Origin of the sequence: Pseudomonas sp. NPDC078416 (assembly GCF_050268485.1) — a bacterium.
GTDB lineage: Bacteria > Pseudomonadota > Gammaproteobacteria > Pseudomonadales > Pseudomonadaceae > Aquipseudomonas.
In genome coordinates this window covers 1-115,343 of record NZ_JBNNGV010000003.1, presented here as the reverse complement: position 1 = coordinate 115,343, position 115,343 = coordinate 1, and the positions used below count along the sequence as shown (strand labels likewise).

The 115,343-nt window shown below is 61.2% G+C and carries 98 protein-coding genes (1 of these 98 running past the window's edge); 58 read left to right on the top strand and 40 right to left on the bottom strand.

The genetic code is table 11. The features are described 5' to 3' along the window. From ACQKEN_RS06045 to ACQKEN_RS06025, 5 genes are all read left to right on the top strand, one after another. Positions 1-238 carry the end of a type II secretion system protein GspL gene (locus ACQKEN_RS06045; protein ID WP_427684395.1) on the top strand. It extends 818 nt beyond the left edge of the window, so only the last 238 of its 1,056 coding nucleotides appear in the window; its start codon lies beyond the left edge, outside the window; it ends in the stop codon at positions 236-238. Beyond that, on the top strand, positions 213-866 hold the full coding sequence (gene gspM / locus ACQKEN_RS06040) for a type II secretion system protein GspM (protein WP_427684393.1): 654 nt from the start codon (positions 213-215) through the stop codon (positions 864-866). Before ACQKEN_RS06045 ends, gspM begins: the two co-directional genes overlap by 26 nt. Further along, positions 863-1,399, top strand: coding sequence for a hypothetical protein (locus ACQKEN_RS06035; RefSeq protein WP_427684392.1), 537 nt, complete (start codon positions 863-865; stop codon positions 1,397-1,399). The genes gspM and ACQKEN_RS06035 overlap by 4 nt, the downstream gene beginning before the upstream one ends. Next, entirely contained in the window at positions 1,383-3,737 is a 2,355-nt protein-coding gene (gene gspD / locus ACQKEN_RS06030; protein ID WP_427684390.1) for a type II secretion system secretin GspD, read from the top strand. Before ACQKEN_RS06035 ends, gspD begins: the two co-directional genes overlap by 17 nt. Before the next feature lie 149 nt (positions 3,738-3,886). Beyond that, positions 3,887-6,259 carry a membrane-bound PQQ-dependent dehydrogenase, glucose/quinate/shikimate family gene (locus tag ACQKEN_RS06025; protein WP_427684389.1) on the top strand — a complete coding sequence of 791 codons (2,373 nt, stop codon included), beginning with the start codon at positions 3,887-3,889 and terminating at the stop codon, positions 6,257-6,259. Positions 6,260-6,564: 305 nt separating this feature from the next. On the opposite strand, the gene ACQKEN_RS06020 is transcribed toward ACQKEN_RS06025, so the two are convergent. After that, a complete protein-coding gene (locus ACQKEN_RS06020) occupies positions 6,565-7,455 on the bottom strand; it encodes a LysR substrate-binding domain-containing protein (RefSeq protein WP_427684388.1) in 891 nt (296 codons plus the stop codon). Positions 7,456-7,677: 222 nt separating this feature from the next. Between ACQKEN_RS06020 and ACQKEN_RS06015 the strand changes: the two genes are divergently transcribed. From ACQKEN_RS06015 to ACQKEN_RS05950, 14 genes are all read left to right on the top strand, one after another. Next, entirely contained in the window at positions 7,678-8,766 is a 1,089-nt protein-coding gene (locus tag ACQKEN_RS06015) for an ABC transporter substrate-binding protein (RefSeq protein ID WP_427684386.1), read from the top strand. 108 nt (positions 8,767-8,874) lie between these two features. Then, positions 8,875-9,948, top strand: coding sequence for an ABC transporter ATP-binding protein (locus ACQKEN_RS06010; protein WP_427684385.1), 1,074 nt, complete (start codon positions 8,875-8,877; stop codon positions 9,946-9,948). Continuing rightward, entirely contained in the window at positions 9,935-10,807 is an 873-nt protein-coding gene (locus ACQKEN_RS06005; RefSeq protein WP_427684384.1) for an ABC transporter permease, read from the top strand. The genes ACQKEN_RS06010 and ACQKEN_RS06005 overlap by 14 nt, the downstream gene beginning before the upstream one ends. A 6-nt stretch (positions 10,808-10,813) precedes the next feature. After that, positions 10,814-11,611 (top strand): ABC transporter permease, encoded by a 798-nt coding sequence (locus ACQKEN_RS06000; RefSeq protein ID WP_427684382.1) that lies wholly within the window; start codon positions 10,814-10,816, stop codon positions 11,609-11,611. After that, complete coding sequence (locus tag ACQKEN_RS05995; protein WP_427684380.1) at positions 11,608-12,750, top strand: NAD(P)/FAD-dependent oxidoreductase; 1,143 nt, start codon at positions 11,608-11,610, stop codon at positions 12,748-12,750. Before ACQKEN_RS06000 ends, ACQKEN_RS05995 begins: the two co-directional genes overlap by 4 nt. Next, positions 12,740-13,108: a (2Fe-2S)-binding protein gene (locus tag ACQKEN_RS05990; protein ID WP_427684378.1), complete on the top strand. Its 369-nt coding sequence runs from the start codon at positions 12,740-12,742 to the stop codon at positions 13,106-13,108. The genes ACQKEN_RS05995 and ACQKEN_RS05990 overlap by 11 nt, the downstream gene beginning before the upstream one ends. Continuing rightward, on the top strand, positions 13,105-14,499 hold the full coding sequence (locus tag ACQKEN_RS05985) for an FAD-dependent oxidoreductase (protein ID WP_427684376.1): 1,395 nt from the start codon (positions 13,105-13,107) through the stop codon (positions 14,497-14,499). The genes ACQKEN_RS05990 and ACQKEN_RS05985 overlap by 4 nt, the downstream gene beginning before the upstream one ends. Then, complete coding sequence (locus ACQKEN_RS05980) at positions 14,492-15,682, top strand: NAD(P)/FAD-dependent oxidoreductase (RefSeq protein ID WP_427684375.1); 1,191 nt, start codon at positions 14,492-14,494, stop codon at positions 15,680-15,682. The genes ACQKEN_RS05985 and ACQKEN_RS05980 overlap by 8 nt, the downstream gene beginning before the upstream one ends. 37 nt (positions 15,683-15,719) lie before the next feature. Further along, complete coding sequence (locus ACQKEN_RS05975; RefSeq protein ID WP_407073248.1) at positions 15,720-16,070, top strand: RidA family protein; 351 nt, start codon at positions 15,720-15,722, stop codon at positions 16,068-16,070. 750 nt (positions 16,071-16,820) lie between these two features. Then, the gene (locus ACQKEN_RS05970; protein WP_427684585.1) at positions 16,821-17,348 is read left to right on the top strand and encodes an AAA family ATPase; all 528 of its coding nucleotides are present in this window, start codon (positions 16,821-16,823) and stop codon (positions 17,346-17,348) included. Between the two features lie 156 nt (positions 17,349-17,504). Further along, positions 17,505-17,987: a (R)-mandelonitrile lyase gene (locus ACQKEN_RS05965; protein ID WP_272631773.1), complete on the top strand. Its 483-nt coding sequence runs from the start codon at positions 17,505-17,507 to the stop codon at positions 17,985-17,987. Beyond that, positions 17,984-18,769 (top strand): carboxymuconolactone decarboxylase family protein, encoded by a 786-nt coding sequence (locus tag ACQKEN_RS05960; RefSeq protein WP_427684373.1) that lies wholly within the window; start codon positions 17,984-17,986, stop codon positions 18,767-18,769. The genes ACQKEN_RS05965 and ACQKEN_RS05960 overlap by 4 nt, the downstream gene beginning before the upstream one ends. A gap of 168 nt (positions 18,770-18,937) precedes the next feature. Then, positions 18,938-19,843, top strand: a complete 906-nt coding sequence (locus ACQKEN_RS05955) for a LysR family transcriptional regulator (RefSeq protein ID WP_427684371.1) — start codon at positions 18,938-18,940, stop codon at positions 19,841-19,843. A gap of 190 nt (positions 19,844-20,033) precedes the next feature. Continuing rightward, entirely contained in the window at positions 20,034-21,227 is a 1,194-nt protein-coding gene (locus tag ACQKEN_RS05950; RefSeq protein ID WP_427684369.1) for an MFS transporter, read from the top strand. A gap of 113 nt (positions 21,228-21,340) precedes the next feature. Here the strand turns inward: ACQKEN_RS05950 and ACQKEN_RS05945 are convergent, their stop codons facing one another. Both ACQKEN_RS05945 and ACQKEN_RS05940 read right to left on the bottom strand, forming a co-directional pair. Then, positions 21,341-21,733, bottom strand: a complete 393-nt coding sequence (locus ACQKEN_RS05945) for a hypothetical protein (protein ID WP_427684367.1) — start codon at positions 21,731-21,733, stop codon at positions 21,341-21,343. 180 nt (positions 21,734-21,913) lie between these two features. Beyond that, entirely contained in the window at positions 21,914-22,438 is a 525-nt protein-coding gene (locus ACQKEN_RS05940; RefSeq protein ID WP_427684365.1) for a cyclophilin-like fold protein, read from the bottom strand. A 469-nt stretch (positions 22,439-22,907) separates the two neighbouring features. On the opposite strand from ACQKEN_RS05940, the gene ACQKEN_RS05935 reads away from it, so the two are divergent. The 3 genes from ACQKEN_RS05935 to ACQKEN_RS05925 all read left to right on the top strand — a co-directional run bounded on the left by ACQKEN_RS05935 (position 22,908) and on the right by ACQKEN_RS05925 (position 27,031). Beyond that, positions 22,908-23,360, top strand: coding sequence for a (2Fe-2S)-binding protein (locus ACQKEN_RS05935; protein ID WP_427684363.1), 453 nt, complete (start codon positions 22,908-22,910; stop codon positions 23,358-23,360). Positions 23,361-23,437: 77 nt separating this feature from the next. Then, positions 23,438-25,696 (top strand): molybdopterin cofactor-binding domain-containing protein, encoded by a 2,259-nt coding sequence (locus ACQKEN_RS05930; RefSeq protein ID WP_427684361.1) that lies wholly within the window; start codon positions 23,438-23,440, stop codon positions 25,694-25,696. Between the two features lie 15 nt (positions 25,697-25,711). Beyond that, positions 25,712-27,031 (top strand): c-type cytochrome, encoded by a 1,320-nt coding sequence (locus ACQKEN_RS05925; RefSeq protein WP_427684359.1) that lies wholly within the window; start codon positions 25,712-25,714, stop codon positions 27,029-27,031. A gap of 56 nt (positions 27,032-27,087) precedes the next feature. Here the strand turns inward: ACQKEN_RS05925 and ACQKEN_RS05920 are convergent, their stop codons facing one another. Both ACQKEN_RS05920 and ACQKEN_RS05915 read right to left on the bottom strand, forming a co-directional pair. Continuing rightward, positions 27,088-28,392, bottom strand: a complete 1,305-nt coding sequence (locus ACQKEN_RS05920; RefSeq protein WP_427684357.1) for a tyrosine-type recombinase/integrase — start codon at positions 28,390-28,392, stop codon at positions 27,088-27,090. A 1,524-nt stretch (positions 28,393-29,916) separates the two neighbouring features. Continuing rightward, positions 29,917-31,167 (bottom strand): MFS transporter, encoded by a 1,251-nt coding sequence (locus ACQKEN_RS05915; protein WP_122625007.1) that lies wholly within the window; start codon positions 31,165-31,167, stop codon positions 29,917-29,919. 102 nt (positions 31,168-31,269) lie between these two features. Here ACQKEN_RS05915 and ACQKEN_RS05910 point away from each other — a divergent pair, with 102 nt between their 5' ends. Further along, positions 31,270-32,238 carry an AraC family transcriptional regulator gene (locus tag ACQKEN_RS05910; protein WP_427684583.1) on the top strand — a complete coding sequence of 323 codons (969 nt, stop codon included), beginning with the start codon at positions 31,270-31,272 and terminating at the stop codon, positions 32,236-32,238. Positions 32,239-32,407: 169 nt separating this feature from the next. Here the strand turns inward: ACQKEN_RS05910 and ACQKEN_RS05905 are convergent, their stop codons facing one another. Beyond that, complete coding sequence (locus ACQKEN_RS05905) at positions 32,408-34,525, bottom strand: TonB-dependent receptor family protein (RefSeq protein WP_427684355.1); 2,118 nt, start codon at positions 34,523-34,525, stop codon at positions 32,408-32,410. Positions 34,526-35,013: 488 nt separating this feature from the next. Here ACQKEN_RS05905 and ACQKEN_RS05900 point away from each other — a divergent pair, with 488 nt between their 5' ends. From ACQKEN_RS05900 to ACQKEN_RS05890, 3 genes are all read left to right on the top strand, one after another. Then, positions 35,014-35,829 carry an energy transducer TonB gene (locus ACQKEN_RS05900; protein ID WP_427684353.1) on the top strand — a complete coding sequence of 272 codons (816 nt, stop codon included), beginning with the start codon at positions 35,014-35,016 and terminating at the stop codon, positions 35,827-35,829. 85 nt (positions 35,830-35,914) lie between these two features. Beyond that, entirely contained in the window at positions 35,915-36,640 is a 726-nt protein-coding gene (locus ACQKEN_RS05895; protein ID WP_205483438.1) for a MotA/TolQ/ExbB proton channel family protein, read from the top strand. A gap of 1 nt (position 36,641) precedes the next feature. Continuing rightward, positions 36,642-37,043, top strand: coding sequence for an ExbD/TolR family protein (locus tag ACQKEN_RS05890; protein WP_122537054.1), 402 nt, complete (start codon positions 36,642-36,644; stop codon positions 37,041-37,043). A gap of 230 nt (positions 37,044-37,273) precedes the next feature. Here the strand turns inward: ACQKEN_RS05890 and ACQKEN_RS05885 are convergent, their stop codons facing one another. The 15 genes from ACQKEN_RS05885 to ACQKEN_RS05815 all read right to left on the bottom strand — a co-directional run bounded on the left by ACQKEN_RS05885 (position 37,274) and on the right by ACQKEN_RS05815 (position 57,773). Next, on the bottom strand, positions 37,274-39,100 hold the full coding sequence (locus ACQKEN_RS05885) for an ABC transporter ATP-binding protein (protein WP_122537055.1): 1,827 nt from the start codon (positions 39,098-39,100) through the stop codon (positions 37,274-37,276). 84 nt (positions 39,101-39,184) lie between these two features. Then, on the bottom strand, positions 39,185-40,549 hold the full coding sequence (locus tag ACQKEN_RS05880; protein WP_427684582.1) for an MFS transporter: 1,365 nt from the start codon (positions 40,547-40,549) through the stop codon (positions 39,185-39,187). A gap of 162 nt (positions 40,550-40,711) precedes the next feature. Next, the gene (locus tag ACQKEN_RS05875; protein WP_427684350.1) at positions 40,712-41,920 is read right to left on the bottom strand and encodes an acyl-CoA dehydrogenase family protein; all 1,209 of its coding nucleotides are present in this window, start codon (positions 41,918-41,920) and stop codon (positions 40,712-40,714) included. Between the two features lie 25 nt (positions 41,921-41,945). After that, a complete protein-coding gene (locus tag ACQKEN_RS05870) occupies positions 41,946-43,661 on the bottom strand; it encodes a dipeptide ABC transporter ATP-binding protein (protein WP_427684348.1) in 1,716 nt (571 codons plus the stop codon). Further along, entirely contained in the window at positions 43,658-44,521 is an 864-nt protein-coding gene (locus tag ACQKEN_RS05865) for an ABC transporter permease (protein WP_122625014.1), read from the bottom strand. The genes ACQKEN_RS05870 and ACQKEN_RS05865 overlap by 4 nt, the downstream gene beginning before the upstream one ends. Next, positions 44,518-45,510 carry an ABC transporter permease gene (locus tag ACQKEN_RS05860; protein ID WP_122537262.1) on the bottom strand — a complete coding sequence of 331 codons (993 nt, stop codon included), beginning with the start codon at positions 45,508-45,510 and terminating at the stop codon, positions 44,518-44,520. The genes ACQKEN_RS05865 and ACQKEN_RS05860 overlap by 4 nt, the downstream gene beginning before the upstream one ends. Continuing rightward, on the bottom strand, positions 45,507-47,192 hold the full coding sequence (locus ACQKEN_RS05855) for an ABC transporter substrate-binding protein (RefSeq protein WP_427684346.1): 1,686 nt from the start codon (positions 47,190-47,192) through the stop codon (positions 45,507-45,509). Before ACQKEN_RS05855 ends, ACQKEN_RS05860 begins: the two co-directional genes overlap by 4 nt. Before the next feature lie 140 nt (positions 47,193-47,332). Further along, positions 47,333-48,733 carry an LLM class flavin-dependent oxidoreductase gene (locus tag ACQKEN_RS05850; protein WP_427684344.1) on the bottom strand — a complete coding sequence of 467 codons (1,401 nt, stop codon included), beginning with the start codon at positions 48,731-48,733 and terminating at the stop codon, positions 47,333-47,335. 49 nt (positions 48,734-48,782) lie between these two features. Then, a complete protein-coding gene (locus ACQKEN_RS05845) occupies positions 48,783-50,441 on the bottom strand; it encodes a dipeptide ABC transporter ATP-binding protein (RefSeq protein WP_427684342.1) in 1,659 nt (552 codons plus the stop codon). Then, the gene (locus ACQKEN_RS05840; RefSeq protein WP_122537062.1) at positions 50,438-51,325 is read right to left on the bottom strand and encodes an ABC transporter permease; all 888 of its coding nucleotides are present in this window, start codon (positions 51,323-51,325) and stop codon (positions 50,438-50,440) included. Before ACQKEN_RS05840 ends, ACQKEN_RS05845 begins: the two co-directional genes overlap by 4 nt. A 47-nt stretch (positions 51,326-51,372) precedes the next feature. After that, positions 51,373-52,425, bottom strand: coding sequence for an NADP(H)-dependent aldo-keto reductase (locus tag ACQKEN_RS05835; protein WP_427684340.1), 1,053 nt, complete (start codon positions 52,423-52,425; stop codon positions 51,373-51,375). Between the two features lie 35 nt (positions 52,426-52,460). Beyond that, positions 52,461-53,813 carry an LLM class flavin-dependent oxidoreductase gene (locus ACQKEN_RS05830; protein ID WP_427684339.1) on the bottom strand — a complete coding sequence of 451 codons (1,353 nt, stop codon included), beginning with the start codon at positions 53,811-53,813 and terminating at the stop codon, positions 52,461-52,463. Further along, the gene (locus ACQKEN_RS05825; RefSeq protein WP_427684338.1) at positions 53,810-55,084 is read right to left on the bottom strand and encodes an acyl-CoA dehydrogenase family protein; all 1,275 of its coding nucleotides are present in this window, start codon (positions 55,082-55,084) and stop codon (positions 53,810-53,812) included. The genes ACQKEN_RS05830 and ACQKEN_RS05825 overlap by 4 nt, the downstream gene beginning before the upstream one ends. 56 nt (positions 55,085-55,140) lie before the next feature. Then, positions 55,141-56,073, bottom strand: coding sequence for an ABC transporter permease (locus ACQKEN_RS05820; protein ID WP_427684336.1), 933 nt, complete (start codon positions 56,071-56,073; stop codon positions 55,141-55,143). Beyond that, positions 56,070-57,773 (bottom strand): ABC transporter substrate-binding protein, encoded by a 1,704-nt coding sequence (locus ACQKEN_RS05815; protein ID WP_427684335.1) that lies wholly within the window; start codon positions 57,771-57,773, stop codon positions 56,070-56,072. Before ACQKEN_RS05815 ends, ACQKEN_RS05820 begins: the two co-directional genes overlap by 4 nt. A gap of 567 nt (positions 57,774-58,340) precedes the next feature. Here ACQKEN_RS05815 and ACQKEN_RS05810 point away from each other — a divergent pair. After that, positions 58,341-60,506 carry a TonB-dependent receptor family protein gene (locus ACQKEN_RS05810; RefSeq protein ID WP_427684333.1) on the top strand — a complete coding sequence of 722 codons (2,166 nt, stop codon included), beginning with the start codon at positions 58,341-58,343 and terminating at the stop codon, positions 60,504-60,506. 89 nt (positions 60,507-60,595) lie between these two features. Then, the gene (locus ACQKEN_RS05805; protein WP_427684331.1) at positions 60,596-61,324 is read left to right on the top strand and encodes a class I SAM-dependent methyltransferase; all 729 of its coding nucleotides are present in this window, start codon (positions 60,596-60,598) and stop codon (positions 61,322-61,324) included. 139 nt (positions 61,325-61,463) lie between these two features. Here ACQKEN_RS05805 and ACQKEN_RS05800 read toward each other — a convergent pair whose 3' ends face one another. Next, on the bottom strand, positions 61,464-61,859 hold the full coding sequence (locus ACQKEN_RS05800) for a GNAT family N-acetyltransferase (protein WP_427684329.1): 396 nt from the start codon (positions 61,857-61,859) through the stop codon (positions 61,464-61,466). Then, the gene (locus tag ACQKEN_RS05795) at positions 61,822-62,925 is read right to left on the bottom strand and encodes a GNAT family N-acetyltransferase (protein WP_427684327.1); all 1,104 of its coding nucleotides are present in this window, start codon (positions 62,923-62,925) and stop codon (positions 61,822-61,824) included. Before ACQKEN_RS05795 ends, ACQKEN_RS05800 begins: the two co-directional genes overlap by 38 nt. Positions 62,926-63,902: 977 nt before the next feature. Here ACQKEN_RS05795 and ACQKEN_RS05790 point away from each other — a divergent pair. Genes ACQKEN_RS05790 through ACQKEN_RS05770 form a run of 5 tightly spaced genes read left to right on the top strand, consistent with a single transcriptional unit; the run spans position 63,903 to position 69,852 of the window. Continuing rightward, positions 63,903-64,829: a homocysteine S-methyltransferase family protein gene (locus ACQKEN_RS05790; protein WP_122537071.1), complete on the top strand. Its 927-nt coding sequence runs from the start codon at positions 63,903-63,905 to the stop codon at positions 64,827-64,829. Next, positions 64,822-66,369, top strand: a complete 1,548-nt coding sequence (locus tag ACQKEN_RS05785) for an ABC transporter substrate-binding protein (RefSeq protein WP_205483461.1) — start codon at positions 64,822-64,824, stop codon at positions 66,367-66,369. The genes ACQKEN_RS05790 and ACQKEN_RS05785 overlap by 8 nt, the downstream gene beginning before the upstream one ends. Positions 66,370-66,374: 5 nt before the next feature. Then, a complete protein-coding gene (locus tag ACQKEN_RS05780; protein ID WP_427684325.1) occupies positions 66,375-67,370 on the top strand; it encodes an ABC transporter permease in 996 nt (331 codons plus the stop codon). Between the two features lie 3 nt (positions 67,371-67,373). Next, entirely contained in the window at positions 67,374-68,195 is an 822-nt protein-coding gene (locus ACQKEN_RS05775; RefSeq protein WP_205483462.1) for an ABC transporter permease, read from the top strand. Next, positions 68,188-69,852 carry an ABC transporter ATP-binding protein gene (locus ACQKEN_RS05770; RefSeq protein ID WP_427684322.1) on the top strand — a complete coding sequence of 555 codons (1,665 nt, stop codon included), beginning with the start codon at positions 68,188-68,190 and terminating at the stop codon, positions 69,850-69,852. The genes ACQKEN_RS05775 and ACQKEN_RS05770 overlap by 8 nt, the downstream gene beginning before the upstream one ends. Positions 69,853-70,078: 226 nt before the next feature. On the opposite strand, the gene ACQKEN_RS05765 is transcribed toward ACQKEN_RS05770, so the two are convergent. After that, on the bottom strand, positions 70,079-70,327 hold the full coding sequence (locus ACQKEN_RS05765) for a CsbD family protein (RefSeq protein ID WP_122537075.1): 249 nt from the start codon (positions 70,325-70,327) through the stop codon (positions 70,079-70,081). A 278-nt stretch (positions 70,328-70,605) separates the two neighbouring features. Here ACQKEN_RS05765 and ACQKEN_RS05760 point away from each other — a divergent pair, with 278 nt between their 5' ends. Then, entirely contained in the window at positions 70,606-71,232 is a 627-nt protein-coding gene (locus tag ACQKEN_RS05760) for a glutathione S-transferase family protein (RefSeq protein WP_427684320.1), read from the top strand. A gap of 124 nt (positions 71,233-71,356) precedes the next feature. Here ACQKEN_RS05760 and ACQKEN_RS05755 read toward each other — a convergent pair whose 3' ends face one another. Further along, complete coding sequence (locus ACQKEN_RS05755; protein ID WP_265385464.1) at positions 71,357-71,725, bottom strand: histone-like nucleoid-structuring protein, MvaT/MvaU family; 369 nt, start codon at positions 71,723-71,725, stop codon at positions 71,357-71,359. A gap of 276 nt (positions 71,726-72,001) precedes the next feature. Between ACQKEN_RS05755 and ACQKEN_RS05750 the strand changes: the two genes are divergently transcribed. Further along, the gene (locus ACQKEN_RS05750) at positions 72,002-72,460 is read left to right on the top strand and encodes a GNAT family N-acetyltransferase (protein WP_427684318.1); all 459 of its coding nucleotides are present in this window, start codon (positions 72,002-72,004) and stop codon (positions 72,458-72,460) included. Between the two features lie 98 nt (positions 72,461-72,558). On the opposite strand, the gene ACQKEN_RS05745 is transcribed toward ACQKEN_RS05750, so the two are convergent. Then, positions 72,559-73,503 carry a LysR family transcriptional regulator gene (locus tag ACQKEN_RS05745; protein WP_427684316.1) on the bottom strand — a complete coding sequence of 315 codons (945 nt, stop codon included), beginning with the start codon at positions 73,501-73,503 and terminating at the stop codon, positions 72,559-72,561. Positions 73,504-73,606: 103 nt separating this feature from the next. Between ACQKEN_RS05745 and araD1 the strand changes: the two genes are divergently transcribed. From araD1 to ACQKEN_RS05725, 4 genes are all read left to right on the top strand, one after another. Further along, positions 73,607-74,605, top strand: coding sequence for an AraD1 family protein (gene araD1 / locus ACQKEN_RS05740; RefSeq protein ID WP_427684314.1), 999 nt, complete (start codon positions 73,607-73,609; stop codon positions 74,603-74,605). 69 nt (positions 74,606-74,674) lie between these two features. After that, the gene (locus tag ACQKEN_RS05735) at positions 74,675-75,994 is read left to right on the top strand and encodes an MFS transporter (protein ID WP_427684313.1); all 1,320 of its coding nucleotides are present in this window, start codon (positions 74,675-74,677) and stop codon (positions 75,992-75,994) included. Positions 75,995-76,050: 56 nt separating this feature from the next. Further along, positions 76,051-77,607 carry a UxaA family hydrolase gene (locus tag ACQKEN_RS05730; RefSeq protein ID WP_427684311.1) on the top strand — a complete coding sequence of 519 codons (1,557 nt, stop codon included), beginning with the start codon at positions 76,051-76,053 and terminating at the stop codon, positions 77,605-77,607. A gap of 116 nt (positions 77,608-77,723) precedes the next feature. Then, positions 77,724-79,304, top strand: a complete 1,581-nt coding sequence (locus ACQKEN_RS05725; protein ID WP_427684310.1) for an aldehyde dehydrogenase (NADP(+)) — start codon at positions 77,724-77,726, stop codon at positions 79,302-79,304. Between the two features lie 94 nt (positions 79,305-79,398). Here the strand turns inward: ACQKEN_RS05725 and ACQKEN_RS05720 are convergent, their stop codons facing one another. After that, positions 79,399-79,857, bottom strand: a complete 459-nt coding sequence (locus ACQKEN_RS05720) for a winged helix-turn-helix transcriptional regulator (protein ID WP_427684309.1) — start codon at positions 79,855-79,857, stop codon at positions 79,399-79,401. Positions 79,858-80,085: 228 nt separating this feature from the next. Between ACQKEN_RS05720 and ACQKEN_RS05715 the strand changes: the two genes are divergently transcribed. After that, positions 80,086-81,267 (top strand): MFS transporter, encoded by a 1,182-nt coding sequence (locus ACQKEN_RS05715; RefSeq protein ID WP_427684308.1) that lies wholly within the window; start codon positions 80,086-80,088, stop codon positions 81,265-81,267. On the opposite strand, the gene sfnG is transcribed toward ACQKEN_RS05715, so the two are convergent. Then, positions 81,232-82,332 carry a dimethylsulfone monooxygenase SfnG gene (sfnG, locus tag ACQKEN_RS05710; RefSeq protein ID WP_427684307.1) on the bottom strand — a complete coding sequence of 367 codons (1,101 nt, stop codon included), beginning with the start codon at positions 82,330-82,332 and terminating at the stop codon, positions 81,232-81,234. The genes ACQKEN_RS05715 and sfnG overlap by 36 nt on opposite strands. A gap of 399 nt (positions 82,333-82,731) precedes the next feature. Between sfnG and ACQKEN_RS05705 the strand changes: the two genes are divergently transcribed. The 7 genes from ACQKEN_RS05705 (at position 82,732) to accB (ending at position 89,528) form a co-directional block, all read left to right on the top strand. Further along, a complete protein-coding gene (locus ACQKEN_RS05705; RefSeq protein ID WP_427684306.1) occupies positions 82,732-83,976 on the top strand; it encodes an acyl-CoA dehydrogenase family protein in 1,245 nt (414 codons plus the stop codon). 409 nt (positions 83,977-84,385) lie between these two features. Further along, a complete protein-coding gene (locus ACQKEN_RS05700) occupies positions 84,386-84,811 on the top strand; it encodes a VOC family protein (protein WP_427684305.1) in 426 nt (141 codons plus the stop codon). A 160-nt stretch (positions 84,812-84,971) separates the two neighbouring features. Beyond that, complete coding sequence (locus ACQKEN_RS05695) at positions 84,972-85,751, top strand: 5-oxoprolinase subunit B family protein (RefSeq protein WP_427684304.1); 780 nt, start codon at positions 84,972-84,974, stop codon at positions 85,749-85,751. Next, positions 85,748-86,689: a biotin-dependent carboxyltransferase family protein gene (locus tag ACQKEN_RS05690; RefSeq protein ID WP_427684302.1), complete on the top strand. Its 942-nt coding sequence runs from the start codon at positions 85,748-85,750 to the stop codon at positions 86,687-86,689. Before ACQKEN_RS05695 ends, ACQKEN_RS05690 begins: the two co-directional genes overlap by 4 nt. After that, on the top strand, positions 86,682-87,473 hold the full coding sequence (locus tag ACQKEN_RS05685) for a LamB/YcsF family protein (protein WP_427684301.1): 792 nt from the start codon (positions 86,682-86,684) through the stop codon (positions 87,471-87,473). Before ACQKEN_RS05690 ends, ACQKEN_RS05685 begins: the two co-directional genes overlap by 8 nt. Before the next feature lie 217 nt (positions 87,474-87,690). Next, positions 87,691-89,034 (top strand): MFS transporter, encoded by a 1,344-nt coding sequence (locus ACQKEN_RS05680; protein WP_427684300.1) that lies wholly within the window; start codon positions 87,691-87,693, stop codon positions 89,032-89,034. A 59-nt stretch (positions 89,035-89,093) separates the two neighbouring features. After that, positions 89,094-89,528, top strand: a complete 435-nt coding sequence (gene accB / locus ACQKEN_RS05675) for an acetyl-CoA carboxylase biotin carboxyl carrier protein (RefSeq protein ID WP_427684299.1) — start codon at positions 89,094-89,096, stop codon at positions 89,526-89,528. Between the two features lie 93 nt (positions 89,529-89,621). On the opposite strand, the gene ACQKEN_RS05670 is transcribed toward accB, so the two are convergent. Both ACQKEN_RS05670 and ACQKEN_RS05665 read right to left on the bottom strand, forming a co-directional pair. Next, positions 89,622-91,118: a chemotaxis protein CheW gene (locus tag ACQKEN_RS05670; protein ID WP_427684298.1), complete on the bottom strand. Its 1,497-nt coding sequence runs from the start codon at positions 91,116-91,118 to the stop codon at positions 89,622-89,624. Next, on the bottom strand, positions 91,115-92,881 hold the full coding sequence (locus ACQKEN_RS05665; protein ID WP_427684297.1) for a methyl-accepting chemotaxis protein: 1,767 nt from the start codon (positions 92,879-92,881) through the stop codon (positions 91,115-91,117). Before ACQKEN_RS05665 ends, ACQKEN_RS05670 begins: the two co-directional genes overlap by 4 nt. A gap of 560 nt (positions 92,882-93,441) precedes the next feature. On the opposite strand from ACQKEN_RS05665, the gene ACQKEN_RS05660 reads away from it, so the two are divergent. Next, entirely contained in the window at positions 93,442-95,688 is a 2,247-nt protein-coding gene (locus tag ACQKEN_RS05660; RefSeq protein WP_427684296.1) for a putative bifunctional diguanylate cyclase/phosphodiesterase, read from the top strand. Positions 95,689-95,932: 244 nt separating this feature from the next. Here ACQKEN_RS05660 and ACQKEN_RS05655 read toward each other — a convergent pair whose 3' ends face one another. Continuing rightward, complete coding sequence (locus ACQKEN_RS05655; RefSeq protein WP_427684295.1) at positions 95,933-96,727, bottom strand: SDR family NAD(P)-dependent oxidoreductase; 795 nt, start codon at positions 96,725-96,727, stop codon at positions 95,933-95,935. 238 nt (positions 96,728-96,965) lie between these two features. Between ACQKEN_RS05655 and ACQKEN_RS05650 the strand changes: the two genes are divergently transcribed. Then, positions 96,966-98,105, top strand: a complete 1,140-nt coding sequence (locus tag ACQKEN_RS05650; RefSeq protein ID WP_427684294.1) for a glutathione-independent formaldehyde dehydrogenase — start codon at positions 96,966-96,968, stop codon at positions 98,103-98,105. A gap of 126 nt (positions 98,106-98,231) precedes the next feature. Here the strand turns inward: ACQKEN_RS05650 and ACQKEN_RS05645 are convergent, their stop codons facing one another. From ACQKEN_RS05645 to ACQKEN_RS05630, 4 genes are read right to left on the bottom strand one after another with little or no spacing between them, the layout of a single operon-like run. Further along, on the bottom strand, positions 98,232-99,188 hold the full coding sequence (locus tag ACQKEN_RS05645) for an ankyrin repeat domain-containing protein (protein ID WP_427684292.1): 957 nt from the start codon (positions 99,186-99,188) through the stop codon (positions 98,232-98,234). Between the two features lie 26 nt (positions 99,189-99,214). Next, entirely contained in the window at positions 99,215-99,778 is a 564-nt protein-coding gene (locus tag ACQKEN_RS05640; protein ID WP_427684291.1) for a DUF6891 domain-containing protein, read from the bottom strand. 24 nt (positions 99,779-99,802) lie between these two features. Beyond that, the gene (locus ACQKEN_RS05635; protein ID WP_427684289.1) at positions 99,803-100,459 is read right to left on the bottom strand and encodes a dTMP kinase; all 657 of its coding nucleotides are present in this window, start codon (positions 100,457-100,459) and stop codon (positions 99,803-99,805) included. A gap of 3 nt (positions 100,460-100,462) precedes the next feature. Continuing rightward, entirely contained in the window at positions 100,463-101,008 is a 546-nt protein-coding gene (locus tag ACQKEN_RS05630) for a glutathione peroxidase (protein WP_427684287.1), read from the bottom strand. Positions 101,009-101,283: 275 nt separating this feature from the next. Between ACQKEN_RS05630 and ACQKEN_RS05625 the strand changes: the two genes are divergently transcribed. Together ACQKEN_RS05625 and ACQKEN_RS05620 are read left to right on the top strand one after the other, a co-directional pair. Continuing rightward, positions 101,284-102,867 (top strand): putative bifunctional diguanylate cyclase/phosphodiesterase, encoded by a 1,584-nt coding sequence (locus ACQKEN_RS05625; protein ID WP_427684285.1) that lies wholly within the window; start codon positions 101,284-101,286, stop codon positions 102,865-102,867. A 198-nt stretch (positions 102,868-103,065) separates the two neighbouring features. After that, the gene (locus ACQKEN_RS05620) at positions 103,066-103,227 is read left to right on the top strand and encodes a hypothetical protein (RefSeq protein ID WP_108119258.1); all 162 of its coding nucleotides are present in this window, start codon (positions 103,066-103,068) and stop codon (positions 103,225-103,227) included. A 160-nt stretch (positions 103,228-103,387) separates the two neighbouring features. On the opposite strand, the gene ACQKEN_RS05615 is transcribed toward ACQKEN_RS05620, so the two are convergent. After that, the gene (locus tag ACQKEN_RS05615; protein ID WP_427684283.1) at positions 103,388-104,317 is read right to left on the bottom strand and encodes a helix-turn-helix domain-containing protein; all 930 of its coding nucleotides are present in this window, start codon (positions 104,315-104,317) and stop codon (positions 103,388-103,390) included. A 292-nt stretch (positions 104,318-104,609) separates the two neighbouring features. On the opposite strand from ACQKEN_RS05615, the gene ACQKEN_RS05610 reads away from it, so the two are divergent. From ACQKEN_RS05610 to ACQKEN_RS05600, 3 genes are all read left to right on the top strand, one after another. Further along, the gene (locus ACQKEN_RS05610; protein ID WP_427684281.1) at positions 104,610-105,923 is read left to right on the top strand and encodes an ABC transporter substrate-binding protein; all 1,314 of its coding nucleotides are present in this window, start codon (positions 104,610-104,612) and stop codon (positions 105,921-105,923) included. Between the two features lie 55 nt (positions 105,924-105,978). Beyond that, entirely contained in the window at positions 105,979-106,752 is a 774-nt protein-coding gene (locus ACQKEN_RS05605; RefSeq protein WP_427684280.1) for an L-iditol 2-dehydrogenase, read from the top strand. 171 nt (positions 106,753-106,923) lie between these two features. Then, positions 106,924-107,706, top strand: coding sequence for a YkgJ family cysteine cluster protein (locus ACQKEN_RS05600; RefSeq protein WP_427684278.1), 783 nt, complete (start codon positions 106,924-106,926; stop codon positions 107,704-107,706). Between the two features lie 63 nt (positions 107,707-107,769). Here the strand turns inward: ACQKEN_RS05600 and ACQKEN_RS05595 are convergent, their stop codons facing one another. Further along, the gene (locus ACQKEN_RS05595) at positions 107,770-108,726 is read right to left on the bottom strand and encodes a threonine dehydratase (RefSeq protein WP_427684276.1); all 957 of its coding nucleotides are present in this window, start codon (positions 108,724-108,726) and stop codon (positions 107,770-107,772) included. Positions 108,727-108,823: 97 nt separating this feature from the next. Between ACQKEN_RS05595 and ACQKEN_RS05590 the strand changes: the two genes are divergently transcribed. Then, positions 108,824-109,642 (top strand): helix-turn-helix transcriptional regulator, encoded by an 819-nt coding sequence (locus ACQKEN_RS05590; RefSeq protein WP_427684274.1) that lies wholly within the window; start codon positions 108,824-108,826, stop codon positions 109,640-109,642. A 12-nt stretch (positions 109,643-109,654) separates the two neighbouring features. Here the strand turns inward: ACQKEN_RS05590 and ACQKEN_RS05585 are convergent, their stop codons facing one another. Both ACQKEN_RS05585 and ACQKEN_RS05580 read right to left on the bottom strand, forming a co-directional pair. Then, the gene (locus ACQKEN_RS05585) at positions 109,655-110,278 is read right to left on the bottom strand and encodes a glutathione S-transferase family protein (protein ID WP_427684272.1); all 624 of its coding nucleotides are present in this window, start codon (positions 110,276-110,278) and stop codon (positions 109,655-109,657) included. A 17-nt stretch (positions 110,279-110,295) separates the two neighbouring features. After that, positions 110,296-110,511 (bottom strand): DUF6434 domain-containing protein, encoded by a 216-nt coding sequence (locus ACQKEN_RS05580; protein ID WP_427684270.1) that lies wholly within the window; start codon positions 110,509-110,511, stop codon positions 110,296-110,298. Between the two features lie 153 nt (positions 110,512-110,664). Here ACQKEN_RS05580 and ACQKEN_RS05575 point away from each other — a divergent pair, with 153 nt between their 5' ends. From ACQKEN_RS05575 to moaA, 3 genes are all read left to right on the top strand, one after another. After that, entirely contained in the window at positions 110,665-112,008 is a 1,344-nt protein-coding gene (locus ACQKEN_RS05575; RefSeq protein WP_427684268.1) for a cation:proton antiporter, read from the top strand. 323 nt (positions 112,009-112,331) lie between these two features. Next, positions 112,332-113,159, top strand: coding sequence for a formate/nitrite transporter family protein (locus tag ACQKEN_RS05570; RefSeq protein WP_427684266.1), 828 nt, complete (start codon positions 112,332-112,334; stop codon positions 113,157-113,159). Positions 113,160-113,233: 74 nt separating this feature from the next. Further along, positions 113,234-114,232, top strand: a complete 999-nt coding sequence (moaA, locus tag ACQKEN_RS05565; protein WP_192174649.1) for a GTP 3',8-cyclase MoaA — start codon at positions 113,234-113,236, stop codon at positions 114,230-114,232. Between the two features lie 89 nt (positions 114,233-114,321). Here moaA and ACQKEN_RS05560 read toward each other — a convergent pair whose 3' ends face one another. Next, the gene (locus tag ACQKEN_RS05560; RefSeq protein WP_427684264.1) at positions 114,322-115,143 is read right to left on the bottom strand and encodes an alpha/beta fold hydrolase; all 822 of its coding nucleotides are present in this window, start codon (positions 115,141-115,143) and stop codon (positions 114,322-114,324) included. Positions 115,144-115,343: the final 200 nt, after the last annotated feature.

Genomic DNA, 115,343 nt, shown 5'->3' with positions numbered 1-115,343 from the left:
CCTGCCCGACGACACCTGGCTGGAGCAACTGGAAATCGACGCTGACGACGTGTCGTTTTCCGGCAAGAGCGTGCGCGCCAGTGCGCTGATCAGCCATTTGAAAGACTGCCCCAGCCTGGAAAACCCTCAGTTTCAGGGCGTCATCCAGCCCGACGCCGACAGCGGCAAAGAGCGCTTTTCCTTACACGCACGCTTGCATCAGGAGGCCGCCGATGCGCCGAACGCTGACACCCCGTGAATTGACGCCCCGTGAGCGTCGCGGCGTTGCATTGATCGTCCTCGCCCTGGTGATGGGCGCAGTCTACTGGCTGCTCATTGACAGCTGGTTCGCCGGCCCGCTGCGGGACATGGGCGAAGAGGCCGAGCAGCTCAGGTCCCAACAGCAGCGCTACGCTGGCCTTGTGCAACAGCGCGAAAGCCTGAACGCAGCGCTGGAAACCGCCGCGCAGGACCCGGCCAGCAGCGGGAGCTTATTGACCGGCGAAGACCCGAGCGCAGTCGCCGCCGATCTCATGCAGCACGTCGCGGACGTCATCACGGCCCAGGGCGCGAACAGCGCCGGCTGCACGCTCACTCAACGGATGCCCATTACCCCGGAGCAGGACGGCAGCGAGCCATTTCGCCAGGTCAAGGTCAGCGTCACGCTGGAATGCGCCATCGAGCCGCTCATGGCGGTATTGCATGGGCTGGAATATCAGCGGCCATTGCTGTTCATCGAGCACATGAGCGTGCGTCGCGCCAGCAATGCGCCTGGCGAAGGCGGGGCAGGGCGACTGACTGTGCAACTGCTGATTCGCGGCTATTTGCAGCCGGTTGCGCTCAAGGCAACTGCCGATCAACCCGACTCAGCCGAGGCCGCCCCATGATGCGTTCCCCGATAACGGCCGAGGGCGCGCTGATGGCCGTCGCCCTTGTCCTGCTGGTGCTGATTGCCCTGGTGCTCAACGGCACCTGGCAGTCCGCGGACTGGCTGCCTGCCGAAGCGAATCATCGCCCGGCCGTCGCGGCAAAAACGCCGGTGTTAGCGCCCGTGGAATTGCCCGGTCTGGCCAACGCCTGGCAGACCCCGCTGTTCAGCGTCGACCGCCGCCCGGACCCGCAACAGCCAGCCAATCAGGCAGCATCCAGTCTGAGCGGGCTGACCCTGACCGGCGTGCTGCTCGACGGCACGGTGCAGCTGGCATTCATCAAACCGACCACCGGCCCGGCGCTGAAAGTCCGCCTCAACGGGCCGTTGCCCAACGGCTGGACCCTGCGCGCGATCAGCCCGACGAGTGCCACGTTTGGCCTCGACGAGCGCACCGAAACCCTCACTGTCCGGCGCCTGCGATTGCCTGCGCCGTCGACCTCACCACCGCTTTCCCTTTCCCGTGAAGACCTCCATGAACCTGCCCCGTAATCGTTCCCTGCGCCGTGCCCGCAGCACCAAACCCGTCGCGACGCTTCGCTCGCCCTTGCTGTGCCTGGCGGCGGCCGTCGCCTTGAGTGGCTGCACCACCGCGCCGACGACCCTTGAGCCGGACAGCGGCATGCTCCGCGAGGCGCTGGACGGAACCGGAAACCAACGTCGGCCGATCGACCCACGCAGCGAGCCAATGCCGGTTCAGGCACAAGCCAGTGCTGCGGACGGCTCGACGGCGACTACCGGCACCCGGCAGATCATCAGGGGCACCCAGCGCTTCGTGAAAACACCGGCGCCGGCAACCGCCACGCCCCAGGCGGCGGAAGGCGACATCGTCTTCAACTTCGCCAACCAGCCCATCGAAGCGGTGGTCAACAGCATCCTCGGCGACATGCTTCACGAGAGCTACACCATCGCCCAAGGGGTGAAGGGCGAAGTGAGTTTCTCCACGTCCCGGCCGGTCAACCCGCAGCAGGCGCTGTCGATTCTTGAGACCCTGCTGTCGTGGACCGACAACGCAATGATTCGTCAGGGCAATCGCTACGTCATCCTTCCGGCCAGCCAGGCGATTGCCGGCAAACTGGTGCCGGAGATGGCCGTGGCCCAACCGTCTGCCGGGTTGTCGGCGCGGCTGTTCCCGCTGCGCTACATCTCCGCCACGGAAATGCAGAAACTGCTCAAGCCGTTTGCCCGGGAGAACGCGTTCCTGCTGGTGGACCCGGCCCGCAATGTGCTGAGCCTGGCGGGCACCACTGAAGAGCTGGCGAACTATCAGCAGACCATCGATACCTTCGACGTCGACTGGCTGAAGGGCATGTCGGTGGGCGTGTTCGGTCTGCAACGCGCCTCGGTCAGCGAGCTGATGCCGGAGCTGCAAAAGCTGTTCGGGCCGGACAGCGGCATGCCGTTGGCGGGGATGGTGAGGTTCCTGCCCATCGAGCGGACCAACTCGGTCGTGGCGTTCTCGTCCCAGCCCGAATACCTGAACGAAGTGGGCACCTGGATTCGCACCATCGACGAAGGCGGCGGCAACGAGCCGCAGCTGTACGTCTACGACGTGCGCAACATGAAGGCCACCGACCTGGCGAAATACCTCAAGCAGATCTACGGCACGGGCGCGGTACAAGAGGAAAGCGCTGCCAAGGTGGCGCCGGGGTTGCGCACGCGCTCTATGTCGTCGTTGACCGGGGGCACGTCTGGCGGCACATCGGGCGGTCTCGGCTCGGGCACGGGGATGAGTTCCGCTACGGGTCTCAACAGTAGCGGCCAAGGCGGCCTGTCCCAGAGCGGGACTCAGAACACGGCGACCTCGGACGACGAGCAGGAGCAAGACGCGGACACCCGCAGCGATAGCGGTTCCGACGACAGTTCGACATCCGGCGCTGCCACCTCGGGCAACGGGCAGAAAGGGCTGGACTCGGCCACCCGCATCTCGGCGCAGAAAAGCAGCAACCAGTTGCTGGTGCGCACGCGGCCTGCGCAGTGGAAAGAGATCGAGGCGGCGATCAAACGTCTGGACAATGCGCCGCTGCAAGTGCAGATCGAAACGCGGATCCTCGAGGTCAAGCTGACCGGCGAGCTGGATCAGGGCGTTCAGTGGTACCTCGGACGCCTGGCCGGCAATTCCACCAGCACCACCGTCACCAACACCGCCGGCAGTCAGGGTGCGCTGGGGGGAGGCGGGGCCGGGCTGGGCTCGACCGATTCGCTGTTCTATTCCTTTGTCAGCACTAACCTGCAAGTGGCGATTCACGCGCTGGAAACCAACGGCCGCACCCAGGTGCTGTCGGCGCCGTCGCTGGTGGTGATGAACAACGAAAGCGCGCAGATCCAGGTCGGCGACAACATCCCCATCAGCCAGACCACGGTCAATACCGGCACCTCGGACACCACCCTGAGCAGCGTCGAGTACTTGCAGACCGGCGTGATCCTTAACGTCGTGCCGCGAATCAACCCGGGCGGCCTGGTGTACATGGACATTCAGCAGCAGGTCAGCGATGCCGACGACACCGTGACGGTGAACGGCAACCCGCGCATCTCGACGCGCTCGGTGTCGACCCAGGTGGCTGCGCAAAGCGGGCAGACCGTATTGCTCGGCGGGCTGATCAAGCAGGACAACAGCGAGAGCGTCAGCGCCGTGCCGTATCTGGGCCGGGTGCCCGGATTGGGCTGGCTGTTCGGCAATCGCAGCAAGTCAAAGGATCGCACCGAGTTGCTGGTGCTGATCACGCCGCGGGTCATCAACAGCAGCAGCCAGGCACGCCAGGTCACCGACGATTATCGTCAGCAGATGCAGTTGTTGAACGGCGCCAGCGCGCCACAAACCCTGCGCTAGACGCTTGAGCAGCTGTAACAAAGTTTTCCGGGGCGCGGGGTGTGGACGCTAAGATGGGCGTGAACGCGTGCGAACGGGCGGCTCGGACCTCCCGCTTTCGCGCACTTCCCACACGGAGCCATCACCGGCCCCAACACGGAAAACCAACAATGATCTTGAGAGTGACTGGGGTGGTGATGGCGATTTTCGCCATTGCCCTGTTGTACATGGGTGCGCAACTGGTGGCCGCCGGCGGCTCGGCGGCGTACTCGATGATCGCCCTCGCGGTATTGGCCTCGGCGGTGCTGCTGATCCTGAAGAGGAAAGCGGCGCTGACGGTGTATGCGCTGCTGATGTGGGGGATTCTGATCTGGATCGTCTACGAGGTCGGCTTCGACAAATGGCAGTGGATTCCGCGCGGCGATCTGTTCGCGCTGCTGGGTCTGTGGCTGGCGCTGCCGTGGGTGGTGCGTCCGCTGTACAAGGCGCAGAACCCGGGCGACACGCGCCGCTTCCACCCGCTTCTGGGTGGCACCGTCGGCGTGATGATGCTGATCGTGCTGGCGGTGATGTTCTACGACCCGTACCCGGTGGCGGGCAAGATCGACACCCCGCAGGCAGCGCGCAGCACGGGCGAAGCCGGCAATGGCTGGGTGGCCTACGGCGGCACGAACAACGGTCAGCGTTTCTCCAGCCTCGACCAGATCAATGCGGGCAACGTGAAGAAGCTCTCGGTGGCTTGGGAATACCACACCGGCGATCTGCGCGATGCCGCAAAAGACGCCGGCGAGTACACCTTCGAAGCCACGCCGCTGAAGGTCAATAACCGGGTCTACGTCTGCACCGCGCACAACGAAGTGCACGCCCTGAACCCTGAAACCGGCAAGCTGGACTGGAAATGGGAACCGGAGAAAAACCGCTCTTACCTGCAACAGCATCAGACCTGCCGTGGCGTTAGCTACTACGCGCCGGCCGCCACCGCTGCCGCCGCTGTATCGCCGATCCAGTGCGCCAAGCGCATCATCACCGCCACAGCCGACGCGAAGCTGGTGGCCCTCGACGCTGACACCGGCAAGCTGTGCAGCGATTTCGGCAACAACGGGGTGGTCGATCTCAGTGCCAACATGGGCGAGATCCGTCCCCACGCGCTGATGCAGACGGCCGCGCCGCTGATTGCCGGTGATCGGGTCATAGTCGGCGGTTCGGTGATGGACAACGGCTACAACGACGGCAACCCGTCGGGAGTGATCCGCGCGTACGACGCCGTGACCGGCACGCTGGTGTGGAACTTCGACCCGGCCAATCCGGACATGACCCAGCCCATCGCGGCCGATCAAACCTACCCGCAGGACACACCCGTGGCGTGGGGCACCCTCAGCGCCGACATGAAAAACGGCCTGGTGTTTGTGCCGTTCGGCAACGCCTCGCCAGACGAGCTGGGCATCAACCGCGACCCGAACAACAACACGGAAAAATTCCGCGACACGCTGGTGACGCTGGACCTGAACACCGGTGCGTTCAAATGGAAATTCCAGTCGTCGAACAACGACCTCTGGGACCGCGATAACCCGTCGCAGCCGACCCTGATGGACGTGGGTAAAGAAGGCAGCAAGCAACCGGCGCTGCTGTTGCCGACAAAAGTGGGCAACATTTTCGTCCTGAACCGGTTGACCGGGGAACCGATTATTCCGGTTGATCAGGTCAAGGTGTCGACCGAAGGCGGCGTACCGGGCGAGCATTTCGCGCCGACCCAGCCGGTGTCGAAGATCAACTTCATCCCGGGACCCCTGAGCGAAAAATCGATGTGGGGCCTGACGCCCTTTGATCAGATGTCCTGCCGCACGACCTTCAACCGGCTGCGCTACGACGGCAACCCGTGGACACCGAGCACCGAGCAGGGCTCGCTGATTTTCCCGGGCAACATCGGGGCGTTCAACTGGGGCTCGGTGGCGGTCGATCCGGACCGGCAGATTCTCATCGCCGCACCGGTGCGTCTGGCCTACACCTACCACCTGATCAAGCGCACCCCGGAAACCGCCGAGAAGCGGCTGTTCACCCAGGACGGCACGCCGTACTGGAACGAGAACTTCAACGGCGAGTACGCGATTCGGATCAAACAGTTCGCCTCGGCGTTGGGCGTGCCGTGCATTGCGCCGCCCTGGGGCCGCATGGTCGGCGTTGACCTGACCACCGGCAAAACCGAGTGGATGCGCCGCACCGGCACCACCCAAAACCTCAAGACCAGCTTCCTCCCGGGTCGCTTCCCGATCGGCTTCCCGATGGGCATGGTCGCCCACGGCGGCCCGCTGGTGACGGCGGGCGGCGTGGTGTTCCATGGCGCGACGGCGGACAACTTCATCCGCGCGTACGACATCAACACCGGTGACGTGCTCTGGGAGAAGGAGCTGCCGGCGGGCGGCCAGGCGACGCCTTCGACCTACCTGGGCAGCGACGGCAAGCAGTACGTCGTCATCTCGGCCGGCGGGCATGGCTCGCTCGGCACTACGCTGGGCGACAGCGTGATCGCATTCCGCCTGGATTGACGGGCTGACGTGTAAAAAGGCCATGACGCCGTTGTGCGTCACGGCCTTTTTTTTATGCCGGGCATTGAACGCTGCTCCCGCCGTCCTCCAATAAATCTCTGGAACCCTAAGCACGCGGCGCACGCACGTTCTGTAGGAGCGTGGCTTGTCCCGCGATCAGCCGGGGACCGGTCGTGAAACCTTTGGACCCGCTTCGCCTGACGGAATGCGGCGCCTGGAATGCTGCCGCTGCGCGCCAGATCGCGGGACAAGCCACGCTCCTACAGTCGATTGGTGTCTGAAGAGGGCGCTGCCGCGGCGTGCTCCTAAAAAACGATGTCCCGGTAGAACGCCTTCAGCGTATCAACGAATTCTTCGGACAATTTCGTCCGCGTCTGGGCCGGTGCCCACATGACGTAGGTGGGGAAGAGGATCTGCGGCACAAACGGGCGGATGACAATGTCGCGGTGGCGATAGTCCCGGGCCACCAGGGGGTGGGCGAGGGTGATGCCCATGCCCAGCGCCACCATCTCGCAATTGATCGCGCTGTACTGCGCTTCCACGGTCATGACCCGTTCCACCCCGGCCTGCTCGAACAGGCCATCGACCAGCGCGCGGGTGCCGTCGCCGTGGCACAGGGAAACAAAGGTTTCGCCTTCCAAGTCGGTGAAGGTGATCTCCGCTCGGCTTGCCAGGGGATGGGACGCCGGCAACACGCACACTGCTGCCACTTCACTGAGCAGCTCGATCTGCTGACTGTCGACATCGCCGGGGTGCACCACAATCCCCACGTCGCAGAACTGCGACTTCACCCACTGCTCGACGGTGGGCGAGGAGTTCACGTGCAGCGACACGGTCAACTCCGGTCGCGTTTCGGTAAACGCCTTTAGCACCCGGGGAATCATGCTCAGCCCGGTGGAAGGCACCGCCGCCACCCGCAAGCGCCCCGTGCCCAGGTTGCGGATGTTTTTGGCCGACAGCTTGAGGCTGTCCAGCCCGACATAGGCCCGCTCGACCTCTTGAAAGAACGCCTGACCCTCCTGGGTCGGAATCAGCCTGACGCCAGCACGCTTGAACAGGGTCAGCCCGGTGCTCAGTTCCAGTTGTGCAATCAACCGGCTGATGTTGGGCTGCGAGGTGAACAGCACCTCCGCCGCCGCAGTCATGGAACCCAGGCGCATGACGCTGCGGAAGGCCTCGATCTGTCTTAGGTTCATGGCGCGCTCCATATCAAATATGAATAACTAAGGCGGATATCCGTATTTGACCATATGGAGGGGCCGTCGCAATACTCGAACCAGCCACCCATAGCGCACATGAAGATGCGCCACCCCGCGATGGATTCGCCGGGAGCATGCACGCCGCATGCAAGGCTTCGGGTCATGCCGAAGCGACTGACGCATTGTTCGATCTGCCCCCATGCACTTCGGAGATAGTCTGTGAATAGCCTTGACCTTCCCTCAGCAGCACGACCGTTTCGTCCCTTCCATCGCAGTGCCGTGGGCAGCGCCATAACGGTCGCCCTGACGCTCGCTGCCATCGGCAGCATGCCGGCCTTCGCCGAGACCACGCTGTACGTGGCCGGGGTCGGCGGCTCCACCGAGCAGATGTACAAGAACCGCGTCATCCCGGCCTTCGAAAAACAGCACAACGTCAAAGTCGTCTACGTTGCCGGCAACTCCACGGAGACCCTGGCCAAGCTGCAGGCGCAGAAAGGCCGTCAGCAGATCAACGTCGCGATGATGGACGACGGCCCGATGTATCAGGCGTTGCAGATGGGCCTGTGCGAAAAACTCAGCGACGCGCCGATTTACAACGACCTCTATCCGCTGGCACGGCTGAGCCCAGAAGCCACGGGGATTGGCGTGGTGGCCACCGGCATCGGCTACAACGAAGAGGCCTTCAAGAAGCGCGGCTGGGCGGCACCGGATTCCTGGGAAAACCTCACCGACCCACGCTTCAAGCAGCTGCTCGGCATGCCGCCGGTGACCAATACCTATGGCCTGCACACGCTGGTGGAAATGGCCCGGCTGAGGGGCGGCGGCGAGAAAAATATCGATCCCGGCTTCAAGGCGTTGAAGGATGAAATCGGCCCCAACGTGCTGGCGTGGGTCTCGGCGCCGGGCGAGATGGACGGCATGATGCAGAACGGCGACATCGTCATGGCCGTGTACGGCAGCGGCCGGGCCGTGGCGTTGCAGGGCACCGGCTTTCCGCTCAAGTTTATTTACCCGAAGGAAGGCGGCATCGCCTTGCAGGTCGCCGCGTGCAGCGTGACCCCCAACGCGCAATCCGAACTGGCCCAGGCATTCATTCAGTACGTGCTGTCACCAGAAGTGCAGGAAATCCAGGCGCGGGAGAATGGTTTTGCGCCGGTGAACCAGACCGTCAAGCTGCCGGATGATGTCGCCGCGCGCATGCCGTACGGGCCGGAGAAGGTCAACGCGCTGATCAAGGTCGATTGGGAAGCCATCAACCCGCAGCGCAGCGAGTGGACCACGCGCTGGAACCGCACCGTCGAGCGCTAGCGGTCGATCTACCGATCCCTTTCGCTGATCGACAGTCGCCGATCGACGTACGCGCCGATCTTCCCGAGCACCCTTCTGGAGACGCAGGTCCGCCTGCGTGGCACGCCCATGGCATTTCTCACCCTCGAAGGCATCGTCAAGACCTACGGCACGTTCAGGGCCATTGACGGTTTGAACCTGGAAGTCCGGCATGGCGAGTTCATCGCCTTGCTCGGCCCGTCCGGGTGCGGCAAGACCACCACGCTGCAGTCCATCGCAGGCTTCGTGCAGCCCACCGAAGGCCGGATCGTCCTCGACGGCCGCGACATCACCCACGTGCCCCCCGAACAGCGCGGGCTGGGCATCGTCTTTCAGAGCTATGCGCTGTTTCCGCACATGACCGTGGCGCAGAACATTAGCTTCGGCCTGGAGATGCGCGGCGTACCCAGAGCCGAGCGCGGCAAGCGCGTCGACGAAGCGCTGGATCTGGTGCGCCTCGCCGGCCTCGGTGAGCGTTACCCGAAAGCGCTGTCGGGCGGCCAGCGCCAGAGGGTGGCGATTGCCCGCGCACTGGCGATCCGCCCGAACCTGCTGCTGCTTGATGAGCCCATGTCCAACCTCGACGCCAAGCTGCGCGAAGAGATGCACATCGAACTGCGGGCGATTCAGCGCGAGCTGGGCATCACTACCATTCTGGTGACCCACGATCAGGTCGAAGCGATGACCATGAGCGACCGCATCGCGGTGATGCAGAAGGGCCGCATCGTGCAGATCGACACGCCTTTTGAAGCCTACGAGCGGCCCCATTCGCCCTTCGCGTCGGCGTTCCTCGGCAAGACCAACGCCTTCGCCGGCGCGGTACAACTGCGCAACGACCGTTGTTGCCACGTGCAGGTCCACGACACGCTGATGCACGTGCCCCACGAAGACCGCGCGCTGGGCAATGACGTCAACGTCTACATCCGCCCGGAGAAAATCCGGCTGGTGGCGCTGGGCAGCGGGCGGTTTTCAGGGCGCGTCAGGCTGCGGGTGTTCCTCGGCAATCTGTGGTTGATGGCGGTGGAAAGCCGCCTTGGGCTGGTGCACATGACCCTGCCAAACCTCGGTACGCCGCCGCCGGAGGAGGGCAGCGAAGTCGGGCTGGACTGGTCGGATGACGACCTGCGCCTGCTCGATCGGGAGGTCGCCCATGGCCAGGTATGACGCCGAACGGGTGGGCGTGGCGCCTTGGCTACTCAGCGGGCCGGCGTTGCTGGTGTTCATCGCGCTGTTGCTGGCGCCCTTGCTTCTGACCGCCGTGCTGTCATTGAACCTGTTCAGCGACACCGACGGCGTGGTGCCGAGGTACAGCCTTGGCAACTACTTGGAGGTGTTCAAGGACGATTACTTCCACGAGATTTTCCTGCGCACCGGCGGCATGGCCCTCGCGGTCACGGTGTTGTGCGTGCTGCTGGGCATTCCGGAAACCATCATCATTGCGCGCATGGCGCCGCGCTGGCGTTCGCTGTTCCTGCTGGTGGTGTTGGGGCCGCTGCTGATTTCCGTGGTGGTGCGGACCCTGGGCTGGGCGATTCTGCTGGGCAACAACGGCCTGATCAACGATGCCCTGCAAGCCTTGGGCATCACTGAGCAACCGGTAAAAATGCTGTTTACCCAAGTCGGCGTGGTGATCGCCCTGACCCACGTGCTGGTGCCGTTCATGGTCATTGCGGTCTGGGCGACCCTGCAACGGCTGGACCTTCAAGTGGAGTGGGCGGGCCTGTCCCTTGGCGCATCGCGGCTGACGGTGTTTCGCCGGATCATCCTGCCGCAGATCATGCCCGGCGTGCTGTCGGGCTCGATCATCGTCTTCGCCTTGGCCGCGTCGGCTTTCGCCACCCCGGCGATCATCGGCGGCCGACGCCTGAAAGTGGTGGCCACGGCGGCGTACGACGAGTTTCTCGGCACCCTCAACTGGCCCCTCGGCGCGGCCATCGCGATGCTTCTGCTGCTGGCGAATCTGATCATCATTCTGGGTTGCAGCAAACTGGCCGAGCGCCGTTTCAAGCAAGTCTTCGAGTAGCCGACCATGCACAAGAACGGATTTTTCTCGCTGCTGTTCCATGCCCTGTTCGTCACGTTCATCGTTGCACCGCTGGTGGTGGTGATGGCCATGGCGTTCACCAGCAAGGGTTACCTGTCGCTGCCCACCGACGGCCTGTCGTTGCGCTGGTTTCGGCCGCTGGCGGACAACCAGGAAATGCTCGATGCCTTCGCGCTGTCGATCAAGCTCGGCCTGGCCTCGGCGACCATTGCCGCGTTGCTGGCGATCCCGGCGGCGCTGGCTATCAGCCGTTATGAATTTCCCGGCCGGGGCGCGGTGACCGGGTTTCTGCTGTCGCCGCTGATGATTCCGTCAGTGGTGCTCGGCATCGCGTTCCTGCGTTTCTTTTCCCTGGCGCAGATCGGCGGGTCGTTTTGGGCGCTGACACTGACCCACGTCATCGTCGTGCTGCCCTACGCATTGCGCCTGACCCTGGCCTCGACCATCGGTCTTGAGCGGGACATCGAGCACGCCGCGCTATCACTCGGTGCCAGTCGCTGGACGGCGTTTTACCGGGTGGTGCTGCCGCGGATTCGCACCGGCGTGGTCGGCGGCTGGATGCTGGCGTTCATCCAGAGCTTCGACGAACTGACCATGACCGTGTTCGTCGCAACGCCGGGCACCACCACGCTGCCGGTGGCGATGTACAACCAGATTTCCCAGACCATCGACCCGCTTATCACCGCAGTCTCGACGGTGCTGATCGTCGGTACTTTGCTGCTGATGCTGATATTGGACCGCATGGTCGGATTGGACCGGGTGTTGATTGGAGAAGGCAAATGAGCCAGGGCACACAGAGCGTCATTCAGGCGGAGGTGATCGTCATCGGCGGCGGGCTGGTGGGCACGGCAGTGGCTTACGGCCTGGCCCGCAGCGGCGCCGACACCGTGGTACTGGACCAGGGCGATGATGCGTTTCGTGCCTCGCGGGGCAATTTCGGTCTGGTCTGGGTCCAGGGCAAGGGCCACGACCTGCCGGACTACTCGCGCTGGACGCAGTCGTCGGCGACCCGCTGGCCGGACTTCGCCCGGGCGCTGATGGCCGACAGCGGGGTAGACGTGCAGCTCCATCAGCCCGGTGGTTTCCATATGTGTTTCAGCGACGACGAGTTGATCGAGCGACAATCACGCCTGCAAACCCTGCAGGACGCCCTCGGCGAGTATCCCTTTCAGATGCTTGACGCCGCCGACCTCAAGGCGCGCTTGCCGCTGATCGGACCGTCCGTGGTGGGCGCCAGCTATACGCCTCTGGATGGCCACGTGAATCCGCTGAAACTGCTGCGCGCGCTGCACACCTCGGCCCAGGACAAGGGGGCGCGATTTCACGGCGGTATTCAGGTGGATCGCATCGACGGCGCCACCGGTGAGTTCTGCGTCACCGCCGGCACTCAACGCTTCATCGCGCCTCGGGTGGTGCTGGCGGCCGGGCTGGGCAATCCAGGGCTGGCCCGGCAGGTGGGCCTGCATGCGCCGGTGGCGCCTAATCGCGGCCAGGTCCTGGTCAGCGAGCGGGTGCGGCCGTTTCTCGATCACCCGACGGTCCATGTCCGGCAGACCGACGAAGGCACGGTTCAACTGGGCGATTCCATGGAGGCGGTGGGCTACGACGACAGCACCTCCACCCAAGTGCTCGAAGCCATCGCCCGGCGTGGCGTCGCGACCTTTCCGCTGCTGCGTGAAGTGCGCCTGATTCGGGCCTGGGCGGCGCTGCGCGTGCTGAGCCCCGATGGCTTCCCCATTTATCAGCAATCGGCCAGCCACCCCGGCGCCTTCGTGGTGACGTGCCACAGCGGCGTGACCCTGGCGGCTGCCCATGCCCTGCGCATCGCGCCCTGGGTAATGGGCGGCGCCATGCCTGACGAGCTCGGCGCATTCGCCGGTGAGCGTTTCCTGACTGACAAGGTGTTTTCCCATGCGCACTGATCCGCTGTTCCAAACGGTCACGAGTGAAGTCAGGTCGACGCGGACTGTCAGCCTCAGCTTCAACGACCAATCCCTCGAGGTGCCGGCGGGTATTAGCGTGGCAGCAGCACTGCTGATGTCGGGCATTAACCGTTTCCGCGCGACGCCGGTGAGCGAATCGCCCCGGGCGCCGTATTGCATGATGGGCGTGTGCTTCGAGTGCCTGGTGGACATCGACGGCGTGCCCAATCGCCAGAGCTGCCTGATCGACGTGGCGGAGGGCATGCGCATCCGCTCCCAAGAGGGCGCGCGCGACCTGATTTTTCAGGCCGGCGATGCGCAGACCCCCAGTGTGCAGACCGTCGAGGTGCAGCCATGAATGATCTTTTTGGCGGTGTCGTGGACGCTGTGGACGTGGTCGTCGTGGGCGCAGGTGCCGCCGGCATGGCAGGCGCGGTCGCGCTGACCGGGTTCGGTTTGCAGGTGGTGTTGCTGGACGAGCAGGGCAGCCCGGGCGGGCAGATTTATCGCGGCATCACCCTCGCGCCGCTGTCGCGACGGGACCTGCTCGGCGCGGATTACGCCCACGGCAACGTGCTCGCCCAGGCCTTGGCGTCTTCGTCGGTGCGCTATGAAAAAGGCGCGGCGGTCTGGCAAGTGACCCGGGATCATCAGGTCAGTTACCTGCGCGACGGGCGTCTGCGCACGCTGCAGGCCAAGGCTGTGTTGCTGGCCACCGGCGCCATGGAGCGGCCGTTTCCCATTCCAGGCTGGACCTTGCCGGGCGTCATGAGCGCAGGCGCCGCGCAGATTCTGCTGAAAAGTGCAGGGCTGGCGCCGACCGAGCCGGTGGTGCTGGCCGGTTGCGGCCCGCTGTTGTACCTGCTTGGCTGGCAATACCTGCGCGCCGGCGTGCCCATCAAGGCCTTGGTCGACACCACGCGGCCGGAAGACTACTGGCGCGCCCGGCGTCATCTGTTCGAGGCGTTGCGCGCCTGGCCGTATTTGCGCAAGGGCCTGGAGTTGATGCGCAGCCTGCGCAGCGCCCGCATCCCGCACCACACCGGCGCCGAACAGTTGGCCATCGAAGGTGACGAAGCGGCCAGCGCGTTGACCTTCAGCGTGGCCGGAAAGCCTCAGCGCATCGACGCGCGTTGCGTGCTGCTGCATCAGGGCGTGGTGCCGAACATTCAATTCAGTCAGTCGTTGCGCGCACGTCATGTCTGGGACGTCGATCAGTTGTGCTTCAGCCCGGTGGTCGACCCGTGGGGTGAGCTGGACGTGCCGGGGCTGTTCGTCGCCGGTGACGGCGCCGGTATCGGCGGTGCCCAGGCCGCGGCCCTGCAGGGCGAGTTGGCGGCGCTGGGGATTGCGAAGCAACTGGGCAGGTTCGATACCGGTCAGCGTGATGAACGCGCCGGGCCGCTGCGTGAAAAGCTGGCGTTGAACCTGCGCATCCGGCCGTTTCTCGATGCGCTTTATCAGCCGAAAGAAGCGAACCGCATTCCCGCCGATGAGGTCATCGTGTGCCGCTGCGAGGAAGTGACGGCGGGGGACCTGCGCAAGTTTGTCGCCCTGGGTTGCGCCGGCCCCAATCAGGCCAAATCCTTTGGCCGCTGCGGCATGGGGCCGTGTCAGGGGCGGATGTGCGGGCTGACGGTGACGGAAGTGATCGCCAAGGCGAGGGGCGTGTCGGCGGCGGAAGTCGGTTACTACCGCATTCGCCCGCCGATCAAGCCCATTACCCTGGGAGAATTGGCCGGTGAGTGAGGCACGCTCAAGGCACAGCGACGTGCTGGTGATAGGCGGCGGCATCCATGGCCTGAGCACCGCATTGCATCTGGCCCAGCGCGGTGTCGAGGTCACGGTGCTGGAGGCTGATTACTGCGGTCGCCATGCATCCGGGGTCAACGCCGGCGGGGTGCGCACCCTCGGCCGTCACGATGCGGAAATCCCTTTGGCGTTGTCATCGCGCGCCCTCTGGCACGACCTTGCGCAGACGCTGGGCGATGACGGCGGCTTCGTGCCCAGCGGCCAACTCAAACTCGCGGAAACCGCCGCCGAACTCGACGAATGCCGACAGCGCGTCGACCACTTGCAGCGCCTGGGTTTCACCCACGAAGTGCTGATCGACGCTCAACAGGTGTTCGAGATTATTCCTACCGTCGCCCGGCATGTGGTGGGCGGCATCTGGGTCAAGGATGACGGTTATGCCATTCCCTACAGAACCGTGACGAGCTTTCGGCTGGCGGCGGAAAAGCTCGGCGTGAAGGTGCTTGAAACGACGCCAGCCCAGCGCATCGAGCAACGCGGCAGTGAGTGGCAGGTCACCACGCCCGCCGGGGTGTTCAGCGCCGGGCATCTGGTCATCACCGCCGGTGCCTGGGCGCGGGAGCTGGCTGAACAAGTCGGCGAATCGGTACCGGCTCATCCCGAGGGCCTGATGCTGATGGTCACTCACCGCGTCGCGCCGTTTTGCGCGCCGGTGCTGGGGGCGACCGGTCGCTCGCTGTCCTTCAAGCAATTTGCCAACGGCACGGTGGTGATTGGCGGCAAGCTGATTGGCAGCGTGGATTTCCCGGCGCGCCACGGCGAAGTGGATCTGGCGCGCCTCGGCATCAGCGCGAGGACCGTCACCGACCTGTTTCCCCACCTCAAGCACCTGGGCGTCAATCGCGTCTGGGCCGGTGTCGAAGCGTTTACCGCTGACGACTTGCCGGTGATTGGCGCGAGCCGCAAGGCCAGTAACCTCAGTTACTCGTTCGGATTCTGCGGCAGTGGTTTCCAGATGGGCCCCGGCACCGGCAAGCGCCTGGCGCAGCAGATCCTTGGCGAGCACTCGGACATTTCGCTGGAGGCGTTCGACATAGGACGTTTTGATACCGCAAGGCTCGATGAGCCGCGTTCAAGCGGCTCCCACATCCCGACCCACTTACCTTTAGTTGCCCGTTAATTCCTTTCACCCTCGCAACCCATCAGGAGTTCACATGCTGGAAATCAACCGTATCGAAACCAACCAACGCATGAGCCGCGTCGTGCAGTGCAACGGCTTTACCTTCCTCGGCGGCCAGACGGCGACGGATCGCACCCTCGATATCAAGGGACAGACCGCGCAAGTGCTGGAAAAGATCGACAACTACCTGGCCAAGGCGGGCCTGGACAAAACGCGGATTCTCACCGCACAGGTCTGGCTGTCGGACATCGCGGCGAATTTCGCGGGCATGAATGAAGTCTGGGACGCCTGGGCGCCGGAAGGTCACGCACCCGCACGCGCGACCGTGGAATCACGTCTGGCAGCGCCGGATTTGCTGGTGGAGATCACCGTGGTAGCCGCAGGCTGATCAACTGGCGGTGTGGATACTGCGCCGGGCCGGGTTGATTCCCGTCCCGGCGTTGTCGCTCAAGGGCGGACAGACGCTTCGGCAGCGTTGGTGACAAGGTGGTTGGGGGTCGCGCGACGCTGTTGCGTGATCAGCACCTGGGGCACTGATGAACAGCGGTATTTGATGCCCCTTCGGGTGGGCATCAGGGCAACACTCTCCATGCACTCCGCGCGGGTCGAATACGCCGTCGGCTGGCTCTCGTCCAGGCATCCTTCCCCACCGGAACACATAGTCATTACAACCACGAAGATGCTCTTCATTGCTCACATTCCTTTTAGGCAAATCACGGCGCGGGACAGCGGGTGTGAGGCGATTTTGAGGGGACGTGACGGCCTGTGGCAATGCGGCAACGATGCATTTCGTCGGGAATATGACGCTTTCGGGTTTTCTTTGAATTTGGACGTTGATTGGCAGTCGGTAATTTGACGTCATGCTTTTTGAAGGGGGCGGCTTTACTTTAGTCTGGCGCCAATTCGAGGCGCTGGCGTGGGAGCGTTGACCGGGTTGGACAAGGCCAGATCGATCAGGCCGGAGGCGGTCAGCGTCATGTGGGCTTCCTGGGTGGGGCAGCTTTGGAAGAGAGCTCAACTCAATATGTCGTATGCAAAAGGTCTGATTTATTTGATCTTGAACACCACTGGCGGCGCTGGCATCCCTCCTATGAGTAAATTAGCCTGCTTTATCAGTACATCCTATGGGGAGTATCAGATGCTCATCGTCTTCAGTGGTCTGCCCGGTACCGGTAAGACGACCATCGCCAAAGGTCTGGCCGCAACGCTGGGTGCCGTTTATGTGCGCATCGATACGATCGAACAAGCCCTTCGTGATTCGGCGGATTTTGCGCGGGATGTAGGCCGCACGGGTTATCTGATCGCCTACGAGTTGGCGGCCAGCAACCTTGGTTTGGGCGGCTCGGTGGTTGTCGACTGTGTGAATCCCGTGATGGAAAGCCGCAGAGCGTGGAGCGCTATATCCTCTCGCTCTGGCGCGCCATTGGCGAACCTTCAGATCATCTGTTCCGACATGACGGAGCATCGACGCAGGGTGGAGACCAGGCAGATCGATATCCCGGGGCTGGCGCCTCCCACCTGGCAATCCGTCTTGAATCATGAGTATGAGCCTTGGGAGAGAGAACCCTTCACGGTCGATACCGCGCTCAATTCCCCGGCGCAGGCAATGGCGGCGATTGCCGATTACTTGAAACGGTCTGATTTATTTACCCCTGACCAAGGCTAACGTCGCTCGTAGTGATGAGCACCGGCACAGCAACCAGCATTTCCGAACAGGGATTCATGAGCATCGCTCACTGCTCTTTGTCACAGGGCCCTGTAGTACATCGGTAACGCGTGAATTAGGTTGAAGGCCAAACCTCTTTCACCCAGGAGCTCGCCCATGAACGCAGTTGCAGCACTCTCGACACTGGTGATGATGCTGATGGTCGCCAACGCTCAGGCGGACGGCAGCACGCCCGCCATGACCCTCGTCCCGAACGGCTCGCAAGCCTCGATTCTCGGGAGCCCGGCGATGTTTGTCGGCACGGTGCGCATCGATCCATTGGTCTCCGCGAATGAGCCGTCCCGGGTCTCGGCGGCCTATGTCACGTTCGGGCCGGGTGCGCGTTCCGCCTGGCACACGCACCCGTTGGGGCAAACGCTGGTGGTGACCGCAGGCACGGGCTGGGTGCAGCAGCAAGGCGGGGAGAAACAGGTGATTCGTCCGGGGGACGTCATCTGGACGCCGCCGGGCGTCAAGCATTGGCACGGCGCCACGGCACAGACAGGCATGACCCACATGGCGATCCAGGAATTCCTCGATGGCAAGAATGTGGAATGGATGGAGCCCGTTTCCGATGCCCAGTACGAGGCCTCCCGATGATCCTTACCCGACTGGCACTGGCTCTGCTCTGCGTCCAACTCGCGGCATGTGCCGTCCAGACCAAGCCATCGACGTCCAGGCTTCCTGCCGTCCCGACACCCGCCGATGCACGCGCGGTCTCGCCGGCATTTGCGAACAGCACCGCCTCGCTGTTAATCGATGAAGTGTGGAAGCGACCCGGACTGTCGCCCCGTGACCGCAGCCTGGTCACGGTGGCCGTGCTCATCGCGCGGGGTCAGACGGTGGAGATGGATTATCACTTTGATCTGGTGCTGAAGAACGGCGTAAAGCCCGTCGAGCTTTCCGAAGCGATCAATCACCTGGCGTTCTACACAGGCTGGGGCAATGCGACGGCGACGGTCCTCATCGCCCAGGAGGTGTTCGCTCGCCATCACATCAGCGCCGATCAACTGGCACCGGTCTCTCCGGTCCTGCTGCAAATCGACAAGGCCGTTGAAGCCGATCGGGTGGTCAAGGTGGATGAGGCCGTGGGGACTACATCCCCGGGGCTTGTTCATTACACGACGGTGGCGCTGTTCAACGACCTCTGGTTACGCCCGGGCCTGGCGCCCCGTGACCGCAGTCTCATCACCGTCAGCGCGCTGGTCGCCAACGGACAGGTGGGGCAGGTGGGCTTTCACCTCAATCGCGCGATGGATAACGGCCTGACGCAACCTCAGGCCTCGGAAATGCTCACCCAATTGGCGTTCTATGCCGGATGGCCGAACGTGTTTTCAGCGGTCCCGGTGTTCAAGAGTGTGTTTGCCAGCAGGGCCGGGTAGGGGCCAAGCACGTGGCATAACCGCACTAACTGCTGAGTCACGCTCAGCTCACTCATGACCTACGTTCACCTAAAGCGGGCGGCTAACCCGGATATACTCCGCCCAATCCGCGTGTTCGGGGTCAACCCGTCCCCTTGCCGTTTCGAGAAGCCCTTGCGTAGGTAGATGATGCAGCTCACCCGTGCCAACCTCGCCGACTTCATGTACTTCCTGGCCGTTGCCCGGCATTTGAGTTTCAGCCGTGCGGGGTTGGAGGTCGGCATCAGTCCTTCGGCCCTCAGCCATGCGATCAAGGCGCTGGAAGCCAGGCTTGGCGTGCGCTTGCTGAACCGGACCACCCGCAATGTCACCTTGACTGCGGCGGGTCAGGAGTTGCTGGCGTCGATCCGTGAGCCCATCGACCGCATCGACCAGGCCATGGAAGTGCTCAACCGTTACCGGGACGAGCCCGCGGGGAGGATCAAGCTGAATGTGTTCAGCGACGCCGCGCTGTTGCTGCTGGCGCCGGTATTACCGCTGTTCGGTGAGCGTTACCCGGACATCGAAGTGGATATTTCGATCTCCAACAGCATGGTCGATGTCGTGGAGGGCGGCTTCGACGCCGGCATGCGCTTTGGCGCGACGGTGCCCGAAGGGATGATCGCGCACCGTCTGTCCCCGGACGTGCGCTGGGTGGTCGCCGGCACGCCCGACTATCTGCGCAAATGGGGCACCCCCGTTCACCCTGAGGACCTGAAGCAACACCGCTGCCTCAAGTTCAAGGTCGGCACCGGCAAGATATACGACTGGGAGTTCGAAAAAGAAGGCGTTCAGCTCGCGGTCCCGGTCTTCGGTGGCGTGATTCTCGATGAGACGCGGATGGCGATTGCACTGGCCTGCGCGGGCAGTGGACTGATCTACGCCGCCGAACCGATCCTCGCGCCCTACGTGCAGAGCGGTGCCCTTGAGTTGGTGCTTGAGGATTGGGCGAGTGTGAGTCCGGGTTTCCACATTTACTATTCCAGCTATCGCCAACAACCGCTGGGGCTGCGTCTGCTGATCGACATGATCCGGGACATCGCGCCGCTGGGGTGACCACGACGGCGAGGCGCCCTGGTTCTCTTCATTAGTGAACATTGCTCATCACCGCATCACACGCACCCCGATAGGCGAAGGCTGACGTCGCCTGTACCGTGACGCCACTCAATCCATCAAAACCGGCGCTCGTCGCACATCACCCTGGCGTGAGGCGATTGCACGGGCCGGACACGTGTCGAGGGCATCAATGCGTACTGCTGAGCTACAAAGAGTCGAGCCTGAAATAGCCAGGCCTGATCGAGGTGTATGGAGCGCCGTGGGTGCCATGGCCATGTGCGTGGCCATGCTCATTTCATCCGAATTCATGCCGGTCAGCCTGCTGACACCGATTGCCTCGGACCTCGGAGCGACCCAGGGGATGGCCGGCCAGGCGATCTCGATTTCGGGACTGTTTGCCGTCGTCACCAGCCTGTTCATGTCGGTCATCGCCGGGCGCATTGATCGTCGCTACGTGTTGATCGGCTTGACCAGTCTGATGCTGGCCTCGTTGATCCTGATTGCCGAGGCGCCGAGCTTCCTGGTCCTGATGATTGCGCGCGCCGTGCTGGGGATCGCCATCGGCGGATTCTGGGCACTGTCCACGGCGACCGTCATGCGGCTCGTTCCTTCCGATACCGTGCCCAAGGCCCTCGGCATCATCTTCACCGGCAACGCCATCGCCACGGCCTTTGCTGCACCCATCGGCAGCTACCTGGGCGGCATCATCGGCTGGAGAGGCGTGTTCTGGGGGCTGGTCCCGCTGGTGCTGATCAACCTGCTGTGGCAATGGATCAGCCTCCCGTCCATGCCGCCCAAGTCGGCGGGCTCGGTCCGTCAATTGTTTGCGCTGCTGCGTCGTCGTCACGTGGCGTTCGGCATGGTGGCGGTGATGTTGACCTTCGCCGGTGCGTTTTCGGCGTTCACCTACTTTCGACCCTTCCTTGAAACCTATACGCAAGCGACCACCCCGCAGCTGTCGCTGTTTCTGCTGGGGCTCGGTGTGGCGGGCTTTGCCGGCACCTATGCGGGGACGGCGCTGGTGAATGAGCGGATGTATGCGCTATTACGCTGGCTGCCATTGCTGCTGGCGGCGGTGACGCTGTTGATGCTGCTATTCGGCCACCTCAAGCCTGGCGTCGCCGTGGCGATGGTCTGTTGGGGCGGGCTGAACGCGGCCATTCCCGTGGCCTGGTCAACCTGGCTCAGCAAAAGCGTCAGTGATGACCCGGAAAGCGGTGGCGGTTTGCTGGTCGCGGCAATTCAGTTGTCGATCATGCTCGGTGGCGCCTTAGGTGGACTGCTGCTGGATCACGTCTCCATTGCCGCGACGTTCATGGGCGCTGCCGCATTGCTGGTGCTGGGTGCGTTGATCGTGGGGAATGGCAGTCGCTTGCGCGGCTAAGCCGGTTTTAAGCGCTTGCGCCCTCGCAGGCAGTGCCTCAGGGGTGGCATCCAGACATTCGCTGGATGCCACCCTCGATTCGGTTTGCAATGCGTAGAGGACTGATTGGCTGGTTAAAGACAAGGCACCTTGCCGGCTTGAGCCACCGCAACGCCACCACTGTCCATCAGCGACACCTTGACCTCGCCGTCTGCTCGGCTCTGTACCAATGTATAGCGCTGATCGGCCGCGAAGTTGGCGTAGTCAAGGGTCGCCGTGCAACGACGATGGCTATTCTGATAACCGATCATCACAATCCCCAGTTCCATCGAATGCCTGCCCGGTGAAACAATGAAGTGATTCAAATGTTGGGCCTGATTTCCATCGAGACGCCTTGCGATCATGTCGTCTCCCGCATGGGCCTCTATGTTGACGATGGACTTTCCAGGTTCAGGACTTGTTGTTCCAGTGGCACAACCGGCCAGCACCGAGACCGTCATCCAGGCGGCAAGTGTCTTTAGTTTCATGGGTTACCTGTTAACTAAGAGTGTTAAGTATTTAAAGCAAACCCCTGTTCGTCAGCGACGTCAGAACAGGACGGCAGGCGCCGCCATATTCAAATCGCCACGTGGGTGCGCTCGTTATAAAAGCGTTATTCAGACGTCGGCCGCTGCGATGCGTAGACGTCTGGAATAAGTGATCGGACGTTATTGTTTTGAGAAGCTGATCCGTACGTCATCGCTGCCAACCAGGCGCGCCAGTGCGGCAGGGTCATCCACGCGGCCCAAGCGGGTGTAGGAATAAGACGAAGGGAAGGTGACGTAAAAAGCGACCAGGGTTTGCGACCCGTACAACATCAGGTCACCGCTGTGGATCGTGCCGGGCCGGGTAGCATTCGTAGTGAGCGCTTTGGGGAGCTCGGCGTGTTTCTCGTTGTTGTTGAGGTCGGGCATATCAAGGGAGAGTGGCAGCAGGGCGGCAAACTCCCGGGCTGCCTGGGTATTGGCCAGGGCAATCTCAAAGCGCGTGTCGCGAACGGTCATCCAGATGCGCGACGCGGTTTGCTGCGCCGTGATTGACGAGGCCTGTGGGGCAGCGCGCGCGCTGCTCAGCGGCGACGCATTGGCTTCGCTGAAGGCGGCCAGGCCGAACAGAAGTCCGAAGGCGCGCGTCAGCTCTCGTGTGCCCCCGGCATGAGCGTGAGTGAAGAGGCCGAACTGATGGTCGCGCATACTGTGGGGCACCTTATGCAATGGAATGATTCACGGGCAAGTGAATCAGGGATTAGTGAATCAAGCGGTCGGCGATTTCAACTTTTCGACTTTAATAACTTACGCTGGACGCCTGATCTCACGGCAATCTACGCCCGGCTTAACGGCCGAACTAGGCCGGTCTCCAGCATGCTTCTGTGAACAAACTTCACTAATGCCGAAACGTTGCAGGATAGAGCGCTCCAGTGGTCCTCGGGATGATTATTTAAGTCGCGAAACCTGTATATAAGTGTCAATCAGCCTGTTGGTCAGGGTCGCGCTCTGACTGGCACAGATGAACATGGCTCAGTATTGCTTTGAACAAAGCACTGCAATCGAGTGACCTTTAATCGCTTAGGCTAAGTGCATCAGGCTGATGCCTTGTATTTACAACAGGAACAAGCCGCCGTCGATATGCCCGGCGCGTTTTGCTGCACAGAGGAGCCTCGCCGTGGAGTTAAAAGTCAATGGGTCAACGTATCAAGTAGACGCGGCCCCGGAAACGCCGTTGCTGTGGCTGATTCGTGAAGACCTGGGTTTGACCGGCACCAAATTCGGTTGCGGGCTGGCGCAGTGCGGCGCCTGCACGGTCATGGTGGACGGAATGGCCGTACGCTCCTGCGTCACCCCGGTCGAGGGCGTGGTCGGCCGCGAGATACGCACCATCGAGTCCATCGAAAGCGACGCCCTTGGCCAGCGCGTGGTTGCCGCCTGGGTCAAGCATCAGGTGGCTCAATGTGGTTACTGCCAATCCGGACAGGTCATGGCGGCCACGGCGTTGCTCAAACGCACGCCTCATCCCACCGATGCCGAAATCGCGGGAGCGATGACCAACCTGTGCCGCTGCGGCACCTACAACGCGATCAAGACCGCGATTCACGAACTGGCAGCCGGCGAGTTCTGACCGGGCACGCGTTTCTACATGTGATCAGGCCGGTCCTGATTGCCCGAGACACAGATGCGTCAACAACAAGGCAGCACATGACGAACCCAAAGCACGCTCCAGCCCACGACGGCGAATGCTCCGACGATAAGCCTGTGAACGTCTCTCGACGAAAATTCCTCCTGGCCTCTGCAGGGCTGACGGCTGGCGCATTGGTCATCAGTTTCGGCATCCCGATCCAGCCGGCCCGCGCGGCGCAGGTGCCCAAGCCCCTCGTGCCCGGAACCCGTGTACCGGCGTTTCTGGAGATCAGGCCGGACAATACAGCGCGCTTGCTGAGCCCTTTCATCGAAGGCGGGCAGGGCATCTTCACCGCCCTGGCGCAAATCATCGGCGAAGAGCTTGACCTGGATCCCGCGAAGTTCGTGGTGGAAAACGCACCGCCCGGAGATGACTACAAGGTGATGGAGAAAGGCGGGCGCTTCACCGGCGGCAGCAACTCGGTTCGTTCGAGCTACACAACGATGCGCAAGCTGGGCGCGGCGGGGCGCCTGATGCTGATGCAGGCGGCCGCCAATGAATGGAAAGTTCCGGTCCAGCAGTTGACGACCGAGCCAGGCAAGGTCATCCATCAACCGTCAGGACGCAGCGCGACCTATGGAGAACTGGCCACGGCAGCGGTCGTTCTACCTGTTCCGGATACCGACGCCATTGCGCTCCGCGATCCCGCGCAGTTTCGCTGGATCGGCAAGCCTGTTCAACGCATTGATGTGCGTGAAAAGTCCACGGGCAAGGCGATGTACACCATCGATGCCAGCGTCGAGAACATGCTCTACGCGGCGGTGCAGCACGCGCCGAGGCTGGGGCTCGAGGTAGGCAGCCTGCGCAACGAGACTCACGTTCGGCAGCTCAAGGGCGTGCACGCCGTGGAGCGGTTGTCCGGAGCGGTGGCCGTGGTTGCCGATCGCTGGTGGATTGCCAAGCGCGCCGTTGAGGCGCTGCAGGTCGATTGGCTCGAGCCAGGTCCGCAGTCCACTGCGCGTTACATGTCCGCCGAGTTCTCTTCCGGAGCCTTCGTCAAGCATCTGGGCGAGCTCGCGGGGAAGGGCGAGACGGCCGAGACAAAAGGCGACGTCGGCAGTGCCATCAGCGGTGCCGGCAAAACCGTCAGCGCGGTCTATCACACCCAGAACCTGAATCATGCTCAGCTGGAGCCGCCGTCAGCATTGGCGCGCTTCGATGAGGCAGGCGGTCTTGAGGTGTGGCTGCCCAATCAGGCCCCTGATCTGTTCCTGGCGGACATCGCCAAACAGACGGGGCTCGACCCGTCCCGCATAACGCTGCATTCGCCACTGCTGGGGGGATTTTTCGGCCGGCATTTTCTCTACCCGAATGCCTCTCCCTACCCTCAGGCCATTCAGTTGGCCAAGGCAGTCGGCAGACCGGTGAAAGTCATCTGGAGTCGCGAGGAGGAGTTTCTTCGCGACGTGCTGCGGCCACTGGCGGTGGTGCGTTTTCGCGGCGCGGTGGACGCTCAAGGCATGCCGGTGGCGATTGAAGCGATCAGCGTCACCGAAGGACCCACGGAAGGCATTGCCAACAAGCACGGCGCCCAACTTGACCCCACGGCGCTTGAAGGGTTGACGGGCAAGAGCTACGACATTCCTCACAAACGCATCGCGCAGTTGTACCAGCAGACCCACGTTGCGTTGGGCTATTGGCGGTCGGTGGGCAACTCGATCAACGACTTTCTCTATGAAGCGTTTCTGGACGAGCTGGCGGATACGGGGAAAGTGGACCCTTACGAAATGCGCCTGAAGCTGCTCCGGGGCAACGACCGGCTGATTCACATCCTGCAACAGGTGGCCGCGTTGTCCGGTGGCTGGAAGCGCGGGCCTTTTACCGCTGAAGATGGCTCCAGGCGCGCCCGTGGCGTAGCGATGGCGTCGCCTTTTGGTACGGAGACCGCTGTGATCGCCGAGGTGTCGATTGAACACGGCAAGGTGAAGGTCCACGACATCTGGCAAGCGATCGATCCCGGCAGCATCGTCAACCCGGCCATCGTTGACGCGCAGGTGAATTCCGCGGTTGCCCTCGGCCTGTCCCAGACACTCGTGGAACAAGCCGTCTACAAAAACGGCATGCCCGTGGCGCGCAATTACGATCTGTACCGAATCCTGCCGCCGGATCTGATGGCCAACGTACACGTCAAGGTGATTGAAAGCGGCGCCACGATGGGCGGGATCGGTGAACCTCCACTGCCTGCCGTCGCACCGGCAGTCGCCAATGCCGTGTCGCACCTCACCGGACAGCGGATTCGCAGCATGCCGCTTTCGACTTACACATTCGATACCTGATAAGGAAACCGGCCGTTGAAAAAAGCCATCACGTGCCTTGCCGTCGGCGGCGTTGTGCTGGCGGCGAGTGGGGCCTGGTTCGTCAACCGGGTTCCTTATTCCCCGCTGGCAAACGCGCCACTGGCGCTATCACCCGCGTTGATCGAGAAAGGCGAGTACGTCGCCAGACTGGGCGACTGTGTCGCCTGCCACAGCGTCGCCGGGAACCCGCCGTTTTCCGGAGGGCTGGAGATGGCGACACCAATGGGATCGATCTTTGCCACCAATATCACGCCCGACAAGCGCAGCGGAATCGGCAACTACAGCCTCGATGATTTTGATCGCGCCGTACGTCAGGGCGTCGCGGCTGACGGCCATCGTCTTTACCCGGCCATGCCTTATCCCTCGTTTTCCAAGTTCAGCGACGACGACGTGAAAGCGCTTTACGCGTTTTTCATGAAGGGTGTCACACCCGCCGACGTCCCGAGCAAGCAGAGCGAAATACCCTGGCCGTTGAACATGCGCTGGCCGTTGGCGTTATGGAACGCGGCGTTCGCCGATTCCGATCCGTATCAGACCAAATCGGGCAAGGACGAAGCGTGGAACCGAGGCGCGTATATCGTCCAGGGCCCGGGGCATTGCGGCAGTTGCCACACACCACGCAGCATCACGATGAATGAAAAGGCTCTGGATGAGCGCAGTCCTGCCTACCTCAGCGGCGCGCTGATTGACGGCTGGTACGCGCCCAGCCTGCGCCAGGACCCCAATATCGGGCTTGGGCGCTGGAGCGAACCGGAGATCGTGCAATACCTCAAAACCGGGCGAAACGTGCACAGCGTCGTCACCGGGTCCATGACCGAGGCGTTCAACAACTCGACCCAGTACATGTCCGACGACGATCTCGGGGCGATCGCGCACTATCTGGTCTCGCTTCCCGGAAACGGCAAAGATGGCCCGCCCTGGAAGCCGAGTCCCGCCCCTGTGGCGTGGTCGAGCCCGGGTGCCAGGACGTATCTCGCCAAATGCAGCAGCTGTCACGGTCAGGACGGTCGCGGGCAGGGCCAGTGGATCCCGCAGCTGGCCGGCGCATCGTCCTCTATGGTCAACGAGAGCGCCACGGGGATCAACGCGACGCTCAATGGCTCTGACCGGGTGATCGCCGGTGGCGTGCCCGACGCGTATCGGATGCCGCCGTATCGCAATCAGCTGACGGATCAGGAGATCGCCGACGTCCTGACGTTTGTGCGCTCAACGTGGGGCAATCAGGGCGACGCAGTGGAGGCGAAGGAAGTCAGTAAGCTTCGCGCCAAAACAGACCCCGCCAGCCCTGATCCCGTCATTCTGCAGATGCGGTAGCGCAAAGTCCTGAACAGCCGTCGTCTGGTCAGTACGGACTTTGAAATCACGGCTATTCAGCCGTGCTCCTTCATCGGCAAACGCTTGACCGAGTACGCACGCTTCTCATCTTCAGAGTTGTAGTACACGTTCTGCGTGGTGCTGAGGCTGTTATGGCGCAGATCGACTTGCAGGTCTTTCATGTCGCGGTGCGGCGCATCGAAGGTCGCCGAGGTATGCCGCAGCCAGTGCAATGACGCCGCCCGCAGGCGGCCGACATCCTCGTCTGGCCAGTGCTCGGCCTGCATGCGCTGCAATGCACGATCAAATACTTCCTGCAGCAGCACACGGATATGCCGGTCGGACAACCCGGCGCGGCCACGTTGAGTGGCAATCAGCGGCGTGCTTTCACGGAAGCCGGGCAGGGGGGGAAGACCCTGATGCAGGCGCCAGCGCTTGAGGTAGTTCTCGACATAATCGTCACGCACGCTGATCTTGCCGGCTTTGTTGCCTTTGCCCACCACGTGATACCACCAGTTGCCGGCGCCGTCCTTGCGCAGGTCGCCCATGGTCGGTTTCCAGTTATCACGGCCGACCAGGTCGGACACCCGCAGGTACATGGCGAAAATCGTCGCCACAATAAACAGGGTGCGCTCGTACTTGGCGTCCTCGGCGGCCAGTAGCTCGGCGGTTTCCAGCACGAAATCCCACTGCAGCGAGGTCAGGATGCGTGTGTCCTGGTTATCGGTGTTGCGCTCTTTGTATTTGCTCTTTTGCTTCACCGCGCGAAACGGGTTCTGCTCGCAGAAACCCTCATCGATCGCGTGCTGGAAAAAGCTGCCACACACCGCGAATATCTGCGCGATAGAGCCTTGAGCCAACCGGTAAGTGTCCTGAAGGGCGGGCCGGTTTTCTTCCTGAGCGCGCTTGCGTTCTTCCTTGGCGACGGTCTGGCTGAACGGCCGCCAGTCGGGGTTGAGTACAAAGGTGTCTGTGGCGGTTTTCTTGCGCGCACCGAGGCGTGTGAAGCGGGATTTGACCACCGGACCGACCCAGGCGGGGTCAGGTGCCAGGCAGAATTCCATGAAACTCTCCGCCTGGGTGCGGCGCATGGCGAGGAGGGGTGTTCTGGATTTGAGCATCGTCCACAGCAGGAGTCGCTCGACGTGGGTGCGGTAAGAATTAAACGTGGATTCGTTGCCGGCGTAGGACTTGAGAAAGCTGCGCACGGCGCGGTAGCCTTCGACGGCCTGGATTTCGGCAGGGAATTGCTCGAGATAATCGCGGATTGCCGGAAGCTCTTCCTTTAAAGAGCTGAAGTTGAGCTCGCCGAACTTTGCGTAGGTTTCAAACAACGGATGCGGTGACGAAGGCGCGGGCATTTGTATTCGCTGGCTGGGGATGCGGAAGATGGCCGCATGATCGTGCAGCTGACGTGCATATGCAATATCCGGGTCTGACAGTTATCGGATATTGCATTTTTGAGTTGGGGTGTGTTAGCGGGGTCGCTTTAAGCCATTTGGGGTTTGTGAGCTGGTTTAGGCTTGTCAGAGCCTTTGAGGCCATGTCTTCGGGTGTCGCTGTGTGGTTTCGCGGGCTTTCAGCAAGTTATGCCATGCACATGTGGCGATTCTCCTGTCTGTTTGGCGCTTTTTTGGCAGCGTTGTTGCTCTGCAGGCCTTATTTTACTGGGCTTTGGGGGTGTTCAAGCGCTGGTGACCCCGTAGGAAACGCGTTAGCGAGCTGCTGGTTCACGTGGTCTTAGTGACAGTCCTCGGGATTCTCCCTGGCATAGGCCTGGGACGGTGAATCTGGGGTCGAGTGTCAGGCCTGCAGTCATGGAGTCGCTGTACAAGATCCCGGGTGGTCAGGCGCTGGCGGTCAGCTGGATATCGCTGAGCTGCATTGTCGCAGGTCTCGGGATCTGCGCTTGTGGCGTGTCATCTGTGGTGCATATCACTGGCGGCGGTCAGGTATCGACATCCGCGTGAGTGAGGATCAGATATTGATTCTGGTGACTGAGCGCTGGCCTGGCGCACGAGATGTTCGCTTTGGATTCGAAGGCTGAGCTTGATCCAGCGGTGCGCTGCAGGTAAGCGGTGATCGTTATTGTTGGATCATCGAGTTTGGAGTGAACGGTGTGAGCTGTGAGCTGTGAGCATTGAAGACCAAGCGTTGGTATCGGCGTGAAGCTTCATGGCATGACAGAGGATCCGAGAATAGAGAGACGCCACGTTCGATTGTCTGAGACACACCCCCAAATGCGTAACATGGTGTTACGCATAATGTATATTATGTTAAATGATGTGTCAGCGTGGCGATTCTTTGTAACCCCATTCATCAATCCATAGTCCATAGCTTCCCTTTCACAAAACCTGAGTCAGTTGCCGGATCGCACCGCCTGGCAAGGTCACGCCGATAACCGCCGATGCGACCCGGAGATCCTGATGCCCAGCACAGGCAGCCCGCGCAACGTAAATGAACAACAGCTGAATTAACCGCGGCGTGTTTCATGCTAGCTGTACGTAAATACGCACAAGCGGTTGCAGGAACGGAACGCTCAACGTTGCAACCGCTGCGTTGATCAGCGCCACGTACAGCAAGGTGGCGCTGGCGATCAGACTAACGTGACGACACCGACACCGACACCGACACCGAGGAACGCTGGCAGCGTGGACAATGCAAATCAACATCGAAGTTCATGCCATCCATTGGCTTGCGACAGCCTGGCGTTGGCGGCTGGCATCAGGTCGCCGTGTAGCCGGGGGATGTGCTCGGAGCCGATGCCTCCGCTGCCGCCAAAGAGGCCTGCGCCCTGCTCCGCCCATCGTCGGGCCCAACCCAGACAGGCATCGGGACCGAGATCCTAGCGGTAGTACAACAGCGAGGTAGTTTGGCACCCCGGATCAAAGATGGAACGCGGGTTTGGGCTCGCGATCGCCCTGGACAGAAGGAACGCGGACGCGCAGCGCAATCATCAACGCAGCCAGCAGCATCAGCACGGCCGCCGCGACGAATACGCCTGCACTGCCACCGAGGTTGAACATTGCGCCGCCCGCAGCGGCGCCGGTGGCAATGGCTGACTGCACAGATGCCACGACCATGCCTCCGGCGCTTTCCGCCTGATCAGGGACCGCGCTGGCGACCCAGTTAGACCACGCCACCGGCACACCGCCAAAGCCCAAGCCCCAGATCGCCAGCAGTACCGCCTGCCCTGGCACCGAGGCCGGCAACAGTACCAACGCCAGCGCTGCAACGCCGACCAGCGCGGGCATGAGCACCAGGGTGGCCAGTGGGTTTCGTTCCAGCAACTTACCGGCCAACAGCGTGCCGACGAAATTCGCCGCACCGAACCCCAGCAACATCAGTGACAGCCCTTGGGGGCCGATGCCGGTCGTCCCTTCAAGGAACGGCCGCACGTAGGTGAACATCGCGAAGTGCCCGCTGTGCACGAGCACGCAACCGAACATGCCCATGGCGATGCCCGGACGCCGCAACACCTCGTAAATGGTGCGAAGTCTGGCTGGCCGGCGCGGCGCGAGCTGCGGAAGCGTGAACGACTGAAAAGCCAGGGTCACCATGCCGACCGCCGCCGCTGCAAAGAACGCGCTGCGCCAGCCATACAGCCCACCCAGGTAGCTGCCCAGCGGCACCGCCACTACCGTGCCGATGGCGATGCCGCTGAAAATGATCGACAGCGCCCGAGGCAACAACGCACTCGGCACCAGTCGCATCGCCACTGCCGCCGCCATGCTCCAGAACCCGCCAAGGGCGATGCCCAGCAAAATGCGCATCAATAACAGCACCACGAAGCTGGAGGATACGGCGACCAACAAGTTGGAGGCGACCATCAACGTTGAAAAACCCAGCAACACCCAACGTCGGTCGATGCTCCGGGTCAGGCCTGGCACCAGCAGCCCGGCGAACAGCGCCACCACGGCTGTCACTGTTACCGCCTGGCCAGCCAGCGCTTCCGACACGCCCAGATCGGTCGCCATCAGCGTCAACAAGCTCGCCGGAAGGTACTCGGCGGTCAGTAATCCGAACACGCCCATCGCCAACGAGAAGACGGCCATCCACGCGGGTGTCGCAGGTTCCACGTCCGCGCCGATGCCCGGCTGGCGGTCGGATGCGGCGTTACATACACAGTCAGTCATTTGCAGGATCTCCCGATCGTCATTGGGAGACAGAGTCTAGGCGCCGAAAACCGGATGATCTATGATCCTCGGTCTCAACTTTTTGACCGAAACACCTGAATGATGCCTGCAGATCAGTTTGCTCTCTCCTCGGACCTCATCAACGAATTGCTGCGTGGCATGCGCCTGCGCGGCGTCGAGTACCGGCGTATCGAGACGGGGCCTACCTTCGGTCTGGGTTTCGCGGAAACACCCGGGCACGCCTGGTTCCACTTCCTGGCCGTCGGTCATGCAGTGCTGCAAATGGAGGACGGCAGCACCTACGCGCTGTCTGCCGGCAACGCCGTGTTCATCTCCCATGGCGCGGCCCATCGGCTGCTTTCCCATACGGACGCGCCTGTTCAAGACATCGATCGTCTGGATGGTGCACCCTTGGGTGACACCGTCAGTGCAGTGGATGCCGGAACCGATGCCAACGCCACGCCGAGCACCCTTTTGTTCAGTGGTTGCATGGAGTTCGAACTGGGCAGCATCCATGGCCTTGGCCGGCTGATGCCGGGCCTGATGGTGATTGATGCCGGCGGCCAGCGTTACCCCGGGCTGGTGCCGATACTGAGCACCATGGAGCGCGAAGTCAGTGCGGCCCGTGTCGGCTTCGCCGGTATCCTCGCACGCTTGGCTGACGTGGTGGCTGCCATGATCGTCCGCGGCTGGGTCGAGTGCGCCTGCGGGAATGCCTCTGGCCTCGTCGCCGCCTTGCGTGATCCACGCGTGGCCGGTGCACTGCTGGCGGTTCATCAACAACCGGGACGCGAGTGGACCGTCGCGCAGTTGGCAGAGCGCTGCAATACCTCGCGCTCGGTTTTCGCGGACCGCTTCCAGGTGACGATCGGCATGACGCCGCTGCGCTACGTCACTGAATTGCGAATGCGCCTGGCGAGCCAGTGGCTGAGCCTTGAAGGGCTGCCGATTGAAGAGGTGGCACAACGTCTGGGCTACACCTCCCAGGCTGCGTTCAGTCGTGCGTTCAAGCGCGTCACGGGCAAAACACCTGGATTGAGTCGCAAGGTGAAACGGCCCGCGATGGCTTGAAACCCGAGCGCCCATTGCGGCGCCGCGCTGGGTAGACAATCAATTACGCCTGATCTGATTCAACAAGGTGACCAGTCCCCTTCCCTCTGATGCGTAACGTTCCGCTGCTACATATGAAGCAACGGAATTTCCTGGCAAGCCTTTCTGAAGGTCGAACAGACCGGCGCATCTAGAAGCGGTACGACACGCCAGTGGTCACGTTGATCGGATCGCCCGGATAGAAGTTTGCCGAGTCCTCGCCTTTGGCATCGTAGGCCGTGTTGGACGCCGTCGCGTAACGCTCGTTGGTCAGGTTGCGGGCGTCGACGAAGACCTCCCACTGGCGGTTCGGCGCCTCATAACCGAATTTGGCGCCCCACAGGGTGTACGACGGTGCGCCCAGCGAGTTGGCAAAGTCGACGTAGTAACTCGATGCCGAGCGCGCATTCAACTGCGCATAGAAGCCTGCGGCCTGGCGGTATTCAAGCTCGGCCTGATAGACCTGACGCGGCAGGCCGGGCAGCTCGTTGTCACCAAAGGTGGCGTCGTGGCGGTAGTGGAAATCGTTGTAGGTGAAGGCCTGGCGCAGGGTCACGGTGTCGCCGCCCTGTCCTTCCCACAACAACGCGTTGAGTCCCGCTTCGATCCCTTGGTGAAGGGTTGCGCTGCCGTTGGAGGTCGCCACCAGCTGATCTTGGGTGGCGGTGGCCTGGCGCACCACGACAGAGAGCAATTCTTTCTGCACCCACGACCGGTACAGCGTCAGGCTGCCATCGAAAATCCCATGGCCACCGCGAATTCCGAACTCTACGGTGTTGGCTTTTTGCGGGCGTACGTCGCGCAGGTAAGGTGTGCCGGTGCTGCCCAGTTGCCAAGTAACCGGCGGATCGATGGAGCGGCTGACGTTGCCGAACAGCTCGAATTCCGGTGTCAGCGCGTAGCGCAGGCCGATACGGGGCGCGACGTCACGCTCTTCGTATTCCACGCTATTGGGAAACGCCGTGGTGTTGACCCCGGTGGTGTATTCGATGTCGGCTTTGCGCTTGATGTCGATGAACGACAGCCCCGAGGACAGCCACAGGTCATCGGTCAGCTGCAGCTCGTTGCCCAGGGAGAACACGGTGTCGCGCGAGCCGGTGTAGTTGGCTTCCTGCTGCTTGATTTTCGTCGCCTTGCTATGGGATTTCACGTCGGCGAGGTAAGCGCGCGTGGTGCTGAAGGTCTCGGTGCTGTCGCTGTTCAGGCCCAGAAAAGTGTCGCCGGTGCGCAGGTAGCGCAGGGTCAGGTTGATGTCCTTGGAGCGCCAGTCCTGGGGCGTGGCCGAGTAACGCCAGCCGTTGTAGAGCGGATAGTCGTTGTAGCCCAGTCCGACTTCAAGCCTGGCGTTGTCGTCGAAGGTGTAAGTGGTCTTGCTGCCCAGCAGTGTGGTGCCGTCCTTCTTGCGACCGAACGGTACGGCGTTGCTGGTGGGGTCGTGCTTGATCTGGTACTTGGTCAGCGTGTTGCCCTGGCTCAGGGTCTCCACCCGGTAACGCAGAAAGAAACGCGTCTCCAGTTTCGGATTAAAGACATAGCCGAAGTTGGCGACGATGCCCTGCCCTTTGTTCGCAGTATCGTCCTGATAACCGTCCCGTTCGTTGTGCTGCAGGCTGACGTAATAATCGGCATTGCCCTCGACGCCTCCGGTGCTCAATACCTGTTTGCGATAACCGTAACTCCCGGCTTCGAAGCGCGCGTAATTGCCGGGATCGGTGCGTCCGGTCTTGCTGACAAAGTTGATCGCGCCGCCCAGGGACAACGCCGAATAGTTAAACGCGTTGGCGCCGTACAGCACTTCCGTGTGATCGACCCCGGCCATGTCGAGCATGTCTTCCTGCGTACCGCCGGGCCCGGTGAGCGGCAAACCGTCGAAGAGGAATTTTATGCCCAGGACATAGCCTTGATAAAACGTGTTCAGACCTGAACCACGAATCGAAATCTTGTTGGCGGCTGAGCCGCTGGTGGCCTGGGCGAAGACACCCGGTTGCAACGCCAGTACATCTTCGGCATTGGAGGCACGGCCTTTTTCAATTTCGTGGTTGTCGATGACCGCCGTCTTGCCCGGCACCTTCGCCAATTGTCTTTCGGCTTTCTGCGCCTCACTGGCCTGAGCGCCGGTCACGGTCACGGTGGAAAGTCGAGGGGCCTGGGCATTCGGGTCATCAGCGGCGAGTGAAGTGCCGTGGACCAGCATCAGCAATACGCCCAGGCTGGAAGCCGTGGCCAGTGAATCAAAACGCAGAGCGCTTACATCAAACTTCTGCAGCATCGGGATACTTGCTCCATTAGGTCATAGACAGGGGAGCATCTATTCGTATAGTTGCGCTCTCGAGACACTTAGCAGAGTTCGTGCCACCGGTTATTAGCTGTCTTAAGTACGGTTTTATTAAGCAATCCCCTAACGCAACGTGCATTTTGTGTTTCCACTGTCGGATCAACAACAGTTGCCAGAAAGCGCGCACCCCCCCACAACCCTCTGAATAGACTCCTGACCTGTTTCTGATATAGCTGAAAAGCAGCTGCTCATAACAGCGACTGTTTGCCTGCCAACAGCTCAACGACAAAACGTGTATTCCTCATACTTTCATGCCAGCCCGCCGTGGAAAAAACGCACTGTTTGCAGGTTTTCACTAATTGGTATGGCTCTTGCTCTAGTCTCGGGTGTGACATCAAAGGCATGCGGAGAATCTCTTCCGTCACCTGCCGTTAATAACGGAACCCGAGTTCCGGTTTTGTTAAACATCCAGGAGTAAATCAATGGCCAATGCCCAAACAGCGAGCGCACTGGATGTGCTCTGGCGCCAGGCGCCGGGCGGCGAGTTGCTCGACCTGGGTCGGGTCTATCGAGGGCCTTTGGCGCTGTCGAGGCTGCACACCACGCCCGGGCGCATTCTGAGCCGTCGCGAAGCGGTACTGCTCGGTGTCTTCGCGCTGGTGCTGCATGGTGCTGTCATCTATTGGGTCAACAGTTCATCGACGCCGCCGTTGCCTGTCGTGCCGCCGGAAATCCCGCCGATGACCATCGAGTTTTCCCAGCCCGCGCCGCCGGTTGTCGAACCACCACCGCCCGCCCCCATCCCTGAGCCCGCCGTTGAGCCGCCACCGCCGGTCGAGGACGAGCTGGCCGTGAAGCCGCCGCCCAAGCCGGTCCCGAAGCCGACCCCTAAGCCAAAACCGGTGGTCAAGCCGGTGCCCAGGCCGGTGGACAAACCTGTGGAGCCGTCGCCACCCCTTGCGCCGCCACCGCCGGTCGCGGCTCCGGCTCCGCCTGCACCACCGGCGCCCGCCCCCGTGACACCGGCCTCGGCCAACGCCGGCTATCTGCACAATCCGGCCCCGGAATACCCGGCCCTGGCCATGCGCCGCAATTGGCAAGGTACCGTTTTGTTGCGCGTGCACGTGCTGGCCACCGGCAAGCCCGGCGAGATCCAGATTCAGAAAAGCAGCGGTCGCGATCAGCTCGACGACGCGGCGCTGGCCGCCGTCAAGCGCTGGAGTTTTGCGCCAGCCAAACAGGGCAACAACCCGGTCGATGGCTGGGTCAGCGTGCCGATCGATTTCAAATTGCAATAAACCCTGATTTCGCTTCACCACACTGCGGGCTACCTGACCAAAGGCGCATCGCTACACGATTTGAACGCCTTGTTGGAGTACTCACATGAACCTTATCGCTTCGCCTTTCGAATCCATTGAACACGCGGTCATCTGGCTGCTGATCGTTTTTTCCGTTGCCACCTGGGGACTGGCCCTGCTCAAGGGTGTTCAGTTCGCCCGGCTCAAGGGGCAAGACAAGAAATTCCACAAGCAGTTCTGGGCCGCATCCAGCCTGGATTCCGCGGCGGAACTGGCCCAGACCCAACCAGGCGCGGCAGCCCGTGTCGCCCTGGCAGGCTACGCCGCAATTCAGGTGGCGGAAGGCGGTCAGGCCGCTGACCTGAGCCAGGCGATCAATCATCAGGACCGTCTGGAACGCGCGCTGCGCCAGCAGATTGTCCGTGAACGCCGCTCGCTGGAAACCGGCCTTGCGATTCTGGCCAGTATCGGCAGCACCTCGCCCTTCATCGGCCTGTTCGGTACGGTCTGGGGCATCATGTCGGCGCTCAAGGGCATTAGCGCTGCAGGTTCGGCAAGCCTTGAAACAGTCGCCGGGCCGATCGGTGCCGCGCTGGTGGCCACAGGCGTGGGTATCGCCGTGGCCGTGCCGGCGGTGCTGGTTTACAACTATTACCTGCGCCGCCTGAAGCTGACCGCCGCTGACCTGGACGACTTCGCCCATGACTTCTACAGCCTGGCGCAGAAACATGCGTTCCGCGTGCTGCTGCATCCGGTGCTGAACAAGTCGGGCGCTACTGCCACAGCCCAGAAAGTGAAGGAGGCGTCCTGAAATGGCTTTCTCAACCCAGGATAGCGATGAAGTGCTGAGCGAGATCAACGTTACGCCGCTGGTGGACGTGATGCTGGTGCTGTTGGTGGTGTTCATCGTCACAGCGCCCCTGTTGACCAACTCGATCCCGATCAACCTGCCCAAGACCGAATCCGTCGCACCGGTGGAACAGAAGGATCCATTGGTGGTGAGCATCGACGACAAGGGCAAGCTGTTCATCAACAAAGACGAGATCCAGCCGGATCTGCTGGAAACCAACCTCAAGGCCGCCAAGGACAAGAACGCCGACGTGCGCGTGCAACTGCAAGCAGACAACGGCGTGAATTACGGCGAAGTGGCGCGAGCGATGGCATCGATTGAAAAGGCCGGGATTACCAAGTTGTCAGTGATCACCGCGAAATAGATGACCGGACCCTGGATGGACCTGTGCGAGTGAGCTCGCTCACAAAAGCGCCAGTACAGACGATGCTATAGATCGCCTGTGCTGGCGCACTGGTGAGCACACTCACTCCCATCAAACAAAAATAGTTCTCTGATTTCGTTACACCATCCAACAAACCTTACCAAGTCCAGCCCGGTTCTGAGGCAACGATGCGGTGTGCGTTACCCACCGCATCGCTGCAACCGCCCCCGTCAGACCGCCTCCTGCTGCAATGCATCGCTGAACTGGCGATTCCACAACCGCGCATATTGCCCGCCCAGCAGCAAGAGCTGTTGATGGTTGCCGTCCTCGATCACCCTGCCCTTGTCGAACACCAGAATCCGGTCCAGATGCGCGACCGTCGAGAGACGGTGCGCCACCACCAACACGGTTTTGTCTTCCATGATTTCGTCCAGCTTGTCCTGAATGAAGCGTTCGGTAATCGAGTCCAGACTCGACGTGGCTTCATCCATCACCAGGATCGGTGCGTTCTTGAGCAGCACCCGTGCGATGGCGATGCGCTGACGCTGGCCACCCGAGAGCTTGACCCCGCGTTCGCCCACCAGCGACTCGTCACCGTGTTCCATGCTGTCGATGAACTCGCTGGCGCCTGCGCGATGAATCGCTTCGGCCACCTCCTCCATCGACGCATCCAGACGACCGTAGTGAATGTTTTCGCGAATGCTGCGGTGGAAGAGCCCCGGTTCCTGGGGAATCAGGCCGATTTGCTGATGCAACGAGTGCTGCGTGACATTGCGCACGTCCACGCCATCGATCAGCACCCCGCCCTTCTGCACGTCGTACAGCCGCAGCAGCAGACTCAACAGGGTTGATTTGCCCGAACCCGAAGCGCCCACCAGACCGACTTTCTGCCCCGCCGGAATGACGATGTTCAAGTGCTCGAAGATCGGCTGGTCGGTGCCATAGCTGAAACCGACGTCACGAAATTCGAGATCTCCGCGCTTGACCTGCAGCGCCTTGGCACCCGGTCGGTCGATGACCTCATGGGGCCGAATCAAGGTGTGCACCCCGTTCGAAATGTTGCCGGTGGCTTCGAAAAATTCGAGAAAGCGACGGGACAGATTGCCCACATCGCTGATGATCAGCAGCGACAGGCTGGTGGCCATGACGAACGCTGCAATGTCGATGCGATGACTGCGCCACAGGTACAGCGCCAGCATCAACAGGCCCAGTTTCAGCAACACCCCGCAGCTGGTCTGGAACCACCGGATCTTCTCCATGTAGCCCAGCGAGCGATAGGCCGCGGCGACCTCCTTGTCCAGAAACGTGCCCAGGTAGTTGTGCTCGAACGCGTGCCGGGCGAACAGGCGGATGTTGGCCAGGTTCGACACCGCATCCACCACCTTGCCGGAACTGATGCTGCGCGCGGCCGAGTACTGCTGAGCCAGCGGGTGGCTGCGACGCGCCAGCAGGTAACACACGGCGATGAACAACGCCGACCAACCCGCCATGAACACCGCCAGCAGGGGTGAGGCCGTCCACAACAGCACCGTCGCCAGGCTCAGCGTCACCAGCAAGGGAATCAGATCAAACAGCAAGATGCTCAGCGTCTGGTTCACCCCCATCGCCACCTCGGAAACCCGGTGCGCCAGGGCGCCGGCAAACTCGTTGCTGATGAACCGATGGGAGTGCTGCTGCAGGTAGGCAAACACCACGTGGGTCACCGTCCGGCGCTGCAACGGCAGTACGTGAATGTGGCACCCGGCCGCCGCGCGGGTGAACAGCACCTCGCACACCAGCAGCAGGGCAAAGGCCGTCAACGGCCAGCGCAACACCTCGAAGGCGTGTTCGGCGTCCAGCCCGTTACTGACCGTGCGAGTGATTTGCCCCAGCCCCCATGGAATCAGGATCGAGCACACCACTGCCGCGATTTGCAGCAGCAGAATCGCGACGTACCAGCCCTTGAAGTTGCCAATGAAAAATCGGACGAAGGCCGCCGGCGTGGACGGCAGATGTTCCACCCTCCAGCTGAGTAACCGGCGATCACGGGGTGCAAAGGGTGAGAAAGACGAGCTCATGACAGATAGCATTCCTGAATGACGCCTGTGGCCGCGCAGCTTTCAGGCAAAAATGGGTGATGGCCGCTGGATCCTCGGGGAAGATCAGCGGCTGCGTGCTGCATAAACCGAAGCGCCCGCCTGGGGCGACAGTTTGCGGTAGACCAGACCCGACACGGCGCACAGCAACCCCGCCAGGCCCATCACCAGCGCCACGTCGCCTTCAGCAACCGTCGCGTGCCCGCGAACCGACATGATCAGGCCGAGCAAGGCTGCGGCGATGCCCACTGACAGGCTCATGGTCAGTTGAATGGTCATGGCCGACAGGCTGCTGGCGGCGCTCGATTGGTCGGGCGGCACGTCGGCATAGGTCAGTGCGCCGAGGGTACTGAATTGCAACGAGCGAATGATGCCGCTGGTGAACAGCACCGCAACGACGATCCAGTACGGGGTGGAAATGCTGAACATGCCGCAGGCGGCCAGCGTCAGTCCCGTCAATACGGCGTTGCCGATCAGGGTTCGCCGGAAGCCCAAGCGGCTGACGATACGCACCGCCAGCAGTTTCATCAGGAATGCCCCCGCGCCACCGACAAAGCTCAATAATCCGGCCTCCAGCGGGTTGAGTCCGAAGCACAGCTGAAACAGCAGCACCAGCAGAAAAGGCTGGGACGCGCTGCCGATGCGCATCAGATTGCCGCCCCAGAAGGTCACGCCGAATGTGGGGATTCGCAGCAGGGAAAGGTCAATCAACGGGTGGGCCGCGCGCCGGGCATGCCAGACGTACAAACAGGCGGCAACGACGCCAAAGCCGATCAATAGCAGCGCCCCGTTGCGTGGCAGCAAGCCATGGCCCAAGGCCTCGAAACCGAACACCAGCCCACCCAGTCCCGCCGCGCTGAGCAGCAGACCCGGGACGTCCAGTACCTCTCCCGGCCTGCCGGGGTAATCCGGGATATAGCGCAGGACGAGCGCCACACCGAGAATGCCGATGGGCAGGTTGATCAGAAAAATCCAGTGCCACGACAGGAACGTGACCAGCACGCCACCCAGCGGCGGCCCCAGGATGGGCCCGATCAATGCCGGGATCGTCAGGTACGACATGGCGCGCAGTAGATTTTCCCGGGCCGACCAGCGCAGCAGGATCACCTGCCCCACCGGCACCATCATCGCCCCTGCCGCGCCTTGTCCCATGCGCGCCATCGACAGCTGAAACAGCGAGCTCGAACAGGCGCAGCCGACCGACGCCAGCGTGAACAGCACGATGGCGCTGATGAACACCCGCCTGGGTCCGAAACGATCGGCCGCCCAGCCGCTCACGGGTACGAACAGCGCCACCGCCAGCAGATACAGCGACACCACCAGGTTCATGCGCACACTGGGCTCACCGAAATCCCGCGCCATCTGTGGCAATGCCGTGAGCACCGCAGTCGCGTCGATCAGCTCCATGAACAGCGCGCAGCCGATGATCATGGGGATGCGGCGCAGGTTGGACGGGGTCGGGCATTCCCTGACGCGTCGGATCAGACCCGCAGAGTCGCGGTTGACGGAGCTGATGCCTTGATCAATGCCCATGGCCTGCCCGAGGTCTCGTCTGGATAAACATGTGCACTCACGCTGCTTTCGCGGCCCCCTTCAAAACAACCCGGACTTCGGCGGTGGCGTGCCCTTGAGTTGCCAGGCGCCGACCGCTGCAGCTTTCCAGTGCCGAGGATTGTGGTTGGCAACCGTGCGCGCATTGCGCCAGTGCCGATCCAGGTTATGGGCGCGACCGGTCGTCGAGGCGCCGCCGACATCAAAGATCAATTCTGCGGCTTTCAGCGCGGATTCCGCTGCGATGTATTGCGCCTGCGCCACATCGACAGCGGCCTGATCCACTGCGTCGGCATCAAGATCGGCAGCCCATGCCCGATCAATGGATTCGGCAGCCCGCAGCACCACCGCTTCGGCGGTAAACGCCCGGGCAGAAATATCGCCCACACTGAGTTCGACATACGGGTCGTCAACCGAGCGGCTGGCTGTGCTGTGCTTGATCGGGCGAGCGTGCTGATTGGCGAACGTCACGGCATCGTTCAAGGCGTTGCGCGCGATGCCTGCCTGCACCGAAGCCAGGAACACCTGCAGGAACGGCGTCACAATCGTGCGCGTCCCCTCCTCGACCGTGCGCGTGCGGATTTCTTCGGGCCTGACCAGCACGTCGTGCAGGTGCGTGGTACCGCTCGCCGTCAGGCGCTGGCCCATGGCGTCGAAATCATCCAGCAACTCAAGCCCCTTGCGATCACGGGGCAAAATGAACGAGACCGGCTGGTCGTCTTCGTCCAGTGCCACCGCACTGACCCAGTCGGCGTACAACGAACCGGTGCTGTAGTACTTGCTGCCGGTGGCCCGGTAGTTCTCGCCATCACGCACGATGCGCGCGCTGATCGATCCGTTGGCGCCGCCGACTTCCCAACCCGCATTGCCCACGACGGCGCCTTGCAGATAGCGCTCGAACCAGCGTTCACGCTCGCCTTCCGCGCCCTCGGCACGAGAGGCCAGCAGCCCCTCGATGAAGCCAAAACCGGGCCGCAGCGCCTGGGCCACGTTGGAGTCCGCCGAGGCGATGCGAATCAACAGCGCGATCACGTCCTTGACCGAGCCACCCGCTCCGCCGTATCGGGTCGGAATCCGGGTGGTGAACAGCCCGGCCCTGGCGATCTGCGCCACGGCGTCATAAGGCAATTGCCGGTCGCGCTCGCGTTGTGCGGCGCCGGCCGCGATCTGCGGCAGCAACGCGTCGGCGCGACGATTGAGTTCTTCCACCGAAGTGACAGGCGTTTTGGGTACAGCAGACAACGTGCTCATGGCAGTTCCTTGTTCAGCATCGAACTTAAATGGCGATTTTCCACAGCCGGGATTCATCAAACAGCAGCACCGCGCTTTCCGGTTCCAGTGGCGGCACCACCAGCTCGCTGCCCGCGCCTGGCAGACGCGGTACCGCGCCCAGCAAGCGACGGGTGTATTCGTGTTGCGGTTGCTCAAAGAGGGTCTCGACCTCAGCGCTTTCCACTACCTTGCCGTGACGCATCACCAGCACCTCGTCGCTGACGTGGCGAATCACCCCCAGATCATGGGAAATGAACAGGTACGCCAGCCCCAGCGAGGCTTGTAGATCGGCCAGCAAGTCGAGGACCTGGGCCTGGACCGACACGTCCAGCGCCGACACCGGTTCGTCGCAGATGATGACTTTCGGGTTGCTGGCAATTGCCCGGGCGATGGCCACCCGTTGGCGTTGTCCACCCGACAGCTGCAACGGCCGACGGCTCGCCAGATCAGCCGGCAGGCGGACCTGCTGCAACAGCTGGGCAATACGCGGGCGCTGCTGCTCGAACGCAATGCCGGCAACGTCCAGGGCGTCGGCGAGAATCTGTCCGACACTCCAGCGCGGATCAAAGGAGCTCAACGGGTCCTGATAAATCACACTGATGTCGCGACGGTGCAGGAGCCGCGTCTTCTCCGCCACCCGTGCGTGGCCGGCGCCGGTCCAGGGGACGTCGAGGAACTGCACGTCACCGGCGTCGGGCTCCAGCAGGCCGAGTGCGATCCGCGCCACAGTCGTCTTGCCCGAACCGGATTCACCGACAATGCCCAGCGTGCGGCCGGCGCGCAGCTCGAAGCTGACACCATCGACCACCTGACGCGACTGCTGGTCCGGACCGACATAACGCTTGCCCAGCCCAGACGCCGTGAGCAGCACCGGCGAATCGGCACCGGGACGTGGTTGCGCAACCAGGGTGCTGCGCTCGGGGGAAAGCCGTGTACCGCGAGCGTGCTCGGCGGGTACGGCGTCGAGCAGCGAACGGGTGTAGGCGTGTCGAGGATGGCGCAGGACCTGTTCCATCGGCCCCTGCTCGACCACTTCGCCCTGATGCAGCACCAGCACCTCGTCGGCCAGTTGCGCAACGACCGCCAGGTCATGGCTGATGATCAGCAGCGAATCGCCGCGGGCCTTGATCTGCTGCAACACCTCAAGAATCTGCGCCTGCACGGTGGCGTCCAGTGCGGTGGTCGGCTCATCGGCGATCACCAGACCGGGATCAAGCGCCAGTGCGCTGGCGATCAACGCGCGCTGACGCAAGCCGCCGGAGAGCTGATCAGGCCGCTGGCGGGCACGTAATGCCGGTTCCGGCACACCCACGGTCTGCAACAGCTCGATCACCCGTTCGTTGCGACTGCGCCGGTCACCCCAGCGGTGGGTTTCCAGCACCTCAAGAATTTCCTTGCCCACAGGGCGCAACGGGTCCAGCGAAACCAGCGCGTCCTGCAACACGAATCCGATGTCCTTGCCGCGCAGGTCGCGCCAGCCGCGCTCCGACAGACTCAACAAGTCCTGTCCCGCGTAACTCAACCTGCGCGCCGTCACCCGGGCGCCTTCACCGGCCAGGCCGATCAAGCTGCGGGCCGTGACGCTTTTGCCGGAACCGGATTCGCCCACCAGCGCCAGGGTCTTGCCCGGCTCCAGGGTGAATGACAGGTTACGCACCACCGACTGCCCGGCGAACTCGACGGACAGCCCTTCAACGATCAAGCGTTTCTGGTCGCTCATGAAAGACGCCCCTCCAGACGTTGTTGCAGGTAACGGCCCGCGACCGTGGTGGACAGTGTGGTGAGGACGATGAACAGCCCGGGGAAGAACGTCAGCCACCAGGCGTTGGCGATGAAGTCACGTCCCATGGACAACATGGTTCCCCACTCGGGCGCCGGCGGACGTGCGCCGAGACCGAGAAAGCTCAGGGCCGACGCCCAGACGATGGCCTGGCCGACGCCCATGGTCAGTGTCACGATCAGCGGGCGCATGGCATTGGGCAGCAGCTGACGAGTGATGATGCGCAATGGCGGATGTCCCAGCGCCCTGGCTGACTCGATGTAGCCGGCGTTGCGCACCGCCAGCACTTGGCCGCGCACCATCCGCGCATAGCCCGGCGCGCCCCCAAGACCCGTGGCGACGATCAAGGGCCCGATGCCGCTGCCGAAAATCGCGACGAACAGCAGCGCCAGAATCAGACTGGGAAACGCGAACAGCACTTCCAGCAACCAGCCGACGCCTCGATCCATACGCGCACCGCCCAGGCCACCGAGCAGGCCGAGGACGATGGCAATGCTCATGGCAATGGCGGTTGCCGCCAGGCCGATGAACAGCGATTGCCGCGTGCCGTAAATCACCCGGGAAAAGATGTCGCGCCCCGACTGGTCGGTGCCGAACCAGTGGCTCCAGCTGGGCGGATGAAACGCGTCGCGGGGCACGATGGCCAGCGGGTCGCTGTGGGCGAACAGCTGCGGGACCAATGCCGCGACGATCACCAGCAGCAGAAAAGTGACCGCCAGCAGCGGCCCGGGACGCAGTGTGCTGCGCGTACGCTGAACCCTGCGCGCAGCCAACGGGGCTTCCAGTGTCAGTTCACTCATACCGAATTCCCTTGTTGACGAGGGTCGACCCACAGGTACAGCAGGTCGACGAGCATGTTGGCCAGTACGTAACCGGCGGCGACCACCAGGCTGATGCCGATGGTCAGCGGCAAGTCCTGGGCCTGCACGGCCTGGAACAGCTGGCGACCCAGGCCCTTGCGGGAAAAGATCACCTCGATCACCACCGCCCCGCTGATCAGCGCGCCGATGGCCCAGCCCGACAACGAAATCCCCGGCAGCACGGCGTGACGCAACGCGTGCTTGAAGCGCACATTGAAATCGCTGAGGCCTCGGGTTCTGGCGGTCAGTACGAAGGGTTGCTCAAGGGTCAGGTCAAGGGATTCGCGGGTGACCTGGGCGATGAATCCCGCCAGCGGAATGGCCAGGGCAAACGACGGCAACACCAGCGTTCGCCAGCCATCGCTGCCCGCAGGCGGGAACAGCCGCAGGCCGAAGGCGAACACCGCCAGCAGCAGGATGCCGAGCCAGAAGTGCGGCAACGCGGCAGACAGGGTTTCCGCCAGCGACGCCAGGCTGCCGACCCAGCGTCGACGGCCGGCCGTCAGCACAGTCAGCGCCAATACCAGAATCCAGGCCAGCGCCAGAGACGTGAAGGTCAGTTCAAGGGTCGGCCAGGATTGCTCGGCGAGCACCCGCGTCACCGGCAGATGCTGGGAATAGGAAACCCCCAGGTCGCCCTGTACAAGACGCCCCAGATACAAGGCGTATTGCACCGGCAGTGGCTTGTCCAGACCGTACTCTCGGGTGGCTTCGGCGATGGTTTCAGGCGTGGGGTTGCCACTGGGTCCGCCGAGGATCGCCTGCACCGGATCGCCCGGCATCAGCCGCAAGGCAAAGAAGGTCAGCGTGGCGACGGCCCATAGCACCAGAATGCCGCCGCCCAGACGCCACAGTGCGCGCCTCCCCTGTTGCTGCAAACGCTCGCGCCGTGGATGGGCCAGTTCGCGGGCAACTGTCGGATTCGTCATTTGTTCACCCATGCGTCATAGAGGTACGTCACGGCCAACGAAGGCTCCAGGCGCACGCCCTGAGTGGTTTTGTAGATCCCCAGCCGCGTGCTCTGCGGGTACGTGGTCAGTTGCAGGTACTGGCTCGACGCGATCTGCTGCGCCTTGTAGTACAGGGCACGGCGCTGCTCGGCATCCTGAGTGGCCAGTGCCTGCTGAATCAGGCTGTCGAACGCCGGATCACTGAAGCCTGCGGTGTTCTGGTGATAGCCGCCGACGCCTGCCGGACGAATGAACTCACTGCCAAAGATGATCCGCAGCACGTCGGCGGTGTTGGTGTTCCAGTAGCCCAGGCGAATGTCATAGTCCCAGTCCGCCTGGCGTTTGGTCGCCAGCACATCGCTCATCTGGTCGACGATCAAGTCGAACCCGGCCTGCCGGGTCGTCGCCTGCACCTGTTCCCACAGGGTGTATTCGGAAGGCGGCGTGCGGTTGCCCATGACCACGTGAACCTGCAGGCGCTTGCCGTTTTTGGTGCGATAGCCCTCACTGTCGCGCTGGGTCCAGCCCGCTTGATCAAGCAATTGCGCGGCCTTGGCCGGGTCGTAATCCTGGGCGTGTTGGAAGTCCGGGCTGTAGAAGCGTGTGGCCGGGCTCAGCGGCCCGCCTGCTCTTGGGAACTCATTGAAGTAAACGCTCTTCAATGCGCCGTCGATGTCGGCGCTGCGAACGAAAGCTTCGCGCACCTTTAGGTCGTCGAAGGGCGCTCGCGTAATGTTCAGCGTGCCGTTGGTGGGGTTGCCCGGGCGTTGGGCGATGATCAGCTTCAGATCAGGGTTGCGTCGCGCGGCCTCATGGGATTCGGGCGGCAGCGCCTCGATCACGTCCACCTCGCCTGCCTGCAGCGAGGCAAAACGCACGGACGGCTCCTGAATGAATTTCCAGACAATACGGTCGAGCCACGCGGGCCCCTGATGCCTGGCGGTGGGCGGCGCCGAGTTGTAATCGGGATTGCGCACCAGCTCGACCTGACTCTGCCGATCCCAACGCACGACCGTGAACGGGCCAGTGCCCACCGGGCTTTCACAGTTCACATCGCGAGGCCGCTGCAACGCAGTGGGTGATTCGATGCCGAGAAAACCCTGGGCCAGCACTTCGAGAAACGCAGCATACGGGCTGGCCAGATGGACCACCGCTGTGTCGTCGTCGATCACGTCCGTGCTGCGGTACTGGCGAATGTAGCCGCCTGCGGTGCTGGACTGGGTTTTCGGATTGGCCATGTGATCGAGGTTGGCCTTGACCGCCGCCGCGTTGAACGGCGTGCCATCGGTAAAATGCACGTCGTTGCGCAGATGGAAGGTGTACGTCAGGCCGTCGTCGGACACCTCCCAGCGTTTGGCCAGCCAGGGACCGATGCGCCCGTCAGCGTCCATCGACACCAGCGAATCGAGATACTGTTGCGCGACGAACACTTGGGGCATGTCACCACCGACATGGGGGTCCAGGCAGGTCGGCTCGCGGTCAGTGGCGTACACCAGCGTACCGCCACTGACGGGCTGATCGCTGTGGGCAACCGTCGATGTGCTCTGGCCGCAGCCAACCAGTACGCCACACAGTGCAGCGAGACCGACTATAGAGCTGTGGGTGAGCAACGATCGCGATCGTGTGCCGGGAAGTCGCAAATACGGGGCGGGTTCTCGCATGGGTCCTGATGCCTTTAGTCCGGGAACAGGGCTATTGCACAAGGCATGCCGGGTTTTCCGGCGAATAAACACGGGTTCAAACGGGGAGTCGCAGGTGTTGGAAACGACAATCTGTGCAGTCACTGTTGGCGAGCCAACAGTCATCCTGGAAACCTCAGCGGTCTGGCCGGCTGACTCAGGGCTGCCGGGTCGCGATAGCGAGCACCGAAGTGGTCGTTCGGCAAGCGCGCCTGGCCCTCGCCAAAGAGACGTTCGCGCAGGGTCTCGCCGTCGTTGTAGCGTTCGCGGAAGCGGCCGCGGCGGCGCAGTTCCGGGATCACCAGTTCTATGAAATCCCGGGCGGTTTCGAACGACAGGTACTGCCGCAGGTTGATGCCGTCGATGCCATCGACATCCAGCCATTTCTCGATTTCATCGGCGACCACGCTCGGCGTCCCCGCGACGAAGAAGCGCTCGCGGTTGAAGCCTTCGAGCTGGGCCAGCACCGAACCGACAGTGGACTGCGGTTTGAAACGCGCCAGACTCTGCCAGCCTTTGATCTGTCGTTCGATCAGATCACTGATCAGCACATCCCGAGGGTACGCGGTCAGGTCGACGGCTGACTGCGCGTGAGCCAGGGACGCCTCGACGCTCATCAGCTTGCGGTAGCTGTCGAGCTTGTTGCTGACCTCATCATCGGTCCGGCCCACGATGACCCCGGCCATGACGATGAATTTCAGCCCCGCCGGATCACGCTCGTGAGCAATCGCCTTCTGCCGCATGGCCCGGATATTGGCCTGCACCGCTGCCGTATCCATGCCGCCGGTAAACACCACCTCCGCATGGCGCCCCGCAAACTCGATGCCGGCGGGCGAGCCGGTGGCCTGAAACAGCACCGGCGTGCGCTGGCGCGAAGGCTGGCACAGGTGCGGCCCGGCCACCTTGAAGTGCTCGCCGACGTGATCGATGTAGCGCACTTTTTCCGGATCGGTGTAGACCCGCCGCTCGCGGTCCTGAATCACCGCATCATCGTCCCACGAGCCTTCCCACAGCTTGTACAGCACGTCCAGGTACTCGTCGGCGATCTCATAGCGGTGATCGTGAACCACCTCCGTGTCATGACCGAAATTGCGCGCGGCGTTGGGCAGATACGAAGTCACGATGTTCCAGCCCACTCGCCCCTTGGTCAGGTGGTCAAGGGTGCTCATGCGCCGGGCAAACGCGAACGGCGGCTCGTAGGTAGTCGAAAACGTAGCGCCAAAACCGAGGTTTTTCGTCACGGCCGTCATCGCCGGAATCACCAGCAGCGGGTCATTGCTGGGAATCTGCATGCCTTCGCGCAATGACGTTTCCGGGCCATCGCGAAACGTGTCGTAGGTGCCAATCACATCGGCCAGAAATACTCCGTCGAAGGTGCCGTATTCGAGCAACTGGGCAAGCTCGGTCCAGTAATCCAGGTCGTTGAAGCGATGACGATTGTTCTCCGGGTGTACCCACAGGCCATGGACGATGTGGCTGACACAATTCATCTCGAACAGGTTGACATGCAACTGCTTGGGCACCGCGGGCACTCCTCTATAAATACATTTTTTGAACACTCAGGCCACGGCCTCAGATGGCAATTTGCAGATAGACCTCGGCGCGCTCGCGCTGCTCTTCCAGCGTAGGAATCGCATTGATCAGCGCGCGGGTGTAGGCATGGGCCGGGCGATCGAACACTGCACGCACGGGGCCAGACTCCACGACCTCGCCATCCTTCATCACCAGGACTCGCTCGCTGACATGATTGATCACGCCCAGATCGTGGGAGATGAACAGGCAGGCGAGCCCCAGACGCCGCTTCAGATCGTCGAGCAGCTCAAGGATCTGCGCTTGCACGGAGACGTCCAGCGCCGACACCGGCTCATCACAAATGAGGATTTCAGGGGCCGATGCCAGGGCTCTGGCAATCGCAATCCGCTGACGCTGGCCACCGGACAGCTCGATGGGACGACGTGTGAGCGCGCTGGCGTCAAGTCGCACCAGCTCCAGCAGTTGCAGCGCCCTGCTCCGCCATTCACCTCGGGGCAAACCCTCCACCGAGAGCGCCTCGAACAACACCCGCTGCACCGTGTAACGCGGATCGAACGAGTTCAGCGGGTCCTGAAACACCACCTGAACCGCTCGGCGTGCCTGACGTTTTTGCCCGGCATCCAGTGTCGACCATTGCTGCCCGGCCACCCACACGTCGCCCGCATCGGCGCTGTCCAGGCCAAGAATCAGTCGGGTCAAGGTGGTCTTGCCCGAACCGGACTCGCCCACGACGCCCAGTGTTTCGCCGCGGCGCAATTGCAACGACACCTGGTTGAGCACGGTACGACGGCGACCGTCCGGGCCGACGAAGGATTTGCTCAGGGAGCGAGCTTCCAGCAGGACCTCGCCCTGAGCGTGGGGCTCGGGTTCGACGGCCGCCAGCGGCCGGCGCTCGGGTTTGAGATGCACCGCACGAGCCGCCCGCAGCAGCAACTGAGTGTAAGGATGCTGCGGGTCCTGCAGCACTTGCTCGGTGGTGCCTTGCTCGACGATCACGCCATGGCGCATCACGGCAACCCGATCGGCCAGGCGCGACACCACCGACAGGTCGTGGCTGACCATCAACAGCGCGTTGTCCTCCCCTCGCAGGCTTTCCAGCAGCGTGATCACCTGGGCCTGAACCGTGGCGTCGAGCGCCGTGGTGGGTTCGTCGGCGATGATCAGGCGCGGGTTGCAGGCAATGGCCGACGCAATCAGTGCCCGCTGCCGCAGTCCGCCGGACAGTTGCCACGGGTACTGGCTGGCGCGCAGTTCGGGCTCGGGAATGCCGACGTCGCGCAGCAGCTCAAGCACGCGAACGCGCCGGGCTTCAGCCGCCAGACCGGTGTGCAACTGCAGCGGCTCTTCGACCTCGGCACCGACCCGACGCAACGGGTCCAGCGCGCCGAGGGCATCCTGCATGACAAAACCGATACTGGCGCCACGCAAGCGCTGCCAGGAGCGCTCGTCCAGACGCCGCAGATCGATGCCCTGAAACGCCAGCCTGGCCGCCTGAACCTGCGCGCCCTTGCCTGTCAGCCCGGCCAGGGTTCGTGCCGTCACGCTTTTACCGGACCCGGATTCACCCACCAGTGCCAGGCATTCGCCACGATGGATGTTCAGACTGACCCCGTGCAGCACCGGCTCGGCGGTGCCAAAGCGTACGGTCAGGTCGCGGATATCAACCAATGGCCCCAGTGACGGGATGTTCGCATTCATAGGGGTTTTCCTTCGCTGCGCCGTAGCAGTTCACGGCCGATGGCACTGATGGAAACAACGGTCAAGGTGATGCTCAGGGCGGGCCAGGCCACCAGCCATGGCGCGTTGGCCAGGAAGCTGCGACCGATGGCCATCATGCCGCCCCACTCCGGCGCCGGAGGTGGCGCGCCGAAACCCAGAAAGCTCAATGCGGCGCCTGCCGTGATGGTGCCACCAATGCCGATGGTGGCCAGAATCAACACCGGTTTGAACGCGTTGGGCAGGATGTGCCGGAGCACCACCGCCAGATACGACTGCCCCAGCGTGATGGCCGCTTCGACGTAGCCGGCGTTGCGCACGTTCAGCGTCTGCGCCCTCACCAGGCGCGCGTATCGGGGCACACCGGCGATGCCCACGGCGAGAATCAGGTTGGCCGCGCCCTGTCCGAAGAAGGTGATGATGACCAGCGCCAGTAACAGGTCAGGGAAGGCCAGCAGCACGTCGACGCCACGCATGATGCCGGCATCCAGCCAGCGAGGGCCGAGGCCTGAAACCAGCCCCAGTAGCGTGCCCCAGGCCAGACCCAGCGCCGTGGCGGCCAGCCCCATGAACAGCGACGAGCGCACGCCGTAGATCAATCGGCTCAACACGTCACGACCGTTTTCATCGGTGCCGAGCCAGTGCAGCGCGTTGGGCTGCTGGAAAGCCAGACGTGCCGAGGCGTCCAGCGGATCGTAAGGTGCGATGAGGTGCGGCAGGGCCGCCGCCAGCAGCAACAGCGCAACAAAAAATCCCGCCGCCCACAGCCCCGGACGCAACCGCGTGAGACCGGCAAGGCCCAATGGACGCGACCCGCCGACGCCCGTCGCAGGGCCGACAATGACCGTTTCAATTGCCTGAGACATTCACAGCCTCCTTGCGGCTGACCCTCTGATTGATAACCGGGTGCACTTCACGGCGCCGGATTCGGCACACGCTGATGAACCGCCTGGATCTGCGCCTTGATCTCATCGCTGAGGGTCACGTCCAGCGCGCCGAGGTTTTCGCGCAGTTGCGCCAGGGTGGTCTGGCCGGTCAACGCGCTCGCTACAAACGGCTTGTCGATGACGCAGGCCAGCGCCAGTTGCGCCGGGGCCAGGCCATGCTGTCGAGCGATCTGCACGTAACCGGCAATGGCTTCCTGGGCGGACGCGCTGTCGTAGCGATTGAAGGTGCGGTACACCGCTGACAGCCGCGAACCTTCCGGCAATGCGCCGTTGAGGTACTTGCCGGTCAGTGCACCAAACGCCAGTGGCGAATAAGCCAGCAGCGAGACGCCTTCGCGGTGGCTGAACTCCGACAGACCGCCTTCGAACAATCTGTTCAACAGGCTGTAGGGGTTCTGCACGCTGACAATGCGGGGCAGGCCCAGACGCTCGCTCTGCTTGAGAAATTCGGCCACGCCCCACGGGGTTTCGTTGGACACACCGATGTGACGCACCTTGCCTGCCTTGACCTGATCGGCCAGCACCGACAGCGTTTCTTCGATGGCGACGGCGTCCGCGTCCTCCTGATAGGGGTATTCACGCTGGCCAAAAATGTTGGTTTTGCGATCCGGCCAGTGCAGTTGATACAGGTCCAGATAATCGGTTTTCAGCCGCGTCAGGCTGCCGTCCAATGCTTCGACGATGTTGCGTCGATCGTGGTGACTCAAGCCGTCGCGAATGTGTGCCTGCCCCTTCGGATCCCGCGCAGGCCCGGCGATCTTGCTGGCGAGTACCACGTCCGCCCGCCGACCGCTGCCGGCAAGCCATGTGCCGATGTAACGCTCGGTGGTGCGCCAGGTTTCGGCCTTGGTGGGCGTGGGGTACATCTCGGCGGTGTCGATGAGGTTGATGCCTTGGGCCAGCGCCAGATCCAGTTGCTGATGCGCATCGCGCTCGCTGTTCTGATGCCCCCAGGTCATGGTGCCTAGCCCCAGAACGCTGACCTCGATATCGCTGTTGCCCAGCTTGCGGTAACGCATGATTGATCCTTTTTTCAAGACGGCAACGCCACGGGTCAGGCCCGCAGCGCGTACTGATTGGTCGGAAACGGCAGGCCCAGGTGCTCGCGCAAGGTGCTGCCGGTGTACGCATGACGGAACACGCCGCGCTTCTGCAGCAGCGGCACGACTTCGTCGACGAAGATCTCGACGCCGGACGGAAACATGTCCGGCATGATGTTGTAGCCGTCCGCGGCATGGGCCAGGAACCAGTGGGTCAGCGTGTCGGCGACCTGTTCCGGTGTGCCGACCAGCAGCCGATGACCGACCAGGATGCGCCGCGACAGCTGGCGGATGCTGAGGTTTTCCCGGCGAGCCAGATTCAGCTGCGCTTCCAGAAAGCCTTGGGATCCGCGCTCAAAATCAGCGACCGAACCGATGCGCTCCCACGGCAACGGCGCATCAGGGTCCAACTCGCTGGCGGAGATCCCGATGCGCCCCGCGACCTGCTCCAGCAGGCCGTGCTCGCCGTTCCAGGCGTTGAGCGCATCAAATCGCGCATGGGCCTCGGCCTCAGTGCTGCCGATGACGGTGGACAGGCCCGGCATGATCTTCAGGTGATCGGGATTGCGTCCCCAGCCGGCAGCGCGCTCTTTCATCTCCTGGTAGAACAGCTGGCCGTCCTCAAGCGTGGTCTGGGTGGTGAAAATCGCATCGGCGTAACGTGAGCCCAAGGCCTTGCCGCCCTCCGAAGAACCGGCCTGAACCAGCACCGGACGTCCCTGTGGCGAACGCGGCACGTTGAGCGGCCCTTTGACCGAGAAGTGCTTGCCGACGAAGTCAATTGTGTGGACTTTTGTCGGGTCGGCAAACCGCCCCGAACCAGCGTCGCCAATGATGGCGTCATCCTCCCAGCTGTCCCACAGCTTGACCGTGACGTCGATGAACTCATCGGCCCGGGCATAACGATCAACGTGCAACGGCGCACCGGCCAGTCCGAAGTTCTGCGCCGCCGCGTCCCCCGCGTTGGTGACGACGTTCCAGGCTGCACGCCCGCCGCTGATATGGTCCAGCGACGCAAAACGGCGGGCGATGTTGAACGGATCGTTGTACGTGCTGGACGCCGTGGCGATCACGCCGATGTGTTGGGTAGCCAGAGCGACCGCGGTCAGCAACACGGTCGGCTCAAGGCGTCCAGCCGGCTGTTTTGAGACATCGCCTGCCAGCGCCGGGCCGTCTGCGAGAAAAATCGCGTCCAGACAGCCACGTTCGGAAATGCGCGCGATGTTGCGGTAGTACTCGACGTCCAGATAAGCGTTGGCTGGCACCTCGGCGCTACGCCACGCACCCGAGTGCGAGCCGAAGCCCAGGATGTTCATGCCGATGCTCATCTGCCCTTCGCGGCTGTTTTTGCCCGTCGCGGTACTCATACGGCACTCGCTTCGTCACGGGCGCCGCTGGCCTGCGTGTCGGCGTCGGCCGCGTGCAGGCTGCGCCACGCAGCGTTAGGGGTGATGTCGTTGAGGTAGAAATTGCCCAGCGCACGTTCGCGGAAAATCGCCGGATTGTGTGAAGCCAGCGTGCGGGCATTGCGCCAGTGGCGGTCAAAACGGCGGGTCTCGCTGGTGGCCGAAGCACCGCCCACCTCGAACAACAGCGTGGTCGCCTCCAGAACCTGTTCAAGCACGATCTGCTGCGCCTGATAGGTCCGAATCTCGGCTTCGGTGTAATGCTGCTCAATGGCGTAACCCCCCTGCTCCGTCTCGTACACGTCCTGGAGCACCTGCGCGACAGCCAGCACCTGTGTGCGGGCTGAGTAAGCCAGGCTCGACAGACGGCCGATCACCCGCTGCACCAGCGGGTCGTCCTTGGGGCTGGATTGCCCCGGAATTCCGAAGGCACGCGTGCGGCCCCTGACAAACTCGGTGGCGTCGCGCAGGACGGCGTCGGCGATGCCGGTCAGGGTCGCCAGATGAAACAGTTGGTAGAACGCAGTGAGGTAGGACTCGGCGCGTAATTCGTCTTTCTTGAAGCGGCGCAGGATGTGTTGCTCCGGCACCTTCACCTCGCTGAAGCGCGTGGTGCCACTGCCCGTGAGGCGCTGGCCGAAACCATCCCAGTCGTCCTCGACCGTCACGCCGGTCGCATCAGTGGGCACCGAGACGCTGACGAAGTCATCGCCATCCAGGGCCACGGCGGCGATCCAGTCGGCGTACAACGTGCCGGTGCAGTAATACTTCTCGCCATTGAGCCGCCAGCCCGCTGCACGGTTACCCGGATCAATCGCCGTGAGTGTCACCGAGTTGCGGGTGGTGTCGCTACGCTCGGCCATGGCGGCGCCCCACAGCTGGCCGTCGGCAACCTTGGCCAGCCAGTCATCCTGAGACTTCTCATTGCGCGCAGACAGCCGGCCTTCGACGAAACCGAAGTGCGCACGCACGATCTGGGGCAAGTTGGAGTCGGCCTTACCCAACGCGATCACCAGCTCGAACAACTGCGGGAGGCTTGCGCCCAGGCCGCCCTGCGCAAGCGGCACCCGCAGCGCACCGAAGCCGGCGTCACGCAACCACTGCACGGCTTCGAAGGCGAGTTCGCGCGTCTGTTCACGGGCGACAGCGCTGTCGGCAATGCGGGCAAACACGTCGGCAAAACGCTGATGCAGGGAGTGAAACGTCACATCAGGGGGTATCGAGGAACTCATGGTTTTTCCTTCTTCGTTAACGCTTGCACTGGATCGGCCACCTCCCGGTAACGCGCTCATTCCTGAGCCGCCCGGGGGTCGATCCAGCGGTTGATCAGATCCACGGCCAGGTTGACCACCACGTACACCGCAGCGGCCAGCAAAGTCACACCGAGCACCATCGGAACGTCCTTGTTGCTCGTGGCATCGAGCATCAGGCGACCGATGCCTTGCCGGGCGAACAGCAGCTCGATGACCACCGCCCCGCCCAGCAGGCTGGCGAAGATGAACCCGGCCAGCGTCACCAGCGGCACCAGGGCATGACGCAAGGCGTGACGCAGGCGCACAGCGGTATCGGAAAGGCCGCGTGCCCGGGCCATGGCGATAAAAGGTTGCTCAAGGGTGTCTTCCAGCGATTGACGCAGCAGTTGAGTCAGCACCGCCGCCACCGGCAATGCGAGCGCCACCGATGGCAGGATCAGCGAGCGCCAGCCCAACGAGCCGGAAGGCGGCAGCCAGTGCCAATGGAACGAAAACACCAGCAACAGCAGGATGCCGATCACGAAGGACGGCGCTGAGGAGATCACCAGTTCGCTGCCCGACGCGACCGAGCGAACCCAGCGTGAGCGATGGGCAGTGAGGATCGCGCAGACCAGTGCCAACACCACCGCAAGCACGGCGGCGCTGATCGACAACTGAATGGTCGCGCCGATCTGCTCCGAGATCGCCTGCAACACCGGAATACGCAAGCGGTAGGATTCACCCAGATCACCATGGGCCAGACGCGCGATGTAATGGCCGTACTGCACGATCAATGGATCGTCCAGCCCGTACTCGGCACGCACCCTGGCCAACAGTTCCGGAGTGGGCAGCGCTTCCGGGCCACCCAGAATCGCAAGCGCCGTGTCGCCGCCGCTGAAGTTGACCGCCAGAAAAGTCAGCGTCGCAGCGCCCCACAGCACACCTATGCCTGCCAGCAGGCGCAGGGAAATACGTTTGAGCGTGCTCATGGTTGACCCCTGTCCAGCCAGAGGCTGGTGAAAAACGGCACGTTGTGGGAAGTGTCGAAAATCACGCCCTTGACCTGACGCCCGTAGGCGGTCAGCACCTGACTCTCCACCGAAGGCACGGCTGGCACGGTTTCGGTGAGGCGTTTTTGCGCCTCGGCATACAGCGCCTGCAACTCAACCGGGTCCCGTGAGCGGCGTGCCGCACTGAGCACCCGATCCAGCTCGGCATCGCGGAACTTGCCCGCGTTCTGGCCGATTAACGTTGGGGTACTGATCGATTGGCTGTGATAGAGCACAAAAAGACCGTCCGGCGTGTTGGTGTGCCAGTAACCGGCTGCCAGCGCCTGAAACTTGCCGGCATACCGGCGCTCAGTCACCCGAGACAGCGGCAGCATTTCGATCGGCATAGCGAAGCCGATCTTTTTCAGGTCCGACTGAATGGCCACCGACACGCTGGCCGGGAACGCCGGGTTGTCGTAGGTCAGTAACGTGGCGCTGAGGCGCTGCCCGTCTCGGGTCCGGTAACCCTGGGCATCGCGTCCGGTCCAGCCAGCCTGATCGAGCTGCGCATTGGCGGCATTGACGTCATAGGCCAGCGCGTCGTTGTTCGGTTGATAGAAACGTGTGTTGGCGGCGAGGAAATCAGCCTTGCCGATGAACTCGCCGAAGCCCGAGATCCATGCCAGTCCTTCGCGGTCGATGGCTTTGGCGACGGCGCGACGCACCAGCACATCATTGAACGGCGCCTGCTCGACGTTGAAGGTCATGCTGCGGCTCGGGTTGCCCTTGCGAATGCGGCTGCGCATGACCAATTCGGGATTGGCGCGAATGGCCGCAGCGTTTTGCGCCGGGGCATCCAGAGCAAAATCCGACTGCCCGGATTCAAGCGCGGTGAACCGAATCATCGCCTCGGGGACATAGCTCAGCTCGATGCGATCCAGATAAGCCTCGCCCTGATGGCGCGTAACCGGCGGCGCCCAGTGGTAACCGGAGCGTTTAACGAAGACCGCCCCCTGATCGCGCTTGTAGCTTTGCAGAAGGAACGGGCCACTGCCGACAGGATGCTCAGCGATCGTCTTGGGCGCTTCGCGAATCTGTTTAGGCGAGACCATTCCCAGCCAGGACTGCGCCAGTGCGTCGAGGAACGGCGTGTAGGGCTCACGCAGATGGGCTTCGAACGTGTATTCGTCGATGACCTTGCCGTCGAGATACGGCGCGATGTACGCAGCGGCCAAGGGTGATTTGGTTGCCGGATCGCGCATGTGCTCCAGATTGGTCTGCAGTGCGGCGGCGTTGAATTTCTCGCCGTCACTGAAGGTCACGTCGTCGCGCAGATGAAAGGTGTAGGTTTTGCCGTCCTCGGACACCTCCCAGGACTTCGCCAGCCATGGACTGATGTTGCCCTGCTCGTCCTGATACACCAGGCAGTCGAACAGGATTCGGCCCATCCACTGGATGTTGCCGTTGGACAAGGCATGGATATCGAAACTGCCGGCGTCCGACGCTGCCGACACGCGCAATGTACCGCCGCTGCGACCTGGCGATTGCTCATGAAAGTCGGAGGCCGGATAGGTGATGACACCGTTATTCACGGTGCCGTCGGCGTGGGGGGCGCCAGGTTGCGGAGCTGTCGGGGGCGAACAGGCGGCGATCGCCATATATAAGCAAATAATGCCCGTCAGTTTAAAAATGGCTGTCAATGACGCTTCCTTGAAAGAACTCACTTGAAAGAAGTTAGCGAACGCGAAGACGGTGTAACTTCATCAACGGTTATGCAGTGAACATGCCAGCGCTATTAAATAAACCCATTAAGTCGTTAGCCAGGCATCGCACAACCCAGGCCGGACAGGGCAATTAAAGGGTGCGCAATGCCGCCAGCCGGCCATTACAGTTCCACTCTCGGAGTCCCCTTACCAAGCCCGCACCTGCAGGAAGCCTGAACATTAATGACAAATGCTTATAACCTTATATCGGTACCGGCGCTCCCCATTGTCCGCGCACTAACAGACTGCTCATTCGCTGTTGCTTTTCAAACACTCGGGGATAAATACCCCGGAGAGGAGCACAACTAACCGGCCCTGTTGAAAACCCAACACCTGTTCAGAACTAAGTTCACCCCTGCACAGCGCAATGACCGAGGTCCGCCGCGCAACTGCCTGTTTTATGGAATAAAAACATTGGCACAGAAACTGCTGAGAGCGAATCAGGCATGACTATACGAATAGAAAGCTGGCACACATTTATCTATTCATAAGGAAACACATTAGATGCATTCGGTATTCCGGGGAGAGTTACACACGTTGCCGCTGGCGATCCGCCGTGCAACGTTGCTGACCACAGTGGGGCTGGGGTCGGCATTACTGTGGTCAGGGGCCGCGCTGGCAGACAATGTGGTGCAGTCATCGTCTGCCGATCCCACCCAGACGCCACGCCTGAATACCGTGACGGTTCAGGGCGCGAAGATCACGCCGGCAGAAGCCGCGAAAAGTCAGCTCGATGAGGTGCCGGGCGGCACCAGCGTTGTTGACAGCGAGCAGGTCGCCAAGGGACGTACCGCGACGTTGCAGGACACTCTGGCGTATCAGCCCGGTGTATTCGTGCAGTCCACCGGCGGCAACGACGCGGCGAAGATTTCCATCCGGGGCTCCGGCGCCAATACCTCGCCGGGCTATTTCCGCGAGGGCATCAAGTTTCTCTTCAACGGCCTGCCAATCACAGGGCCTGGCGGTACGCCGTACGAGTTCCTCAACGGCTCCGGCGTCAACTACACCGAGATCCTGCGTGGCGCCAACGCCTTCCAGTACGGCGCATTGAGCCTGGGTGGTGCGATCAACTTCGTCAACCAGACAGGCTACACAGCGCCCGGCCTGCGCGTACGCGCCGAAACCGGCAGCTATGGCTACAACAAGCAGAGCGTCAGCGTGGGCGGCGTCGAAAGCGACTTCGATTACTACCTCAACGCCGACAACTACCGCAGCGACGGTTACCGCGATTACAGTCTGTCGAAGAGCCAGGGCATCGTCGCCAACTTCGGTTATAAATTCAGCCCCAAGCTTGAAACCGAGCTGATGCTGCGTTACCGAGACGAGTATCACAACGACCCGAGCGCCACCACGCTTGATGCGGTCAAGCACCACACCCGCGACGCCAGCGCCACCGCGGCCAGCAGCGGCGCCGGGAGCCGTCGCCCAGGCAGCGTCTGGGCCGGGAGCAAGACCACCTACACCTTCGATGACGACTCCAGACTGTCGGTCGGCCTCTCCTACTATGAGTACGCCCACAACAACAGCCCGAACAGCCCGAGCAATCCGAGCTACTGGGACTGGCATGACCTGAGCTTCGTGCTCGGCTATGACCGCATCGACAAACTCTTCGGCCATGAAAGCCGCACCAGCCTGGCGTTCACGTCCACCGAACACCTCAAGGGCGAGGTCAACTCCACCTTCGCCAACAAGCAAACCCGCAAGTTCGTCGACTACGGCTCTTCGTTCGATCACGTGTTCTCGTTCGGCAATGACCTGGAGCTGGTCGACGGCCTCTGGCTGACCAGCGGTGTGTCGGCCATCAACGTGCGGCGCCACGCGGACGTGAAAGAGACGCTGGTGGCGAACACCACCGCCTATCCCACCAATGTGACCTACGACAACTGGAGCTTGGCACCGCGTATCGGCGTGCGCTACGAGTTCACCCCTGAGCTGCAAGTGTTCGCCAACTTCAGCCGATCCATCGATCCGCCAGCTTCATGGGAATACTCAGGGTCAGGGCCGACATCGCCTTACGTGCGGCCGCTGGTTGAGCAGAAAGCCAATACCGTGGAAATCGGCGTCAAAGGCGCATCCGGCATCTTTGACGGCAGTCTGGCGATCTACCGTTCGTGGGTCCGCGACGAATTGCTCAACGTTCAGTTGATTCCTGCGACCTCCACGGCGGCGGCGGTCACAGGTGCCTTCAACGCCACACCGACCATCCACCAGGGCATCGAGGCCGGCCTGAATACCCGGTTGTGGGAAAGTGAGTCCGGTGAAAAAGTCACCTGGCGCCAGGTCTACACCTATAACGACTTCTACTACCGCCACGACCCGACCTTTGGCGACAACCAACTGCCGGGAATCCCTAAGCACATCTACCAAGGCGAGGTGCAATACCAGCACCCTCAAGGTTTCTACACCGGCGTGAACGTGCAGTCCGCCTCCCGCACCGCAGTTGATTACGCCAATACGTTCTATGCGCCTTCCTACACTATCTTCGGCGCGAACGTGGGCTACGAAACGCCGAAGAAAGACTGGAAAGTGTCGCTGGACCTGAAAAACCTGGCGAACAAGAAGTACGTCACCGCCGTCCAGCCGCTCTACAACGCTGCGGGTCAGGACACCGCTTCGCTGTATCCGGGCGACGGCATCGGCGCTTACGTGGGCGTGGAGTTCCGCTACTAGCTGTCTGATCCTGGACGACGACAGGGCCTGCGTGGTCCTGTCTGTCTTTCAAGGCAATACCTGAATACTGATTACAGGAGAGATGATTCGTGACACAGAACATCTACGACACCGCTCAATTCTTCGACGGCTACAGCCAGCTACCGCGCTCCGTGGAGGGGCTGAAGGGCGCTCCGGAGTGGCCTGCCGTGCGCGCGTTGCTGCCAGGCGTGAGCGAAAAAAAGCTGGTCGATCTGGGCTGCGGGTATGGCTGGTTTGCCCGCTGGGCTGTGGAGCACGGCGCCCGGCACGTGCTGGGGCTCGACGTCTCCGAAAAGATGCTGCAACGCGCCGCTGCCGATGGCGACGATCCGCGCATCACCTACCGCCGGGCCGATCTGGAACAGCTGCAACTGCCCAGCGCAGGCTTCGACCTCGCGTACAGTTCCCTTGCCTTCCATTACATCCTCGACCTGCCCGGCTTGCTGCGCACTCTGCACGACGCCCTAGTCCCTGGCGGCAAACTGGTGTTCTCCATCGAACACCCGATCTTCATGGCCTCGCTGCACCCGGGCTGGGTCGTTGATGATCAAGGCCACACCTCCTGGCGTGTCGACCACTATCAGGTTGAAGGCCCTCGCACCACCCACTGGCTTGCCGAAGGTGTCATCAAACAACACCGCACGTTGGCGACATTGCTGAACCTGCTGATCAAGACCGGCTTCACCCTCGACCATGTCAACGAGTGGGGACCGTCGCCCGAAGATCTTCAGCAACGTCCGACCCTGGCCGATGAGCTGCACCGTCCCATGATGCTCATCATTGCGGCCAGTCGCTGATTAGCCGCCGTCCAGCGCTCAGTTGCTCGATCTGCCCGTACAGTCCGAAGCTGTCCCGTCCACCCGCTCCCTCTCGAATCATCCGGGCAAGGTTGGTCAGGCGGCGTTGATCAGGGTTTCAGCTGAGGTTCGGAAGGATTCACGTCGCGCCGCGCAGATAAACCAGTGTGTCGCACACGCCGTACCGACCCGAGGTTTGTGCATCAGAAATCGTCTGAATGAGCTCGAAACCGACCGCCTCGGCCAGTCGCTGACTCGCCAGGTTGGCCGAGGACGCGGTCAGCCGCAGCGTGTGCCCGGAAAGCTTCGATACCAACGCCCTCAGTGCCTCTTTCATCAACCCCTGATTGGCGTGTACCTGACCGACCCAGTAACCGATTTCGTAGCCCGCAGCCCCACCGGCCATGGGCCGGAGTCCGACACATCCGACAACCGCGGGCGCTTCGCCTCGGTCCAGCAGAAAGTACTTTTTCTCCGCGGTGGCGTCAGCGAAATCATCACGGGCGCGCTGTAGGGTTGCCTGTGTATCGAGCAAGTGCCAGCTCCAGTGAGGCCTGCACGAAAATGCCGATGACAGGTACACCCTGCTCCCGGGCGATGGACAGCACGCGATGGCGATGACGTCTGGCGGGGAGCGCCGCGTCGAACACGACGGCCTGCGGGCCCAGCCGACCTGGATTCTCGGACACCCAGCGCGACTTCCCTGCCCCTTGCACCCCCATCACCACATAAAGAAGCGCGCCTTTTTTCCCCTCGGCCAGTTCCTCATTCAATCGCGCATAAGCCAGCTCCCAAGCCTGACGATTGCGCTCAGGCGTGAATTCCCGCCCAAACTCGGTTTCCAGGTAATCGTCGGGATTAATGACCCCAGGCGCGCCGGCGCTATCGTCACTGCCCTCTTTATGCAGCAGATGCACATCCGGATGACCTTCGCGCCGCCCAAGATCAATCCAACCGCCCCGCTGATAAAAATACCAGGCAGGCAGATGGGTCGGGCTGGCCGACAAACGCATCGCCTGACAACCCAAACCGCTCAAAAACGTCCATGCATAAGCTTCCAGCAAGCGCCCCAACCCTTGCCCCCGCCGCTCGGGAATCAGGTAGAACAGATTCACATAACCGATCGAGTGGTTACTTGCCAGCCTGCCCATTTCGATCTGCCCGATGATCTGATCCTCCGCCCAGAGATGCACCAGACAACCCGGCAGATTAGTCGCTCTCTGCCGAAGCCAGGCGGCATAGCCCTCGTACCATTCACCGTCACTCTGATCGAGGTGCTCGGCCGATCCGGAATGACAACCATGGGTGTCGATCCTGAAGAGCCGGCAAACCTCAAGATGCGCCTCCAGGTCCACCGGTTTGAATTCGAGCGTTGGCGATTCAGAGGTTTCCGTCATGGTCATGGGCGTACCTTCTTCTGCATTTCGTCGGTCAACGGGGGGACAACAGACCTGTTGCGAGCGAGAGACGCATACTCCATGCCGGATTCGCATGCCGACCGTACCGATCTGCACGATCTGCGAGAGCGCCGACAGCGTGTTTATCTTGATGAGGGCAAACCAGCGTTGCTTGTCGGTGTACTGGATGCCTGGAATTTCCATTGGCAACCCGCCTTGGTTAGACAGCGGTAACGTGTTCGAACTGCCACGGGCAAAGCTCACCGTCAGGCTTGTGAAAAAAAGCCTTTATGGTGTGAAGAGGCGTCCAGTCGGTCAGGATCCCTTCTAGCTGCCCAGGAAAGGCAGAGCAATTTCCAGCACTCGCTGATGATCCATCTGCTCCGTTTCGACGAACCCGCGGTCGAGTGGTTTTTCCTTGGGATCCACTTTAAGGCCGGATCCATTAGTACATTCCGACCCTGACGAAGCACCAATATCCTGAAGACATAACGTTATGAAGAATTCATCAGCGCATCTCAATACTGCCAGACGCGTCGGACACTTTTACAACCCTCCAGAGCATTTCATCCTCTGTGTGGAAACTGTAGAAGTTCCGACGCTTGTCGTGATGAGTCCTGAAACGCTGATTGAAGATTTACGCGACTGAGTCGCGAATAACACATACTGATGAATTGCTGTTTGAATCAAGACAGTTGCATGGATAGGCACAAAGTTTAGCCCCCTCCGCGAGACCACCTTGCAGCCAACTGAAGTGACGCTCGTGAACCTCCGCCGGGCGGATTTTCGCCTCCGGGTCAACGGCCAGGCCCGCCCTTGAGCCTCTGCCCTGATCAGGGGAACACCGACTGGATATGCCAAAACGGCAGTTCTTTATGCAATTACAGAAGTTGCAGCAGATTTTATATTGCGTTTCAATCTAAGCAATTCCTCCTTCCAACAGATCTTTGGATGCATTTATGACCGTTGCTGAAGTGGGTGGATTACATCGTCACTTGCTGCTCAGTGCGCGGCGTGCAAAAGCCGCTCCCCTACAATCATTATTCCCCGCGCCTGAACAGGACGTAAGTTACGTTGACCTTCTGGAAATAAACGGGGAAGGGTTGCATCTGTTTCAGGGGGACGAGCAAACGATGCGACCTTAGTTGTGCATTAAATAATCAAGAATTCTGGTGAATACAATGGCAAAACATATTCAAATTCTGGACGGCGGCATGGGCAGGGAACTGTCGCGCAACGGTGCGCCGTTCCGCCAGCCGGAGTGGTCGGCGCTGGCGCTGATTGAGGCCCCGGAATATGTGCGGCAGGCCCATGACGCGTTTATTCACGCCGGCGCCCACGTCATTTCTACCAACAGCTATGCCGTGGTGCCGTTTCACATTGGCGAGCCACGCTTTCAAGAAAACGGTGCTTCGCTGGCACGTCTGGCAGGATCGATAGCACGGGCTGCGGCTGCCGCCAGCGTCAATCCCGTGCGCGTCGCGGGCTCGCTCCCTCCCCCGCTCGGTTCCTACCGTCCTGATCTCTTCGAGCCCGTAGAGGCAGCCAGGATCCTGCGCGTGCTGATTGAGGCCCTGAGTGAACATGTCGATCTGTGGTTGGCCGAAACGCAAAGCTCCATCGCTGAAGTGCGGCTGGTGGCTGAGTTGTTGAAGGATGATCCGCGACCGCGCTGGTTCTCCTTCACCCTCGACGATGCCCTTGATACAGAGGGCAAGGCCCGGCTGAGATCCGGTGAGCGCATCCGGGATGCCGTGGTCGCTGCGAGCGAACTCAACGCAGCCGCCGTCCTCTTCAACTGCAGCCCGCCGGAAGTCATGAGCGCGGCCCTGCTTGAAGCGGCGGCCCACAGCGAACTGCCGCTGGGGGTTTACGCCAATGCCTTCGAGCCATCGGACAACAAGCGCGGTGCCAATGAGGGGATCAGTGAACTGCGTCGGGATACTCAGCCACCCAACTATCTACGCTGGGCAAAAGAATGGGTTGATCAGGGCGCCAGTCTCGTAGGCGGCTGCTGCGGCATAGGCCCTGAACACATTGCAGCGCTGTCGGCTGCCTTTGACCTCGCTGACTCTTCAACCGAATCACTGGATGCCCGGCATGATTGATCGTCGTTCTTTTATCAAGGGCACTGGGGCGATCGCCATGACCGCCGCGATGACTTCTTCGTGGTCACTGTCGAGCGCCTTTGCCGACGAGCCTTCACCTCCCAAAAAGGGCGGACACCTGATTATCGGACTGGACAACGCCTCTACGACCGATCGGCTGGACCCGGCGTTCTGGTTTGAAAGCTGGATGTATTTCACCGGGAGCCAGCTGTTCAACGCTCTGGTCGAGATCGACGACAAGGGCGAAATCGTACCGTCACTCGCCGAGTCTTGGTCGAGCAGCGAGGGCGGCCGCAAATGGGTGCTCAACATCCGCAAAAGCGTGCAGTTCCATGACGGCCGCTCTTTGAGCGCGAAAGACGTGATCTGGTCGCTCAACCATCATCGCGACGAAAAATCGTCCTCCCCGGTCAAGGGTTATCTGGAGCCTGTCACGGGCCTTGCGGCCACCGGCGAGCATGAGGTCACGATCACGCTGGGAGAGCCCAACGTCGAGTTTATTTCCCTGCTGTCGGCGGTGCATTTTGTCATCACCGCAGAGAACGAAGCGTTTGAAAAAGGCATCGGCACTGGCGCTTTTATCCTCGAGAGTTTCCAGCCCGGCGTGCGCATGCTGGTCAAGCGCAACCCCAATCACTGGAACCCCGAGCGCGGCCATGTGGACTCGGTCGAGACGTTGGCCATGAACGATTCGACAGCCAGGGTGGCTGCGTTGATCAGCGGCTCGGTGCAGATCATCAATCGGGTCAATCCACGCATCGTCGGACGAATCGAGAAGATGCCTTCGATCCAGCTGGTTCGCGACAAGGACAGCCAGATATTCACGTTGCCCGGGCTGGCCAACCTTGCGCCCTTCACTTCGCTGGATGGGCGTCTCGCACTGAAATACGCCGTTGATCGACAGCAGATGATCGACACCGTGCTGGGAGGCTATGCCTCGCTGGGCAACGACAATCCGGTCTTTCCTTCAAGCAAGTATTTCTCTAGGGACATTCCTCAGCGGCCTTACGACCCTGACCGAGCGCGGTTCCATTGGCAAAAGGCAGGCTTCGATGGCCCGCTGGTGCTCTCTGCTGCAGATGCCGGTTTCCCCGGCGCGGTGGACGCTGCCCAGCTGTATCAGCAATCGGCGAAAAAAGCGGGCATTGTGCTTAACGTCGAGCGGGTGCCAGACGACGCTTTCTGGACCGACACCTGGCTGAAAAAACCGTTTTGCACGTCCAACTGGGGTGCCCGCCCTACCGCCGATGCGCTGCTGTCTCTGGTGTTTACCAGTAACGCCCCATGGAATGAATCGGCCTGGCGAGTGCCCGCCTTCGACCAGTTGGTGAAGGCGGCGCGTGGGGAAACCGACGAGGTCAAGCGCCGACAGATCTACCACGACGTCCAGGTGATGCTAGTCGATCAAGGCAGCGAAATCATTCCGCTGTACGCCGATGCGCTTTCAGCAACGCGCAAAAACGTGCGGGGCTTTACGTCGGTGCCGGGCGTGCCGCTTAGCGGCAACCGTGCCGCCGAGAAAGTCTGGCTGGAAGGATAATGTTCATGGCGTTGACACTGCCGTTTTTCGGTCGCGCAACCGGGCGAAACCGTTTGACCAGCATGATTGCCCGGCGTCTGGTCGCCGGGCTGCTGATGCTGTTGGCGATCTCGTTGTTGATCTTCGCGGGCCTGAACTTGCTGCCCGGTGACACCGCCACGGCGATTCTTGGCCAGTCCGCCACACCCGCGGCGGTCCAGGCGCTGAAATTGCAACTGGGCCTGGACCAACCCGCAGGTTGGCGTTATCTGCATTGGCTCGGCGGCGTGGTGCAGGGGGACTTCGGCGTCAGCCTGACGTCCCGTGAAAACATTTCCGTCGCCCTGTGGGAGCGGCTGAAAAACACCCTGTTCCTGGCCGGCAGTACCGCGCTTGTGGCAGTACCTGCGGCCTTGACCATTGGCTTCGTTTCGGTCCGTTTTCACGGTGGCTGGGTCGATAATCTGCTGAATCTGCTCACCCGCGCAGCCGTGGCCTTGCCTGAGTTCTTCTCGGGCTATCTGCTGATTTTCATTTTTTCGATGAGCCTCGCCTGGCTGCCCAGCAACAGCAGCGTGCAAGTGGATATGCCGCTGTCTGCGCGGCTGATGGCGATCACCCTGCCGGTGCTGACGCTGGTTCTGGCAGTGTTGGGCCACATGAGCAACATGACCCGTGCCGCGCTGCTCAGTGCCCAGCGCAGCAGTTATATCGATACCGCGATCCTCAAGGGGCTCTCGCCCATGCGGGTGCTGTGGCGCCACGTATTGCCCAATGCCTGGGGACCGATCATCAACGTGATCGTGCTCAACATGGCGTACCTGATGGTGGGCGTGGTGATCGTGGAAAACGTCTTTGTCTACCCGGGCCTGGGTCAATACATGGTCGACAGCATCAGCAAGCGTGACATTCCCGTCGTGCAGGGGTGCGCGCTGGTGCTGTCAGCCGTTTACATCCTGCTCAATCTTCTCGCCGATGCAGTCGCCCTTTTGACCAATCCGCGCATCCGCCACGGAACATAGTCCATGCCCGCGTTAAAAATTTCCCATCTGCCCGGCATTGTCGGTCTGATCCTGTTCATGGCCATCGGACTTTTTGCGCCCTGGCTTTCTCCCCACGCACCTGACCAGGTGATCGGTATGGCCTGGGATGTGCCGTCGGCCCTCGCGCCGTTGGGCACCGACAATCTTGGTCGAGATTTGCTTTCCCGGCTGATCTGGGGCACCCGCACGTCGCTGTCGGTGACGGCCGTGGCGGCGCTTATCGCGTTCCTGGCAGGTACCACATTGGGATTCATCGCCGGCGTATGCGGTGGCTGGATCGACCAATTGATCTCTCGTGTCAACGATGTACTGATGGCGATCCCGACGCTGATACTGGCGCTGGTCATTCTGGCGACACTGCCCAAGACCCTCGGGGTGATCATCCTTGTGCTCGGGGTGCTGGAGGCCACCCGCATTCTTCGGGTGGCCCGCGCACTCGCGGCAGACATCGGCGCCATGGAATTCATCGAGGTGGCGCGCCTGCGTGGCGAAGGGCTGGTCTGGATCCTGCTGCGGGAGATTTTGCCCAATGCACTGCCAATATTGATCGCCGAATTCGCCATGCGATTTGTCTTCATTCTGCTGTTTCTTTCTGCGTTGTCTTTCCTGGGGCTGGGCATTCAACCGCCTACCGCCGACTGGGGCGGGCTGGCGCGCGATAACAAAGATGGCATTCTGTTCGGGATCTGGGCTGCGCTCATACCGGGCGCCGCTATCGCCATACTCGCGCTGTGTATCAATACGCTGGCTGACTGGCTGCTCGGCGCTAATACCCGTGCCTGGGGAGCCCGCCATCATGCTTGACTCTTCAGGCACCATTGCGCCGCCGCTGCTGGCTGTTGAGGAGCTCCATATCGTCGCCAGCGGCAAGCCACAACGGACACTGGTCGAGGGTATTTCCTTCACCCTCAACGCCGGCGAAGTGCTCGGTTTGATTGGTGAGTCCGGAGCAGGAAAGTCCACCATCGGGCAGGCGATACTGGGTCATCAGCGCGAAGGCATGGCCGTCACCGGTGGACGGATTCTGTTCGCGGGCCAGGACCTGCTGCGTTCGTCTGAAGCGCAACTGCGCCGGATTCGCGGCAAGCGTATTGCCTACGTCGCACAGTCTGCCGGCGCGGCCTTCAACCCGGCGCTCACCCTCGGCGAGCAAGTGGTCGAAGCCGCCAGGGTGCACGGACTGATGGATGCACAGGCGGCCAGGGAAAAAGCACTGGAATTGTTCCGACGGTTCTCTCTGCCCGATCCTAAACAGTTTTTTCTGCGCTATCCCCATCAGGTGTCAGGGGGGCAGTTGCAACGGGCGATGATCGCCATGGCATTGTGCAGCGGGCCTGATCTGATTGTGTTCGATGAGCCCACGACCGCGCTGGACGTCATCACGCAGTTGAGGATTCTTCAGGCCATCGCCGGGGTGATTCGCGAGGCCGGCGTCGCGGCAATCTACATCAGTCACGATCTGGCGGTGGTCGCTCAGTTGGCTGACCACATCATGGTGTTGCGCAATGGACGACGGGTGGAGTACGGCACGACCGGCCAGATTCTGCATGCTCCCGCTCACGCCTACACCCGTGACTTGCTCGGCGCCGAGCGTGCAGGCAATCGCCCGCAGACAGTGCAATCCGAGACAGCTACGCTGTTGACGATTCAGTCCCTCAGCGCCAAGTATCACCATCAACCGGTTTTGCACGGTATCTGCCTGAATCTGGCGAAGGGTCGTACGTTGGCGCTCGTTGGAGAGTCGGGATCCGGCAAGTCCACGCTCGGCAAAGTGGTCTGCGGGTTACTGGCGGCTGACGCAGGCTCGATGAAACTTGACGGCATGACGCTGCCCTCCACGCTGCGCCAGCGCACCCGAGACCATCTGCAGCGAATACAGATAATTCATCAGATACCCGATAACGCGCTCAATCCCAAACTGCTGATTGGTGACCAGGTGGACCGCGCACTGCGCACTTTCACCACGCTGGACCGAGATCAGCGCCAACGACGTGTGATGGCGCTGCTGGACCGGGTCGGGCTGGACGGGACAATTGCGCAACGTTATCCCCACGCGCTTTCCGGCGGGCAGAAACAGCGCGTCTGCATCGCGCGAGCGCTCGCAGCGGAGCCCGAGTTGATCGTCTGTGATGAGCCGACCTCGGCGCTGGACCCTCTGGTTGCGCGCGACGTGTTGGCTCTGCTGCGGCAACTGCAACAGGATACGGGTGTGTCGTATCTGTTCATTACCCACGACCTTCACGTTGTGAAAGAGATTGCCCATGATGTGGCGGTGTTGTGCGAGGGGCGCATCATCCGCCAGGGCCGGGTTGATGAAGCGCTCAGTGCCCCGCTCGATGACTACACCCGGCGCTTGATCGAGGCGGTACCGCAACTAAGGCAGGACTGGATGGCCGAGATGGCCGGCTACACGGCGTCGTCCGTGTCGAAGGCTGCCCCCTCCCCGCTGCGCGCGTATTGACTCAGCCATGCCATCCGACGGGCTCGCAGGGTCGTCGCTGATCCGGCGTGTGCACACGCGAACCTTCCCGCGCGATGTGCGGGAATAACGCCGCTTTTGCAAGGCGCGCGCTGCGTCGAAATATGCGAAAGACCCGTCAGGCAGTTCTCCTGACTGAGAGCGTTGGGGAGCAGGCAGATCCAGACTTAAAGGGGACGCCCCTATCGGAACGTCCCTTTCTCCTCACTCAACGGCGAAAGAGACGGTCTAGAATCAGCAAAGCAATCCCACCAATTGCCACTGCAGCGACTGGTTTTTCTTTAACAAACGCGGAGACGCTGTCCATGGCATCGCCATAGGCCTGGGTCAACTGACCGGAAGCCTGGCGACCGGTACCTTCCGCCTCCAGCGTCGAATCACCAAACAGTTTCCCTACTGCGCTCTGTGCTTTGCCGGCCACCTGCTCTACAACGCCTTCTACCTGTTCGCTCTTCATGATTCACCAAACCTTCGTGTGTGAGTGACCCAGGATCAGCCTGGGAATGGGGCAACGTGCGCAGAATTAGGGGCCAGGGGCAGTGATTAGTTCAGCGACGATCAGCCTCCGGACTCCTGCGCATGACGGCTAACCGATTCTGCGCCTGTAACCGCCATGGGCTTAGATGTCCCAAGTGCTCGCTCGCCAAGCGATCAAGCTACGCTGACAACCATTTAGAACCACGGTGCGCCACAAGAGTCTGTCCTTACACACCCTTAAGCCTCATCGAGCATTTCATGATCATCGTTCATCATCTCAATAACTCCCGTTCGCAGCGCATCCTCTGGTTACTGGAAGAACTCGCCCTTCCCTACGAGATCAAGCACTACCAACGAGACCCCAAAACCAATCTGGCGCCCCCAGCGCTGAAAGCCATAAACCCGCTGGGGAAATCCCCGGTGATTCAGGATGGCCCTCATGTACTGATCGAGTCCGGCGCTATCGTCGATTATCTGATCCGCCGCCACGGCAACGGCCGTTTGCAACCTGATCCGGCCACCGCAACCTACGACGAATACGTGCAGTGGCTTCATTTCGCAGAAGGGTCGGCCATGCTGCCGCTGATGCTCAACCTGTATGTCGGGCGTCTCGGGGAAGCCGGCAAGCCGCTGCACCCGCGAATCGAATCTGAAGTGGCCAACTATCTGGGGTATCTGGAAACCGCATTGAAACTTACCCCGTACTTGTTGGGCGAAGAAATCAGCGGCGCGGACATCCAGATGAGCTTTATTGGTGAGTTTGCGAAGTCCCAAGGCATGCTTCAGGACTACCCTGGCCTGGCGGCCTGGATCGACCGGTTCCAGGCGCGGCCGGCCTATATCAGTGCGATCGAAAAAGGCGGTGAATACATGTTCGCGGGCTGAGTTCTAAGCTCGCACTTGCTAGCCCTGCCCTGGAAAGCGTCTGCAGGCGCTTCATGGCTCACGTCAGGGCGCAATCGCAGTCATAAAAAAGCCGTCTCACGACGGCTGTTTCAGCTTCACCGGGTCATTTAACCAACCAGTTCTCAACCTCGTCGCCGAACTGGCCTTTCCAGGCTTTCAAAAGCTTGTGGTTGCCGCCCTTGGTTTCTACGACCTCACCTGTCAGCGGGTTTTTATATACCTTCATCTCTCGGGCTTTACGTGTCTTTTTCTCGGCAGCCACTGGAGCAGACTTCCGGCCGCTGGCTGCCTGGGGATCGAGAATGCCGACTATCTCTCTCAAGCTGAAGCCGTACTCGCCGAGCAAGCCGCGCAGTTTGGTTTCAAATTCGATTTCTTTCTTCAAACCGCTGTCATTTTTCAGGGTTTCAAGTTCGGCAAGCTGGGCGGCGAGTTGTTGTTCAAGTTTGCGGAATTCTGCGAGGCGGGACATATAAATCTCCAAGGTCGGTTTGATAGGACCGATGTTAGCCGAACGCCGGTAATCAGTCATTCGCCTGGTTTGCCTGAACACTCCGCCGAACGGCTGGCGCCGCAACAGTGATATCGCCCGGCTGGCTTGCCATGACTATTTTGTCAGCTCGGCATCGCTAAACCGCTGAGCGATGGCTTGAATTCCAACAATTACGTTGTGGGAGCCGTGGGTATCGACGCAGCACGCGCACCTGAATCAGGCTCCGCAAATCTGCTCATCTCAAGGATTAATCACATGTTCCAGACGGTCTTGCTGTGTGATCACATGAACTATAGCGACACATTTGCATCGTGGCTGCATGAACAGTTCGCGTATGAATTCGCTACCCAAGCGCTCCCTGACTGGCAGCGAGAATTCAAAGACGGCCAGACCGACGGGAACTGGCGAACCGTGATCGCCCTGGAAAATGGTCAACTGCTCGGAGGAGCTGCCCTGGCCAAGCACGACTTGCCCGATCACCCAGAACTCGGCCCGTGGCTTGCGTGTGTCCTAGTTGCTCCGTCGGCCAGGAAGCGTGGCTTGGCCGAACAACTCATTACAGAGGTCTGCTCTAACGCAAAAGAAATCGGATATCAGAAACTGTATTTGCACACACAGGACCGACGTGACTATTACGCAAACCGAGGATGGGAGTATCTAAAGTCATTTCGTGCCTGGGGCAAAGAGCATTCGCTGATGCAGCGCAGGCTTTAGGCCTACCCTGCACCGCACAGATAACACCGCTCAGCTTGCAAGCTGTTGCTTTCAACCAGACCCCATCCTTCCAGGCTGATGCTTTATGGATGGCGAGCCTACTCGTCCTTTGATGAACCCAGACTCACCCCCGTCATCTCCTCGATCAGCAATACCATCGACGCCGTGTACTCGACATTCGATCGCGTCACGATTTCATAAGGCTCGCTGGTGGACTGAATCGTCAGCGCCAGTTTGACCAACATGCCGTGCTCCAGCGCCATTTGGGCGACGTCGTTCGGCATCACGGCCACCAGATTCGGATCCTTCAGCAATAACGACAACGTCGTGAAGGTCGACGAGGTTTCGATCGCATAAAGCGGAAAGCTCAGCCCCAACTGGCGAAACTCGCGCTCCAACGTCAAGCGCATGGGCATGTTGACCGGGAAGACTACCCAGCGGCTGTCCATCAAGTCGTCCAACTGCAGCTTCGGCGCCTGTGCCAGGCGATGCGCCGGATTCGCCACCACCACCAGCGGCTCCTGAGCGCGGAAGCGGGTTTGATAAGCGCCTGGACGTGGGCTGACGCTGGTTCGGCAGATCGCGACATCCAGCCTGCCCTGGTCCAGCAAACTCAACAGCCTTGAACTGGTGTCTTCGACGATGGAGATCGACAGTTCCGGCTGTTTGTCGCGCAGTCGCGCCAGGCTGTCCACCAGCGTTGGCACGGCGCCCATGATGGTGCCGATGGCCAGGCGCCCGCCTTGCCCTTTGAGGATGCCGACCATTTCTTCGCGCAGGTGCTCAAGGTCAGTGTGAATCAAGCGGGCATAACGAATCACGCAGCGGCCAAGATCGTTGGCCTCCAGCCCCTTGCTCGTGCGCTCGAAGAGGCTTGAGCCGAAAACGGTCTCGATTTCCTGCAATGCCTTGGTCGCGCCCGGTTGCGACAACGCCATGATCTCGGACGCTTTGCGCACCGAGCCATGCTCGTCGAGGGCAATCAACAGGCGCAGCTGCTTGAGTCGCAGGCGAGACACCATGGATGAGAAGGACGGCAGCATGGGTATACCTAAAGGTTATCGCTCGGGTCGTAACTCTCATTAGGCAGCAGCAGGCTGGAAATTTAAAGTGGCCTCAACCATAACAACAAGCCGAGGCCTCACCATGCGTTTAATCCAGTTTGAAGATTCTGCGGGCCAGCGCCGTGTCGGCGTGGTCGAGGGCGACTCGATTCAGGTGGTCAACGGCATATCCAGCACGCGCACTCTTGCCCTTGCCGCCATTGCCAATGGCCACAGCCTGCAGCAGGAAGTACAGAGCGCGGGCACCTCACTGTGTGCCGAAGGTTATACCCAACTGCTGAAAACCCACCGCGTCCTGCCGCCACTGGACCATGAAGACCCGGCCCACTGCCTGATCAGCGGCACTGGCCTGACGCACCTGGGAAGCGCTTCGACTCGGGACAAGATGCACCAGGAAAAAGCCGACAATCAGGCTGCGCTGACGGACACCGCTCAGATGTTTCAATGGGGTATCGATGGCGGCCGTCCGGCGGCAGGTGCTGTGGGCGTTCAGCCAGAATGGTTCTACAAGGGCGACGGTTCGATTGTGGTACGCCCGAACCAGGCGTTCCAGTCGCCCGAATTCGCCGAAGATGCGGGCGAAGAACCCGAGCTGACCGGCCTGTACGTGATCGGCCATGACGGCACGCCGTACCGCCTGGGCTTCGCCTTGGGCAACGAGTTCTCCGACCATGTCATGGAGCGACGCAATTACCTGTATCTGGCGCATTCCAAGCTGCGTAACTGCGCCTATGGGCCGGAGCTGCGCGTCGGTGAGTTGCCCCGACACCTGGCGGGCACCAGCCGGATCTGGCGCGACGGCAAGGTGCTCTGGGAGAAAGAGTTTCTCAGCGGCGAGGACAATATGTGCCACAGCCTGGACAACCTGGAGTATCACCACTTCAAGTACACACAGTTCCTGCGCCCGGGCGATGTGCATGTGCACTTCTTCGGCACGGCCACCCTTTCCGTTGCAGACAACGTCAAAACTCAAGCAGGTGACCGGTTCGAAGTCAGCATGAACGAGTTCGGACAACCGCTGTGCAACACCCTCGAAGTCGCCGCCTCGGCGTTCAACATCGGAGACATAAAATCGCTGTGACGGGTGACGCCCCTGATCGGGCCGTTAGCAAGGAATGCATTTCATAATAAACATAAGAGTGAGATGAACATGACCACTGGCAATGTACAGGTCGTCACGGCGACTGCCTCGACGAGCGCCGCGAGCGCCCGTCCCACCACGGTGCGGTGGAGGATCTTTCTGCTCCTGCTGCTGCTCTCCGCCATCAACTACATCGACCGGGCTTCGCTGTCCGTCGCGCTGCCGTTGATCTCCGCTGACTTCAACATGACGCCGGCGCTGGAAGGTCTGATGCTCAGCGCGTTCTTCTGGTCGTATGCGCTGATGCAGATCCCTGGCGGCATGCTGCTTGACCGCTTCCAGACCCGCAACATTGTCGGCATTGCCACCATTGGGTGGGGCCTGTTCCAGGCCTTGGCTGGCGGCGCGCACAACTGGATCACGCTGCTTATCACGCGCATCGGGCTGGGTGTCGCAGAGTCTCCCATCATGCCGGCCGGGGCCAAGCTCAACGGTGCCTGGCTGACGCCCAATGAACGCGGACGCGGCGCAACCCTCGTCGATGGCGGCGCACCGCTGGGCACTGCATTGGGTGCCATCCTCATTGCGGGACTGATCACTTGGTTTGACTCCTGGCGGATCGCATTCGTCATCGCCGGCGTGGGCACCATGGTTGTGGGTGTGTGGGCGTGGTGGTACATCAGAAACCAGCCCAGTGAACACCCCAAGGTCAATGCTGCGGAACTGGCCTACATCACTGACGCCAATGAAGCAGCCAGAAAAGCCACAGGTGGGCGCAAGGCGATCCTCAAGGAATTGCTCAAGAGCCGTTCCGTGCTGGCCATGTTCGCGGGCTTCGCTTGCTACAACAGTGTGTTCTACGGCCTGCTGACCTGGATGCCGAGCTACTTGCACCAGGCCCATAACCTGGACATCAAGGCCATGGGCGGCGCGACCTTTCTGATTTTCATGTGCGGGTTCATCGGCGAACTGTTTGGCGGCTGGGTGGCCGACAAATGGAAAGCGGCCGGCGGTCAACCCAACACCGTCATGCGCAGCATGTTCGCAGGCTCAGCGGCGATTGCCGCCCTGTGCATTCTCGCCGTGGCGTATAGCAGTGACGCGGTCGTTGTCATCTCGCTGCTGTGTGTCGCGCTGTTTTTCATCCGTTGGTGCGGCATGTACTGGTGCCTGCCCGCCATCCTCGGCGGCCAGTCCAAAGCGGGCGTGCTGGGCGGCAGCATGAACTTCTGCGGCAACATGGTCGGCGTGATTGTGCCCATCCTGATTGGCTTGATCGTGCAATACACCGGTTCGTACTTCCTGGCGCTGATTTTCTTCGTCGCCATGGCCTTGGGATTGGTGCTGTTCTCCAGTCTGATTGATTACCGCGAACGTGGATTGTCGTGACCTGCCCTGCACGCTCCACTCCCATTGCGCTCACTGAATAAACCGAGGCAATCGTCATGCAGCTTATAACTACAACAGGCAGCGAAACCGCTGCCAATGCCGTGATCAGACTCAACCCGCTGGACGATGTGTTGATCGCGCGGCAACCGCTGGTCAAAGGTCTGGCGCTTAAAGCCGAAGGTATCGAGGTGCTTGAGCCTGTGCCTGCCGGTCACAAAGTCGCGGCCCGTCATATCGACGTGGGCCAACCCGTGCGCCGCTACGGTCAGATCATCGGCTTTGCCAGCCAGCCCATCGAAGCGGGACAACACGTGCATGTCCACAACGTCGCCATGGGCGATTTCTCTCGGGACTACGCGTTTGGTGTCGACGCCAAAGGCCGTCCTGCACCCACCGCAGAGACGTTCATGGGTATCGTGCGCGCCGATGGCCGTGTGGCGACCCGCAATTACATCGGCATCCTGACCTCGGTCAACTGCTCGGCCACGGTGGCGAGGGCGATTGCCGACTATTTTCGCCGCGATATTCACCCTGAGGCGCTGATTGAATACCCCAATGTCGACGGCGTGGTCGCCCTCACCCACGGCGTGGGCTGCGCCGTCGACCCGGGTGGCGAGGCACTGGCCATGTTGCGCAGGACGTTGGGGGGCTATGCCGTTCACCCGAACTTTGCCTCGGTCCTTATGATCGGCCTGGGGTGCGAGACCAACCAGATTCCCGACCTGCTGGCGGCTCAGGGCCTGACCAGCAGCCATTCGCTGCGCACGTTCACCATTCAGGGCACAGGCGGCACGTCGAAGACCATTGCCAGCGGCATCGCCCAAGTGAAGTCACTGCTGGCAGAAGCCAACAACGTCAAACGCGAGCCCGTCAGCGCCAAGCACCTGATCATCGGCCTGCAGTGCGGTGGATCGGACGGTTATTCGGGCATCACGGCCAACCCTGCGTTGGGCAATGCCGTCGATCGCCTCGTCGCGGCAGGTGGCACCGCGATTCTGTCGGAAACGCCGGAGGTCTACGGCGCCGAGCATTTGCTGACCCGCCGCGCCGTCAGCCAGACAGTCGGTGAAAAGCTCATCGCCCGCATTCACTGGTGGGAAGCCTATTGCAAGCGGATGGACGCCGAACTCAACAACAATCCTTCAGCGGGCAACAAAGCCGGAGGCTTGACCACTATTCTGGAAAAATCCCTGGGTGCCGTCGCCAAGGCGGGCTCCACCGATCTGGTGGATGTCTACGAGTACGCTGAAACCGTCACGGCACATGGACTGGTGTTCATGGACACCCCCGGCTACGACCCGATCTCCGCCACCGGCCAGGTCGCTGGCGGCGCCAACCTGATTGCCTTCACCACCGGGCGAGGTTCGGCGTATGGCTGTGCGCCCTCGCCGTCCATCAAGCTCGCCACCAACAACCGTCTGTGGGAAACCCAGGAAGAAGACATGGACGTCAACTGCGGTGGGATTGCCGACGGCACCATGACCATCGAGGAACGGGGCGAATACATCTTCCGCATGATGCTGCGCATCGCCTCGGGTGACAAAAGCAAGAGCGAACAGCATGGCTATGGCCAGAACGAGTTCGTGCCGTGGCAGATCGGTGCGATCACTTAACACCTTTCATTCAATTCGACACGCCGGCTCCCGTCGTCCCGCACGATGCGGAGCCGCTTCATTTAGCGGGTGTCGAGCCTCGACGTTTATTCACTCATCCCATCAGGAACCCTGACATGACCCAGATTCTCGGTCTGAACTACATCGGTGGACAGCGACTCGGCGCCAGCAGTGTGCAGTTGCAAAGTTTTGATGCGACCACAAACGAGGCCCTTCCAGGTCATTTCACCCAGGCGACGCAGGATGAAGTCGACGCGGCAGCCAAAGCGGCCGCTGCTGCGTACCCGGTTTACCGCCATCTGCCAGCCTCCTGCCGCGCCGAATTTCTGGACACTATCGCTGACGAGCTGGATGCCCTGGGCGACGACTTCGTCAACACCGTCTGCCGTGAGACGGCGTTGCCTGCCGGGCGTATTCAGGGCGAGCGTGGTCGCACCAGCGGACAGATGCGCCTGTTCGCAGAGGTGCTGCGGCGTGGCGACTTTTACGGGGCGCGCATTGATCGCCCCTTGCCGGATCGTAAACCCCTGCCCCGCCCCGATTTGCGTCAGTTCCGGATCGCCTTGGGCCCGGTCGCCGTGTTCGGTGCGAGCAACTTTCCTCTCGCGTTTTCCACGGCAGGGGGTGATACCGCCTCTGCCCTGGCGGCAGGCTGCCCGGTGGTGTTTAAGGCGCACAGCGGCCACATGGCCACCGCCGAATGGGTCGCAGACGCGATCATGCGTGCCGCCGAGCGCAGCGGTATGCCCGCCGGTGTGTTCAACATGATCTACGGCGCAGGCGTCGGCGAGTGGCTGGTCAAGCATCCATCGATCCAGGCCGTGGGGTTCACCGGCTCTCTCAAAGGCGGCAACGCCTTGTGCAAGATGGCGGCGGAACGTCCCCAGCCGATTCCGGTATTCGCCGAGATGTCGAGCATCAACCCGGTGTTCATCCTGCCCGAGGCCCTCAAGGTGCGTGGCGACAGCATCGCCAACGAGCTCGCCGCCTCGGTAACCCTGGGTTGCGGGCAGTTTTGCACGAACCCCGGGCTGATCATCGGCGTGCAGTCGGTCGATTTCACGGCGTTTTTAGAGCGATTCACAGCGCGAATGAACGATCAACCTGCGCAGACCATGCTTAACGTCGGCGCACTCGCCAGCTATAGCAAAGGGCTGCAGCACTTGCTCGCTCACCCGGGCGTGACGCACCTGGCAGGAAGTCCGCAGCAGGGTAAACAGGCCCAACCGCAACTGTTCAAAGCCGACGTCAGCCTGCTGCTCAACGGTGACGAACTGCTCCAGGAAGAGGTATTCGGGCCGGCCACGATCGTTATTGAAGTTGCCGACCAGGCGCAACTGGCCGCAGCGCTCAATGGCCTGCGCGGGCAACTGACGGCCACCGTCCTCGGGGAGGCGGGTGAGCTGATGGATTACCGCTGGCTGACCGAGCTGTTACAGGAGAAGGTCGGACGGATCCTGTTGAATGGCTATCCGACAGGGGTGGAAGTCACAGACACCATGGTGCATGGCGGACCTTATCCGGCGACATCGGACGCCCGCGGGACGTCGGTGGGGACATTGGCCATTGACCGCTTCCTGCGCCCGGTATGCTTCCAGAATTACCCGGACGCCCTGCTGCCACCTGCGCTGCAAGACGCTAACCCGTTGGGGATTCAGCGGTTGGTGGATGGGCAACAGACGAATGGGGCGCTGTGACAGCAAGTCGAGCAGCCATGAAAAACCGCCCGATTCGGGCGGTTTTTGTCAGCGGCTCAGCCGAGCTGTGGGTGCAACGCGCTGTTTTCCAGATTCAGGCGTCGTCAGACGTGACTCTGATCCGATAGCAATCAGAGGGGCCAAGGGTCTCGCCACTCGCAGATTGAACCGCCATCCTCATCACTGGCTGACTGGTTGCACTGTCCATCATCACTGAGCGAGTTTCATGGGGTGCAAACTGAAAACGTTCGCCCCACTGACGCAGGCTGACGACTATCGGAAATATTTCACGTCCCTTTTCGGTGAGGACGTATTCCTTGTACGCAGTCCCATCTGACGCGGGACAGATCTCGAACACCCCGACCTCGACCAGCGCCTTCAAGCGCGCCGCCAGAATATTCTTGGCCACGCCCAGGCTCTTTTGAAATTCGCTGAATCGACGAATATCGTCAAACGCGTCGCGGATGATGAGCAACGACCAGCGATCACCGATGACCTCCAAGGCTCTTGCAACCGGACACTCGTGGCGGTGTGGCGAATCGTGGTCGACCATTTTTTTTACCTTCCGAACCGTGAGTCAGGTGGAGCAATGAAATATCTGGTTGCAAACTGAAACAGGATTAGGCCAGAATCCATTCAAGTTGCATATCGCAACCAGTCTACCGGCAAGGAGCAGGTTATGACAGTTGATACTGGGTCGGCATCGAACCGCTTGTCTCTCTCTTGTCCAGCGCAATCCAGGCTGCACCGGACTCCAGACCTCATCACCCAAGAACCGGCAATGTCCCCGTGGCTCATACTTTTACTATCGGTCACCTGTGCGCTGGCGGTTGCCAACGTCTATTTCGCCCAGCCCCTGCTCGACGCCATGGCCGAGAGTCTGGCCGTTGACGCAGGACTGATCGGGGTCGTCGTCACGGCGACTCAGGGCGGGTATGCGCTGGGTTTGCTGCTCATCGTCCCATTGGGCGATCTGGTCAACCGCAAAAAGTTGGTGCTGGTTCAGACAGCCGTTTCGGCCATCGCGCTGGCGGCAGTCGGCGCGTCGCCGTCCTGGCCGGCGCTACTGGGCGCCTTGATTGTTGTGGGTTTGACGGCCGTGGTCGTTCAGGTGCTGGTCGCCTATGCCGCCGTGCTTGCCGAGCCGTCACAACGGGGGCAGATCGTGGGCACGGTCACCAGCGGCATTGTGCTGGGGATTCTTCTGGCCCGTTTTGCCTCAGGCATCGTTGCGGACCTGGCAGGCTGGCGCGCGGTGTACTTCATGTCCTCGGGCTTGATGCTCACGCTCTGCGCCGTGCTGCGCAAAAGCTTGCCCGACTCCCCATCGCCCCGCGGCTCAGGCACCTATCTGAACCTGATCAGGTCGGTTTTCAAGCTGATGATCAGCGAGCCGGTGTTGAGAATACGCGGGGTGCTTGCCTTGCTCATCTTCGCGGCGTTTTCGGTGTTGTGGACGGCGATGGTGCTGCCCTTGAGCGCCCCGCCGCTCTCGCTTTCGCACACGGTCATCGGCATGTTCGGTCTGGCCGGAGTGGCAGGTGCGTTGGCCGCCAGACGAGCAGGACGCTGGGCCGATCAAGGTCAGGGGCAGCGAGTCACCGGCGTTGCTCTGGGCGTGCTGACGTTTTCCTGGTTGCCCATCAGCTTTGCGCAGACGTCACTGCTGGCCTTCGTCTGCGGCGTGATCCTGCTCGACTTCGCTGTCCAGGCCGTCCATGTCACCAGTCAGAACCTGATCTTTGCGGCGCGCCCCGATGCTCAAAGTCGAATGGTCGGGGCTTACATGTGTTTCTACTCGATCGGCAGCGCATCAGGCGCCGTGGCTGCAACCCAGACCTATGCGCGCTGGGGATGGTTTGCGGTGAGCCTGCTGGGCGCTTGCATCAGCGCCGCCGCGCTGATCCTGTGGTTTGTGACCCGTACCTCATGCGCTTTGAGCAGCAGAAACGGTGTGATGTGAGGCCTCCAGCGCGCGTACCAGCGGCAGTACGTGTTCACCGAAATACGCGATTTCCTCCTGAAAGTGCAGAAATGCCGAGAGCACCAGATCCACGCCTACGGCTTTCAACGCCACAATGCGCTGCGCAATCTGTTTCGGCGTTCCAATCAGATTCGTTTTAAACCCGTCGTTGTATTGAACCAGGTCTTCAAACGTGGACTTGGCCCAATTGCCCTCGCCTTCAGGGCTGGCCTTACCGGCCTGTTTTGCCGCATCGCCGAACGCATTCACGGCTTCAGGATCAGCCTGATCGATGATGTCCTGAAGCACCGCGCGAGCTTGCTCTTCGGTTTCGCGAGCAATGATGAAGGCGTTGACCCCGATCTTCACGGAATGCCCGTTGGCCGCTGCCTTCGCGCGGATATCATCCACCTGCGCCTTGATGCCCTCTACCGTGTTGCCATTGGTGAAGTACCAGTCAGACACCCGTGCAGCCATGTCGCGGGCGGCGCGGGAGCTGCCGCCCTGAAAGATTTCAGGATGGGGTTGCTGAATCGGTTTCGGACGCAATGTGTAATTGTGGAAGCGATAGAAATCGCCTTTGAAGGTGAAATTGTCGGTTGTCCAGATGCCTTTCAACGCCTGGATGAACTCTTCCGAACGACGGTAGCGCTCGTCATGCTCCAGCCATGGCTCACCAATGGCTTGGAATTCACCTTTGAACCAGCCACTGACAATGTTGATCGCCACACGGCCGGCCGTCAGTTGATCGATCGTCGCCAGTTGCTTGGCAACGACGGCGGGCGTCCAGGGCCCGGGAAGGATGGCGGCGATCACCTTGAGTTTCTCGGTCGCTGCCAGCAATGCATGGCTGAACGCAACGGACTCATGCTGATTATCGGCGCCGTAACCGGCCGTGAAACGGATTTGCGTGAGCCCGTATTCAAAGCCCGATTGCTCGGCAATTTGCGCCAGCTTGCGGTTGTACTCGATGCCCCAGTGGGTGCGTTGTTCGATCTTACTGACGACCAAACCGCCGCTGACGTTTGGTACCCAGTATGCGAATTTGATTGCGTTCTGACTCATCTACCGATCTCCAGATAGAGCAAGGGAGCCGCCCGGCGTGGTCGCCAGGTACGGTTTGAACACCTTCCTGAAGTGGAAATAGCAGCAACTGTGCCAGTTGTTTATTTACAGCCATTTCAAAGGGTTAGCGACCGGGTCACGGGATTTAGACCTGTCGGCAAACAACGTTTTGCTGAACAGGTGTTTCCAGGCAAACAGTTGTGTTTCCCGCACGCTGCGAAACGCTGTCGCAAGACAGCCAGCGAAACAACACAACCGTTGATGCATCAACAGTTGTGCCCGCTCATTCAACGGATTCACCGAGAATAATCGGCGCGATATCGTTCGGCATGGAGCATGCAAAGCGGGTGTATCACAGCCGCCAGCACCGGACAGCTTTCATCATCACGGGATTTCCCCATGCCTGACACGCCAAACAATCCGCTTTCTCTGGGTACCGACTACGAAGCACTGGCTAATCGTTTTCGGCCGCTGTTCCAGCACATTGCAGCGGGCACCGTTGAGCGAGAAAACGCTCGAAGTCTCCCTTACGAACCTATTAAGTGGCTCAAGCAGGCGGGGTTCGGCGCTGTCCGAGTGCCCATAGAATATGGCGGCGCCGGCGCGTCTGTTGAGCAACTGTTCCAGTTGCTGATCGAACTGGCCGAAGCCGACTCAAACATTCCGCAATCTCTGCGCGGCCATTTTGCCTTCGCGGAAGATCAACTGAATTCGCCTGCAACGCCTGAACGCGACACATGGTTTAAGCGCTTCGTTGAAGGCGATTTAGTGGGTAACGCCTGGACAGAAACAGGCGATGTAAAGCTCGGTGAAGTCATCACCCAAGCGACTCCGGACGGAGCGCAGTTTCTTTTAAGCGGAAAAAAATACTACAGCACCGGCAGTCTATTTTCTGACTGGATCGACGTATACGCGCAGCGCTCAGACACGGGTGCGGACATCATTGCAGTGGTGGATGCCCGTCACGCCGGTGTACAGCAAAGTGATGATTGGGACGGTTTTGGACAACGCACTACGGGCAGCGGGACCTCGGTGTTCACTAATGTTCCGGTTCCCGCCACACACATCATCCCCTTCGAAAACCGTTTCAAATATCAAACCGCGTTCTATCAACTGGTATTGCTCGCCGTGTTGGCGGGCACAGGTCGGGCGATAGAACGCGACATTACCCAGCAGATCCGCGAGCGCACGCGTGTTTACAGCCACGGCAATGCCACCCGCGTGAGCGCCGATGTTCAGATCCAGCAGGTGGTCGGTCAGATTTCCGCGCAGGTCTACGCTGCACAGGCCACCACCCTTCGCTCTGCAAGGCCCTTGCAGCAAGCCTATGAAGCTCGCTTTTCGGGCAATGCCGAGGCAGAGCGAACGGCGAACATTGCAGCGGAAATCGAAACGGCGAAAGCACAGGTCGTTGTTTCTGACCTTATTCTGCGGGCAGCGACCGACCTGTTTAATGCGCTCGGCGCCTCAGGCATCAGCATCAACAAAGCACTGGATAGACACTGGCGTAACGCACGTACCGTCGCGTCCCATAACCCGCTTATTTACAAAGCGAGGATCGTCGGTGACTGGAGTATCAACGGCACCGAGCCACCCTATGTCTGGCAAATCGGACAGGGAGAGCCGAAAGCCAGGCCGCAGTAAACGACGACCCGACCCAAGCCCCCGAACGTATCTGGCTCAGCCGGCGCGGCGTTGAGTCTCCTGCGGCATAGGGCTGCCAACGCGTGGCTTCATCACCGTAGAGCCGAATACGGACTGCCTGTCGCGGGCATGCAAAGCGCTGCTCAATGTCTTCCGAGGCTGCGTTCTTGGTGCAGTGTAATGCCGTTCGCACACATGCATCGTTCGAATAGTCAATCCTGGTTACACGTGCATTTCAGCCGCAAAGCGAGCCTTTATGGTGCGACATGAACAACGATGGTGCTAAACCTTCTAAAACCCCGCGACTCATCGAAATTATTCGTGCTCAGAACACAGAATATGCGCTTTCAACCGCAGGGTTTCCGGATAAGAATTGATTCAGATCAAAACAAATCAATAGGAATTCACCGTGAGCCTCTCCCCTTTCCATCTGGCAATTCCCGTCTACGATCTGGCCGCCACACGCCACTTCTACGGTGAGGTATTCGGTCTTTCCGAAGGTCGCTCAAGCGACCATTGGGTAGACTTCGACTTCTATGGCCATCAGTTGGTCATCCATGAGCACCCCAAGACGGCTTCCCAGGAAAGCGTGCACAGCAACCCGGTAGACGGTCACGACGTACCCGTTCCGCACTTCGGCATCATCCTGGAGTGGGCGCAATGGGAAGCCCTGGCAGAACGCTTGAAAGCGCGCGGCACGCAGTTTGTGATCGAACCCTACATTCGCTTCAAAGGCCAGGTAGGCGAGCAGGCCACCATGTTTCTCTTCGACCCGTGCGGCAACGCTCTGGAGTTCAAGGCGTTCAAGGATATGAGTCAGCTGTTCGCTAAGTAATCTGTTGCTCAAGCGACCGTCGCCTGTAGAGCGACGGCGCGCCATCAAGCCGTGAAGCCTTGCTGAGTAGCGCCCGATACCTGTGAAAGCTCGTGCTTTCTCTGTCTCGCTGCGCGCGCCTGGCCGATGCCTAGCCTGCCGCATGAGGATAGAGAACACTATGTCCGAGCTCGGTCGCATTTTGGATGAGCCGCCAAGGGCGCCTATTTCCCCCGCTAAATGGCAGTTCGAGCCATGCGGTGATCGCTGCGTGATCCTGGTATTGGGTAGCGTATTTTCCATTGACCTCAACCGCCAGGCCGCCTCAGTCGGCAGTCAATTACGTGCCCTGAGCGCTCAAGGCCAACTGCTGGGCGTTACGGATGTTGTATCTGCGATGGTGACCGTCGGCATTCATTACTCTCCAGAGTCAGTTGCCAGCCTGTTCCCCGGTGCGTCGCCTTACGAATCGATCTGCACACTTGTGTGTAAGCGTCTCAACGACGCACACGATGCTCGCGCAACGATCGGCAACCGACTCGACATTCCCGTGTGCTACGACACGGAATATGCCCCGGACCTTGAAGACATCGCGCAGGCCTGCGGCCTGACCGCCAACGAAGTCGTCGCCGCTCACACGGCCGACTGGCTGGATGTGTTGATGGTTGGCTTCGCGCCCGGCCATCCCTACATCGGTATGCACGATAGCGCCCTGTCGCTGCCGCGTCGCACGACACCGCGCACGCTGGTCAGGCAGGGCAGCATCGGCATCGCCAACCGACAAAGTGTGATTTACCCGGCTGATCTTCCTGGCGGCTGGAACCTCATAGGTCGCACACCGCTGCCGATGTTCTCCCCGCTGAGTGAGCCGCCGTGTCTTTTGCAGGGCGGCGACCAGATTCGATTTATACCCATTACCCGACATGAGTTTGATCTGTTGGCTGGGGAGAACGCGAAGTGACCATCAAGGTAATCAAACCCGGCCTGCTCTCAACGTTCCAGGACACCGGAAGGCACGGGTTCCAGCATTGGGGCGTACCCGTGAGCGGTGTGATGGATGAGGATGCGCATGCCCTGTGCAACCTCCTGGTTGGCAATCCTCGCACCTTCAGCACACTGGAAATGACCCTCCAGGGCCCGACGTTGCACTTTCAGGCCAAAGCCGTGATTGCGCTCGCCGGCGCCGACCTCGGTGCCGAGCTGGATGCACTTCCGCTCAGGCCCGGCGTAGCAGCGCGGGTATCTCCAGGCAGTGTCTTGAGTTTCGGCAAACGGCGACAGGGCGCCCGCAGTTACCTGGCGGTGGCCGGTGGCTTTTTGCTGCAACCGCTGATGAACAGCACCAGCACCTATTCCCGGGGCGGGTTCGGCGGGCTGCGCGGCCGCGCGCTGCAGGCCGGCGATTTGATTCCCATATGCTCATCGTTTGCCAATCCGCGACGCCTTAATCCCCGCTCCAGCTTTGGGCTTTATGAGGCGGTCGACTGCGAGCCGATAAGAGTGATAGCGGGTCGAGAATGGATGGACTTTTGCGCCGAGTCCCAAGAGCACTTCGTGAACCATGACTACACCTTGAGCGGTGACTCGGACCGTATGGGTTACCGACTCGATGGCAAGGCGCTGACGCTGTCATCGCCCAAAGAGCTGTTATCGGAGAGTGTTGCGTTCGGCACCGTACAGGTGCCACCCAGCGGCAAGCCGGTGATCTTGATGGCAGACCGACAAACGACCGGCGGATACCCACGGATCGCCCAAGTAGCCAGCGTTGATCTGCCCCGGCTGGCGCAGTTGCTGCCGGGCGATAAGTTGCGGTTCTCTCTTATAGATTTAACCGCCGCCGAAGCATTGCTGCTCACCCGCGCTCGCAGGCTTAAAGCAATGGAGGCCTTCAATGCCTGAAATAGATTTCAACAGCGACCTTGGCGAGGGTTTCAGCATTTACCGCGCGGGCGACGATGCGGCGATTCTTCCCCACCTGACCTCTGCCAATATCGCCTGCGGCTTTCACGCCGGGGATTCGCGTTCAATGCGCTCAACCGTGGCGCTGGCAGCCAGGCTGGGTGTGGCAATCGGTGCCCATCCCGGCTTTGACGACCTGCAAGGTTTCGGTCGCCGGATGATGACCCTGTCCGAGGATGAGGTGTACGAACTCATCGTTTACCAAGTCGGTGCGTTGCTGGGCTTTACCAAAGCGGCCAACGTAGAACTGCGCCACGTCAAGCCCCACGGTGCGCTTTACAACTTCGCAGCGGTACACCGCCCCACTGCCGACGCAATCTGCAGGGCAGTCAAGGACATCGATCCGGGCCTGATTCTTTTTGGCTTGTCGGGAAGCGCCTTGATCACTGCGGCCCACGCCTGTGGTTTGAGCGTGGCACAGGAGGTGTTTGCCGACCGCAGCTACCAGGAGGACGGAACACTGACGCCCCGGGGCAAACCCGGTGCAATGATCGAAAACCTCCACGATGCTATCGATCAAGTCATGAGCATGCTGCATTCAGGCCAGGTGCGCACCCGCCAAGGGACCTGGATACCGGTTAACGCACACACGCTTTGCATACACGGCGACCAGCCTGGTGCGGCAGCGTTTGCCCGTGCGATCCGGCAGGCGTTGCTCAAAGACGGTGTCACCATTCAAGCACCCACCCGCAGGAACACTTCAGTACCCGCCCACGCCGTTTAAACATAATAAAAAGGAAACAGCCATGCCCCGTGATTCAAACCCTTCGTTTTAACTGCCGAGCTTAAAACTTCGTCTGAGCGCAGATCAGGCAACCATGAAACTTCCAGGCGTTAAGGCCCGGATGAACGGTGCACTGTAGGTTCTCAGCACGTCACTTTCAAGGCAGGCCCCTCTGCCACATAACTCTTTTGGCCATCGGCCAGAGTGGAAGGTATTTATGTCTCGTGTTCTGTCTGAAACGCACTTGCCGCACATAGAGGTCGATTCACACGCCACCGCCAGCGCAACGCAGTCGACCGTCATTGCCAAGCGCGCAGCCTTGGCTTCGGCCACCGGCACGGCCGTTGAATACTATGAATTCAGCATCTACGGCTACATGGCGACCATCATCGCGCCTTTGTTTTTTCCCGGTGACAACGCCGCCGCCGCCCTCCTCGCCACGTTGGCGGTGTTCGGCATAGCGTTTGTCATCCGCCCGATAGGCGGCGTGCTGCTAGGTCGTCTTGCTGATCGTATCGGTCGACGTCGGGTGCTGCTCAGCACCGTAATCGGGATGGGCACCGCCACTGCGCTGATTGGCGTGTTGCCCACCACCGCACAAATCGGCCTCGCGGCCCCTGTCCTGCTGGTGCTGCTGCGACTGTTTCAAGGCTTCTTCGCCGGTGGCGAAGTGGTAGGCGCAGCGGCATTTGTGGCGGAATCTTCGCCAAACGGACGACGCGGTTTTTTCGGTTCATTCACCCCCCTGGGCGTTGCCGTGGGTGGCGCCACCGGCGCAATTGTCTGCGGTATCACCACGGGCCTGCTCAGTGCCGAGCAATTACAGGCATGGGGCTGGCGTATACCGTTCTTCCTCTCCATCCCGCTGGTGATGTTTTCGTTTTACATGCGGCACAACGTTGAAGAAACACCGGAATTCAAAGCCTTCCTGGAAAAGGAGAAGCCACCGGCTGCGCCGGTCAAAGAGGTGTTCAGTAAAAACCTGCCGGCACTGCTCCGGGTCATCGTATTCGCCTCTGCGCAGAATGCGGGTTACTTCATCGGGATGGTGTTCATGAACATCTACCTCACGACCTACCTGCATTTCGACAAATCCAAAGTCTACTGGGTGATTGCAGTGATCGGCCTGTGCATGGCGGCGATGATGCCGTTCTGGGGTGGTTTGTCAGACCGCATAGGTCGCAGGAAAGCACTGAGCATCGGCTTCCTGGGCTACGCCATTCTGGTGATACCCATGATGATCCTCATGGACAGCGGTAGCCTCTGGATCGCTGCACTGGCGATGTTTGTCGCCACTCTGCCTATGCCGATCGTTCAATCGGTTGGATACCCTACTTACGCGGAACAATTTCCGACACGTGTGCGTTACACGGCCATGGCGATCAGCATCAACCTGGGCGCAATTCTAGGCGGTGGCATCACCCCTTACGTGGTCACTTCAATCATCACCAAGACAGGCAATCTACTGGTACCGGGCTATTTCATGGCGGGCGCTGCGGTCTGTGCACTGCTGGCTATTCTCACGTTGCGTGAGACATCCAGGGGCAATCTGCTCAGATAATCCGGTACGACGGCCGAGCCCTGTTCGAGACGCTGCCCATTACACAAGGTTGAAGCACCGTGGACATTGAAAAACTCAAAGATCTGATCAAGCTGATCGAGGGATCAAGCCTGGCGGAGATCGATTTAAAAGAAGGCAACAATCGGGTCCGTGTTCGTCGTGACCATAAAGCCGTCGACGATGCCCCCGCGGTCTCTGCGCGGCAGGTTGCACAGCACCCACCAGTGCCTTTGCCCGAACAGGCGGAGCCGACGAATACCGGCACCGTTATTTCGGCCCCGCTGGTGGGTGTGTTCTACCGCAGATCATCAGCGACCTCGGCAGCGTTTGTCGAGATTGGCCAGTGCGTCGCAAAAGGCGACGTCCTGTGCATCGTGGAAGCCATGAAAATGATGAATACAGTGGAGGCAACCTGCAGCGGAGTCATTGAGGCGATCATGGTCGAAGACGGTCAGCCCGTTGAATACGGCCAGCCGCTGTTCAACATCGTCTGAGCGACGGGTAGATCGGAATGAGTGAAGTCTCTAAAACTGCGAACGGGTGTCTTCATCGATGGAACTCGACAGCTGAGCCTGAACGTATCAGGCTCAGCCGGCGCGGCGTTGGGTGTCTTCCTGAGCCTCGGCCTTTTCCAGCCCTTTGACCACGTTGCTCAGATTGATCAGTGTCATCCAGCGCACCTGATCACCCTTGCCGATACTCACCAGGCTGCGCATGCGGTCGTTGATCGACCCCCTGACGCGCACGCTTTGCTCCCAACCCTCGGGATGCTCGGAGGCCGGGTGGGTGAAGGTTTCTATGGAGTCGGTCCGGTTGACCACCAGCCCGAAACTGTTCAACTCGCCCTTGACCAGCAGTACCCGCTCCAGCGTATTGCCGGAAGGCGTTGTGCCGGCGACCAGACTGCTCAGGCAGACCAGCGGAATCTGCTCGCCACGCAGATTGAAACTGCCCAGCAAATGGGTCTCCTGTTGCGCAAACCGGACAAAGTGCTCGGGCATATCCAGGATTTCCAAGACTTGATCCAGCGGCACCACGAACGGCTGAGCGGCCTGGAACATCAGGCACGTCTGGCTCATCTGCGCCAGACGAGAGCCCAACGTTTCCTGATTGGGCGGACTGGTTTGATAGATCCTGGCAAAACTCAGGGTCTCCTTGCGCTCCAGCAACGCGCTGTGTTCAAGCAATAAAGCCTGTTCTCCGTTCTCCAGCCCGACAACCCCGGCAAACAGCGCAGGCTCTCGCAACCCATAGCGGGGCAACGGCAGGATTTCATGAGGACGCTTGCGCACGATCGAGATCATTCGGTCATAGACCACACCGACGCTGTAGCCTTCTCGCGAAGTCAATACCAGCAACTGGTTCCGGGCCTGCGCCGTCGCCGTCGCCGTCGCCGGGCAATCAATGCCCAGTACCCGGTTCAGGCTCAACGCAGGCACATCAACGCCACGTCGGTTGACCACGCCCAGGCAATAGTCGCCCCCCAGCTTGCTGGGCAGCATGTCCGGTCGATCCACCAGCTCGGTAATCGCTTTCGCGTCCACGGCATAGCGCTTTCCTTCGCACTCAAACAACAACAAGTGATGCAGCGCCCGGGATTGATCCTGGGTCTGCACCGAGTGGCCCTCGTCCCCAGAGTGCGCCGTCATCACCTGAGGCAAACCACACAGCGCATCCAGATCGAGCCGGTAAATCATTCGCTCATTTTCGAGCATCGCAAGTTCCGGCAGCAGCGCAACCGCGGTGCCCTCTCCGCCGAGACGGCACAGGTTTCGCGCCTCGACTTTCATCACGTCACTGACGCCGCTGACCGCAATGCCCAGGCGCCGGCCTTGATGGTTGACGATGGCAACCATCTCCAGCGGGTCGTGCCGGGAGAGGTCATGCTCACCGAGCAATGAGCGCAGCTCGATCAGTGGCAGCGCCTTCCCGCGCAGGCTGAACATGCCGAGCAAGGCACCACCTTGCAGCGGGTGAGGCTGCAGCCGGCTGGGCCAGTTGATCACCTGCTCCAGTGCCTGGGCATCAATGGCGACTTCCAGCCCGCCCAGCTTGACTACCCCAAAAGCCAGGGCGTCGCTCATAGGCTTTCAACCTGGCCCGGGGCGCTCAAGCCCTTGCCCAGACCGGTCGCCAGCTTGATGCGGTTGAGCTCGCCGATCAGTTCAGCGACCCGCTCAGCCAGATGGTGCTGTTCCTGAGTGGCCGCGCCGATGGTCGTCATCGCACCATTGGTCTTCTCGACCCCGGCAACGATCCGCTCGAACGCGCTGCCTGCGCTGCGGGATATCTCGCTGCCGGAATTGATGCGGCGGACCGTCTCCTGAATCAATTTGTTGATTTTGGTGGTGGCCTGGGAGGACTTCTCCGCCAGCTTGCGCACTTCGTCGGCCACCACTGAAAAGCCCAGACCATGTTCACCCGCCCGCGCCGCTTCAATCGCGGCGTTGAACGCGAGCATATTGGTCTGGCCGGCGATCGTACTGATCACCTCGATGATTTCCTGGATGTCTTCTGCCGATTTGCCGATGGTGTCCATCGCCGCGGACGCCTCGTTGAGGGTCTGGGAACCGCGCTGGGCTTCATCCTGGGTAATGCGTGCCTGATCGTTGGCGTCGCCAGTGGTTTTGACCACTTCGGCGATGGCCTCCATCAGCCGCGTGACGGACTCATCCATCGCCTGGGTCTTGGCTTCAATGGCTTCTTCCAGCTCAACCTGCGCGGTAATGTCGGTGGCAAACTTGACCACCTTGTACGGTTGCCCCACGGCATTGAAAACCGGGTTATACGTGGCCTGAATCCAGATTTTCTGACCGTATTTGCTGATGCGCATGAAGCGCCCGGTGAAGAACTTGCCGCTGCTCAGCGCGCCCCAGAACTCACGATAGGGCGTGGTCTTGACGTATTCGGGTTCGCAAAACAGCGAATGATGCCGGCCTTTCAATTCCTCCATCCGGTAACCCACCAGATCCAGAAAGTTAGCGTTGGCCGAGAGAATATTGCCGCTCAGGTCGAACTCGATCACGCCCTGGGCGCGGTTAATGGCGTTGACCTTGCCTTCGTGTTCCATCGTGCGAAGTTTAGTCTCGGTGACGTCTGTGGCGAACTTGACGATTTTGTAGGTCTGCCCTTGGGCGTCAAGAATCGGGTTGTAGGACGCTTGAATCCAGACATCCTGACCGTCTTTGTTCAGGCGCTTGTATTCGTTGGCGTCGTACTCGCCCTTGCCGAGTTTCTCCCAGAACTCGCGGTACGCCAGGGAAGCCGCGTATTCGGGTTCACAAAACATGCGGTGATGCTGGCCCACGACTTCTTCCAGGGTGTAGCCCATGGCCGAGAGGAACTTGCTGTTGGCGTTCAACACGTAACCTTCAGGTGTGAACTCGATCAATGCCTGGGAGCGCTCGATCGCCTCGATTTTGCTTTCCCACTCGGCATTGCGATTGCGCACTTGCGTGACATCGCTGGCAAATTTGACGATCTTGAATGGCTTGCCGTTGTTGTCCATCACCGGGTTGTAGGTGGCCTGCAGCCAGATCTGCCGCCCGTCCTTGGCCTGACGCTGGTACTGGCCGGCGTCAAACTTGCCGGTGCCCAGCTTCTCCCAGAACATCAGGTATTCCTTGCTCGTCGCATAGTCAGGCATACAGAACAGCCGGTGATGGCGCCCTCGAATCTCTTCGAGATCGTAGCCCATGCAATCGAGAAAATTCTGGTTGGCATACAGCACATTGCCCTGCAGATCGAATTCGATCACGGCTTGGGAGCGGTCGATAGCGCTGAGGAGGGAGTTCAGGTCGGCGCCGGTCTGGGCAAGTTCGGCAGTCGCATTGGATTTATTGTTCATGGGGCAGGTCCGCAAAAAATGATGTTGAGTGGGCGGGGCTCCTTCCCTGAAAGCGATAGGCAACCGCTGCTCACTGTTTATGAGACGCCTCAAACAGAGGCGCGCTCAGGCCAGACTCACGGGTGCTCGTCTTTGATTTAACGTTTCAGATAATCGATCGGCAGCAGTTGCGATAAACTTTAGGCAAGGTTGTACATTTATTTAATCTTGTACAAGTTTGAACCTTCTGTGCGAAGAGCAAGTCCCTGCTGATACGTTCGGTTTGCCTGTCCAGCCCGTGGTAGTGTCGTCGCTCCCGCCGCGCCATTGAGCGACATTCCGTGCGGGTCGGCGCACCACCAGGGCATGGCGAGACCATGGGAAAGCCTCACTGGGTGATCGCCTACTGACGTGCAAATCGTTCCCACATTGTCCTGTTGAACTTCGTAAACACGCCGATACCGAAAGTGCTACCGGCTTGAAGGTGCAGCAGTTCTCCCACCCAGCCGCTCCAGGTTCACGATCTTTGCGCGTGTCGAATCACCGCCTGGCACTTCGTCCCCTTTTTTCAGGTAATGCACATGGCCGCCAAGGCTCACCTCGGTTTGAAGAATCATGAAGTTTTGGGTCATTTCCTCGACGCGGCTTCCCACCTGACGGGAGCGACGGGCGCCATCCTGATTTTGCGAGACGAAGAGCAGTGGCGCACGGTGGCGACCTACGGCACTGCGCCGGAGGTGCGTGCAGACGAAATCACCGGTGGCTGGTTAAAGATGGTGTTGTCCTACGGCGACGTGGTCGACGTTGGCGAGGCCATGCCCGCTGACGCAGCGCTGCCGGCCGGACTGGATCGAGTGGTCAACGAGTCGCTGGTCTGCGTTGCCATTCGAGACGGCGACGCTGCCCTGACCGGGGCGGTCTTGATGACGATCCCGCTTCCCCATAAAAGACTCAGCGCCGCGCACATCTATGGCGTGCAAACCCATGCTGCCGATCTCTACGACTCCCTCAAGACGAACCCTACACCTGCGGTCGGCGGATCGGCGGTCATCGAGCGCCTGCGCTTGCTGGAGTCGGTGGTGGTCAACGCAAAGGACGCCATCCTGATCACGGAAGCAGAACCCATCGATTTGCCCGGACCGCGCATCGTGTATTGCAATCCGGCCTTCCTCACCACCACCGGTTTCAGCCTCGAAGAGGTCATGGGAAAGACGCCGCGGATTCTGCAATGCCCCGAGACTGACCGTGCCACGCTCCAGCAGATCAGGGAGGCGCTGCAGCGCTGGGATCCCGTCGAGGTCGAGCTGATCAACACGCGTCGCGACGGGACCAAGTTCTGGGTGCAGCTCAGTATCGTGCCGGTCGCCAACGAGAAAGGCTGGTTCACCCATTGGGTTTCCGTGCAGCGCGACATCACAGAACGTAAAGACGCAGAGCAGAACTTTCGCCAGGCCCAGCTTGACCGTGAGGAGCGCGTGGCGCTCGAGTCGCGGCTGATCGAGCGGGAGCGCATTCAGGACGAACTCTCCTACGCGGCGTTCCATGACGAACTGACGAGGCTCAAGAATCGCGGTTACTTCATGGCCCGCATCCATTCGGCCTTGAGCAGGGGGAACGCCGGTAATCCCGGCGCGGCCACGGTGTTGTATCTGGATCTGGATCGATTCAAATACGTCAACGACGGCATGGGGCATCATGCGGGCGACATCTTGCTCAAAAGCGTTGCAGAACGCTTGAGCGAGTGCATTGATCCCACGGCGGTGATCGCCCGCATCGGTGGAGACGAGTTCGCGATATTGCTGACCGACGAAGGCCATCAGGAACAGGCGATCGAGACTGCCAAGCGAGTGACCCACGCACTCAGTTTGCCGACCGCCATCGACGGGCAACAACTCTTTATCTCCTGCAGCATTGGTATCGCGACGCTGGACGTACAGCACACCACCGCCGAAGACCTGATCCGGGATGCGGACGTGGCCATGTACGCCGCGAAAAAGAAAGGCCGTGGCAGTTGGGCCGTCTTCGACCTCTCGATGCGCCAGGCATCGATCGACATGCTGGTGATGCAGAACGCCCTCAAGCACGCGATCACTCGCGATGAGTTCTACCTGGTGTACCAGCCGATATTTTCCATCACCACTGAAACGATCGTCGGCGTTGAAGCACTGGTGAGGTGGCGCCACGCGACCCTGGGTATCATCGCCCCTGATGTGTTCATCAGCGTGGCCGAGGACATTGGCGTCATTTGCGATCTTGGCCAGTGGGTGATGCGCAACGCCTGTCGCGAGGTCAAGAAGTGGGCTGCCGCGACCGGCACGGACAGTATCAAGCTGAACGTCAACGTGTCAGGGGTCGAGTTGAACCGCAAAGATTTCGCCCTACAGGTCGCCGAGATCATCGCCGAGACCGGATTCGATGCCCGCGCCTTGCAGATCGAGATCACCGAATCGGTGTTCCTGCATGAACCGGAGATCGTTGCCAAGACCCTCGAAGACCTTCGCGCTCAGGGCATCCGGATTGCGCTGGACGACTTCGGTACCGGCTACAGCTCACTCGGCTACATCGACCGTTACCCCATCGACGCCATCAAGATAGATCGGTCCTTTGTCACCCGCATGATGAAACATGAACGCAGCGTCGCCATCGTCAAAAGTATTCTGTCTCTGGGCGAAGCACTGGATCTGGCGATTGTTGCCGAGGGCGTCGAAACGCCTGGCCAGCTCGACCAGCTCCGGGAGCTGGACTGCCCTTATGCTCAAGGTTTTCTGCTCAGCCCACCGGTGCTGGCAGAGGATCTTCTGGCATTGCTGGTTGCGAGCAGGCGATGACAAGGCGCTCGCGTTCAGCTCTGACTGAATGCACGCGGTCTGCCTCCGTAGGACCGGCTTCAGCCGGGATGAGGCCTGCGCGAGCACCCTCAAACCTGCGGCGTGACAACTGACGCCTTCCCGGCTGAAGCCGGTTCCACTAAAAGTCCACGCCCACAGTTCGTCAGATGTACGCCGGTCTGCTTGAGTGGGCCCGGCGTTAACCGTCAGTCCCTGTAACCGCTGTCGAGATAGCCCACGCGGCTCAAAGGATGTCGTCGACCACACCGCCGTCGACCCGCAGCGCCGCGCCCGTAGTGGCGGATGCCTGGGGCGAGCACACGTAGACGATCATGTTGGCGACTTCTTCGACAGTGGCTGCACGCTGAATGATCGAGCTGGGGCGGTGCTCGGCCACAAAGGCCTGGGTCACTTCCTCCAGGGATTTGCCCGTGCGCTCCACTTCACTCTGCATCATGGTGGCGACGCCGTCGGACAAGGTCGGTCCCGGCAGAACGCTGTTGACGGTCACGCCGCTGCCGGCAACGCGCTTGGCCAGGCCACGGGCCAATGCCAGCTGGGCGGTTTTGGAGACGCCATAGTGAATCATGTCGGCCGGGATGTTGCGTGCAGACTCGGACGACACGAACACCACCCTGCCCCATTTCCCGGCCACCATCGCCGGCAGCAATGCGCGGCTCAGGCGCACCCCTGACATGACGTTGGTCTGCCAGTAGCTGTCCCACACCGCGTCTTCCGTTTCAAAGAAATCCTGGGGGCCATAGATACCGGCGTTGTTGACCAGCACATCGATATGCCCGGCCCCCTTCAGCAGGGTTTCAACACCACTGGCATCGCTCAGATCTGCCGCTACACCGGTCACCGTGGCGCCGGGGACCGCACTTGTCAGTCGAGCGATTGCATCCTCGACCGAAGCTTCACTGCGGCCATTGATGACCACCTCGGCACCCGCCTCGGCCAGGCCTTTGGCAATCGCGAAACCGATGCCACCGGTCGAAGCGGTGACCAGTGCGCGTTTGCTGTTGAGCTGAATGTTCATTTCCACTCCGTCACATTGGGTTGGGGACAGGACTGAACTCACCCTAGTGGAGCTGCCGCGGCTTGCATAGACGCAATCGCGTTTTTCGGCTTGGGCGGGCCACAAGCCGCGGTCCAGAGCGTTTTGCCAGCATTTACCGTTCGTCACTCGCGGCGAATCTCTTTGAACGACAGGTCAGTACGGTCGTACTAAAACTGGCGAACTATCCGTCTCTGCATTTCATTGTTCTGGAGAACCCATGAAAGCCATTATTTACAACGGTCCTTACGACGTCAGCGTTCAGAACGTTCCCGATGCCAAAATCGAAAAAGCCACCGATGTATTGGTCCGCATTACCACGACCAACATTTGCGGTTCCGACCTGCACATGTATGAAGGCCGCACCAGCTTCGAGACGGGCCGGATTCTCGGCCATGAAAACCTGGGTGAAGTCATCGAAGTAGGCGCTGCAGTTGATCGCGTGAAAGTGGGCGATATGGTCTGCCTGCCGTTCAACATCGGTTGTGGCTTCTGCGAAAACTGCGAGCGCGGTCTGACCGGTTACTGCCTGACCGTTAACCCTGGCAGTGCCGGTGGCGCCTACGGTTTTGCCGAGATGGGCCCTTATGAGGGCGGCCAGGCTGAACTGCTGCGCGTGCCGTATGGCGACTTCAACTGCCTGGTACTGCCTGAAGACGCCAAGGAAAAAGAAGACGACTACGTCATGCTGTCGGACATTTTGCCGACCGGCTGGCACGCGACGGAATTGTCCGGTTTGCTGCCGGGTGAAAGCATCGCCATCTACGGCGCAGGTCCGGTGGGACTGATGGCCGCCCATGCGGCGATGATCAAGGGAGCGTCGCAAGTCTTTGTGGTCGACAACCACCCGGACCGTCTGGCACTGGCGGCCAAGCTGGGCGCGACGCCGATCAACACGGCACAGACCCAGGCCGTGGAGCAGATTCTGAACCTGACCAACGGCAAGGGCACCGACCGTGGCTGCGAATGCGTGGGTTATCAGTGCTGCGACAAGCATGGCCATGAAGCCAATCACGAAACGATGAACAACCTGGTGGCCTCCACCAAACCTACTGGCGGTATCGGCGTCGTGGGTGTCTTCGTACCGCAGGATCCCAACGCCGCAAGCGATCTGGCGAAAGAGGGCAAGATGGCCTTCGACTTCGGCTCCTTCTGGTTCAAGGGCCAGCAGATCCGTACCGGCCAGGCCAACGTCAAAGCGTACAACCGTCGCATTGCCGAGCTGATTCACCACGACCGTGCCAAGCCGTCGCAGATCATTTCCCACAGCCTGAAGCTGTCCGAAGGTCCGGACGCCTACAAGCACTTTGATCAGCGCGACGACGGCTGGACCAAGGTTGTGCTCAAGCCTTCGGCGTAAGCCTCTGGCGCACTCCGTTGAGCTGTTGTGACGGTTGCGCCTGAACGATGTTAATGGGTGATCCGTGCCGAAGCGCTCGCTTTGGTGTGGATCACTCCCATCAACATGGCAGCTTCAAGGCTCCTCTCACAGTATCGACCTTTCCCAATCAGCGGCTTCGCCCCAACCGCGCCGCTTCTTTGTATCAATGCGCCAGATATCACCTTTGCGGGTCAGGCCGAACAGCACCTCATACCGCAGCCTCGTACTGGGCGCCTGCCGCGTAATGATCACCGCCCGGCGAGCCTCACGCTCGACACTCACCAGTGCGTCTTTGGGCGAATACTCCGGTGGAAACCCGAAGCTGCCGAGGCGCCCGTAAATACGGGGCTTGGACGTACAAAAACGCTCGATTATTTGATTCTGCGCCGCCTGAATAACCGACCAGGCAAGCTCGCCATCATCGATGCGTTGCTTTTGGCTGTAGCAGTCGGTTTCCCAGGCATACATGGCCAGGATGAAGCCACGCAGGACGCTTGCAGGGTTGCTGTCATCCACATCTGACCCGTCCGCTGCCACGGCGGGCCAAGGCATCGAATACTCATCAGGCGGGACAGGCGTCAGCGCACCGTGCTGCTGCAACAGCGCCACGATTTCCGCGTGGTTTCGCGCATCAGCCATCGACAGCGCATTGTGACCGTTGCCGGTTTGTAAATGCACATCGGCCCCGGCCGCCAGCAAGGCAGCCACGACACCAGCGTGCCCATCACGGGCGGAGAGCATCAAAGGCGTCTGTTGATAGGTGTGGGCTGTCAGATCGACGGACGCCTGAGCCACCAGTAACGCGTCCACTGCGTGAAGATCACCTCTGTCGGCGGCCCAGCCGAGGGCCGTGAACCCGAGGGTCTTATCAGCCTTGTCCAGGCTCGCGCCGCGGGCGATCAACAGGTTGAGGGTGTGTACATGGCCGGCAATGGCCGCTTCGATCAATGCCGTACGACCGGGCATCTTGTCGATAAAATCGATATCGGCGCCACCGTCCAGCAGGCTCAGCAACGTCTCGTTCTGGCCTCGGGCGGCCGCCTTTAACAGTTTCTTGCTCAAGGGCATCTCCTGATATTGATCGCCGTTCAGTCGCGGGGCGCTCTGCGCTGCCAGTTGAAGTTGTGAATTTCCACACGCTGCTCGACGGTTTCATTCCAGAAGACTTCCAAGCCAGCGGCTTTCAACACGCTGCACAACCGGTGCCCTACCTTGAGACTCTGTGCAGGATCATCATCGATTGCGCCAAAAGCGATGAGCAGGGCTTCTCCCTCTACAGCGCGTTCCACGTCTTGTCCGTGATAAAAACAAAAACCGTGGTAATGATCGTTCGGCGCTTGGTGAATCGCTTCGGCCACCTCCGTGAATCCGTCCGACAAGGTATAACCCGCATTGGACAGGGCACAGATCCCCTCTTCATGGAGATCGTAGAACACTGCATCGAGCCGCTCGCAGGCAGTCACCTCTGGCCAGTCACGCTCTGCGTCGAGCTTGCGTTGCCACTCCGGCAGGATCAACGCCTTCAGCGCTGGTACATCACAGTCATCGTCAATGATGTCATCGACCATCTCATCCATCTCTTCAGGCGTGTAGAAGCCCGACCACACCCACGTCCGTATGCTGTCCGCCACGTATTCATTGCTGTCGGCCATTGGCACCTCGCCTTCGTTAAACAATCAATAAAGATCCAAGCCTCGCCCCTCGGGGCAGCGAAAGCCTCTAGTGGCTTGCGCGTTGCATACCTCGGAAACCACCTGCACCGTCGCGTCTACGAGCAGCCCTTCATTCCGGCACAACACCCAGCCGTTATCTGACACCGCCCGCTCAAACGCCTCGGTGCAAGCGGCGTGTTCGTCCAGCGTATGAATCACCGTACTGCCCAACCCACGCCGTCGTGAGGTTGCCCTCGCCCATGAAATCTCAGCCGCAGTGACGACACCGACATGCACGTCCGGCACGCGCACGCCTTGGTCAATGTTCAACTGCAGAATCTCTGTGAACGGGACGAGGCGGCGGAACGCCGCATCGGAGGGATACCAGCGGTCGATCAGGATGATGCTGTCGGCGGGCTGCTTCGTCAGGACGTTTCGGGAGATCCAGGCACGGCTGGCCGCCAGACGCTCACACACCTCCCACTCCAGATCCCGGTCGGGGTGTCTGACCAGTCGGTTGACGACGGCCATCGTTTCACCCCGGTGGGGGTCACTTTTGCTCTCGCTCAACCGGATCACTTTCTTGTTGTCAGCCCTCAGTGACTGGGTGACTGCCTCCAGGAGGGTGGTTTTACCCACCCCCTTTGGCCCATCCAGAGAAACAAACAGCGGACGATTCATGGGTCAGACAGCGAGGGCTTCGTCGATGGCGGCGGTCAGCCGTGGGTCATCTGCGGTCACATCCGGCGCAAAGCGGCCAATCACCTTGCCGTCTCGCCCGATCAGGAATTTCTCGAAATTCCACAGCACCTCGGTGCCTGCGCCGCTTTCGATGCCGTAGCCCTTGAGGCGTTCACGGAACGGCCCGTCGCCAGTGGCAGCGGGCTGGGCGGCGGTCAGTTCACGGTAGAGCGGGTGCGTGTCGTCGCCGGCGACGGAGATTTTCGAGAACAGCGGGAAATGCACGTCGTAGGTGGTCGAGCAAAACGACTGGATGTCGCTGTCGCTGCCAGGCTCCTGCTCTTTGAAGTTGTTGGCCGGAAAGCCCAGCACTTCGAGTCCTGCTTCTTTCTTGCCCTGGTAAAGGCTTTCAAGCCCTTCGTATTGCGGCGTCAGCCCGCATTTGGAGGCGACGTTCACCACCAGCAGCACTTTGCCCTTGTACTGGCCCAGACTGGCGGGCGTTCCATCGATTTGCTTCAGGGGAATGTCGTACAGAGAATCGGTCATGGGGTGGCTCCTGTTGGCGGTTGAGTCGTCTGGGGCCAACCCTCATCGGTCGGCCTTGAGGGACACCTTAAAGCATGCAGCCGATGATTTATTCATGTTTTGCGAGCAGGCGCTCTGTCGCGCGCCATCTGCGCATCGACCGGTCACGCGTCCCTTCCCAGTCACCCAGTCACCGTTCGGCATCCAGGCACAATTCATCGATCAACGGTACGAACCTATATGCAATGATGGCAGTCTGACACCGCATATAACTTTCTGGCCCAGCGAGGCCTGCCATGACTGACCTGCACCGCCGCAATGCCTGCCGCTTGCCCGTACTGATAATGATCGCTCTGTCCACTGTGATTGGCCTCTCCGTCCTTTGGGAATTCAAGCTGGAGGCCTGGGTCATTGACTGGCTCGCCCTGCCCTATGACGCTGACTTCGAGGATGCTGAAAGGTGGCGATTCATCCTGACCGCCACGGGGTTTTCCCTGATCTCGCTGATCATCCCGACCATCCTGCTCAAACGCCTGATCGCCAACACCCGGTCGAGCTACCATCGATTGAAGCAGGCACAGGCACAGACTGAAACCCTGGCCACCTATGACTCGCTCAGTGGGTTGATCAACCGGCGCGTCTTCATGGAGATGGTTCGAAATCAGCTGGGGTTGAGGCGGCCTGCGGCGATCATGCTCATCGACCTGGACCACTTCAAAGCGGTCAACGATCAGCACGGCCACGCCGCCGGCGACGTGGTGCTGGTAGAGATTGCGCGCAGGCTCGAAGCCATCGCCGACGATAACGGCGGCATTGCGGCGCGTCTGGGCGGTGATGAGTTCTGCCTGCTGTTTCTCAACTTCAAACACCAGACTGAGCTCTGCCAGATCGCCGAAGCGGCAGTGGTTGCGCTCAGCGCGCCGTTGTCAGGTGCCGTTGAGCCTTCGGCCCTGGGCGCCACCATTGGTATTTCACGGTCGTGGACCGACGCGCAGGATGCCTCGGCGTTGCTGCACTGTGCTGATACGGCCATGTACCGGGGCAAGAAAGACGGGCGTTCAACCCATAACTTTTATGACAGCGAATACGAAAAGCAGCGCCGGGCTCAGGCCGACCTTGAACTGGCACTGAGACGCGCGGTGGAAGCAGACGAAATCGTGCCCTACTTTCAGCCGATCGTGGCGCTCCCTTCTCAGGAGGTTGTGGGTTTTGAAGTCCTCGCGCGCTGGCCCAAAGCCGACGGCAGCACCGCCACTCCGGCCGACTTCATTCCGGTGCTTGAGCGCCTGGGATTGGTCCCGGCCATGACCCGCTCGCTGATCAGGCAAGCCTGTCGCGCCGCCAATCGCTGGGACGAGAACCTGCGCTTGTCCATGAACGTCAGCGCTGCCATGGTGACCGACGCGCTGTTTCCCGATCAGTTGCTGGAGCAACTGCGCCAGGAGCGATTTGCGTTTCATCGCTTCGAAGTCGAAATCACCGAGGAGGCCCTGGTCGGCAACCTGGACGTGGCACGGCAGAACCTGATCAAGTTGCACGAGCACGGCATTACGGTTGCGCTGGATGATTTCGGCATCGGTTATTCAAGCCTGTATCACCTGACCCGCCTGTCCATCGACAAGATCAAAATAGACCGATCGTTTTTTGAACTCGGCCAGACCGATCACCTGCCCATGGTCGAAGCGATTCTGGGCATGGCGCGCAGCCTGAAAATGCAAGTCACGGCTGAAGGCGTCGAGGAATTCCACCTGCCCCATCTGCCGTCGTGGCTGGCCAACAGCGGCTGCAATTACGCCCAGGGCTACCTGTATGGCCGTCCGAAGCCGGCTTCCAGCCTGTTCTGCTACACCCATTCGTCATTCGCGCAGCAGGCGGGCTGAGGATCACCGGCATCCTTTGGCGATATCGGCTGCCCTGCGTGCCGGTCTTCGCGGGGCAATGATTGCAGGCCAGTCATCGCGGCATTGAAATGCACTGAACGCTGAGGCCGGCACTGACTCCAAATCTTGCCCCGATACTCACGGCCAACGTGTTGCGTCGGCGGGCATTCGAATTATCTGCCAGATCAAGGAATTCCCATGACCGATCCACGTAACGTCGCCCACGACAAGAAAGTGCAGCAAGAGAAGAAGAACCACGGCGAAGAAGTCGCGCCGGATGCCGTGCACGCGCCGCAGCCAGGCATGAAGCCCGCGCTCAAGCACGACGATGATGCGACCGAGCAAGACGAACAGGCGTGAATCAGGCACTGACCTGAGCTTGAAAATACCGTTTGGCGGCGCTGACTCACGTCAGCAGCCTCCATGTCGGCTCTCCGCATGACCCCAACACCTTCCAGCACCTGCCCCCCCCCCCCGCCGCCATTAAGCCTGATCCGGTCGATCAGCCAATAAAGCAGCGCTAGGACACCGCTGAGGTATTCAGATTGAACAACGTTACTGCCGTGCCTCTTCGATAATCCGTCGGCGTCTGCTTCATCTCGTAACGAAAATGTCGATTGAAGTTCGACAGGTTGATGTAACCCACTTCAAAACAGACATCGGCGATGGACATCTGCGTCTGCAGCAACAACCGGCAGGCTTTCTGGATGCGCAACTTACGCATCAGGTCGATGAACCCGTGGCCCGTCGCGCGCTTGAAGAACCGTGAAAATCCCGGCTCGCTCATGTGCAGTCGTTCCGCAATCACCGACAGCCTGATATCCCCCGTGAGTTCCCGTTGCAGGTAGTCGAATGCCCGGTGAACGCGCTCGGCGCTTTTGGCATCCAGTGCCGGCGCGTAACACGAACTCGCCAGCGTGCGGGCTTCACAGGTCGGCGCGGTGCTCAGGGTGTTGAGCAGTTGAAGGAAGAGCAGCAGGCGTGGCAATCCCTGCGCCCTGCCGATGCCTTCAAGCAGCTCGGCGGCTTGCGCTGCTGTCTCGCCCGTAAATTCCAGCCCGCGCCGGGCCCGGTCAAACAACCCCTGCAATTCACCCAACTCGGGCATTGTTTCGCGTAGCGCGAGCAACGTAGCGCCGTCAAACTGAAGCACGACGTCCCGGCCTTGCAGGTGCTCCCCCGGCGCCAGGTCGCCCATCCAGTCATGGGGCAGATCAGGGCCGATCAGCGCGACATGCCCGGGGCCGAAGGCGCCGATGTAATCGCCCGCGACCAGTTTGCCGCTGCCTTTGCGGATCAGATGAATCTCGTATTCAGGGTGATGATTCCAGCGCGCGAGCGCATAGGGATAGTCGTGCTCGTACCAGCGGAAACTCTGCTGGGGCGCCGGCAGGATGATTTCCAGCTCGGCAGGCAACTGCTCGAATAAGGCGGTTCGGCTTTCAGGCATGGTCTGCCCCTTTTTTGTCGTTGTTGGCGCACGCATCGACGCACCATACGCCCATTGCATCCCCCTGCTCCACCTCGCGTGTCACTGCGCGCTGATACTTTTTTAGCCGGGCGCAGGACTGTCATTTCCGGTTAAAAAAGCATCAGCGGCACATCCTCAGCGTGTTTGTTGCAGGGCCTGCAAGCTGCTGTAATCGACACGCCGCTGCCCGGAAGTGACACGTCAGATCGACCGGCAGAGCCCAAAAACAACAATAACGATTCCGCGCCACCGGCGTGGAGTGGAGATCACCATGAAGATCACCCATCACGCGCTGCTGCTGTCTGCCGGTCTGTCCCTGGCTGGCGTCAGTCACGCTGCCGAGACGATCACCATCGCCACCGTCAACAATAACGACATGATCCGCATGCAGCGGCTTTCCAAGGTATTCGAGGAACAGCACCCTGACATCAGGCTCAACTGGGTGGTGCTCGAAGAAAACGTCCTGCGTCAGCGGCTGACCACCGACATCGCCACCCAGGGCGGCCAGTTCGATGTGTTGACCATCGGCACCTACGAGACGCCGTTGTGGGGCGCCAAAAACTGGCTGGAGCCGATGAAGGACCTGCCGGCCAGCTACGACCTCGACGACATCATCCCTTCCGTGCGCCAGGGCCTGTCGGTCAACGACACCCTCTATGCGTTGCCCTTCTACGGCGAGAGCACGGTGACCTATTACCGCACCGACCTGTTCAAGCAAGCCGGGCTGAGCATGCCCGAGCACCCGACCTGGACCCAGCTCGGCGAGTTCGCCGCCAAACTGCATCACCCGGATCAGGGCCAGTACGGCATGTGCCTGAGGGGCAAGGCCGGCTGGGGCGAGAACATGGCCTTGCTGACCACCATGGCGAACGCCTTTGGCGCCCGCTGGTTTGACGAGCAATGGCAACCCCAGCTGACCAGTCCCGAATGGACGGCGGCTGCCAACTTCTACGTCAACACGCTTAAAAACTACGGGCCGCCCGGCGTGTCCAGTAACGGCTTCAATGAAACCCTGGCGCTGTTCAACAGCGGCAAATGCGCGATCTGGGTCGATGCCAGCGTGGCAGGCTCGTTCACCACCGACAAAGAACAAAGCCGGGTCGTGGACAGCGTGGGGTTCGCGCCGGCGCCCGTTGAAGTCACCGACAAGGGTTCATCCTGGCTGTACGCCTGGTCCCTGGCGATTCCGGCAACGTCGAAACACAAAGACGCCGCCAAGGCCTTCACCACCTGGGCCACCTCCAAGGAATACATCCAGCTGGTGGCGCAGAAGGATGGCATCACCAACGTGCCGCCTGGCACCCGCACCTCTACCTACAGCGACGCGTACCTCAAGGCCGCGCCGTTCGCCAAAGTGACACTGGAGATGATGAAGCACGCCGATCCGGCGCACCCGTCGGCCAAGCCGGTGCCCTATGTCGGCATCCAGTACGTGACCATCCCGGAATTCCAGGCCATCGGCACGTCCGTGGGCAAGCTCTTCTCGGCCGCACTCACTGGGCAGACCTCCGTCGAGCAAGCCCTGGCGGCCGCGCAATCGACGACGGTGCGGGAAATGAAGCGCGCCGGTTACCCGAAGCAATAAACGCCTTGCCGGCAGGCATCTGCCGCCTCTCTCTGCATGACGGATGACTCTTTCAATGAAACGACTCGAAGGTAAAAGCGCACTGATCACCGGCTCGGCCCGGGGGATCGGACGGGCCTACGCCGAAGCCTACATTCGCGAAGGCGCGACGGTGGCCATCGCCGACATCAACCTGGAGCGCGCGACCCAAACGGCCAGCGAACTGGGCGCCAGTGCCTACGCGGTGAGGATGGACGTCACCGATCAAACGTCCATCGACGCTGCCATTGCGGCGGTCGTCGCCACCACCGGCAAGCTGGATATCCTGATCAACAACGCCGCCTTGTTTGATCTGGCACCGATCGCGGAGATCACCCGCGAGAGTTACGAGCGGCTGTTCTCCATCAATGTCGCCGGCACGTTATTCACCCTTCAGGCGGCGGCGAAGCAGATGATCGCTCAGGGTCATGGCGGCAAGATCATCAACATGGCGAGCCAGGCCGGGCGCCGCGGCGAGGCACTGGTGGGCGTCTACTGCGCGACCAAGGCCGCCGTCATCAGCCTGACCCAGTCCGCCGGGTTGAACCTGATCAAGCACCGGATCAACGTCAATGCCATCGCCCCGGGGGTCGTCGACGGCGAGCACTGGGATGGCGTGGACGCGCTGTTCGCCAAACACGAGGGCCGGCCGTTAGGGGAGAAGAAGAGGCTCGTCGGCGAGGAAGTGCCCTACGGCCGCATGGGCACCGCCGAAGACCTGACCGGCATGGCGATCTTCCTGGCGTCCGCCGAGAGCGACTATGTCGTCGCCCAGACCTACAACGTCGACGGCGGCAACTGGATGAGCTGAAGCCGAGGAGTGACCTGCAGGACATCGGGGCGTTTTCGTCCATCGGGCCTTACGCGACGCAGTGGAATGGCAGGTGCCGAACGGGCCTCTTGCCGTCTGAAGCCGATCCCGCTGACTGATCACTTACATCCAGTTATGATTCACCGATCAGCGAACAGGGATGCAGGTCACATGGATATCAAAGAAGCAGAAGCGCCCTCCACAACCCATGGCCTCGCGGTAGACGCGGACGTGCAATTCGAATGCGTCGGCTGTGGCGAATGCTGTCGCGGCCGCTTCGTGCCCTTGACCCTGGCCGAAGCCGTGACCTGGCTCAAGCGCGGGCACTCTGTGGGGATATTGATTGAGGCATTCGACGATTCACTCTGGTCTGTCGACTCACCCGAATATGCGTACAACGCCGGCCGATCCGCGCCGGTGTCAGGCGGTTCAGGGACGCTGCGGGTGACGGTGATTCTGGCGGCCAATGCGATCCCTGAATGCCCGAACCTGCAAAAAGACGGTCTCTGCTCGGTGTACCTGGAGCGCCCGCTGGTGTGCCGGATCTACCCGATGGAGATCAGTCCTTTCATTGAACTGAAACCCCAAGCCAAGGACTGCCCGCCCGAAAGCTGGCAGCAGGGCAGCCTGCTGGCGTCGGATCAGGGGTTGGCGATGCTGGTTCAGCAATCACGCGCGACCGACCGCGACGATGCGCACCGCAAAGTGGCGGTGTGCGAAACCCTGGGCCTGACCGTTGCCGGCTGGAAAGGCAACGGTCTGGTCATTCACCAGCCCTCGGTCGAAACGCTGCTTGCCGCCTGCGAAAGCGCCGAGGTGAATACCAGTCCCACGGCTCAAACCTGGCAGATCAAGGCAGAAGACCCGGCATTAAGGGCGTATCTTCACAGTCAGTCCGTGCCCCTCGCTGACTCACCGAGCGACGCTTACATCTTTCACCCAATGGCGCGCTGAACGCCTACCTGCTGAACCGCTTGTGGCTTGTGGCTTGTGGCTTGTGGCTTGCCGCTTACCGCTTCAGGCAATGACCCGCGCATACACCGACCGATCCACATTCCCGCCGGACAGAATCACCCCGACCTTTTTGCCTGCCATGGTCCGGCGCTCCTGAATCAACGCGGCCAGTGCCGCAGCACCCGCGCCTTCCGCGAGGTTGTGGGTGTCGGTGTAATAGACGCGCATGGCCTCGGCGATTTCTGCCTCGCTGACGGCGAGGATGCGCTGCGCCCCTGCCCGGTAGATGGCGAAGGCCGCAGGAACAGGTCTGCGCACGGCGAGGCCATCGGCAAAGGTGTTCGCCGAGGGGGTTTGCAAGATGGTGCCTTCCTCGAACGACCACTTGGCGGCCGCTGCCTCGGTGGAGACCACGCCCACCACTTTTGTCTGCAGGCCCAGTGCGTCGCGGGCAGCAATGACGCCACAAATCCCGGACCCACAGCCGATGGGCACGTAAACCGTGTCGAGATCCGGCGCGGCCAGAAACAACTCCAAAGCATAGGTGGCCACGCCCTTGAGCAACTCGATATGAAAGGGCGGCACCAGGTAGTGCCCATGCAGGTCCGCCAGCCGCGCGGCCTCTTCCCGGGCTTCGTCAAAATCCCGGCCGCATTCGATGACCGTGCCGCCGAGGGCCCGCATGGCGTTGTTCTTCTCTGGCGAGTTGCCCTCCGGCACCACGATCAACGCACTCAAGCCCAGTGCAGTGGCGGCGAGCGCCAGGCTCTGACCGTGATTGCCACGCGTCGCCGTCACGATGCCTTTGACCGTCGGGTAACTACGCTTGAGCCAGTGCATGAAGGTGATCCCGCCGCGCACCTTGAACGCACCGGTGGGCGTGTGGTTTTCGTGTTTGACCCACACCGTGCTGTTCAGCCGCTCGGCCAGTAACGGCCACGGGTATTGAGCGGTCGGCGGCATGACCTCGTACACCTGCCGAGCGGCCTGTTCGATATCGTCGCGGGTCAGTCCGTGCATGGGGGATCTCCTGGGAAATTTGGCCCAGTCTAGGCAGACGCTCGCCGCGCCGGCTTTCAGAAAACTGACCTGACTTTTGCCTACTCGCTTCATTACTATGACTGCCATGAGCCCGACAAAACGCCCGCCTCACCCGCTCCCGTCTGAACCGGTTCGCCGTGTCCAGGCAGGCCCGTGGATGATTGAGTTGCTCCCCGCCGCCGCTTACGCCACGCGCTATGTGGCGACCCAGGCAGCGATCGGCTTCGCTTTCGAAAGCCAGCGTGGCCTGCACGCCATCGGCAGCGACCGGGTGCAGCCCTTTGACGCGGTGCCCAACGGCCTGGCGTTTGTGCCCGCCGGTTGCGACGTGTTGTCGGAGTCGCCCACGGGCGGTGAATACCTGCGGCTGCTGCGCACGGACGGGTTTGCTCTGACGGGCGATCATCCCTTCAACAACCGCATCGATTCCCGGGCGATCGCCCTCGTCACGAAGATGCGCGCAGCGCTGTTGCAGGCTTCGGCGGCGGATGACTGGGAGGGCTGGGCGCTGGCCCTGGCTGACCGGATCGACGACAAAAGCGCCCTCGACGCGCCACTGCACGGCAGGATCAACGGGAGCCGGATGCGCAGGCTCGATGAGTTCATCGACGCCGGCATCGACGGCCCGCTGGGGGTGCAGGCCATGGCGCAGATGCTGGGCTTGTCCGAGGGTTATTTCATGCGGGCCTTCAAGAACACCACCGGGAAAAGCCCCCACAGTTACCTGATCGACCGACGCCTGGCCAAAGCCCGGAGCCTGATGCGCGATTCAAACGCAGGATTGGCCGACATCGCCCATGCCTGCGGATTCAGCTCCCAGGCGCACATGGCGACGGCGTTTCGGCTGCGCATGGGCATCAGCCCGGCGAAGCTGCGCAGTCAATGGTCGCCGTAACTGACCACACGCTCACCAGCCATGGCGTTGCAGCACTGCCTTGATGACCGGGTGGCGATCAACGACCACCAAAGACGCGTGGAACTCGGGTCGGGACGTTCGCAGATGCTCCCGCGCCCCACTCCACTGGCTGACCACGCAGGCGAGGATTTCGGCGGCGCCGGGCGCCTCGGGACGCCAGGCAACCGGGTTGTCAAACACATCGCTGAACACCTCCCACTGACTGTGGAGTTTGCTCCGGGCGCCTGCGACCAGGCGGTCTAATTGATCAGGACCGGCGTCGGGGAGCCACCGTTCCGGGTAGTCGATCAGGCCGATGGACGCGTAGCAGTTGCTGGTGAGGTACGCCAGGGCCCGGAGTTGCTGGGCACGTTCAAGGGCGTCTTGAGACAACAGCCCGGACAGCGGAAAGGCCAGGCCCAAGTGGGTGAGGATGGCCGCGCTCTCCGTCAGCACGCCGCCGGGGATAACCAGCGTCGGCACCTGCATCAACGGGTTCAGGCGCTTCAGCTCGTCCTGCCCCGCGCCCGCTTCCCACGAACTGGCAACCACCCGCCGGTATTCGGCGCCGCACAGCGTGAGGGCCATCTCGATGGCGGCCGAGCCGGATCTGTCGGCCCCCAATAATGTGAACATGCTCTCTCCGGCCTTCGTCAGGCTTTAGTGCCGTGGTGCCGCTGCCATTCATCGACCACATCGCCCAGGGTCTTGGGGCTGTCGTTGCGTATCCAGGCCATGAACGCCCGGTCGAATTTGAAGGCCGGCCCGCACTGCGCGGTCATGAACCGGCGCACGTTCTGGGTGTTGCGGTAATCCTGGGTGACAGGGGTGTCTCGGGAAAGCGATTCGCTGTGCCAGTCAAAGGCCATGGGGCTGAGTCCAGGTGAGGGGGTCGCGCACAGTCTAGTCGGCAAACGCGGGCTGTCGCACCGGTGGCGGGATCCATTCCACATTTGTGTCAACTATCCCACCCTCTCACAGTCACACAGTGATTCCCGCCCATTGACTGATGATGTTTTCGCATGAGTTTCATTCTTTGCATGACCGTCTTCGGTGTCCTGCTGATGCTGCTGGCACTGACTTCCTCTTATCTGCGCTGGCTGCCGGTCACGACGTCGGCGGTGTGTCTGGCGTTTGGCGCCGCGATTGGCCCCTGGGGCCTGGATGTTGCGCAACTCGACGTTCGCGACGCGCGCCACTGGCTTGAACGCCTCACCGAAATCGCCGTGCTGTTTTCCCTGTTCAACACCGGCATCAAGTTGCGCCTGCCCCTGCACCGCAGCGGCTGGTATTCGGCGTACTTGCTGGCCGGGCCGGTGATGCTGGCGACCATCGCCGGCGTCAGCCTGACCGCCCATTACCTGTTCGGCCTGTCATGGCCCATCGCGTTGCTGCTGGGTGCCATGCTCTCGCCCACAGACCCGGTGCTGGCCGGTCTGGTACAGGTCAACAGCGCCCAGGACCTGGACCGCGTGCGCTTCGGTCTGTCCGGTGAGGCCGGGCTAAACGATGGCACCGCGTTCCCCTTCGTGATTTTCGCCCTGATGTTCATCACCCACGGTTTTTCGGATTTCGACTGGACCCAGGGCTGGCTGCTGAAGAATATCGTCTGGGGTGTACCCGTCGGCCTGATGCTCGGTTACGGCCTGGGCCGTGGCGTCGGTCATCTAATGATCTACCTGCGCATCAAGAATGCCGACAGCACGCAATCACCCAACGATTTCCTGGCCCTGGCGCTGATCGCCATTGCTTACGTTGGCGCTGAAACGCTGGGGGCTTATGGCTTTCTCGCGGTGTTTGCCGCCGGCATCGGCTTGCGTCACGCCGAGGTCAAGACCACGCAGTCCGACGTCCCGGCCGAGCACGTCGCAATTCCGGTGCTCGGGCACACCCACAGCGACCCTGCGTCGGCGATCATGGGCGACCGTGCTGCGCTGTCCGACAGCCAGCTCGCTGCTGGGGTGATGATGGGCGACATGATGGTTTTCGGCAGCCTGGTGGAGCGCGCCATGGAGGTGCTGCTGATCACCCTCCTCGGCGCAGCCCTTGCCAGTTACTGGGACTGGCGCGCCGTGGGGCTGGGCCTGGCGTTGTTCTGCGTGATCCGACCGCTGAGCGTATGGCTGCTGATCAGCGGCAAATTGCTGACCCGTCCGCAAAAAGCGCTGGTGGGCTGGTTCGGCATTCGCGGCATCGGCACGCTGTATTACCTCTGCTATGCCCTGACCCACGGGCTGCCGGCCGAGGCGGTAGACACCACCATCAGCCTGACGCTGTCGGTGGTGGCGCTGAGCATTTTGCTTCATGGCATCAGCATTCAGCCGTTGCTGGAGCGCTATGAGCGCAGCATCAGCCGGGCCGGTTAAGAGTAGCGCCATGGACACAGCCGATCGGATTTCTGGAAGCGACAACTGATCAGAAACCTCATGATAGACAGCGTCGATGACCCTATCGGAACAAGCGATTGGACGCTCAAGGGCCCGATCGGTAGCGTGCTCACTAATTGATCAGGTCTTTTGAGCGTCCTCTGCAATGCGGTCTAACGTCGCAGCAGTGTTCCATCAGAGATCGGCGCCGTGTCACTGACACCTCCGCGCACCAAGCCTGGATGCTTGAACCCCTCCTTCGTTTTCGCACCGCCGGCTCGTTCCGTCGCGTTGCGGTCCATTGCTTGCGAGCCTGAAAGCCTATGTCCATTAATACACCACAGCAGATTGCCGAGATCACCATCGAAGCTGGCGTGAAAAAGTCCCATATGCCGACCCCGGCGATTCTGGTGCTGGGCTTTCTCGCCGGCGCGTTCATCGCTTTGGGCTTTTTGCTGGACATCCATGTCAGCACGATGATCCCGGCCCCCTGGGCGTCACTGGGTAACCTGATGGGCGCGGCGGTATTTCCGCTGGGCCTGATTCTGGTGATCCTCGCCGGTGGCGAGCTGCTCACTGGCAACATGATGAGCCTGCCGACGGCGATGTTCGCGGGTCGGGTGCCGTTGTCGGCGGTGGCGCGCAACTGGGCGCTGGTCACGTTCGCTAATCTGCTGGGCGCGCTGTTCGTCGCCTACTTCTTCGGCCATGTGCTGGGCCTGACAGAAGGTGCATACCTGGCCAAGACCCTGGCCATCGCCAAGGCCAAGGTCAGCGCTGATTTCGGTCAGGCGTTTATTTCAGGCATTGGTTGCAACTGGCTGGTGTGCCTGGCGGTCTGGTTGTCATACGCCAGCAAAGACGTGACCGGGAAGGTCGTTGCCATGTGGTTCCCGATCATGGCCTTCGTCGCCATCGGCTTCCAGCACGTGGTCGCCAACATGTTCGTGATCCCGGCGGCGATCTTTGCCGACGCTCTGAGCTGGACCGAATTCGTTGAAAACTTCGTCGCGGTGTTCCTGGGCAACGCCGTGGGGGGTGCAATTTTCGTCGGGCTCGCGTATTACGTGTCCTATTCGAAAGCCATTCAGGCTTCGGCAACCGGCGTCACTGACGCGGCCATCGAGCAGCAGACCGGAAGCCATATTTAACGCTGCAGCCGCGCGCCTCGTTTCCGGGGCGCGCACCCTGTTTCTGCCACGTGTCACGTTGTCGAGAGTAATCAATGTCAGATCGAGTCCTGATGGACAGCTATTCACGCAAAGTCGATTACGTCCGCATGTCGGTGACGGATCGCTGCGATTTCCGCTGCGTGTATTGCATGGCCGAGGACATGACGTTCCTCCCCCGTCAGCAGATTCTCTCCCTCGAAGAAATCCATCAACTGGCCGAACGTTTCGTGGCGCTGGGCACCAAAAAGATTCGCCTGACCGGCGGTGAGCCACTGGTGCGCTCCGGCATCGTCGGGCTGGTTCGCAGCATCGCCGCCCTGCCCGGCCTGCGCGAACTGTGCATGACCACCAATGGCTCGCAGCTCGACAAACTCGCCGTGCCGCTGTTCGAAGCCGGCCTCAAGCGCCTGAACATTAGCCTCGACAGCCTCGACCCCGCGCGCTTCAAGGAACTGACCCGCACCGGTGATCTGAGCAAGGTGATTGCCGGGATCGACGCCGCCAACGCGGCGGGGTTCGAGCGCACCAAGCTCAACTGCGTGGTGATGCAGGGCCGCAACGACCACGAGATCAATGATCTGGTGGCCTTTGCCATTGATCGTGGCGTCGATATCACATTTATCGAAGAGATGCCCCTCGGGACGATCAGCGAGCACAGCCGCGCCGAGTCGTTCTACTCCAGCGAACAGGTGCGCGAACGCATCGCCGAGCGCTACACCCTCGTGCATTCGACTGAAACCACGTCCGGGCCTTCGCGTTACTGGCGGGTGGCTGAGGCGCCGCACATCCGCATTGGCTTCATTTCGCCCCACAGCCACAACTTCTGCGCAACCTGCAACCGTGTTCGCGTGACGGTGGAAGGTCGTTTGCTGTTGTGCCTGGGTAACGAGCATTCGGCCGATCTGAAAGCCGTGCTCCGGGCCAATCCGGGTCAGCCGGACAAGCTCGAGAAAGCCATCGTCAACGCCATGCAATTGAAGCCGTGGAAGCACAACTTCGAGCTCAACGATGACGTGCAGGTGGTGCGGTTCATGAACATGACCGGCGGCTGAATACCCACGGGGTTTTGAGCTGACCGGGCGTTCATGAAAAGCCTGGCAGCCTCACGCCCCGAGACCGCCAGTCCTGGCTAACAGGCTGATCAGCCCTTGATGAAGCCCAGCAGAATCGCGTTGATCTCTTCCGGTTGCACGTTGCACATGCCGTGTGCGCCGCCTTTTACGACGTGCAGCGTCGAGCCTTTCACCAGCTCATGACTCTTGTAGCCGGACGCGACGATCGGGACGATCTGGTCGTCATCGCCGTGCAGGATCAAGGTCGGCACGTCGATCTTTTTCAGGTCTTCGGTGAAGTCGGTTTCCGAGAACGCCTTGATGCAATCGAACTCGCCTTTGACACTGCCGAGCATGCCGATGGACCAGAACGAGTCGATCGCGCCCTGGGAGGTTTTCACGCCGTCGCGGTTGAAGCCGAAGAACGGTACGGCCAGGTCCTTGAAGAATTGCGAGCGGTCGGCGGTGAAGCCGCCGCGGATGCCGTCGAACACCTCCATGGGCAGGCCTTCTGGATTAGCGTCGGTTTTGAGCATGATGGGCGGCACGGCGCCAATCAGTACAGCTTTGGCGACGCGGGCGGTGCCATGGCGGCCGATGTAGCGGGCGACTTCGCCACCGCCGGTGGAGTGGCCGATCATGATGGCGTCTTTGAGGTCGAGGGCTTCGAACAGTTGGGCGAGGTCGTCGGCGTAGGTGTCCATGTCGTTGCCTTCCCAGGTCTGGCCTGAGCGGCCGTGGCCGCGGCGGTCGTGGGCGATGACGCGGTAGCCGTGCTGGCCGAGGAAGAGCATTTGTGCGTCCCAGGCGTCGCCGTCGAGGGGCCAGCCATGGGAGAAGACGATCGGCTGGCCGGTGCCCCAGTCTTTGTAGAAGAATTCGGTGCCGTCTTTCAGGGTCAGGGTTGTCATGTGATGCAATCCTCGGGAATGGTGCTGGGAGGGTTGAGCGTAGTCCCGGATCGAGGATGTGCCTTGTCGATATGTGCTGGTTTGCGCTTCGCGAGATCAGGATCGAGATCAAGATCAAGATCAAGGGCGTCTGCCTGGGGGCAGACTGTTTCGCCTTCGGCGAGTTACTTGGAAAAGCACCCCAAGTAACCAAGGGTGCT

What these genes read in the sequence shown, in the direction of transcription:
- gspM (WP_427684393.1), top strand. Translation starts at nt 213, where the DNA reads ATGCGCCGAACGCTGACACCCCGTGAATTGACGCCCCGTGAGCGTCGC.
- ACQKEN_RS06035 (WP_427684392.1), top strand. Translation starts at nt 863, where the DNA reads ATGATGCGTTCCCCGATAACGGCCGAGGGCGCGCTGATGGCCGTCGCC.
- gspD (WP_427684390.1), top strand. Translation starts at nt 1,383, where the DNA reads ATGAACCTGCCCCGTAATCGTTCCCTGCGCCGTGCCCGCAGCACCAAA.
- ACQKEN_RS06025 (WP_427684389.1), top strand. Translation starts at nt 3,887, where the DNA reads ATGATCTTGAGAGTGACTGGGGTGGTGATGGCGATTTTCGCCATTGCC.
- ACQKEN_RS06020 (WP_427684388.1), bottom strand. Translation starts at nt 7,455, where the DNA reads ATGAACCTAAGACAGATCGAGGCCTTCCGCAGCGTCATGCGCCTGGGT.
- ACQKEN_RS06010 (WP_427684385.1), top strand. Translation starts at nt 8,875, where the DNA reads ATGGCATTTCTCACCCTCGAAGGCATCGTCAAGACCTACGGCACGTTC.
- ACQKEN_RS06005 (WP_427684384.1), top strand. Translation starts at nt 9,935, where the DNA reads ATGGCCAGGTATGACGCCGAACGGGTGGGCGTGGCGCCTTGGCTACTC.
- ACQKEN_RS06000 (WP_427684382.1), top strand. Translation starts at nt 10,814, where the DNA reads ATGCACAAGAACGGATTTTTCTCGCTGCTGTTCCATGCCCTGTTCGTC.
- ACQKEN_RS05995 (WP_427684380.1), top strand. Translation starts at nt 11,608, where the DNA reads ATGAGCCAGGGCACACAGAGCGTCATTCAGGCGGAGGTGATCGTCATC.
- ACQKEN_RS05990 (WP_427684378.1), top strand. Translation starts at nt 12,740, where the DNA reads ATGCGCACTGATCCGCTGTTCCAAACGGTCACGAGTGAAGTCAGGTCG.
- ACQKEN_RS05985 (WP_427684376.1), top strand. Translation starts at nt 13,105, where the DNA reads ATGAATGATCTTTTTGGCGGTGTCGTGGACGCTGTGGACGTGGTCGTC.
- ACQKEN_RS05970 (WP_427684585.1), top strand. Translation starts at nt 16,821, where the DNA reads ATGCTCATCGTCTTCAGTGGTCTGCCCGGTACCGGTAAGACGACCATC.
- ACQKEN_RS05965 (WP_272631773.1), top strand. Translation starts at nt 17,505, where the DNA reads ATGAACGCAGTTGCAGCACTCTCGACACTGGTGATGATGCTGATGGTC.
- ACQKEN_RS05960 (WP_427684373.1), top strand. Translation starts at nt 17,984, where the DNA reads ATGATCCTTACCCGACTGGCACTGGCTCTGCTCTGCGTCCAACTCGCG.
- ACQKEN_RS05955 (WP_427684371.1), top strand. Translation starts at nt 18,938, where the DNA reads ATGCAGCTCACCCGTGCCAACCTCGCCGACTTCATGTACTTCCTGGCC.
- ACQKEN_RS05950 (WP_427684369.1), top strand. Translation starts at nt 20,034, where the DNA reads ATGCGTACTGCTGAGCTACAAAGAGTCGAGCCTGAAATAGCCAGGCCT.
- ACQKEN_RS05945 (WP_427684367.1), bottom strand. Translation starts at nt 21,733, where the DNA reads ATGAAACTAAAGACACTTGCCGCCTGGATGACGGTCTCGGTGCTGGCC.
- ACQKEN_RS05940 (WP_427684365.1), bottom strand. Translation starts at nt 22,438, where the DNA reads ATGCGCGACCATCAGTTCGGCCTCTTCACTCACGCTCATGCCGGGGGC.
- ACQKEN_RS05930 (WP_427684361.1), top strand. Translation starts at nt 23,438, where the DNA reads ATGACGAACCCAAAGCACGCTCCAGCCCACGACGGCGAATGCTCCGAC.
- ACQKEN_RS05920 (WP_427684357.1), bottom strand. Translation starts at nt 28,392, where the DNA reads ATGCCCGCGCCTTCGTCACCGCATCCGTTGTTTGAAACCTACGCAAAG.
- ACQKEN_RS05915 (WP_122625007.1), bottom strand. Translation starts at nt 31,167, where the DNA reads ATGACTGACTGTGTATGTAACGCCGCATCCGACCGCCAGCCGGGCATC.
- ACQKEN_RS05910 (WP_427684583.1), top strand. Translation starts at nt 31,270, where the DNA reads ATGCCTGCAGATCAGTTTGCTCTCTCCTCGGACCTCATCAACGAATTG.
- ACQKEN_RS05905 (WP_427684355.1), bottom strand. Translation starts at nt 34,525, where the DNA reads ATGCTGCAGAAGTTTGATGTAAGCGCTCTGCGTTTTGATTCACTGGCC.
- ACQKEN_RS05900 (WP_427684353.1), top strand. Translation starts at nt 35,014, where the DNA reads ATGGCCAATGCCCAAACAGCGAGCGCACTGGATGTGCTCTGGCGCCAG.
- ACQKEN_RS05895 (WP_205483438.1), top strand. Translation starts at nt 35,915, where the DNA reads ATGAACCTTATCGCTTCGCCTTTCGAATCCATTGAACACGCGGTCATC.
- ACQKEN_RS05890 (WP_122537054.1), top strand. Translation starts at nt 36,642, where the DNA reads ATGGCTTTCTCAACCCAGGATAGCGATGAAGTGCTGAGCGAGATCAAC.
- ACQKEN_RS05885 (WP_122537055.1), bottom strand. Translation starts at nt 39,100, where the DNA reads ATGAGCTCGTCTTTCTCACCCTTTGCACCCCGTGATCGCCGGTTACTC.
- ACQKEN_RS05880 (WP_427684582.1), bottom strand. Translation starts at nt 40,549, where the DNA reads ATGATCATCGGCTGCGCGCTGTTCATGGAGCTGATCGACGCGACTGCG.
- ACQKEN_RS05875 (WP_427684350.1), bottom strand. Translation starts at nt 41,920, where the DNA reads ATGAGCACGTTGTCTGCTGTACCCAAAACGCCTGTCACTTCGGTGGAA.
- ACQKEN_RS05870 (WP_427684348.1), bottom strand. Translation starts at nt 43,661, where the DNA reads ATGAGCGACCAGAAACGCTTGATCGTTGAAGGGCTGTCCGTCGAGTTC.
- ACQKEN_RS05865 (WP_122625014.1), bottom strand. Translation starts at nt 44,521, where the DNA reads ATGAGTGAACTGACACTGGAAGCCCCGTTGGCTGCGCGCAGGGTTCAG.
- ACQKEN_RS05860 (WP_122537262.1), bottom strand. Translation starts at nt 45,510, where the DNA reads ATGACGAATCCGACAGTTGCCCGCGAACTGGCCCATCCACGGCGCGAG.
- ACQKEN_RS05855 (WP_427684346.1), bottom strand. Translation starts at nt 47,192, where the DNA reads ATGCGAGAACCCGCCCCGTATTTGCGACTTCCCGGCACACGATCGCGA.
- ACQKEN_RS05845 (WP_427684342.1), bottom strand. Translation starts at nt 50,441, where the DNA reads ATGAATGCGAACATCCCGTCACTGGGGCCATTGGTTGATATCCGCGAC.
- ACQKEN_RS05840 (WP_122537062.1), bottom strand. Translation starts at nt 51,325, where the DNA reads ATGTCTCAGGCAATTGAAACGGTCATTGTCGGCCCTGCGACGGGCGTC.
- ACQKEN_RS05835 (WP_427684340.1), bottom strand. Translation starts at nt 52,425, where the DNA reads ATGCGTTACCGCAAGCTGGGCAACAGCGATATCGAGGTCAGCGTTCTG.
- ACQKEN_RS05830 (WP_427684339.1), bottom strand. Translation starts at nt 53,813, where the DNA reads ATGAGTACCGCGACGGGCAAAAACAGCCGCGAAGGGCAGATGAGCATC.
- ACQKEN_RS05825 (WP_427684338.1), bottom strand. Translation starts at nt 55,084, where the DNA reads ATGAGTTCCTCGATACCCCCTGATGTGACGTTTCACTCCCTGCATCAG.
- ACQKEN_RS05820 (WP_427684336.1), bottom strand. Translation starts at nt 56,073, where the DNA reads ATGAGCACGCTCAAACGTATTTCCCTGCGCCTGCTGGCAGGCATAGGT.
- ACQKEN_RS05810 (WP_427684333.1), top strand. Translation starts at nt 58,341, where the DNA reads ATGCATTCGGTATTCCGGGGAGAGTTACACACGTTGCCGCTGGCGATC.
- ACQKEN_RS05795 (WP_427684327.1), bottom strand. Translation starts at nt 62,925, where the DNA reads ATGGAAATTCCAGGCATCCAGTACACCGACAAGCAACGCTGGTTTGCC.
- ACQKEN_RS05790 (WP_122537071.1), top strand. Translation starts at nt 63,903, where the DNA reads ATGGCAAAACATATTCAAATTCTGGACGGCGGCATGGGCAGGGAACTG.
- ACQKEN_RS05785 (WP_205483461.1), top strand. Translation starts at nt 64,822, where the DNA reads ATGATTGATCGTCGTTCTTTTATCAAGGGCACTGGGGCGATCGCCATG.
- ACQKEN_RS05780 (WP_427684325.1), top strand. Translation starts at nt 66,375, where the DNA reads ATGGCGTTGACACTGCCGTTTTTCGGTCGCGCAACCGGGCGAAACCGT.
- ACQKEN_RS05775 (WP_205483462.1), top strand. Translation starts at nt 67,374, where the DNA reads ATGCCCGCGTTAAAAATTTCCCATCTGCCCGGCATTGTCGGTCTGATC.
- ACQKEN_RS05770 (WP_427684322.1), top strand. Translation starts at nt 68,188, where the DNA reads ATGCTTGACTCTTCAGGCACCATTGCGCCGCCGCTGCTGGCTGTTGAG.
- ACQKEN_RS05765 (WP_122537075.1), bottom strand. Translation starts at nt 70,327, where the DNA reads ATGAAGAGCGAACAGGTAGAAGGCGTTGTAGAGCAGGTGGCCGGCAAA.
- ACQKEN_RS05760 (WP_427684320.1), top strand. Translation starts at nt 70,606, where the DNA reads ATGATCATCGTTCATCATCTCAATAACTCCCGTTCGCAGCGCATCCTC.
- ACQKEN_RS05755 (WP_265385464.1), bottom strand. Translation starts at nt 71,725, where the DNA reads ATGTCCCGCCTCGCAGAATTCCGCAAACTTGAACAACAACTCGCCGCC.
- ACQKEN_RS05750 (WP_427684318.1), top strand. Translation starts at nt 72,002, where the DNA reads ATGTTCCAGACGGTCTTGCTGTGTGATCACATGAACTATAGCGACACA.
- ACQKEN_RS05745 (WP_427684316.1), bottom strand. Translation starts at nt 73,503, where the DNA reads ATGCTGCCGTCCTTCTCATCCATGGTGTCTCGCCTGCGACTCAAGCAG.
- araD1 (WP_427684314.1), top strand. Translation starts at nt 73,607, where the DNA reads ATGCGTTTAATCCAGTTTGAAGATTCTGCGGGCCAGCGCCGTGTCGGC.
- ACQKEN_RS05735 (WP_427684313.1), top strand. Translation starts at nt 74,675, where the DNA reads ATGACCACTGGCAATGTACAGGTCGTCACGGCGACTGCCTCGACGAGC.
- ACQKEN_RS05730 (WP_427684311.1), top strand. Translation starts at nt 76,051, where the DNA reads ATGCAGCTTATAACTACAACAGGCAGCGAAACCGCTGCCAATGCCGTG.
- ACQKEN_RS05725 (WP_427684310.1), top strand. Translation starts at nt 77,724, where the DNA reads ATGACCCAGATTCTCGGTCTGAACTACATCGGTGGACAGCGACTCGGC.
- ACQKEN_RS05720 (WP_427684309.1), bottom strand. Translation starts at nt 79,857, where the DNA reads ATGGTCGACCACGATTCGCCACACCGCCACGAGTGTCCGGTTGCAAGA.
- ACQKEN_RS05715 (WP_427684308.1), top strand. Translation starts at nt 80,086, where the DNA reads ATGTCCCCGTGGCTCATACTTTTACTATCGGTCACCTGTGCGCTGGCG.
- sfnG (WP_427684307.1), bottom strand. Translation starts at nt 82,332, where the DNA reads ATGAGTCAGAACGCAATCAAATTCGCATACTGGGTACCAAACGTCAGC.
- ACQKEN_RS05705 (WP_427684306.1), top strand. Translation starts at nt 82,732, where the DNA reads ATGCCTGACACGCCAAACAATCCGCTTTCTCTGGGTACCGACTACGAA.
- ACQKEN_RS05695 (WP_427684304.1), top strand. Translation starts at nt 84,972, where the DNA reads ATGTCCGAGCTCGGTCGCATTTTGGATGAGCCGCCAAGGGCGCCTATT.
- ACQKEN_RS05685 (WP_427684301.1), top strand. Translation starts at nt 86,682, where the DNA reads ATGCCTGAAATAGATTTCAACAGCGACCTTGGCGAGGGTTTCAGCATT.
- ACQKEN_RS05680 (WP_427684300.1), top strand. Translation starts at nt 87,691, where the DNA reads ATGTCTCGTGTTCTGTCTGAAACGCACTTGCCGCACATAGAGGTCGAT.
- ACQKEN_RS05670 (WP_427684298.1), bottom strand. Translation starts at nt 91,118, where the DNA reads ATGAGCGACGCCCTGGCTTTTGGGGTAGTCAAGCTGGGCGGGCTGGAA.
- ACQKEN_RS05665 (WP_427684297.1), bottom strand. Translation starts at nt 92,881, where the DNA reads ATGAACAATAAATCCAATGCGACTGCCGAACTTGCCCAGACCGGCGCC.
- ACQKEN_RS05660 (WP_427684296.1), top strand. Translation starts at nt 93,442, where the DNA reads ATGGCCGCCAAGGCTCACCTCGGTTTGAAGAATCATGAAGTTTTGGGT.
- ACQKEN_RS05655 (WP_427684295.1), bottom strand. Translation starts at nt 96,727, where the DNA reads ATGAACATTCAGCTCAACAGCAAACGCGCACTGGTCACCGCTTCGACC.
- ACQKEN_RS05650 (WP_427684294.1), top strand. Translation starts at nt 96,966, where the DNA reads ATGAAAGCCATTATTTACAACGGTCCTTACGACGTCAGCGTTCAGAAC.
- ACQKEN_RS05640 (WP_427684291.1), bottom strand. Translation starts at nt 99,778, where the DNA reads ATGGCCGACAGCAATGAATACGTGGCGGACAGCATACGGACGTGGGTG.
- ACQKEN_RS05635 (WP_427684289.1), bottom strand. Translation starts at nt 100,459, where the DNA reads ATGAATCGTCCGCTGTTTGTTTCTCTGGATGGGCCAAAGGGGGTGGGT.
- ACQKEN_RS05630 (WP_427684287.1), bottom strand. Translation starts at nt 101,008, where the DNA reads ATGACCGATTCTCTGTACGACATTCCCCTGAAGCAAATCGATGGAACG.
- ACQKEN_RS05625 (WP_427684285.1), top strand. Translation starts at nt 101,284, where the DNA reads ATGACTGACCTGCACCGCCGCAATGCCTGCCGCTTGCCCGTACTGATA.
- ACQKEN_RS05620 (WP_108119258.1), top strand. Translation starts at nt 103,066, where the DNA reads ATGACCGATCCACGTAACGTCGCCCACGACAAGAAAGTGCAGCAAGAG.
- ACQKEN_RS05615 (WP_427684283.1), bottom strand. Translation starts at nt 104,317, where the DNA reads ATGCCTGAAAGCCGAACCGCCTTATTCGAGCAGTTGCCTGCCGAGCTG.
- ACQKEN_RS05610 (WP_427684281.1), top strand. Translation starts at nt 104,610, where the DNA reads ATGAAGATCACCCATCACGCGCTGCTGCTGTCTGCCGGTCTGTCCCTG.
- ACQKEN_RS05605 (WP_427684280.1), top strand. Translation starts at nt 105,979, where the DNA reads ATGAAACGACTCGAAGGTAAAAGCGCACTGATCACCGGCTCGGCCCGG.
- ACQKEN_RS05600 (WP_427684278.1), top strand. Translation starts at nt 106,924, where the DNA reads ATGGATATCAAAGAAGCAGAAGCGCCCTCCACAACCCATGGCCTCGCG.
- ACQKEN_RS05595 (WP_427684276.1), bottom strand. Translation starts at nt 108,726, where the DNA reads ATGCACGGACTGACCCGCGACGATATCGAACAGGCCGCTCGGCAGGTG.
- ACQKEN_RS05590 (WP_427684274.1), top strand. Translation starts at nt 108,824, where the DNA reads ATGACTGCCATGAGCCCGACAAAACGCCCGCCTCACCCGCTCCCGTCT.
- ACQKEN_RS05585 (WP_427684272.1), bottom strand. Translation starts at nt 110,278, where the DNA reads ATGTTCACATTATTGGGGGCCGACAGATCCGGCTCGGCCGCCATCGAG.
- ACQKEN_RS05580 (WP_427684270.1), bottom strand. Translation starts at nt 110,511, where the DNA reads ATGGCCTTTGACTGGCACAGCGAATCGCTTTCCCGAGACACCCCTGTC.
- ACQKEN_RS05575 (WP_427684268.1), top strand. Translation starts at nt 110,665, where the DNA reads ATGAGTTTCATTCTTTGCATGACCGTCTTCGGTGTCCTGCTGATGCTG.
- ACQKEN_RS05570 (WP_427684266.1), top strand. Translation starts at nt 112,332, where the DNA reads ATGTCCATTAATACACCACAGCAGATTGCCGAGATCACCATCGAAGCT.
- moaA (WP_192174649.1), top strand. Translation starts at nt 113,234, where the DNA reads ATGTCAGATCGAGTCCTGATGGACAGCTATTCACGCAAAGTCGATTAC.
- ACQKEN_RS05560 (WP_427684264.1), bottom strand. Translation starts at nt 115,143, where the DNA reads ATGACAACCCTGACCCTGAAAGACGGCACCGAATTCTTCTACAAAGAC.